Below are 115,343 nucleotides of genomic sequence, written 5' to 3' on the forward strand. Positions count from 1 at the left end.
GCTGCCAGGCTGTTTTAAAAAATTATATTATCGCGGGGTGGAGCAACGAGCGTTGCTTCAATGAATAATCTGCGAGTTGTACCCATCGAACTGCTGCTTGAATTAGCCTACAGAGATGGGGAGTCCATGAAACAATGAGCATGGACTATCTAAATATTTCTAATTATCGCGGGGTGGAGCAGTTCGGTAGCTCGTCGGGCTCATAACCCGAAGGTCGCAGGTTCAAATCCTGCCCCCGCAATCAAAAATGGTGGATAGCGATTAGCGCTGTCCGCTATTTTTTTTGCACGTTTTTCAAAAAGCAACAATATGTCTTATGAAGAATTAGCACATTGCACTCCGAAGAAGAAATAAAAAGGAGCTCCTTCCCTATAATAAAAAACAATTTAGGGAAATGATAAATTAAAGGGGTGATAATGTGTATTTTTTATTAAATGCACTAGGAGTAGTAGTTGTCATTGGTCTTATATACTTATGTTCTCCTAATAAAAGTAAGGTGAATTGGAAGTCAATCTTGAAATTGTTGGTTATAGATTTTCTAATTACTTGGTTCATGCTATCCACAAAAATTGGCTCCTGGGTAATTAGTAAAATCGCTTCATTTTTTACTTGGTTGATTGATTGTGCCAACGAAGGAATTTCGTTTGTCTTCCCTTCCGTTATGGCTAATGACCAGGTAGATTTCTTTTTTAGTGCATTAATGCCTATCATTTTTATCATTACGTTTTTTGATATTTTAACTTACTTTGGAATTTTAACTTGGATAATTGATAAAGTTGGCTGGCTGATTTCAAAGATATCTGGGTTGCCAAAGCTTGAAAGCTTCTTCTCCATCCAGATGATGTTTCTAGGGAACACAGAGGCGCTTGCTGTTATTCGCCAGCAGTTGACTGGATTGAGCGAAAACCGCCTGTTAACCTTCGGAATTATGAGTATGAGCTGCATTAGTGGGTCAATTATAGGTGCCTATCTAACAATGGTCCCAGCTACCTATGTTTTTGTGGCCATTCCCTTGAATTGTTTAAATTCATTGTTGCTTGCAAATATGCTAAACCCTGTTCACGTTAGCGAAGAGGAAGATATTGTTTATGTTCCGACAAAAGAAGAGCGCGGAGACTTCTTTTCAACCATCTCCAACAGTATGCTCATTGGAATCAGAATGGTGATTGTTATTGCAGCGATGGTAATTGGCTATGTTGCCCTAACAGCAGGTGTTAATGGAATTTTGGGCTTTTTTGTGAAGGGACTGACGATTCAAAAAATATTCTCTTATATTTTTAGTCCATTCTCATTCTTGCTGGGGCTGCCTAAGGATGATGCGATGTATGTGGCACAATTAATGGGGATTAAGCTTTCAACTAATGAATTTGTAGGAATGCTTGATTTAACGAGCAGGTTAAAAGACCTCGCACCTCATACCGTTGCTGTTGCAGTTACGTTTCTTACTTCTTTTGCTAACTTTAGTACAGTAGGTATGATATATGGAGCATTTAATTCAACGATAAGTGCGGAGAAATCAAAAGTTATTGGAAAAAATGTTTGGAAGCTTTTGGTTAGCGGGATGGCTGTATCATTATTAAGTGCTATGATTGTAGGACTGTTTGTTTGGTAAGGAAACTCTAATTGCTCTAGGGATTTATCATGAGCGTTGTTATAATAAATATATATTTTATGAGGGGAAACCAGGTATTTAAAAATGGACACAATGAACAAATGGAATCAAAAGTATAAGGAAAAATTAAATCGTCTGGAAGAGCCTCAACCCAATCAAAGATTAAAGAAATTTACTTCGTATCTTAATGGAGGGGCAGCGCTTGAACTTGCTTGTGGGTTAGGTGGAAACAGCCTGCTTCTGGCTGGATTAAATTATCAAGTGCAGGCTATGGACATTTCGGACGTAGCCATTAACTATATAAAGGATTTGGCCGCAGCGCAGGGTTTATCGATCAACCCCAGAGTGTGTGATCTCACAAAAGGTGAAAACCTCAAATGGGAAGGATTATTCGACCTGGTTGTTGTAACGTATTACCTGGATCGTTCCCTATTTTCCTCAATAAAAAAAGGTATAAAAAAGAATGGTTATTTTTTCATGGAGACTTACTACATGTCACCGGGAAATGAAAATCAAGGGGTATCTGTACAATATAAGTTGAAGCCTCAGGAGCTTTTAACTGAATTTAGAGAATGGAAGGTTCTTTTTTACGAAGAAAATGAGCAAGAGGGAAGGCAATCGATATTTTGTCAGAAAATATATCATTAAGAGGCGGTTGGGACTCTCCTGCCGCCTCTTAATATTCCTATATAGTTAGTAGGGAACCGCCTAAACCTCAACCTGGGCAATTTTGACTGTCCAGTTAAACGGATCTTCTTTCTTTCCAAGCTGTATTGCTGTCATTTCATCATACAGGCGTTGTGAAATTTCTCCGATTTGATTATCGTTGATGGTAATGATCCGGCCGTTCCAATTCAATTCCCCTACTGGAGAGATAACTGCGGCTGTTCCGGCACCAAAGACTTCTTCCAATTCACCGCGTTCATAAGCTTCAAATACTTCTTCAATGGATATTCTTGCTTCACGTACTGGAACACCCCAGTATGCAAGTAGTTGGATAACGGAATCCCGGGTCACACCTGGTAAGATGCTGCCATTTAGTTTAGGTGTTACGACTTCCCCGTTGATTTTGAAGAAAATATTCATGCTGCCGACTTCTTCAACATATTTATTTTCTTTGGCATCCAGCCAAAGAATCTGAGCATAGCCCTTTGACTCGGCAATTTCTTGCGCCTTTAAGCTTGCTGCATAATTTCCCGCAGTTTTTACGTGACCGACTCCACCGATAACTGCCCGGACATACTCTTCTTCCACATAGATTTTAACAGGGCTTAGTTGATCGCCATAATAGGCCCCGGACGGAGATAAAATAACCATCAATTTATACTGTTGGGCTGGGCGCACACCGAGATATGGCTCTGTTGAAAAAATAAATGGACGAACGTATAGTGACGTTCCTGCCTCATTTGGTACCCAGTCCTTTTCGGTTAATACTAATTGTTTAATGGCTTTCAGTAGGAATCCTTCATCGATTTGCGGAATACAGAGTCTGTCGCATGAATCGTTTAGCCGCTTCATGTTTTTTTCAGGACGAAACATCTGAATGGTACCATCTGCTGTTCTATATGCCTTCAAGCCTTCAAAAATGGCTTGTCCATAGTGAAAAACCATGGCAGAAGGATCAAGTGTGATAGGTTCATACGGGGTAATTCGGGCTGCATGCCATCCGTTTTCAACATCGTAATCCATTACCAACATATAATCAGTGAAATACTTTCCAAATCCTAAGGATGCAGGATCAGGCTTCTCCTTTAATACCTCTCTTTGGATAAAACCAATATCTTGACTCATGATTACACCTCTTAACAATTTAATATTTAAAATTGTGATACTATTCTCTATATTACTATATCACTTTAAACGGTAAAGATTCCATACATAGACTATACTTTAATACATTAACGTGCCGGGGGCCTGTCCCCCGGCGCGTTAATGTATTAAACAATTTTCAAGTATAAAGGAAAAAATTGTAAAATGGTTAAACTGGTGCTAATATTGAATTACACACAATAGTGTATGATGCATAGTATATGACATAGGGTATAAAAAGAAATAAAGTGAGGTGAGATGATGAGTACGCTGCTGAATTCTTTGAGGGTCGAATTACGTAGAGGGACGTTGACCTTGGCGGTGTTAAGCCAGCTTCGGTCGCCACAATATGGTTATTCCCTTGTTCTATCTTTAGAGAAAAGCGGAATTACCATTGATCAAAGCACACTGTATCCGCTGCTTCGCCGACTGGAGAAACAGGAGCTGGTAACGAGCAGCTGGGATACTTCAGAAAGCAGGCCGCGGAAATATTACGTATTATGCGAGATGGGCTTAGAGGTTTTTCAGCAGTTAAAAAAAGAATGGCAACAGCTTTCAGAAGAACTATATTTATTATTAAAAGGGGATGATCCTGATGAACCTAATTGACCTTTATATACAAGAAGTCACTCGCAGGCTTCCTATAAAAAGCAGGCAGGATATTGCACTTGAACTCCGCTCTACAATCGAGGATATGCTGCCGGAAGATTATACCGAGGAAGATGTTACGTTAGTTTTAAAGAAATTGGGTAATCCAGCTGTTCTGGCGAACGGATATATGGATCGGCCGATGTACTTAATTGGCCCCAAATATTACGAACTTTATATTCAATGGTTTAAATGGATTTTGCCCATTGCCGTTACCATTACTTTAGTGGGTTTCTTTGTTGGGACCATTATGGCAGCGCCGGAAAATCAAACGCTGATTATATTTGTGGCAAAGCAGGCTATTTCCGAAGGGATCGTCCAGGTGCTGTTTACCATGTTTCAAGTGTTTTTCTGGCTGACTCTGGTATTTGCGGTCATTGAAAGAGTGGATCATAAAGGCCATAAGCCGCAAGGGAGCTGTTTTAAGGAGTGGGCACCCGAGGACTTAAAAAAAATAACAGTCTTACCAAAAGAAAGGGCAGTCCCAACGATGGAAACAGTTGGCCGTATGATATGGACAGTGATTTGGGTAACGGTTTATTTTAACGCTGACAACATTTTAGGGATATATAAGCAGGGGACTGAAGGGATGATGTCAGTTACTCCATCTTTGAACCAAGATGTGCTTAACGCTAATTGGCTCCTAGTTATTTTGGCAGCTATATTAGAAATAGGACTGAGTATTTACAAATGGAAAGCTAAACAATGGACGATTAAACTGGCCTGGGTCAATGCGATCAGCCAAATCATTTCATTACTATTATTCACTATAATTATTACTTCTCCCAACTTATTCACTTCGGAATATAGCAGTTTCTTAACCAACAACCTTACCTTCATCCATCATCCAGAAACCTTTATTATTCGGATCATCATCGCTGTATTTTTAATATCTATAGCAGCTGATGCCTACCAAGGATTTAAAAAGGCCTATTTCCCGGTTCCCACAGACAATAGCCATAAAAAATCTGGGGTAGGTAAATGAAAAATATCAAGACCATGAGTTTCGCCTCTTGAACAGATTCTAGAAACATCCCCCATTACCAATTAAAAAATATCATTAAATGTGAAAAAGTACTTTTTCAAATGGTTTTAATCCATTAAAATGAAACAAATACTATGTTTACGAAGCCGCATGGGGGAAAGAAAATGAAAAAGAGATGGAGCCAAAAAACCACTTTGACGGTTTTACTAATATTTACTGCATGTTTAATCTGGGCTGCAGGATTATATACGTCCCAATCTCCTTTGCATAAAGCATATGGGCAGCAGCCGAATGGCTCTATAACCATTTATCTCGCAGGTGATTCAACGGTTTCCAATTACTCAAGCAAGTTAGCCCCAAGGGAAGGCTGGGGGCAGGAATTGGCTGGGATGTTTGACGGGAAAGTCGTCGTGAACAACCAGGCTAAACCAGGAAGAAGTTCGAAAAGTTTTATAGACGAAGGAAGACTGAACACGATTCTGGGCCAAATAAAAGAGGGGGACTATTTGTTCATCCAGTTTGGCCACAATGATGAAAAAATCAAACATCCCAACCTTTACACAGAACCTTTTACCACTTATAAAAGCTATTTAAAGCAATATATTGATGGTGCTCGGCAAAAGGGGGCAATTCCCATCCTTGTGACCCCAGTCGAAAGAAGGAGATTCTCACCAAGTGGAAAAGTATTGTCCTCCCATGGCCAATATCCTGCTGCCATGCGAGAACTGGCTAAAGAAGAGAATGTCCCTGTGATCGATTTAACGGCAAGAAGTAAGGAGTTATTTCAAGAATTTGGGCCGCGGGAAACCAAGAATTTATTTTTATGGCTTATTCCCGGGGACTCACCAAACTATCCTGATGGTGTAAAAGATGGAACCCATTTCCAGAAAGAAGGGGCACAGGAAATAGCGGAATTAGTGGTAGAGGAAATGAATAAATTGAATTTGCCATTAACGAACCATGTTCGAAAAGAGTTCCAATAATCATTTTTTATGCTTTAGGCCGCAGCTTGCGGCCTTTTAATTTTTTAGCGACTTTAATAAATGCTTGGTTCTGATATGAATATCTTTTCATGAAATAATATTGAAGTGAGTATAACATAGTAAAAATTCACATGTAAGCGCATTACTTAAATATTTTAATAGTTTTAATTGACTGAATAATATAATTATATTATTATTTTAATAACATATTTTTTAGTGTTGCGAAATAATTCAAATAATAGTAGAAATGAAGGTGTACATATGTCACAAATGCTAGCTTTAGTCATTGTGGTTTTTATTTTATTAGTTGGGGATTGGGTCGCTATCAGAACCAAAGCTTGGGTGCCGTCCATGTTTATCAGTGCTGTGCTGTTCCTAATTGGTTACTGGACCTTTTTTCCAAAAGAAATTGTCTCCATAGCGGGTATCCCATCAGTTGTTGCTACCATGCTGATGTACTTGCTTATTACCAATATGGGTACCCTGTTGTCCTTGCAGGAATTAAAGGCCCAATGGAAGACGATTTTGATCGCAATCACAGGTATTTTAGGGATAGTTGTATTTTTATTAAGTATCGGAACACTTATCTTTGGCTTTAAAACCATGGTTGTTGCCGTCCCTCCTTTAGTAGGCGGTGTGGTTTCTGCGTTAATCATGTCGGAAGGAGCTAAAACAGCTGGCCTCGCGTCACTATCGGTGTTCGCCATTGTCATTTATGTCATGCAGGGGTTTGCTGGCTATCCGCTTACTTCCATCATGTTGAAAAAAGAAGGAAAGCGGCTGCTTGAAAAGTACCGCAATGGGGAACTAATGCATGCAGATCAAGTGCAAGCATCCGCCGAAACAGCAGCAACAGTGGATTTCGAGCTAAAACTTTTTAAAAGTCTTCCAGAAAAGTACAACACTGAATTCTTTAAGTTTTTTAGACTGGCAGTAGTGGCGTTTTTAGCCTACTTAGTTTCAACTCTATTAGCACCTGTTGTTTCCGTCAGCCCATTTGTTCTTTGCTTACTGTTCGGGATCATCGGAAAAAGCATTGGCTTTTTGGAAAAGCAAGCCTTGCAAAAAGCAAATGGCTTCGGTTTTGCGATGATGGGTCTGATGCTGTTTATTTTTGATGGATTAAAGCAAGCAACACCTAGCATGATGATGGAAATCATCTGGCCATTGATTGGGACGATTGTGATTGGTGTTATTGGCATGTACGTTTTCTCGTTCATTGCAGGCAAAGTCCTAAAAGTAAGCAAGGAAATGGCCTTTGCAGTTTCTTTAACAGCCCTTTACGGATTTCCGGCTGACTTTATCATTACAAATGAAGTAATCAAGTCGTTAACCAACGATGAAAAAGAAAAAGAAGTGCTGACAAGCCATATGCTGCCTCCAATGCTGGTTGGCGGGTTTATCACCGTTACCATTGTTTCGGTTATCTTAGCAGGCATTTTCGTGAAATTCTTGTAAAAAGACAGGGGAGATTGAAATGAACGACCTTCAAACTCGAATAGAAGGACATATCAACAAATTAAGCAAATTTACAGCAACTCCGGGAAAAGGGACAACGCGGCTGACTTATAGTCAGGAAGATCAACAGGCCCGGGAATATATCAAAGAAAAAATGAAGGAATACGGGTTACAAGTCCGGGAAGATGGCTTAGGGAATATTTTTGGAAAAATGGAGGGGACGATACAGGATGCGCCAAGCGTGTTAATTGGCTCCCACTTTGATTCCGTCCCCAATGGAGGTTCCTATGATGGTCCGGCAGGTGTTGTGGCTGGTTTGGAGGTAGCCGCTTTATTTGCTCAAAACAAAATCAAGCCTAAGTATCCACTGGAAGTTATTGCTTTGATTGAAGAAGAAGGAGCCAGATTTGGCGGAGGATTAATGGGATCTCGCGGTATGACTGGACTGCTTAGTGAGGAAGATTTTAAAAATTTAAAGGATAATGACGGTATCTCAACCGTAGAAGCCATGACCAAGATCGGGCTGGATCCAGCGCTTCCTAAAAAGCGGGATCCCAAGACATTGAAAGCCTTCTTGGAGTTACATATTGAGCAGGGACCTATTTTAGAAGAGAAAAATATCCCAATCGGTGTTGTAGAAACCATTGTGGGTTTGACTCAGTATGAAATTACGGTAGAAGGGCAGGCCGGGCATGCGGGGACTACACCTATGGATCGCCGCGCGGACGCCTTAGTGACCGCAGCACAGATGATTGCCCAATTCCCGACGCTTGCCATCGAAGAGGGAGAAGGTACTGTAATGACAACAGGGAAACTAAATGTATTCCCCAACGGTGCCAATGTCATCCCGAAAAAAGTGGTCTTCACCGTTGATATTCGCTCCGGCAAAGAAGAACATATTCAGAATGTGATCGGCAAATTAAACGAATTAATAGATTCCTATACTCAAAATGGAATACAAGTAACCGCTGTTCAGCAGTTATACATGCAGCCAAAGGCAATGAATCCTGAAATTGTTGCCCTTTTAAAACAAACCAGCAATGCTTTAACTATCCCGTATAGCTCGATAAACAGCGGTGCCGGGCATGATGCCATGGTTTTATCGGACGTGACAGAAGTGGGCATGGTGTTCATCCCTAGTAAAGATGGGCTAAGCCATTGCCCGGAAGAATGGTCAGACTCGCTTCATATAGCAAACGCCGTTGAGATTCTATATGAAACAGCCAAGAAATTAACGGAGGCAGAGTAAAATGATTAGTGAAAAGATAAAGGCAGGAATTCAAACCTACAGTGAGGAATTAACAGCCATCCGCAGGAAGCTGCACAGTGAACCGGAACTGTCATGGGAAGAATTCGAGACCACCAATTTCGTTTGTGAATATTTGGACCAATTGGGAATTTTCTATCGCAGAGCGGAACCAACCGGAGTTATTGCCACCATTGAAGGCGGTAAGCCGGGCAAAACGGTGGCGTTAAGGGGAGATATGGATGCACTTTCAGTAGAGGAGTTAAATAAGGATTTGGAGTATGCTTCAAAGTTTGAAGGGAAAATGCATGCTTGCGGTCACGATTCCCATACAGCTATGCTGCTGATTGCTGCTAAAGTTTTAAATGAAAATAAAGCTGATTTACCTGGAAACGTCCGGTTATTATTTCAGCCAGCTGAGGAAGTGGCTGAAGGTGCTAAAGCGTTTGTTAAGCAAGGGGCAGTGGACGGCGTTGATAACGTTTTTGGTATTCACATTTGGTCGCAGATGCCGACTGGCAAAGTGTCTTGCACACCAGGACCATCGTTCGCTTCGGCTGATTTATTTAAAGTGACATTCAAGGGAAAAGGCGGTCATGGAGCGATGCCGCATGCTTGTATCGATGCTGCCCTTGTTGCTTCCTCGTTTGTCATGAACGTACAAACTGTGGTTTCTCGGACGATTGATGCACAGCAGCCTGCGGTTCTTACCATTGGAAAAATGGTGGTCGGCACCCGGTTTAATGTTATTGCGGAAAACGCAGTGATTGAGGGGACGGTCCGCTGTTTCGACCCGAAAGTCAGAGACCATATTGAAACCCAGCTTAAGCATTATGCCGAACAGGTCGCAGCCATTTATGGGGCCACAGCAATAGTGGAATATACCCGTGGTACTAAAGCTGTGATTAATGATGAGTATAGTGCAAATTTAGCCCAAAAGGTGATAACAGAAGCGTTTGGTGGAGACGCTGTCTTTAATGAAAAGCCGACAATGGGCGGTGAAGATTTCAGCGACTACTTTGAAAAAGCTCCTGGCAGCTTTGCGTTAGTTGGCAGCGGCAATCCGGAAAAAGATACCCAGTGGGCCCATCATCATGGGAGATTTAACATTGATGAAGATGCCCTCGTTATTGGTGCGGAGCTGTACGCACAGTATGCATGGTCTTACTTAAATGAATAGTGAAACAAATGGGGAGCACAATTGGATTAATTGTGTTCCTTTTGATTTATCCTTTTTTGAACTTCTCCAACTGCTGGAAGCAAACAAACACAGCCTCGAATAAAGCTCATAACTTGAGAAAACCACTGTATTAAACTCAGAGCTTCCACACAGTAGTTTTTTTTAGGCATTTTTCTTTTTTTAAATGAGATGTTTGGTAAAATGTTCATGGTTAGTGAAAAATAACTTATCTGGATTTAGAAGGGGGATTAGCGTGAAAAAAACGGAAGCTCCACTGGACAAGCGTTTTAAAATTGCCCATCGAGAAGCGTTAATAGGGGTTATTCTTGTTATTATAAATTTTATTTGGTGGTACGGGTTTGGCTATGGGCTAGGTTCGGAAAAAGTGGAGAACTATCATTACATATGGGGATTGCCCGCCTGGTTCTTTTACAGCTGCATTGTTGGTACCATTTTGATGGTTATTCTTGTCAGCTTGACCGTAAAGTTTTTGTTCAAGGATGTTCCCTTTGAGACAGAAGAGGGGGAAAATCAGTGAACTGGGGCGTTATCACACCGTTAATTATTTTTCTAGCAATTATTTTTGCAATTGGAATTTGGTCAAATAAATTAGTGTTAAAATCCCAATCCTTCCTGGAAGGGTACTTCTTGGGAGAACGCTCGATGGGGGGCTTCATCCTTGCAATGACCATGGTGGCCACATACGGAAGTGCCTCAAGCTTTATTGGGGGCCCGGGGGTTGCCTATACGAGGGGATTAGGCTGGGTGCTGCTGGCCATGACCCAACTGGCAACCGGCTATTTTACCCTTATGGTGCTGGGGAAAAAGTTTGCCATCGTATCGAGGCAATACAAGGCTGTCACCTTAATTGATTTCCTTAAAGAAAGGTACCAAAGCAAAGCAGTGGTCTTGCTGTCGGCAGCCAGTATTATTATTTTCTTATTTTCCTCCATGACGGCCCAATGGATTGGGGGTGCCCGCCTGGTGGAATCCCTCACTGGACTTCCATATTCGACCGCCTTGTATATTTTTGCGTTTTCCGTCCTTGTATTTGTTATCGTCGGTGGGTTCCGTGCTGTGGCGTTAACGGATACTGTGATGGGGGTGGTGATGTTCCTGGGCACCTTAATCCTGTTGATAGCTACCATCAAAGCAGGCGGAGGAGTCTCAAAAATAATCTCAGATTTGGCAGCCGAGAATCCAAATTTAATCAGCCCGTTTGGTGCGGATGGGAGCCTTTCGCCAACCTATGTATCCTCCTACTGGATCTTAGTAGGTGTCGGCGTTGTGGGTTTGCCGCAAATAGCTGTCCGGGCCATGTCTTATAAAAATTCAAAAGCCATGCACAGTGCGATTGTGATTGGAACCATTGTGGTTGGAGTCATCATGCTTGGGATGCACTTGATTGGAGTGTTTGCCAGACCGGTGCTTCCGGGTATTGAGGTGGGCGATACCGTCATGCCGTTGTTATCGATGAAGGTGCTGCCGCCGTTTTGGGCCGGTATTGTGCTGGCCGCACCGATGGCCGCTATCATGTCAACGGTTAACGCCCTGCTGATTTTAGTCAGCTCGGCACTCGTAAAAGATATTTACTTGAACTATTTCAAGCCGAGTGCAAGCGACAATCATATTAAAAAAGTCAGCTTTGGTGCAACCGCCGTTATTGGCGTAATTGTAATTATTTTTTCCTTAAGTCCACCTGATTTAATTGTGTGGCTGAACTTATTTGCCTTTGGCGGACTCGAGTCAGTGTTCATTTGGCCGGTCATCATGGGATTGTATTGGAGCGGGGGCAATAAATATGGAGCGATTACCTCGATGATTATCGGGATGGGTTCTTATATTTGGTTAGACCGTTTTTATCCCAATGCGTTTGGATTCCACACGGTTGTGCTGCCCATCATATTTTCATTCATCTTTTTCGTAGTAGTAAGCCTTGCTACAAGGTCAAGGACAGCAACTGAATCAATCCGTTTTGGAAAATAAGGGAGTTAAAAAAGGGAGTGAAGTTTCACTTCCTTTTTTAAACTGTAAAACGTATGGGAGGTCAATCCCTCGCTAATATGAATTCAGGCGCCATAACAATGGCGCCTTATTTGTTCTTTTTTAGCCATTGGGACCATTACAATTGAATGGAAATGAAAAACAACCTGCAGAGGGATACTATACAAGGTGCTGTGGCACCATTCGAAGGTTTAGGGGACTTTCTTCTTAACTAGAGAAAAACAAGGGATGATTATCCTTACCTCAATCTATTCCTCTTCATCCGAGTAAGCCTCAGTTGTCGTATCCCTGCAAGCCCAGCACTCACTTCTATTCCTCTCCATAATCGATAACTCCTCACCACAAGAAATGCACTTATCCATAGGTAAAAACTCCTTTCCCATAAAAAATAAACAAACTAGTTCTATATCTATATTCACAATAACCCAAAATATTTCCATAAAAAATCATTAACAACTTGTATTTATTACATTGGTAATAGCGATAGTCCCCCCGCTGAAGTAAAGCGGTGATGTGCTGGGGGCCAGTCCCCCGCTGAGGTAAAGCGGTAATGAGCTGGGGGCCAGTCCCCCGCTGAGGTAAAGCGGTGATGCGCCGGGGGTCAGTCCCCCGCTAAGGTAAAGCGGTGATGCGTTGGGGGCCAGTCCCCCGCTAAGGTAAAGCGGTGATGTACCGGGGGACTGGCCCCCACTGAGTTAATGCGGTGATACTCTAGTAGACTGACTCTGGGTTTAAATGTCACGTTTCTATCACAAAGTTTATGGGGTATTCGTTTATAATGAATGAAGGGATAGTTTAGAACGTATTTGTGAAGTGTTTAACAAATGAGGAGGGGTTGTTTTGCGTTATAGCCATTTGTTTGAAACAGGGAATATTGGCAGTTTAACGTTGAAGAATCGGGTTGTTATGCCAGCAATGGGAACAAATTTGGCTGGGGTTAATGGGGAGGTTACGGAACACCAAATTGCTTATTATGAGGAAAGAGCCAAAGGCGGTACAGGATTAATCATTGTGGAATTTACCTGCATTGATTATGCATTGGGCAAAGGGATGTCGAACCAAGTAAGGATAGATGAAGATCGGTTTACGCCAGGTTTTTCCCGTTTGGCGAATGCCGTCCATAAATACGGCGCCAAAATATTTGTCCAGCTTCATCACGCTGGAAGGCAATCCAACTCACTTCTGACAGGGGGAAAACAAATCGTTGCTCCAAGTCCAGTTGCTTGCAATGCCATTGGCGAAGAACCAAGAGAATTAACAAAGGAAGAAGTGAAAGAACTAATACAAAAGTTTATTCAAGCTGCCATCCGCTGCAAGGCCGCCGGTATCGACGGTGTAGAGCTTCATGCTGCCCATGGGTACCTAATTAACCAATTCTTGAGTCCCAACACCAATCTGCGGACGGATGAATATGGTGGAAACTTTGAAAATAGAATCAGATTTTTAGAGGAAATTTTGTTAGGCATCAAGGAAAAGTGCGGTTCTGATTTCCCTGTTACAGTACGACTTAACGTGGATGATTTCGATTATGGTGGCTTGGAAGTGGAAACAAGTATGGAAATCAGCCGCTATTTGGAAAAAATCGGGGCGGATGGAATCCACGCCAGCTGTGGTACCTACAATTCTGGGGATAAAATCATCGAATCGATGATGTTTGAACAAGGCTGGAGAGTCTACTTGGCTGAGGAAATTAAAAAGTGTGTCCGTATTCCTGTTATCACTGTGGGAGTCATCCGTGAGCCGGAATTTGCCGAAAGTATCTTAGCCGAGGGCAAAGCAGATTTTGTCGCACTAGGAAGGGGCCACATTGCCGACCCGGAATGGACCAATAAAGCCTATGAAGGAAGGGAACAGGAGATCAGGAAGTGTATCTGCTGCCTTCACTGTATCCAGACAGTCAACAAGAATTCTCACGTTCAGTGCTCCCTCAACATTCGGGCCGGTCGGGAGCTTGAGTTTAAAGAATTTAAAGTGGTTGAGGAAAAGCGCCATGTAGCCATAGTAGGCGGCGGGCCGGCCGGAATGGAAACTGCTAGAGTACTAGCCATAAAAGGCTACGAAGTAACAATCTTTGAAAAAGACAACAAGCTTGGCGGACAATTGGATCTTGTTCATACCCCGGTGGCTAAACAGAAAATGAACTGGATCATCGACTATCACCGAAATGAACTGGAACGATTAAACGTGGATGTCCGGCTTAATACAGAGGCCACGGTTGAAAAAATAAAGGCCCTGAACCCATATGCGGTATTCCTCGCAACCGGTGCCAAACCCATTATTCCAAACATAGAGGGAACCCAGCTAGCAACTGTCTGTGATTATGAAGATGTGTTATTAGAACGGAAACCATTCCAAAATAAGAAAATAGCCGTTATTGGAAGTGGAATGGTTTGTTACAGTGTGACGCGTCAGCTTGCAGAGAAAGGGAATGACGTAATCTTAATTAATATTCCGACAGCTACAGGGGAAAAAGTATCGGCTCCGACAAGAATGATGCTGCTAAATCGGCTGGAAAAGCTAAATGTTGAGATTATCGAAGGACAAAACGTGGTAAGAATACTACCGAATGCTGTGGTAATTGAAAAAGAATTAACGGGTAATCAAATCGAACTCGAAGTCGACCATGTTGTCTTTTCCATGGGAACAGAATCCTATAACCCATTAGAAGAAGAGTACCGGCAGCATTTTGAAAACGTATTTGTTATCGGTGATGCTATCGTTCCAGGCTCCATTACCCATGCCATTAAAGATGGATTTGAGAAAGCATTTGTTTTGGAATCTATAGTTTCAAAAAAAGAAGTAAAACAATTTACCGGTATGATCTGATAAAAGTAATCAAGAAAATTTCCAGTTTTTGATATTAGAATAAACAATAGGGCTGACCAAAAGTCAAAGTGTCTGACTTTTTGGACAGCCCTATTATTTGTATGAAATAAACTGTTCTACAGATAATATTTGGACAGGGGGGAAATGATTAATGGAAATCAAGAAGTTTAAACTGAATGGTGAACAAGACACATTAGTGGTTTACCTCGATCTCCAACTGGAGGAATTTTCAGAAGAGCTAGGGAGATCACCAAAGCAAAGATTGAATTTACAAAGTCAAATTCAACAGTTGATTGCCGACAGATTACCGTATAAAAGAATTAAAACAGTAAAGGTAATGGTGGGCAGCTTATTGGTCATGACCATATACTTAGGAACGTCCGCAGCGGTATCTGCTGCCCAAACAACGGTGGAGCAATTGGTTCCGACCAATCAGTATGATGTTTATACAGTTCAATCAGGCGATAGTTTATCAGTAATAGCGAAGCGGTTTAATGTCTCCGTTACTTCCATCAAGACGATGAATGGGCTGACCTCAGATACCATCTTTGTAGGCCAAGTCCTAAAACTTCCTTACTATACATATACAGTCGTGTCAGGAGATAGTCTGTCACTTATTGCAAAAAAATTCTCCGTATCCGTAGAAAATATCCGCGCCTATAACAGTCTCTCAACTGATACGATCTATATTGGGCAAAAAATAAAAATCCCCAAGGAACCTGCCCAGAATCCAGGAACTGAAACTACAACCGCTCCTACTGTATCCAACGAGAAGGTAACAAGTTACACAGTTGCAGCCGGTGACTCACTATCGGTTATAGCAAAGAAATTTGCTACAACGGTTGACACAATTAAATTATTAAACAATTTAACTACGGATGTCATTTTTCTCGGACAAATACTAAAGGTGCCGGAGCAGGGAACGGGACAGACAGAAACTCCGATTGTCAGTCAGCAACCTCCAGAATCTGCAACCAACTCTGTTAATCAGACACCTATTACTTATACAGTAGTTTCGGGAGATTCTTTATCCTTGATTGCAAAAAAATACAATACGACCGTTACGGATATTAAGCTATTAAATCAGCTTACAACAGATACAATTTATGTCGGCCAAAAATTAAGTATACCAACAACCCTTGCTGACACGGCAGCACCTGCTGCCCCAGCCATCAATCCTTTAGCGGCTATATCTGCCATCAATCAAAAAAGTTATCCAGTTTCCGGATTAACCGAGGCAAGTGCCAATGTTACCATTCGTTTAACGGATAGTGCGGGGGCACAGGTATTGGTTCAATTGAAGGCGGATTCTACTGGGAAATTCGAAACCAAACTGGATTCCTCTCCATTACTCGATGGAAATATTAAGGTTACTGCTTCAGCCATTGACTCAGCAGGAAACCGAAGTACCGATAGTCAGCAAATAATCAAAAAAGATATAACGTCAGCTGCTCCTTCCATTGTGGCGGACAAAAAAATCAACCAGCAAAATGCAGCAGCCTACCTTCTCTCAGGCAAGGCAGAGCCAGGTGCTTTGGTAACAATCTCCCTGTCAGATGGGGTGCACCCAGCCATTACAAAACAAACCATGGCTAATGAGCGGGGAGAATTCTCTGCTGTTTTTAATCTATTAACACTGAATGACGGCAGCGGTATTACGATTTCTGCCACAGCCATAGATCCTGCCGGTAACGAGAGTCCAACTACCCGTATGACCGCAGCCAAAGATACAACAATTCCCGAAACCGTTATAGCCGATTTACCGGTGATTTTTTCGGGGAATCAAACAAAGTTTAATGTAAAAGGCACAAGTGAACCTTCATCATCCATCGTGATTCAGGCTTCAGATGGAATCAAAGCGGTTGAAACAACGGTTCAAAGTAATCAGAGTGGAGTATATTCAGCCAATTTGGACGTTTCCTCCCTAAATGACGGGACTATTACATTTTCTGTCATCGCTTCTGACCTGTTTGGAAACAAGAGTACGGTTCAAAAACAGATATTAAAGGATACCGATGCACCCCAGCCAGTTATTGATAATACAAAGCAGGTAACCATTGAGAATGTTAAAAGTTACACTCTGTTTGGCTTGTCAGAGCCAGGGGCAAAAGTGGAAATCACGGTTTCAGATGGGGTAAGCCCAGTAGTAACGGCTATGGCTTCAGCGAGTGAGACGGGTGAATTTCATACAGAGGCGGATTTGAGATCATTAAATGATGGACCAATAACTATCACTTCCCGATCAATTGATCGCTATGGAAACGGCAGTACAGTTGCTCAAACCACGATCGTAAAGAAAACAAACCTGTCACCGCCAATCATTAATCCGCCAAAGGTTATTAATAGCCGCTTGGCAGCTCAATATCCAATAACCGGAACAGCTAATCCATATTCAACAGTAAATGTAACCATTTCAGATGGTATCCATCCAGCAATCCAGGCGGCAGCGATTACAAATGCCAAGGGGGAATTTTATGCAACTGCTGATGTAACCAGTCTGAATGACGCCCTTTTAATGATTACAGCAGTACAAATGAGTTCTTCTGGTATTCGAAGTCAAGCCGGAACAGTTGAAATTCTCAAGGATACAAGAGCTCCTCTTGCACCAATATTAAATAATAACAATGTGATTAACCAAGCAAACCAAAGCGCCTTTATATTATCTGGCAGGGGTGAGCCTTTTGCAAAGGTGATAATCAGAATATCCGATGGAAACGGTCATTTAATCGAGAGGACAGAACAGGTATCCGATACTGGAGAGTTTACCATTCCACTGGATCTTTCCAGTCTAGATGAGGGCGATATCCGCTTTGAATTAATGCAAACTGACCAGGCAGGAAACGTAAGTCCGTCCCTCATCAAAACCCTTATGAAGGATACGGTAGGACCTTCCAAAATAGAAATGAGACCTTTGCCAACTGTATATAGTGAAAACGTGACACATTATCTGTTCAGTGGTAAGTCAGAGCCGCAAATAGTATTGAATCTAACGTTTTCAGACGGGGAGAATAGCTTTACAAAATCGGTTAAGACGGATTCAAATGGGAGCTTTAGCCTCCCTGTTGATATGAATGGCTTCAAAGACGGAACCGTTACAGTCACTATCGTTGCTGAAGATTATGCAGGAAACGTCAATCAGCTTAAGCCTATCTCATTGTTAAAGGATACTGCTGCACCTCTTACTGCTATCGTGAACCACGCTCCATATGTAAACCGCCTAAACCAAAGCAGCTTTTTATTAACCGGACGCAGTGAAGAAAATGGTTCTCAGGTAAAAATCATGCTGAGTGATGGAACGACAGCGATAACCAAAGTAACCACTGTCGTAAATGGTGCTTTTCAATCCAGTATCGATGCTTCAGGTTTAAAAGATGGCCAAATTAAAGTAGAGATAGCGCAGACGGATTTGGCGGGGAATTCCGGAATCGTTTATGGGTCAACGATCCAGAAAGATACAGTCGTTGAAAATCCGGTTGTTTCCAAAAATGGATTTAGTATCGAAAACCAACAGTCTATCTTTATGCTCATGGGAACAGCTGAACCCTTTGCGGTCGTTAAGGCTACATTAACCAAGCCCGATGGCAGTATGATTGAATCAGCTTCCACAAAAGCGGACTCTAAAGGTTTCTATTCATTAAGGCTTAATTTGACCGGGAAGGACTTAACAGGAGTCAGTACTGCATCCGTGTTACAAACAGATACTGCCGGAAATACTAGTGAAACTGCCCAAATCCAACTCTATAGTCATACCGTGAGCACCGGAGAAACGCTCTATTCTGTTGCCAAACGCTATAATACAACGGTGGAGGCAATAAAGGCACTGAATCAATTAACAACCGATATAATTCAGCCCAATCAAATACTGCGGCTCCCAGTGACTGCCAGTGAAGTAATTAACCTTGGCTATATGTATTTTGGCAGTACAAATGAATACGTTAATATGGTAAACCAAACAGCTAATTCAGTGAATACGGTCTCGCCAAGTTACTTTGATATTAACCCGAACCTTAAAACTTACCTATAGCATCGATCCAACGTTTATCAATACGATGCATATGCGCGGCATCCGTGTTGTTCCTTTTTTGAGCAATCATTGGGATCGGACAATTGGCCGGGCAATGCTGGCCAATAAAGAACTTGCGGCTCAGCAGATTTCGGACGCAGTAAATAGATATAATTTAGATGGTGTAAATATTGATATTGAAAACGTAACAGAAGTAGACCAGGCAAATTACACAGAATTCGTCCGATTATTGCGGGAAAAGATTCCTTCCACCAAGGAAGTATCCGTTGCGGTTGCGGCTAACCCGAATGGCTGGACAACCGGATGGCATGGTTCTTATGATTACACCGCCTTGGCAAAGTACTCGGATTATTTGATGATTATGGCTTACGATGAAAGCTTTCCTGGCGGACAAGCAGGTGCTGTTGCAAGTCTCCCGTGGGTGGAAAAATCTATTCAATATGCAATCAAGCAGCAAGTGCCTACCGAAAAAATCGCGTTGGGAATTGCCCATTATGGCCGATATTGGATAGAAGGGGTATCTTACGGAGGCTACGGCATCTCCAATTGGCAAGTTGAGGAGTTAATTGATAAATATAATGGTCAAATCGTTTTCGATGAGGCAACGAAAACGCCCAAAGCGATTATTACCATAAAGGCAGGGGATCCGAAAACGGTCGTTGGCGGAACTGCCCTTGCCCCAGGCACCTATACGATATGGTATGAAAATGAGGAGAGCATCAGACAAAAGCTTTCTCTTGTGAGTAAATATAACATTCGGGGAGTCGGCAACTGGAGTATAGGCCAAGAAAGCAATGTGTGGAACAGTTATACGGAGCTGTTGCCAACTACGGTTCCAATTACCGCACCGGTTGTTACGCCAGTCAGTAACGAACCGGCAGCTGCTCCTTCCTATACCACTTATAGTGTGGTAGCAGGTGATAGTTTATGGGCGATTGCCAATCGGAATAACACAACGGTAAGCGCTATAAAAGAGCTAAATCAATTAACTTCAGATGCTCTTTCTATTGGTCAGCTGCTAAAAATACCTTCACCTGCTGTTACGGAGCAAGAGCCAAATGTGACGCCAGCTCCACCACCGGCAGAAACAGCTCCGACCGTCACAACTATCAATTATACAGTAGTATCCGGAGATTCATTATCGGGGATCGCCAAAAAGTTTAACACAACGATTGATAGGCTAAAACAAGTAAACAATTTGAACACTGATATGATATATGTCGGACAAGTATTAACCATAACCGTTGAAACGGGTGAAGAACAAGTAGAATCAACTGTTCCAGTAACCATAACAGAACCTGCTCCAGCAACTACTCCGATTCAACAGGCGGAACCTGTCACCTATACGGTTGTATCTGGTGATTCTTTATCCGTTATTGCCAAGCGTTATAATACAACCGTTTCAGCTATCAAAACAGCTAACGGATTAACAATAGATGCAATATATGTTGGTCAAAAATTAATGATTCCACTGACTAGTTCAGGCGAAACCCAAACGAATCGGACCTATACCGTCATGTCGGGTGATTCTCTATCCGTTATTGCCCAGCGATACAATACCACGGTTACCGCCATAAAAACAGCCAATGGGTTAACAACGGAAGCGATTTATGTGGGGCAGGTATTAACCATTCCTAACGGATAAATCATGCAAGCAGCAAAAAATAGCAGGTAGCCGGTTACACCTATAAACTCCAAAGGATTATCATAGTGCTGAATTCCCAGTTAAACAGAGACCTCCGCAATCGAACAGGTTGCGTGGTCAAACAAAAAAAGTTCCTTTTCCCTGTAAATAAGAGGAAAAAGGAACTTTTTTACTGCTTCTATTGTTTGGACATAATACCAATCAGTAAACTCTTTTGGCTCCAACATAATAGGGGGACCAATAGCCAGAATTCACCGGGTAAACAGCGATTCCCTTCGAATTGGTCGCTGAAATAAACTGGTTATTACCAATATAAAATCCTACATGTGATATTGTCCCTGTCGAATTAACGGCAAAAAAGACCAAATCACCAGGCTGTAACTGTGACTTTTCAACGGGTGTTCCCATTGTATAAAGACTTTGGGATGTAGTCCGCTGCATTTTAATACCATGTTTGTTAAACATATAGTATACAAAGCCTGAGCAATCAAATCCAGTAGGGGTGGTACCACCCCATACATAAGGAACCCCTAGATAATTAGTGGTATCCTGTAATAAAACCTTTTTAGTGACAGCGTGTTCAATAGCAATAGTAGTTGCATCATTAATAGTACCTGTGACAGCTAATTGATAATCGGACTGAAAGTTTCTAATCGCTTGACTGGTTGGGTCATCATAGCTTCCAGTTATTGTAGGAACTGCATAATAACCAAGCGTTTGCAGGTTCCTTTGAGCCTTTTCCAGGTTTACATCAGCCGCAGGTTGAGGGGGCGTTGTATTGGTTTCGCCATTTGGAATTGTTAGGACTTGGCCAACTCGAATGGTATCCGAGCTAAGTTGATTGACACTTTTCAAGGTATCTGAACTTGTACCAAACCGCTTGGCGATGACGGATAAACTATCCCCGGGAGCAACAGTATAAGAAACGGACTGAGCAGGCTGCTGAACGGACCCTGTTCCTGATGTTCCGTTTGACGGGATAGCTAATACTTGCCCCACCTGTAAAAAATCAGAAGTTAATTGATTGGCACTTTTTAAGGCTTCCGCACTGGTACCAAAGCGTTTGGCGATGACGGATAAACTGTCTCCGGGAGCAACAGTATAAGAAACGGACTGGGCAGGCTGCTGAACAGACCCTGTTTCTGATGTTCCGTTTGACGGGATAGCTAATACTTGCCCCGCCTGTAAAAAATCGGAAGTTAATTGATTGGCACTTTTTAAGGCTTCCGTACTGGTACCAAAGCGTTTGGCGATGACGGATAAACTGTCTCCGGGAGCAACAGTGTAAGAGACAGGCTGAGCAGGCTGCTGAACGGACTCTGTTTCTGATGTTCCATTTGACGGGATAGCTAATACTTGTCCCACCCGTAAAAAATCAGAAGTTAATTGATTAGTACTTTTTAAGGCTTCCACACTGATGCCGAACCGTTTAGCAATGACTGATAGACTGTCTCCTGCAACGACTGTATAGGAAGACGTTTGATTAGGTGCGGCAGGGGAAGGTGTTGCTGCTGCAGGGATAGATGTCCCCATTACGACAGGAATGATGAGTGTTTGTCCTAAATTAACTGCGTCATTTACTAACCCATTTGCTTCCTTAATGGCTTCTGCTGTTGTCCCATAATTTTTGGCAAGCACACTTAAATAATCTCCAGGCCCAACCGTATGAAAGGCTAGAGGGATTATAAGCCGCTGATTAATTTGTAATACATCGGTCGTTAAATGATTGGCGCGTTTAATATTATCAATGGATGTATTAAACTTTTTGGAAAGTCCATAAAGAGTGTCCCCAGAGGTCGCCTGATAGTAAATGGATTTTTTTGAAGCCCCGTCTGAAATAGCCGGGGGTTCTGAAGAGCCTGGTGCAGCTGCTTTGGCGTCTATCCCTCCCATGAGAGGAAAAGATGCAATTCGTCATCCCGCCTATTAATGCTTTTACCATGGTTATTTTAATTGCCGGATAACGTTCCTTTACGACCTGTCTGGCAATGGCCATTAGGTCACTTCTTGTTTCAGGCTTGCTGCCTAATTCTGCCCCAAACTCTGTTAATGAATTATGAAGATGAAAAATCAGCTCATATTCATCTTGATCAGGTGAAATCTTTCGAAGCTCGTACTTTTGAAAATTCATGATGGTTTAATCCCCTTATTCAACTTGTGGTTTATCGGTAGTATTCTTCATCACCAACATGCTCATAACCATTTTTATTAAATGAGACATTTGTCCTGATTCCAAAGTACTGATATATCAAAAGGACTCCATAAGAGTGAGAAATCATCTATATAAAGAAATTATCAACAAATGGACAGTCTTCACACCTTTCTGTACCTCCCGTTTTATGTATTATTAATATTTGGAAGTTAAATAGATTTGTCCGATTCTTCTATATCCGCTAAAATAGATATTATTATTTGAAATGTGACATTTATTAGGTTCGGAAGAACTGCAACATAAATATTAAGTCTACTATAGGAGAAAGGATTATTATGAAGAGAAGAATAGTGATAACCGGTATAGGAGCAGTCTCTCCCGTGGGGAATGATGCTTTTACCACTTGGAACAACATAAAAAACGGGGTGTCAGGAATTGGCCCGGCAACTCTATTTGATGTGAAAAAAGTAGATATCTCAATTGCAGCAGAAGTTAAAAACTTCTTGCCAGAAGAATTTATGGACAAAAAAGAATCAAGAAGAATGGGGCGTTACAGCCAATTTGCGGTAGCTGCAAGTAAAATGGCAGTCGAAGATGCAGGCATTAGCATTGGTGCCGACATTGATCCAGAACGGGTGGGCGTTTGGATTGGTTCAGGGATTGGCGGTCTGGGCGAGTTCGAGGAGCAACATAAGAAATTTATCGAAAAGGGTCAAAGAAGAGTCAATCCATTTACGATTCCGATGTTTATTCCAGATATGGCGGCAGGACGGGTTTCCATGGAATTAGGGGCAAAAGGTATCAATAACTGTTCGGTAACCGCCTGTGCTTCCGGGGCCAATTCGATTGGAGATGCCTTCCGCGCCATCCAAAAAGGGGATGTCGACATGGTGGTAGCCGGTGGAACAGAAGCCACCATTACGGATATGACCGTGGCGGGATTCTCCAACATGACTGCCTTGTCTAAAAACCCAGACCAGAAAACCGCCAGCCGTCCTTTTGATAAAAATCGTGATGGCTTTGTCATTGGGGAAGGCGCTGGAATTGTTATTTTAGAGGAGTTAGAACATGCATTAGCCCGTGGGGCAAAAATATATGGGGAATTGGTTGGCTACGGAGCAACCGGTGATGCCTACCATATCACGACCCCGGCACCTGATGGAGAAGGTGCTCAGCGTGCAATGAAACTTGCATTGAACGATGCTGGCATCTCTCCAGATCAAGTGGACTACATTAATGCTCATGGAACTTCTACCTATTATAACGACCTGTACGAAACGCTCGCCATCAAGGAAGTCTTCAAAGAGCATGCCTACAGGCTGTCTGTTAGTTCGACCAAATCGATGACCGGGCATATGCTTGGTGCGACGGGTGCTCTTGAAGCCATTTTTTCTGTATTGGCGATCCAAGAAGGAATCATCCCTCCAACCATCAACTACGAAACGCCTGACGAACAACTTGACTTAGACTATGTTCCAAACGTGGCAAAGAATAAGGATGTGCAAGTAGTACTATCCAACTCTTTAGGATTTGGCGGGCATAATGCCACTTTAATTTTTAAAAAGTATACCAAATAATTGGACAAAAAATGAAGCCGTCTTAATTCGACAGCTTCATTTTTTATTTTGTTAGCAAGCAGTGCTCATTATTGCTTGGCTAGATCAACAATTCGGCCTTCTACACTTGGGCTAACTGTTTTATTTTCAAAAGACCCAACATAATTGGAAAAGGTTTCCCAATCAACGAATCCAGGTTCACTGACTCGGCCTTCGTTGTAGACTTGAGCGAATACATCAAAGCCATCTCCGCCTTTTGCTGTGAAGATATTGTTAGCTGCCACGTAAGTTTTATTAGGATCTAAAGCAACATAGTTAGTCCCATCTTCTTTCACTTCAATGGTTTGTACCCTTTGACCAACAGGTTTGCTGCTGTCATAAGTAAATTTCAAGCCAGATACCTGCAGGAATCCGCCAAATGGACTTGGAGCATCCTTAACGCTAGTTTCTAAGGCTTGTTTAATTTCCGCACCAGTAAGTTTCATAATCGCCAACGCATTACCAAATGGCATAATTTCTAACACCTTCGCCAATGTAATGTCACCGGCTGGGACAGTGGTACGGATTCCGCCGCCGTTTTGGAAGGCAATCACAGTGTCAGGATTGATGGTTTTGGCTTTTGCCAGCATACCATCTGTGATTAAGTTTCCTAAATTGGTTTCTCCCGTACGGGCAGGAGGATTGCCGCCTATTAAATCAACCGTGGTTTTGCCAATAACAGTTTGTTGTTTTGCTACAATCGCTGGTTTATACTTGGTTTCAAGAATTTGCGCTGCTTGAGGATTGTCCGGAATCACATAAGTGCCGTCAGCATTTTTCTGATCAAGGTCAATCAGTTTTCCATCGGCCTCAGTGACTTTACCTTGTTTATTGAACTTTAAATCCACGGTTCCAAGGTATTTGCTATATTCATTGGCTTGCACAATGACAGTTGGCTCTTCACCAGTTCTATCGATGACCGGAGCTTCCAATTTCGTATGGGAGTGGCCGCCGACGATGACATCAATTCCTTCTACTTCTTTTGCTAAAGTCAGGTCATTGTCACCGCCGCCATCGTCAAAGCCGAGATGGGAGAGGGCAATAATTTTATTGGCACCTTGTTTTTCTAAATCAGCAACCGCCTGTTTTGCTTCTTCGATATAGGTTTCAAAAACAACATCCTCACCCGGGCTGGAAATATCCTTTGTTTCTGCCGTAGTAAGGCCGAAAATGCCAATTTTCTCACCATTCACCACTTTGATGATTCCATTGTAAATATTTCCGTCTTCCGGGTGCTTGGTTGTACTTTCGTGGAAACTCTTCTTTAGATTGGCATCTTTTGAGAAGTTTACGTTAGCACTGACCAACGGGAAATCTGCTGCTTTAACAAAATTGGCGAGAGTGGAAGTGCCTTCATCAAATTCATGGTTTCCAAATGTCATAGCATCATAGCCCACCAGGTTCATAAACTCCAAATCGGCAAGACCTTTGTATTCGTTAAAGTATAAAGTCCCGGAGAAAACATCGCCTGCATCCAATAACAGGGTATTCTTCTTTTCGGCACGTACCTGATTGATGGCGTTAATTCGTCTTGCCACATTGTCTAAATGGGCATGTGTATCATTGGTGTGCATGATGGTCAGCTCATAGGTACGGCCTTTACCGTTGTCTGATTTGGAATCTTTCGGAGCCGCATAGGCAGCAGGAGCGGCCGCAGATGTAACAATAGCTGCAGCAGCAAGAAGTGAAAAAAACTTACGATTCATCTTGATTGGATACTTCATCTCATTATTCCTCCCCCATTAAATCATCGAAATTGGCTTGCTTTATAACGAATTGGCCTGCAATCTTGCATTATTTTAGATTGCTTGTCTTCTTCATTCTACAAAATTTTACCGAGAATTACTGTAAAAATATTGTTAATCTACCATAATTAGTACAATTTTACCAGTTCCTTTAACCTAGTGAATAGGCGTTCTATATAGCGAAACAACATCAAAAAGAACAAAGAGGGCCTATTCCCGTCGAATTAACGAGTTAACGTGCTGGGGGCCTGTCCCCCAGCACGTTAACTCGTTCGTGCAGTGGGGGGACAGGCCCCTTTTATTGGCTCTTTTAGTTGGCGAGGTCTGTGATTCGGCCTTCGACGGTTGGGCTGACGGTTTTGTTTTTTTGGTCGCCGATGTATTCGATGAAGGTTTTCCAGTCGGCGTGTCCGGGTTCGCTGACGCGGCCTTCTTTGTAGGCTTTTGCGAGTATGGTGAAGCCGTCGCCGCCTTTGACTAAGTAGGTATTGGTGGCGACATGATAGATTTTGGCCCGGTCTATTGGAACATAGTGGCGGCCATCCTCTTTTACCTCAATGGATTGAACCCGTTGGCCGGCAGGCTTTCTGCTGTCATAGGTGAATTTCATTCCAGAAACCTGCAGGAATCCGCCAAACGGCTTGGGGGCATCCTTAACGCTAAACTCCAAGACCTGTTTAATCTCGGCGCCGGTCAGCTTGATAATGGCCAATGAGGTGCCAAACGGCATCAGCTCAAATACGTGAGCCAAATTAATATTTCCTGCAGGAATCGAAGTACGAATGCCGCCGCCGCTTTGGATGGCAATCAGGGTGTCAGGGTTGATCGTTTTCGCTTTGGCCAGTATCGCATCCGTCATCAGGTTTCCCAAATTCGTTTCCCGCACACGGGCATCTGGCCTCCCGCCAATTAAATCGACAGTGGTGGTACCAATAATGGTCCGCTGCTTTTCCAACACAGCTGGTTTATACTTCGTCTCCAGAATTTGTGCCGCTTTGGGATCATCAGGGATGACAAAACGATTATTGAACTTTTGGTCAATATCAATGAGCTTTCCATCATGGCCAATCACTTTTCCATTTTTGTCGAAGGTCACATCGACCGTTCCAAGATATTTTCCGTACTCATTGGCTTGGACAATAATGGTTGGCTCGGAGCCGGTTTGCTCCACTACCGGGGCATCCAGTTTCGTATGCGAATGGCCGCCGACAATCACATCGATGCCTTCCACTTCCTTAGCCAAGGTTAAATCATTATCGCCGCCGCCATCATCAAACCCTAGATGCGAGAGAGCAATAATCTTGTTGGCGCCCTTCCCCTTCAGGTCAGCGACCGCCCGCTTGGCCTTTTGAATATAATTTTGAAAAACAACATCCTTCCCTGGATTGGAGATGACCAACGTTTCTGCGGTGGTTAAACCGAAAATTCCGATTTTCTCTCCTTTGACCACCTTTATCATGCCGTTATAGACAGATCCATTTTTGGGATGTTCCGTGATTTCATCATGAAAACGGTCAGATAAATTGGTGTCCTTGGATAAGTCGACATTGGCATCAACGAAGGGAAACTCAGCACCTTTAATAAAATTTGCCAAAGGACCGGTCCCCTGGTCAAAATCATGGTTGCCCAACGTCATCGCATCATAGCCGGCCAAATTCATAAACTCCAGGTCAGCCAAACCATGAAATTCGTTGAAATACAAAGTACCGGAGAATACATCCCCAGCATCCAATAATAAGCTATATGGTTTTTGCGCTCGCACCTTTGTAATGGCCGAAATGCGTCTAGCGATATTGTCCAAGTGTGCGTGTGTATCATTGGTATGCATTATGGTTAGTCTGAAGGTGCTATCTTTTCCTTTGTTTGGAGCGACTTCTGCAGAAACGGCAGGAACAACTGATGCTATGGCAAGCGAAACCGATGCAAAAGCAGCACAAAACCCCCGAACCATACCTTTTGAAAACTCCATCTCTCAACCATCCCTTTAAAAATACTTTGGCTGCCACCAGGGTATTACCGAGTGCCTCCAAGTGTTAGCTTGTATCCCTTATTTTGCCAATATCAAACAGATTTATTTTAAAAAGATGAAAAACTATAACAGTTTCCTGCCTATGACGAATAGATATGGAAGTATAGAAGGAGGGAGTATCATGCCAATTGAATGGGATGAAGAAAACGGCATTTTTCATTTGTTAAATGACCGGACGAGTTATATGATTAGGATCGTCCATGGAAAATATCCCGCCCATCTGTACTGGGGCAAACGGGTACATGCGCTGCAGGCGGCGGCCATCTTGTTCCAAAAGAGTCGATCTTTTTCACCGATGACCGATCCTTCAAACCCAAGCTTTTCTCTCGATACATTACCACAGGAGTACCCCGCATTCGGAAACGGGGACTTCAGGACTCCCGCTTACCAACTTCGCAGCGAAGACGGTTCTACGATTACTGAATTCGTTTATGACTCACATGAAATATATAAAGGCAAGCGACCGCTTGAAGGACTTCCTGCTGCTTACACGGAAGATGATGCTGAGGCCGACAGTTTAGTGATCACAATGGTAGACTCAAAGCTTGGGATTGGATTGCATCTCCAATACAGCATTTACCGGGACCATGATGTAATCACCCGGTCGGTTTCCTTTGAAAACTTGGGCCGCCGGAAGGTGGAACTACATAAATGCATGAGTATGTCCGTTGATTTTCACCATTCGAATTGGGACCTGCTGCATCTGCATGGAACCTGGGCAAGGGAGCGGCATATCGAGCGGCAGCCGTTAATCACTGGAACCCAATCGATTTCTTCAGCCAGGGGTGCTTCAAGCCATCAGCATAATCCCTTTGTGGCACTGCTTGCGAAAAATGCGACGGAGGAATATGGTGATGCGTATGGAATCAGCCTCGTCTACAGTGGGAATTTTCAAGCTGCCATTGAAGTGGACCCCTATCAATCCACCAGGCTGTCCATCGGCATCAACCCATTTGATTTTATCTGGCTGCTAATGCCTGGTGAAACCTTCCAAACCCCTGAGGCGTTATTGGTCTACTCCCATGCTGGCTTAGGAGGGATGTCGCGCACTTTCCATAGATTGTTGCGGACACGGATTTGCCGCGGCCATTATCGCGACCAAACCCGTCCCATCCTTATAAACAACTGGGAAGCAACCAAATTCAATTTTACAGAAAAAAAGTTAAAGCAACTGGCGGATGCCTCTGCTGAAGTGGGAATTGAGCTATTTGTCCTCGATGACGGCTGGTTCGGGCAGCGTCATAATGATAAAAGCTCACTGGGGGATTGGTACGTAAATAAGAAAAAACTTCCATCCGGTTTAAACGGAATTGCGGAGTATGTTCAAAACAAAGGGATGCAATTTGGGCTATGGGTCGAGCCGGAAATGGTATCACCTGACAGCGAGTTATACCGGCAGCATCCCGATTGGTGTCTCCATGTGCCAGGTCGGAACCGCACCCTATCGCGCAGCCAGCTCGTCCTCGATTTATGCCGAGAGGATGTTCGCAACTGGCTGGTCGAGACATTCACCCGCCTTTTCGAGAGTGCCCCCATTTCCTATGTGAAATGGGACAGTAACCGCAATTTTACGGAGGTAGGAACCGCTGCTCTTCCTCCTGAGAGGCAGAAGGAAACCGCCCACCGCTATATGCTTGGGCTGTATCAGATTTTAGAAAAATTAACAAGTCGATTTCCTCGGATTCTTTTTGAAAGCTGTTCTGGAGGGGGAGGAAGGTTTGACCCAGGAATGCTGTATTACATGCCGCAGACTTGGACCAGTGACAACACCGATGCAGTCGAAAGGTTAAAAATCCAATACGGAACCAGTATCGTTTACCCTGCCATCACAATGGGAGCCCATGTTTCAGACGTCCCCAACCATCAAGTAGGCAGAATCACACCTCTAGAGATGCGATGTGATGTGGCGATGGCAGCCAACTTTGGTTTTGAGCTAAACATCGATAATTTGGGGGCCGAAGATAAAAAAACAGTACAGCAAAAAATCCAATTCTATCACCATATCAAAGAGTTAGTCTGCTTTGGAGAGCTTTACAGGCTGCTGAGTCCTTTTGACGGCAATGACACAGCTTGGATGTATGTGTCAGAGAACCAGGACCAGGCGGTTGTTTTTTACTATAAAACCCTGGCAACGCCAAACCCGCCATTATTCCGTCTATATTTCCGCGGCCTGGATCCAAACCGGGTGTATCAAATGAGTAACGGGTATTCCTACACCGGTGATGAACTTATGAAACTAGGGATAACGATGTCGTCCATCAAGTCGGACTTTTTCTCAAAAGTCTTCTATCTTGAAGCCGAACCCATTTAAATCTGAATGCAATTCTCTTTGAAATTGCAATAGTTGCACTTTTTGGAAGGATTCATGTCAAAATACTCCTTGTCCAGGGGCTTGTTTTTAACAGGATCCTCCTGATACTTCAACATATGATAGATACTTTCGTTCATCAATTGCTGAGCGGAGTCGATTTCAAATTCGGTTAACTGGTATTCCTGGTGCTTTCCTGATAACAAATATTCATTGCGAATAATGATATCATCTACAGGAATTTTGTGCTCTTTGGATAAATAGAGGGAATAAAAAGCGAGCTGTTTGCGATCATCGTCTGATTCTTTGCCTGTTTTCCAGTCAACCACAATCCATTTTCCCTGACTCACATCTTGATAAATAAAGTCGAGGACAACAAATACATCAACACCATTGACTTCAAAGGTTTGAAAGTCCTCAGAATACAATACACGCATTTCTAACTTGTTTAAGATATCTTGATAGGTTTTGCTCATAAAGAAGTTCTTCACGCAGACCTCCAGCTTTGTTTTGGCAGCTGAAATAGCATCCTTACTAAGTCCATCCCCATAATAGAATTCATATAGCATTTGGTGTCGCTTCGGCTTTTGAACCCACAGATGGCGAAACTTAGTAGAATCCAAGTAAGCATTATTTAGGCCGCGGGTTACCATCGCCATCATCTCATCTACAGTAAATAAACTATTACCGTTTAAAATATTTTTTAATTGCAAATCTATGGCCTTGTGAATTAAGTCCCCGAGCAGGATGGGGATATTTTTAATATTCTTCAATCGATAGGCTGCCTTGTTCTCTTCGGGAGAATCATACAACCAGCCATTATGAGATTCATAGTATTGATGAAAATACTTCCGCAAACACTCTAAAAATGTCTTATGTCTGGAGTTCGACCAAGAAAACGCTGGATAATCACGGTCCACATACATGACAAGTCCTCCTATAAAAGTAGTTCTTGATAAAATTATAACAGTTGATAGAGGTATGATGGCAGGAAATATATCCCTCGGGGGTCAACGACTGGTATGATAGAGGGGAGGGGGATGTTTATGCATAATATTGAAAAAATAGGCCAGCGGTTCTGGTACATAACACCTGTATCGGAAACTGATAGGCCAATCCTTGGCATGGTGAAGGGTGACCTCAAAACGTTAATGATAGATGCAGGAAACTCCAAGGTGCACGCTCAAATTTTTATTAATGAACTATCCAAGCAACAGGTCCCGAAACCCGATATGGTTGTCCTGACCCATTGGCATTGGGACCATACCTTTGGGCTATCGGCATTAAGCGACACCATATCCATCTCTTCTGGGCAAACCAAGAAGGAAATGGAAAAATTAGTCGGGCTTTCCTGGTCAGATGCTGCACTGGACGAAAGAGTGAAACAGGGCACGGAAATTGAGTTTTGTGCGAAGGCCATCAAGGCGGAGTATTCAAATCACCGGGACATTACTATAAGCCTGCCGCAATTGACCTTTAAAGATCAGCTGGAAATCGACCTGGGCGGGGTAATCTGCATCATTCAGCACGTTGGCGGGGACCATGCAGCCGATTCAGTTGTTGTTTATATTAAAGAGGAAAAAATCTTGTTTCTAGGTGATTGCCTATACTCTGACATTTTTTCTGCAAAGCGCAATTATACGATAAAAGAAACACTCCAGCTGTTAGAACAGTTGGACGCCTTTGACGCTGATACCTATGTACTCTCACATTGGAAACCTATCTCGAAGGAAGAATACCAGTATGAAGCTAGTACATTGAGAGCAATAGCCAACTTCACAGAGCTTTTTAAAGGGGACAAGCAAAAGGTAATACAGGAATATGGGAAGCAGGCTGGTAGAGAGCTAACGGAAGATGAACTGGGAACGATTGAAGAATTCATCAACGGTTATTAGTTATAGACTTACTCACCCGTAGCAAATTAACCCGAGCACCTCGATCTTTTTATATAACTCCGATAAGCCACTTTTACCATTACCGACTTCAGAAAGAAAAAAAGCGTTGGTTGGGTAGGTAATCGAACTTGATTACCTTCCTTCGAACGAAGAATAGCATCAGAAGAGTAGTTAATAAGGTTTATTAACAACCGTAGAAGGTAAAAAGTGCGAGAAGAGTAGGTAATCGAGCTTATTAACTACTGTAGAAGGAAAAAAGCATGGGGAGGGTAGTTAATAGAATAATGGTCAAACCGTAGGACCAAAAAAGAGGCGCCAGGGTATGCGAAATGTGATTCCCAAATGCGCCTCTAAGATACCATTCTCCGTAAAACCAGAAGGATGGTACACTGCTAAATTACTCAACCCACGGCTGGCGTACTGTCTTAACGATTTCGCCTGTACAAATCACTTTTTCCATCATAAGACCAAGATAATGATCCTGCGACGCATCTGGCAGACTATAAAAACTTGGTCCGCCTGCTGCATAGTCAGCCATTTTCATTAAACAGGAAGCAATGGCTATTTCGTCATCATATAGCCGGGCAGGAATGAACGGGTTCCGGTACACCCAGCGTTCTCCAGCCAAAATTCCCTCCAGATAGTGTCCCTCCAAATTTTCTTCCTCACCCCGGTTAACCCGCTTCAACTCCAGATAAAGAGGGGTTGAGAAATCCTCCAGGACCAATAAACGGTTATCGAAAAGTTCGCCGTGGTCCCCGCGTACGGACAGATGATTGGAGCGAATCCAAGAACGGTGCTGATCTTTGGTAAAATCATAGATTCCCAGTTTGCCGCCAAAATCCAGCCATGCCAAATCGCGCTCGGCATTGATGAGCTTTTCTTCCCTTGGAGGGCCGCTCCGGTCCGGACCTGCCATAATCGGTGACTCAAATCTCATGCCTCTAATAACGGCATCCTCAAAACCAATTCCTAGCATTTTCCGTATTAAGCTGACACCATGATAAAAATGGGAGATTGATACGGTTGTTTGAGTCACATTCCCTAACCGTCCCTTCTCGATAAGCGACAGCCTGGCTTGGTGCATGGGCTGCAAATGATACTGCTCCGCAACTTGAACCTTCGCTCCTTTGCACGTCAGCTTCTCATGGAGAATAACCAACTCCTCAACGGAGGGTGCAGGGGGAGTCTCCGCCAGAACAGGGATACCAAGTTCACCCAATTGAAGTAAATAGTCAACGGCCGCATGGCGGCTGACGGAAACCACCACAAAGTCGGGGGTTTCATGCTCCAATAGCAGTCCCAAATTGCGGTATGTGGTCACATCCCACTTTTGTTCAAGATCCCTTCCTTTATGTTCATCCCTAACCACCATTCCACAAACACGAAACTGCTCTGGAAGAGCCTGGGCAATTCTTAAGTAATACTGTGCCCGAAAGCCGGCACCGCCAATAATACTGAATGAAATCATTGTTAATTCCTCCTGAACATATCTATTTAACAGTATGTAACCATTCTTGGCCTAAATGAATTAATTCAGAAACAAATGAGGTGATATCACCTACAAGCACCCCGCCATGACCGCTACACATTGCATCAGCATCAAAACGATTTATGCCTTTTAATCCCTCGATAAAAATTTTCAAATGTTGACCAGTGACTCCGCCGTTATGTAAGAAGGAAAGCCATGCCTCTCTAAGATCATTTCCCTGTGAAACTAAGCCATCCTTTGAAAGTGAGTCACCAAAAAAGCATAGGAAATCACCTGTGAAGACCACTTTGGATGGACGATGGTAGAAAGCTACCGAACCAGGGGTATGGTCACCCACAAGAAGAATATCAAAGTCATCAATATTATTGCGATTGGAGGGGAGTATTTCGAATTGCTCCGGATAAGGATACTCCATCTTACCGCGTTCATTTGCATGAATATATTTCTTGGCATTTATAAAAATTTCGGCGCCTTGTACATGATCTTCATGACCATGGGTAGCTAATAGAAGAGTAACATCGTCAACTGATTTTCCTAGGCTTTCAAGTGCTTTAATTAAATAGATGGAATGCTCCTTTTTACCGCAATCTAACAGGGTAATATAATCTCCTTCTAGAATAATGTAGCAGTTGTTATAGGATTTCCATTCAGCATCCCATACTGCCAGCACATAAACATTTTTCTTAATAGGTTCAAAAATAATCCAAATTTCTTCCCCCAAACTAAAAGCTCTTGTAAAAGTTCGATAAATCATTTGGTATCCCTTCTTAAAGAAAAGGAAAAATGGGAGTAACGATTTAAAGTGGGGAGGGAACAACGTTTTCAAAAGTAACTATGTCAAATCTGTGAAAAAAACCTTGACTCATGGATTAAATTTTTGATAAAGTTACAAACAGACTGGTCGGTCTAGTGGAGGCAGATTGCTGAAGATGAAAAAAATCCACTGTCAAAAAAGAGGTTAATTAAGTAGAAAAGGGGATTGTTATGAATACACAAATACAAGTGAAAAAGCCTAAAGCAATGGCTTTTGTCCTGATGCTAGGTGCCTTTTTCGGATTATTCGGTGAGACCGCATTAAATATGGCCCTATCCAATGTGATGGAAGACTTTACAGTCAAGGCTGCCATCGCTCAGTGGTTGACAACCGGATATTTATTGGTACTGGCCATTCTGGTGCCGGTATCGGCCTTATTAATGAAATGGTTCACGACAAGACAATTAGTGGTGGGGGGACTGGTGATTTCACTGGCTGGAGCAGTTTTAGCAGCCATTTCCCCAAGTTTCTGGATATTATTACTCGGACGTCTGGTTCAAGCGATTGGAACGGGCATGTTACTGCCGGTCATGACAAGCGTCCTGCTGGTGATCTTTCCCGTCCACAAGCGCGGTGTAGTCATGGGAATCATGGGTCTGGTCATCACATTGGCACCGGCATTGGGACCGACTCTCTCAGGGGTCATTATCAGTACTTTGGGATGGCACTATATTTTCTGGATTAGCGCCATTTTTTATGTAGGATTGATTTTCTTTGCTGCGGCGATAATCAAGAATGTATCGGAAATAACCAAACCAAAAATGGATGTAGTGTCTATTTTACTTTCCACTATTGGTTTTGGCGGCTTGATTTTTGCTTTGGCCACGATGGCGGTAGAGGCTTTTTCATCCGCTAAAGTATGGGCACCGTTACTGATAGGGATTATAGCGCTTATTCTATTTGGGACACGGCAAATAAAAATGGCGCAGCCAATGATTAATTTACGAGTGTTTAAGTATCCAATGTTCACATTAGGTACAGCAATGATGTTTCTGGGGATTTTAATGATTCTTTCTTCTGCCATTCTATTGCCGCTTTATTTAAAGGGGGCCTTATTGTTCAGTGCCGCTGTTGCCGGTTTACTGCTGCTTCCTGGTAATGCTGTGAATGTCATTATGTCACCAATTGTTGGATCACTCTTTGATAAATGGGGAGCACGTATTTTCGTTATCATTGGTTCGCTGTTTGTCGTCATTGGGAATATCATTTTTATGGTCACACTTTCAGCCACAACCCCTGCTTGGCAAGTAGTAGCCGCATTTATGGTGTTATTCTTTGGTTTAACGATGGTGATGATGCCATCGCAAACCAATGCCCTGAACCAACTCCCGCGTGAATTATATGCGGATGGTTCCGCCGCTATGAACACCTTTAACCAAGTGGCAGGGGCAGCAGGGACGGCTATTGCCATAACCCTGTTTACTGCTGGTCAGAATGGTTTTGTCTTCGATTCTCCAGATGCTTCACAACAGGAGATTCTTGCTGCAGGAGTAAAATATGCATTTTACTTTATTACAGGAATTTCAGTCATTACATTCATCTGTTCTCTATTTGTAAGAAAACCAAGCGAAATAAAGGCAAATGCGCAAGGGGCAGTAAAAGCAACAGAACCTGTACAAAACTAGTATGGTAACTTAAGCAACTAAAAAAAACCGTCGATTAAAGACGGTTTCTTTTTTTGTTGCTATGAATTCTTCAACAACTTGTAAAACGAAGTAATAGCCTTACGAAATGATGATTTTTTTTGAAATATTATCGATAATATCCCCACGACTGATTACACCTATGACACGTCCAGCGCCGTTTACGACCGGGAGTTTTTTGTAGTGGTGCCGAGACAATAACCGGAGTGCCTCTTCAAAATCGTCATCAGGTGATACAGAGACGACATTCCGTTTGGTCATGATTTCCTTTACCGATGTATGAAGCTTTTCTTTAATGATATCCTCAATTTCTCCATCCTCTATGATATAAATCAGCCCGGTAAAACCGAGAGGCTTTGGAGCCAGGTAGCGTAACACGTCGCCATCAGAAACGATACCAGCCAAATGGCCATTGTCATCCACAACGGGCACCCCGCCGATTCGATTCGAGTTGAGCACCTGCAATAATTCCTTAACGGTAGTGTTCCGTTTTACCGTAAATAGTTTTGTAATCATGAAGTCCCTTACTTTCATGCCAATCCTTCTTTCTATAATGTAACCTGTACATTTTTAGAAGTGTTCTTATCTTAACAAAGTTCCATTTCCCACGTAATACGAAAAACATGTCTGTTTTATGGACTGATCAATTTTTCTAAAGCAAGGCCATTTTTTCGAATTAAACTATTAAAAAACCAGATTCCGTAGTGGGAATCTGGTTCATGTAAGATATGTTTAAGCCAATCTCATTTTGAAATCTTGATAGCCAAACTGGTGAACGACCTCACAGTCTCCATCTTTATGCTTCACGGCAATGGCTGGTAATGGCATACCGTTAAACGTGGTGTTCTTAACCATTGTGTAAATCGCCATATCACCAAAAACTAAACGGTCGCCTAATTGTAAAGGATTGTCGAACGAATAATCGCCAATCACATCGCCAGTCAGGCAGGTTTGTCCGCCGAGGCGATACGTATATGGTTTCTCTCCAACTTCACCTGATCCAAAAAGAGGAGGGCGGTAAGGCATTTCGAGTACATCCGGCATATGGCAGGATGCAGAAGTATCAAGAATGGCAATGTCCATTCCGTTTTGAACCGTGTCCAGCACCGTGGTAACCAAATATCCGGCGTTTAGGGCAACAGCTTCGCCCGGTTCAAGGTAAACTTCTAAACCATATTTCTCTTGCATTCTCTTAATGCAAGCTTCAAGGCGAGGAATATCATAATCCTCTCTGGTAATATGATGGCCGCCGCCAAAGTTAATCCATTCCATTTGATGCAAATACGGTCCAAACTTTTCTTCCACTGCATTTAGAGTCGTCTCTAAGTCGTCAGAATTTTGCTGACAAAGGGTGTGGAAATGCAAGCCAGACACACCGGCAAGCAGTTCAGGCTGGAAATGCTCAATGGTGACGCCAAATCGCGAACCTACCGTACAAGGGTCATAAATGGCATGACCTACTTGTGTAGAACATTCAGGATTGATGCGCAAGCCGACTTTTTTGCCGGCCTGCAAAACACGATCTTTAAATTTTGCCAACTGCGTGTTGGAATTGAATATGATATGGTCACAAATGGAGATGATTTCGTCCATTTCTTCTTCGCGATAGGCAGCAGAGAAACAATGATTTTCTTTGCCCATCTCTTCATAACCTAAACGCGCCTCATATAGGCCGCTTGCGGTTGTGCCGCTTAAATATTCCCCGATAAATGGGTACAGTGAATACATGGAAAATGCTTTCTGGGCTAATACAATTTTTGCTCCTGTCCGCTGCATGACACCGTTCAGGGTTTTAAGATTTTTTTCCAAAAGCTCTTCATCGACTACATAACATGGTGTTGGTAATTCTTCAAATTTCATCCTTAGTCCACTAGCTCTGGGTCAAAGCTTTCCTTCCATGGTAGTCCCCATTTGTTTAATGCTTCCATAAATGGGTCTGGATCAAACTCTTCAATATTGTAAACGCCTTTGTAATCCCATTTTCCAGTCATCAACATCATCGCGCCAATCATTGCAGGAACACCGGTTGTGTAAGAAACGGCTTGAGAACCGACTTCTCTGTAGCACTCTTCATGGTCACAAACGTTGTACACATAGTAAACTTTATCTTTTCCATCTTTTTTGCCGCGGAAGATACAACCGATGTTGGTTTTACCTTTTGTGCGAGGCCCAAGAGTGGCAGGGTCTGGCAGCACAGCTTTCAAGAATTGAAGCGGAATGATTTGCTTTCCTTCGAATTCGATTGGCTCGATGGAAGTCATGCCGACATTTTCAAGACATTTTAGATGTGTAAGATAGCTTTGACCGAATGTCATGAAGAAACGGATCCGCTTAAGTCCAGGAATGTTTTTTGTAAGAGATTCAAGCTCTTCATGGTATAGCAAATACATATCTTTCTCGCCGACTTCATCGAAGTTATAAACGCGCTTGATTTCCATTGGCTCCGTTTCAATCCATTCGCCGTTTTCCCAATAACGTCCGTTTGCAGATACTTCGCGGATATTGATTTCAGGGTTGAAGTTAGTAGCAAATGGATAGCCATGGTCACCGCCGTTACAGTCAAGGATATCGATGTATTCAATTTCATCGAAGTGATGTTTTAGGGCATAAGCAGAGAATACGCCTGTTACACCTGGGTCAAATCCGCTGCCAAGAAGGGCGGTAATACCAGCTTCACGGAATTTCTCCTGATATTCCCATTGCCATTTATATTCAAATTTAGCCGTATCTTCTGGCTCATAGTTGGCTGTATCTAGGTAGTTCGTTTTTGTGGCAAGGCATGCGTCCATGATGGTTAAATCTTGGTATGGCAATGCCAAGTTCATAACGATATCCGGTTTTACTTCATTGATTAAAGCAATTAGTTCCTCTACATTATTTGCATCCACTTGTGCAGTGGTAATTTTTGTTTTTCCGCCATCTAACTTGGCTTTTAAATCATCACATTTGGATTTTGTACGGCTGGCGATACAAATCTCTTCAAATACCTCACTATTTTGAACACATTTATGGATGGCTACTTGAGCCACGCCGCCACAACCAATAATAAGTGCTTTCCCCATTCTCCTATCTCCTAACCTAATAGATTTTGTAAAACGAGAGGAATAAGTGTGATACCCTCTAGAATCTTTTGTAAACAACAAAAAAGCAAGTGAAGACGATCGCATCATAGCGCATCACACTTGCTTTGGATATAGTCATCATATTAAAAAAGCCATAAAATACCCATGACAATGCCATTAGAATACGTTAAAGACGTCATGGCGGAAGCTCTTTAATATTCAAAATATATCATTTGGGATCAGAGTCTATATAGCAAATAATCACTTTTACCACTCTTATTGACCGTTTCACAAGTTGTGTGCAAATGCACTGGTTGTAAAGTAACCAACTTATAAAATTTGAGCTTTTAACTCAATCAATAAGGCAACTAAAGTTGCCAATCGGCATTTGACCCGGCTGTCCGTATGGCCTTGACTTCCCTAAGAAAGTGGTCAAAATTATCTGCTGGAAAGACTCACGATATATAGAATATTAGCTTTCCAATTAAATACTCACTTATATTATCAGCATATAATTAAAATATCAATAGAAAAAATAAATTTTTTACAAAGTTCGACTACAGGCCAAAGTGAAATACCAATTTTATGCGGATAAGAATGACTGAATGATGGCATTTTGAGGGGCTTCATAAATGGACATATTGACCTGGTGGTAAAAGGAACCAACTGTTAAAAATATGTCGTTAAGGAATCATATTAAAAACCATATGAAAGAGTGCTTGTTCTGATTGTTTGTTCTTAAAACGAAGCTCCTTGCATTACATATTCTTTCTAAACGAAAAGAATACTAAAAGGAAAACAAACGAGGGAAAAATGGAAACAAGTAAAAAGGATATGACCAATCAGAACTTATCCATTCTGATATGGAAACTGTCAGTGGGGTCTGCTTTAGCATGGGAAATATCGAAACTGCTAGGATCAGATCATCCTTATTTGGCGCCGCTTTCAGTCATCCTGACCATCCAATCAACGATGGATAAGACGGTAAGTCTGTCAATCAAACGGGTAATAGGAACGGTTATTGGCATTTTCGTTGCTGTTTTAGTTGCAAGCCATTTGACAGTAAATGGCTGGAACTTAGGACTATTGATTTTATTAGGGTGCTATATAGCAAAATTTTTAAACTTTGACAAAAAGGTTCTTCACCAAGTAGCGCTTACCATTTTATTTGTTTTTGTATTCGAACACCAAACGAAGCACTATGCCATAGACAGAATAAGGGACACGCTTATCGGGGTGCTTACCGCAGGTGTCATCCAGTTAATTTATTCGGGTCTGATTGCTAGGAAAAAAATAACGTAGTCCCCAAAAAACGCCTCGCGCCTACGAGGCGTTTTTGCGGTGATACCAGTTAAAGAAGCTGCCGGCTTCCTCTTTGGGTACCCCAAATAATTTGTTCACATACAGCGGCTTCGCTTTATTGGAAAAAAGAAGTGTGGCGACACCAAATTTTCTCTCAATCCAGGAGTGCTGGACGGTAATTTGCTGGATTCGTTCACGGTGGGTGACGAACGTTTCATTGGTGAAGCCGCCTTTACGGATTTGCACCGTATTACCATAGCGGATATAGCTGGTAAACCAGTAGTCCAGCACACGGTCGAATATAGAGAGGATAAAGACAATGGAAGCCATCCACAGCCACGTGCTTTTAAAAATGAGCAAGCCTATAATGACAAGGATAGTCAAATAATAGGGCTGCAGCAGCTTAAGCCACAATACCTTTACAGGGAAACATTCCATCTGTTCGACAATCCGGTACTCAGGCAGCATTGTTTGTAAAATCCGGTAAGCCTCTTGCTTTGCCATAAACGGATAAAGTGAACTGGTTTCTTGTTTTTTCTCATCTTCCAAGCTACCGGCGCTGATTAGTTTAATTGATACCAGCCCAAGCATCCGCTTCAAAATTGACTGTTTGACCACCACGGCTTGCACCCGGTGTTTGGAAATCGAAAAACTGATAAAATTACCTGCTCCCTTTTCAATATAAATTCGCTCCTGGTCATCACTAATCACATAGTTCCCGTATTTGATGTACGTTTGGATAAAACCAACCACAGTGGATAACGCAAGAGTAGGAATAAGGAGAACGATCAGCATCCACCAGTGAAGGAATAAGTAATCCAGGGCATTCTTCGCTGTTTTTTCAATTTCGAAAAAGTCAGCTAGGTTAAAATATATGGTACTGACAATCGGAAAAATCGCTAAAAAGCTTAATGATGTAAAGGAAGCCTTTACTAAATCCTTTTTTGTGGAGCGAAAATGTATGGTTCTGCCAGTTGTCTTACCAAGATTAGGGGCCTCAGACGCTTCATCTAAAACCGTTTTTCCCTCCAAATGAAGAAGTATCCGCCGTTTCTCTTCCTCGGTGATGACTGGAAAGTGAAAGGAAGAATTCTCGCCGCTTGTGCCAGTTTCAAGCGTCAAAGTAGTCAGGCCAAACCATCGGTGGACGAAGGTGGTATTTGACTTTTGGTTATGTTTCCGGTCAAATGGCATACTGCGCTGCTCTTTTACAAAAACGCCCTCACGGAACACGATGGTGTCCCCAACGATTTCATACTGATGGAGTAACCATTTTAAAAAGCTCCAAATGGTAGACATTCCCAATGCAAGGAAAAAGAGATAGCGTCCCCATACCACCCAGGCGGAGGTGGAAGACGCCTTCAAAACAAATAAAAACAGAATGACAGCAGATGAGCCTTTCACAAAGGAAATTAAATCCACCAAAATGATGGCAGGGTGATAGCGGTTAGCTCCGTGAGTCATGCGCCCGTCTCCCCCTCCGCCAAATCATTTTCTTTTATTTTGCATACATCGCAATTTTGTCCTTTAGGTGTTTGGCTTTTTCAGAAGGAATCGCTGGTATGTTATGGCTCGAAGTGGTGGTGCCGACCTCAAAGCTATATAAGTTATATCGTCGCATAATGGGGGCCCTGTTTTGATCGGACGTATTCCACTTTTTCCATTGGTATGAGGGTATGCTTCTCATATAATCTTCCATGTTTATACTGTATAAACTGCTGGTCTATATTGTATCGCCAGGTTTTTTGCAAATAGACAGGTTCAATCAAAATTGAATATAAGGCAGATAAAAGTAACAGGCCACCTATTATATAAAGTACGACTCCGATCCAATCATACCAGTCAAACTTCTTGCTGCAGAAAAGCAGAACGGCCATGAACACTAATGCAGACAGATGGCCGATGAAATTCGAAATACGCCAAACTTTTACAGCATGGGATGAAATTTTTTCTGTTGGTTCACCTATAGGCAGGTACATTTTTCTCACCTCAAAACCTTATACGTGAATCCTTTTCCAAAAGTTTCATTAACTATAAGTAAATCTCACCATTCGCTAAATTTTTTCATTTAATTCCATTAGATTATAGGCATGTAACTAGTCTCAGCATACACTTCGACATAATTAAACATTAAAATAACTAAATATTACAAAAAAAGACATGGAAATAGGAAATATTACCTTGTATAATAATGGATGATTAGTAAAAAAGTTTTAATATTTTACATTTTATGTACATAATCTAGACCGATGGAGAATATTGGAGAATTATTGCATAGTTGGAATCACGTTTCTCTATGATTACTTTTCTACTAATCTTGAATAAACGGCCTAATATTATTTTTTAAAAAGGCTCTGTTAAACAATAATGTTGATTTTTTTAACACTGTTGATTGGAGCGGAAGGCGCTCGACTCTTGCGGGAGTACGGGGTTGGGGAGACCCCGCAGGCGCTTTCAGCGCCGAGGAGGCCTCCCTGGCACGCCAGCGGAAAGCGAGCGACTGTAGCGGAAATCAACAGCCAATTCAACAGAGGCACTCATGAAAAAAATTTGCACCATGAGGTATGAAAATAAGCGAGCTTGTTTATAATGATTGGTCTTTTAAACTCGCTTATTTTCAGGGCAGCCTTTAAAAAAGGAGGAAAATACTATGAAAAAAGGCATTTCGATTTTATTTTTGACGGTGTTATTATTATGTATTGGCACACCGGCATTTGCAGCTGAAGATAAGGATGTTAAAGAGGCTCTAGCATTAATTGAAAAGACAAACACAGAGATAGATGAAAAAATTAAAAAAGCAGTGGAAAGAGCAGATTCCCTTCAGGAAGATTACCTTCGTGATGTTCGTAAGATTGAAGCAGGAGACCAAATCATTAAATTGGAAGATGAAAAGGGGAAAGTCCTGACTGATTTAAATGGTGCTAAAAACGATGCTGATAAGGCAAAACTAAGTCAAAAGCTGAATGAAATTAATGCAAAAATGATAGAGGAACAAGCTAAAATAGAGGCAAAAATGGCAGAAATTGAACAAGAAATTAGTGGAGTAACTGCACAATTGGGTCCGACAGACGATAAGGATACAAAAAAACTAGAAGACAAACTAAATAGACTCAATGCAAAGCTAAACGAAAAGGCTACTAAATCGCAAGAAAAAACACAAAAGTTTACGAACGATCTGGATAAAGTCATTACGGATGTTTACAATGATACATTTAAAATTTCAGCTGAAACCATCAAAAGAGCAGCTGCAAAAGGTGTTCAGGCGGAATGCAGCTGGAAGCTTGTTCGATTTGCTAATAAGTGGGTATGGATTGATCCGATAAGAGTAGTCGGTTGTTAATGTTGATTTATAACTGACAATTTAGAATTATATGTTGTACAATGAAAACGAGTTCTATTATGGGCTCGTTTTCATTGTACAAAGGTGGGATACTATGGAAGGATTTACGATCGGAAAAAAGGGCGTTTTTTTAGAAACAGTTAAATTTGAGAATAATTTAGAGCTGAGTCTATTATCTCGTGGGAATGGTGTTGAAATTATTCAGCAGACAATTGAAGAGGGAAAATTATTTTACGTGTATCCCAGTGAAAATGCGAGCTCTCTTGAATTTTATTATATTTTATCGGGTCAAGTCATTTGTGAACTGGATACAGAAAAGCTTACATTAGGTCCTGAGGATTATTTTTCTGTAAGAGGCCTCAATAATCCCATTTATTTTACCGCCCTATCGAAAGTGACCTTACTGTGTGTCTTTACCGAACCAACCTTTGTACATATTAGTAAGGATATTTCCGCACTTAAGGAGATCACCAAACAAGTTGAATTAAAGGATAGATATACTTATAAACATAGTGACCGAGTGGCTGAATACTCGGTGAAAATAGCGAAGAAGTTGAAACTGGGTAAAGAACAACTGGAGAATCTGGCGGTAGCAGCAGTACTGCACGATATTGGAAAAATCCATGTTCCCAGTGAAGTTTTAACTAAACCAGGCAAACTGACAGATGAAGAATTTGAACTTATTAAGAAGCACCCTGGAGACGGTGCTGAAATGGTGAGGGACTCTTTTTATAAGGAACTTGCACCTATTATCGAACAACATCACGAAAGGTTAAACGGAAGCGGCTATCCACATGGCCTTTCTGGAGAGGAAATCCTTTTGGAAGCTAGAATCATAGCGGTTAGTGACACATTTGATGCGATGACGGAAGACCGTGCCTACCGCAAAGCATTTAAAGAACAAATAGCGTTAAATGAGCTTAGAAGACTTGCTGGGTCCCATTACGATAAGGAGGTTGTCATGGCCTTTGAGCAGATTCTAAAGGAAGAGGGCCGAATAAGCTAATAAAAGTAGTTAATTTTTTTTGAAAGAACATAAATATATAAGTATATAAAAATAGAAATATGTTATAGATTGAAAGTTGATAGAAAATTTGTTAAACTAAGAAAAATGAAAAAGGCTATGTGTGACTGGCGAACGCGGATAAACCGTGAGGGAGCACATAGTGTCGATTGCCGTTCGCCTGGGCAGAGGTAAGGGAACCACCCCTTGCCTCTTTATGTTTAATGGGAGGGGATAGTCAATACAGCTTTTGTTAAAGTGTATTGGATGTAGACTTTCAAGGTTAATGTAAGATGAAGGATTTGGCTTATGTTTGTGAAATTTATAACTATCTTCAAATAAAAGAGGGATAAGAGATGAGTACAGTAGTGGCAGACAAATTAAAAACCATCAAACCATTAAACAATATCGCAGATAGCGGCCTGAAGGTATTCAACCAGGAACAATATGTCGTTGACAATAACTGTGAAGATCCAGATGCTATTGTTGTTCGCAGCTTCAATATGCATGCAATGGATTTCGGTGCCAATTTAAAGGCGATTGCACGGGCGGGCGCTGGTGTCAATAACATTCCAGTCGACAAATGCACGGATCAAGGAATTGTCGTATTTAATACCCCTGGTGCCAATGCGAATGCCGTAAAGGAATTGGTGTTGACCTCTCTGATGGCATCTTCCCGCAACCTTTACGACGGAGTGGCATGGACCAAAACCTTGGCCGCTGAGGGCGACAAAGTTCCAAAGTTGGTCGAAGCAGGAAAGAAGCAATTTGTCGGAAAAGAAATAAAAGGTAAAACACTTGGCATTATTGGTTTAGGTGCCATTGGAGCATTGGTTGCAAATGATGCACTTGATTTAGATATGGAAGTAATCGGTTTTGACCCATTCATTTCCGTGGATACGGCTTGGAAACTGTCTCGTAATGTCCGTCGTGCGATGACGATTGAGCAATTATTTGCTGAATCCGATTATATTACCGTCCACGTGCCATTTACGAAAGACACGGGTGGCATGTTCAATAAGGAAACGTTCAGCATTATGAAGGACGGCGTTTACATTTTGAACTTCTCACGCGGTGAGCTGGTTAATGAAGACGATATGGCTGAGGCACTCGAAAGCGGGAAAGTAGGTAAATTTATTACCGACTTCCCGAACGAAAAGGTTTTAAAAATGAAAAATACAATCTGCACCCCGCACCTTGGTGCATCTACCGAAGAGTCAGAGGAAAATTGTGCAATCATGGCAGCACGTCAGGTGAAGGATTTCCTTGAAACGGGGAACATCCAAAATTCAGTTAACTTCCCTAATGCGTCTTTGCCGTTTACGGGTAAGCGCCGGGTAACGGCTTTCCATCATAACGTTCCAAACATGGTCGGCCAAATCACGTCTGCCATTTCCAGCTATCACTTAAACATTGCTGATATGGTCAACAGAAGCCGTGGGGGCTACGCCTATACCATGATCGACATTGATGAAAAAGTAAATGGTGAAACGATTCCTGGATTACTGGCAAAAATTAACCAAATTGATGGCATTGTGAAAGTGCGCGTTATTTAAATTTAAATTTAAATTTTAAAAAGAAGGGGACTGCCCCTTCTTTTTTGTCTGCTACCTCGGCTTTTCTCTAAGACAATGGCAGGAATTTTGTTTGAAAAGGTAGAACGAAAAACAGATGCTTGGATTGCTCGACTAAACGTGAATGGAGATAACCCATGATTATTACCAGTAAAGAATTCGAAGTAAAAGGTGTCCATTATCACATTCGTTCGGCGCTGGAATCGGATGCCGAGCAGTTGTCCGCGCTAAGATTGCAAATTGATGAAGAGACAGAGAACCTCGATAGAGGACCGGGGGAGGCTTTTATCGATGTGCCTGGATTTAAACAAATCATTCAGGATTGTCGGTTTTTCAAGGTGCGAAGGAAGCAGCTTAAAGCGATTTGCCCATAAAGTAGAGTTTGGAATATGTATTTTAAAAGAATATTGGGGATTTGGAATCGGGAATCATTTATTAAAAGAAACTACCTCATGGGCGGACACCAACTGTATCACAAAAATAACGCTGCATGTATTGGAGACAAATGAATCTGGCATTCATCTATACAAAAAACATGGTTTTGAAATCGAAGGGGTATTAAGAAATGACAAACTTCTTTCCGACGGGAAATACTATCATACCATTGTTATGGGCAGATTTAAGGGGGACGTTCTCCGGTTACAGAATTAAACCGGGAGAACCGTCCTCACATTTCATATTAGAAATCAATATTGTCAGGGTCTGGTCCGATGCGATGGTTTTCGTTAAGGGAGTTAATTCTCTCCATATCATCCACGGTTAATGTGAAATCGAAAATACTGGAATTCTCAACAATTCGATGTTCCTTAGTAGACTTGGGGATGGTGACGACACCGTTTTGCAAGTCCCAGCGCAAAATAATTTGGGGGACCGTTTTGTTATATTGATCGGCGATTTCTTTTAATACAGGATGATCCAATAATTGGCCTTGCATCAAAGGAGACCAGGCTTCTAACTGGATACCATGTTCTTGACAGTACAACTGTACTCCTTTCTGGGTCAATTTTGGGTGATATTCGACTTGATTGACCATTGGTATTACTTCGGCGTCCTTCATCAAGTCTTCTAAATGGTGGACCTGAAAATTACTTACCCCAATTGCTTTTACTTTTCCATGCATATATAGAGTCTCCAGTGCCTGCCACGCTTCTTTATATTTGCCTTCCACTGGCCAGTGGATTAAGTATAAATCAAAATAATCAAGACCCAGTTTTTTTAAGGTCAAATCATAGGCAGCAAGGGTGGTCTCGTAGCCTAAGTCGGAATTCCAAACTTTAGAGGTAACAAACAGTTCCTCTCTTGAAATGCCCGCCTCTTTCATTCCTTCCCGGATGGCCTGTCCGACACTTTCTTCGTTCCCGTAAATGGCGGCTGTATCAATGCTCCTGTATCCATGTTTAATGGCAAATTTCACCGCATTGACCAGTTCAGGACCTTCCTCTACTTTAAACACCCCAATACCAAACCAGGGCATATTGACACCATTATGCAAAGTAACTGTATCTTGTAAGTATTTGTTCATGTTTAATAAACCTCCGATTGTTCTTGTACATAGGAAATAAAGCTATGGTTTTATTACTTCTCTTATTTAATACCGTCAGATCCTACAAAAATAAGGACTGAAAAAGTACCACATATCGGCCGATATTCTTATGCAGCTCTTTGGTTCTGTTTTGGCCCTCGAGCCTCGAGAAAGCGTCCAAAGCCAGTAAGGAGTACGGCTGCAAGCACCATGAGGGAGCCAATCCAGGTTGTGTGAAGGAGTCCAATGGAGTCGGTCACAATGCCACCCAAGAAGGAGCCTATGGCAATGCCGGCGTTAAATGCCGCAATATTGACCGCTGAAGCCACATCCTCCGCTGCTGGCACATATCGCTGAGCTAATATAACTACATAAACCTGCAAACCAGGCACATTCATAAAGGCCATCAACCCCATTAAAAAGATGGTGATTAAACCGGCTACTTTAAATGGAGCAGTAAACATCAGGATAAATAGGACAATTGCTTGTACGATAAACATATAGAATAACGCTTTAAGCGGGTTGCGATTCGCTAATTTTCCACCCGTTGTATTGCCAATGGCAATCGCAACCCCGTAAATAAGCAAGATTACGGCCACTGTTTCTGCTTTAAAGCCTGTGACATTTTGAAGTAATGGGGTTAAATACGTAAAGACGACAAATGTACCCCCATAGCCTAGAGCTGTAATAAGGAAAGTAAGCAGCAGCCGGCCATTTGTAATTAATTTGAACTGATCATTTAGGGTTACTGGGTTTCCTTTCCGCAAATTTGCAGGAACAAGAATACTATTGGCCAACAGGGCAAACACACCAACAGCTGCAATGATGATAAAGGCGACTCTCCAGCCCATTTGCTGTCCGATAAATGTTCCCAATGGGACACCTGTAACGGTGGCAACTGTGAGTCCCGTAAACATAATCGAGATGGCACTGGCCCTGCGATTTTCAGGTACTAAATCAGCTGCAATAGTTGAGCCGATTGACATAAAAACACCGTGTGAAAAAGCGGAGATTATCCGTGCGGCAAGCAGCACCCCGATACTGGAGGAAGCTGCAGCTAGACTGTTTCCTAAAATGAAAATCACCATAATCCAAAGCAATAATGCTTTTCGTGACATCCTCGACGTCAGGGATGTTAGAATGGGCGCACCTAATGTCACGCCTAAGGCGTATAAAGATACGGTCAAGCCTGCGGTAGTGACGGGTTTGTGTAAATCCTCAGCAATTAACGGCAGCAGCCCGACGCTGATAAACTCGGTTGTTCCTATAGCAAAAGCACTTATTGCCAATGCAAGCAATGCAAAGGTGCTTTGTTTGTTTTGAAAAGACATAACTTTTCCTCCTTGGTAAAATTGTGATATAGGATAAAGAGACTCCGTTAAAGTAAACTATACTCATAATGGGGTATAATCAAATCCAACTGGCAAATGCTATTATGTGATAAATAGTTGTTATTAGGAAGTACGCACTTTAAAGTAATATAGGTACCTAAAAGTGATATAGGTACTTTTTAGTGCCTATCAATATAGGAGGAAATCTGCATGAAGCAAAAGAAATACAACATATCCGTAGAAGCTACACTTGAAGTGATCGGGGGAAAGTGGAAATGCGTGATTTTATGCCATCTGACCCACGGAAAAAAGCGGACCAGTGAACTGAAACGCCTCATGCCGGATATCACCCAAAAAATGCTGACCCAGCAATTACGTGAATTAGAAGAAGACGGAATCATTAACCGGATTGTTTATAACCAAATCCCGCCCAAGGTGGAGTACGAATTGAGCGAGTATGGCTGGAGTTTAAAAAGTATATTAGATGCCCTTTGTTCCTGGGGGGAAAAGCATATCACGAAAGTTTATGGTGATAAGTTTGCTGTCTTAGAAGAAAATGTATTGAACGAACATTTAAAGTAAGGGAATATACGGCTATCAAGCATAAAAAAAGTGAAAGATGCACTCCTGCCCTTTCACTGCTTTCTTTTGGTTCGCATGCCCTTTAGCTTTGTTATTTGTTCCTGGTCGAGGAAATCTTCATAGGCTTTGCTGTTAACTTCATAAATCGCAATTTTTCCTTGTTCGTTGTAATGGATTCCCCAGCCATAATTTTTGACCAATGGTGAGGCTCTAAAACATGCTTTTGGCTTTGAAAAGAATTGCTCTCTCAGCTCATCGAGGTAATCTGATTCAATTTGGTTCTTGATTAAATGTGTCTTAAACTGAACTTCTTCCTGCGTATATTGGTAAGGAGCATTCTTGAGTAGATCATATTCAATCGAAGCAATCGTCGGTTTCCCATTCCTTGGCACAGGAACAACACCAGAAGAAAGGTTCGAATCGTCCGAAATAGTGATAAAGGTATCCTTATAACTCATAAAATCCCCCTGTACACAAACTCGCTAATGTTCACATTATCTTTATTCCTCAAAAGATTGGCCCACATACTTATAAAATAAAAAATAGAAAAGCGGGGCCTGTCCCCCGCCTCAGTAACGCATTAACGCGCCGGGGGACAGGCCCCCGGCGCGTTAATGCGTTAAACTTTTATGCATGTTGTCGTGTTGCTGCTCGTTTTGCCCAGCTGAGGGTGAGGAAGAAGCAGCCGAGCAAGATAATGGTCCCGAACATAAAGGGGAGACTCATATGCCAATCGAACAGGGTACCCGCTAATGCAGGACCGATCATGTTCCCCAAGCTCATGTACGAGTTGTTCATTCCAGCGGCATAGCCTTGTTCGCTTCCAGCTGTTTTGGAGATGAGTGTGTTAACCGCCGGGCGGATTAAGGTAGTCGCTGTGGAGAACAAGGTCGCAACGAGTAAAATGATGAAAAATCCGCTGACATATAACATGCCGAACATACTTAATGCTGCTAAGAGTAAACCAAAAAGAATGATTTTCATTTCACCGAACAGGTTGAACAGCTTATCCAATGCAAAGGATTGAACGATGACACCGACAAAGCCTCCAACTGTCAGAACAATCGCAATGTCATTTGGGGTGAAATGGAATTTATAAGTTAAGAACATCGACAAAGTTGATTGGAAGTTGGCAATCCCGAATGAGAAGACAAACACTACGATTAATAACACAAAGTAGCTTGTCTTAAAGGATCGAGCCATCTGTTTTAACAAATTGTCGCCCTTTACTTGTTCTTTTACCGAAGGCTTGATGGACGGCAGGATCACCAATGACAGGATTCCTGCCAATACGGCGCCTGAGCCTCCAAAATAAAACGGGAAGTGCAAGCTGACATTCGAAAGAAAGCCGCCGATTCCAGGACCAATCATAAACCCTAAAGAAATAGCGGCCCCAATCCAGCCCATTGCTTTTCCCCGTTCCTGAACGGTGGTAATGTCTGCCGCATAGGCCATGACTGGCGGCACGATAAAGGCAGAACCGACACCGGTAAAGAACCGGCAGACAAACAGCATCCACAAATCCGTCGACAGGCCAAACAAGATTTGAGATAAGCCGTTTACGAAGAGACCGAAGACGATTAAATTTTTCCTTCCATAACGGTCGGATAAATTCCCTGCTACCGGTGAGAAAAGAAACTGGGCAAAGGCGATAATGGCGATGATAAACCCTAACGCCTGACCGGCCGCGCCAAATGTTTTAAGATAACTCGGCATAACTGGTATGATCAGTCCAACCGCAGTAAAGGTCATAAACATGTCAAACATCAATAGAAACAATGCAAATTTATTAGATCTCATTAAAGACTCTCTTTCTTATTTATTTCGAATTCCTAATTATTAGGTTCTGGATATGAATTATACAGCTGATTGTACGGTGAAACAATAAAAAACTACGCAGTCTATTAGGAATGAGTAGCATTAAATAGCAATAGTCTGCATCCAATAGTCGCCGAGTGGATCACTGAAAGAGTTACTCTTAATGTAAGGAACCGTTTAAAATAAGAAGAAAATATTAGTAGAAAATTACCAGTTATTTTAGATCACGTAAAGAGAATTAACAGAAACAAATATTTTAATATAATATTATTTGCTGCATCCAGCAATGCCTCAATAATTAAAGATAGATATATATTTCATTGCTAAAAGAGTTCAATTTAATAGAGTGGACCTTGTAATCCTAACTTTTATCCGTTTTATAACCATTTAAGATGTACAACATCAATAGGACTGACAAAACTTTTCTATCAGAAAAGGTCAATAAACGCATTGTTTGTGAAAAATTATATTGTTTATTATTATTTTATTCCCAAAATAGTCCTAAAATATGATAAATTATTACTATATTCTACTTGTAAAGTCGAATATAGTAATAAAGTTATAGAAAAAACTTATAGAAAAATCTCTTATTTAAATCTAGAGGTGATGGGACATTGATCAATCAGATTTTGTCGGTTACGGAGGCTTGGCTCTGTATGGAGTTAGGCGAGGAAATCCTACATGAAAATTCTTACATTTGGGGAAAAGCAGAAACAACGCCTTTAGATGATGTAGAGTTAATTAAAAGATGGTTTAAATTTGCACAGCAAAACGCCGTTATTCCTAAGCATTTTGCACTAGAGGTTTTCACACTGCCGAATCCAGATAAATTTGAAGGGGACGAAATGCTGGTCCTCTATCAGGAAGGCCAAGTATGGTTTGGTTTTCCATTAAGTCGGTTTACTAGTTTCACGAAAAATTGGAGTCAAAAAGGCCTTGTAGACTTTTTACAGTTGCTCTTTCCTGAAAATCCCTATTTAGGCACTGAACAGGATGTGGGTTCTGAGTACAGGGAAATAGACGAAAACAATCTATTTAACGAAGACACGCTCGAAGAGAATCCTACTGATGATGAATTCAACGAAGATGGCTTTGATGATAATGAATTCAACGAAGATGGCTTTGATGATAATGAATTCAACGAAGATGGCTTCGATGATGATGATTTTAACGAAGACGCCTTCGATGATAATGATTTCAACGAAGACGACTTTGATGAAGTTGATTTAGATGATGAGGAATTATTATATACCTTGGATGAATTAGATCAAACTTCTCAGGAATTAGTTGAAGATGATTCTACTCGTGTATTGCAAGAACTTATTAAAGGGATTAATTCACAGCTGGACGATAATTTACACATAATTGAGGAATGTGTGGAGGAAGCCATCCAGCTTAGCGCCAAACAAATGGGTTCGAAAAAATTGGTACGGTTGGTTTTACAGGTAGAGGAAAAATTAAATGACCTAAAGACAAACCTCTCCGATTCTATAGAAACAGAAGAGGTATAACAATGGAACTCACGGAACTTGTTAAGAACTATAAAGTCTTTATTGATACTAGTACCTGGATGTTCCCGAACTCAGAGAATTTTTTGACATACCAACTGCCTCCCATATTGTTGGAAACAAAGGAGCACATTAAAGTGCCGGTACGGATTGTCGAAGAAGTTAATCGCTTGATGAAAAGTGAAGATAAAGAAAAACGGCACAAAGCGAAGAAGGCTGGCAATCACCTGAGAAGCTACTTTAGTTACAATATAGCGCGTGCCTATGGTACAAGTAACGATCCGTTTGCCGACCAAACCTTTTTATATGTGTTTCAACAATTTCGTGTTAAACATAACCTGGCACTAATCACCCAGGACAGAGGTTTGGCGCACGATATATTGAACCTAAATAATCAGCGAGCGGTACAAGGGAAAAGAATTTATGCATTTCGGATCAATAATGCTGGAAAACTTGAACAGTGGAATGAGGAACGTCTCTTTCATGCAAATGTCAGAACGGAAGGAAGTAAACCAGCTGCTGTTGTTTCTACAGCTGATCCAGTAAGAAGGAATTTACAACAGTCACTTAATCCTAATCCTGATAAAGTATTTAATCTCGGCACTAAAGTGGTGTCGGAGAAAGAAAACGTCATGCCGGTAGCCCAAGTTCCTGATGTCAATGAAACCGTCTATTCTAGCCGGTTTGGCTCACTTCAGCTCCAGGAAGAGTTAGGAAGCGGCGGTGAAGGGAAAATCTTCTTAGCCAGCAATGGGATGATTTGCAAAATTTATAAAAAAGAACGGATCACCCATGAAAGATTTTATAAGCTGAAAAGAATGCTTGAAGTACCAATCGAGAAAGCCGGAATTTGCTGGCCAAAGGACATTATTAAAAATGGCCGTAATGAATTTGTGGGATACATAATGGAAAAAGCAGATGGAAAGCCGATGCAAACGGCCATGTTCCAAAAACCTGTTTTACAAAAAAACTTCCCTCATTGGACAAGGAAGGATCTTGTTCAGCTTGTTATCAGTATTCTTGGAAAAATTATTTATCTTCACGAAAGAAACATCATTATTGGCGATATCAACCCGCTAAATATTTTAATAAAAAATGAGAAAGAAGTTTATTTTGTCGATACTGACAGTTATCAAATTGAGAATTATCCTTGTCCGGTTGGTACGATTAACTTTACACCCCCAAATCTTCAAGGAAAGAATTTTTCAACCTTCTTAAGGACATTTAATGATGAATACTTTGCTGTCAATACACTTATATTCATGACACTTTTGCCGGGAAAACCGCCATATTCTCAATTGGGTGGTGGTTCACCGGGAGAAAATATAAAGAAAATGGATTTTCCATATCCATGTGGGGAGAAAGGAAAGGGGACAGCCCCAGATGGTCCATGGAAATACATTTGGAGTCACTTGCCTTTCAAATTAAAAGAAGCACTTTATGATACATTTACGGGCGAAAAGCGGGCAACACCTGAAGAATTGCGGGATCTGCTCGTGGAATACCGCCAGCTTATTACCAGGGGGAGATTAAGTGATGATTTATTCCCAATCGGTCATAAGATCCCTGAAGGGAAAGAAGCTACGCTGATTTGTACTGATAAAAAGTGCCAGAACCCGCATGTAACGGTGCATATTGATTTTAAAAACAAGATTGAAAAGCGCGGCGTGAAGTTTATTTGCGATGATTGCAAAAACAGAAGGAAAGCTGAGAGGCAGGCTGCGGAATTGTGGAATCTTTCCAACCCGCAAGCACAGCAACAAGAAACCAGGAGTCCGGTTTCTGGTCATAGGAGTCAAGGTACAGGGGGGCCGCGTCCTAATGTTACAAATTCCCATACCCAACGACCCCAAAACACTGCCCAGCCCAATCGGCCGAAGCCAACCAGGACAACGGTAAATCAGTCCGGGCCTGTTAAACAACAGACCAAACCGTCTGGGTCAAACCAAACTCAGCATACATCATCCATTCTGGATAGCTTTATTAGAATATTGAAAAAATTGTAGTAGCTTAAGGAGGAAACAAAGTGGCTTTTTCACAAGAAGAATTTATGCTGTCAAAAATTGAGTTAGAGGAAAACCCATCGCCAAGGGTCCCTATTTGCTTGGTCTTAGATACAAGTTATTCCATGTATGGAGAACCAATAAAAGAATTAAACAATGGAGTTAAGTTGTTTATGGATTCAATCCGGCGGGATGATATTGCAAGTGCATCAGCTGAGATATCAATGGTGACTTTCGGTGGAACCGTAAAGCAAGTATTTGATTTTGGCAGTATTCACCGTCAAACAATTCCACATCTAGGTGTTGAAGGAGTCACTCCAATGGGAGAAGCTGTCAACCTTGCTTTGGATTTATTAGAGAGAAGAAAGATGATGTACTCACAATCGGGTGTAGACTACTATCAGCCTTGGATTGTGATCATGACCGACGGTGCACCAACAGATGATATCGCACGGGCTGCCAGCCGCACCTCAGATTTGGTCAATAAGAAAAAATTGACCATTTTCCCAATTGGAATTGGGCCAAGTGCTGACATGAACACGCTGAAACAGTTTTCCCCGAAAAGACAGCCATTAAGATTAAAGGGCCTGAAATTTGTAGAATTTTTTGAATGGTTAAGTAAGAGTATTTCGATGGTTTCCAAATCTACACCAGGCGAAGAAGTAAAACTTGATGTAGCTTCCATTCCGGACTGGGGATCACTGTAAAAAGGACGGTAGAGATGACCATTACACATTGGAAAATAGCGCATGCGCAAACAGCGGGTAGAAGCCATATCAAAAATAACACTCCATGCCAGGATTTCACCTTAACAATGCAGCAGGATGGGACAACCATTTTGCTGCTGGCTGATGGTGCTGGATTTTCTCCCACCTCTCATATTGGAGCAGAGGCGGTTGTAAGAAAAACAGCAAGTCTTCTCCATGAAACATTTGATTTTTACTACCTTAACTTGGATGAAACGGAAGTAAAGAAGCAATTGATAGAAACTTTGTGGAAGGAATTTGAGACGTTAGAAGGATACGATGGAGATGTAAAACAGTATGCTTCCACATTATTATTCGCGGCCATTAAAGGAGACCAGTTTCTTGCAGGACATCTTGGAGATGGAGTAATTGGTATTGAAGCGGAAGGAGAATTAAAAGTCCTCTCATTCCCAGAAAACGGACAATTTGCCAATACCACCTATTTTGTGACAACTGAGGAATCATGGGAACATTTGCGCTTATACAAAGGAACAACGGAAAATATAACCGGATTTGTACTCATGTCGGATGGTTCTGCAGAATCGTTATTCAATAAACGGGAAAAAAGATTAGCACCAGCCATCAAAAAGATGCTGGAATGGCTCAGGGAGCATCCAAACCAGAAAATCCAAGATGTACTATCTGCTAATCTTGATTCCGTCATTAAAGAACAAACCCATGACGATTGCAGCCTTTCAATTGCTAGTTTGGTAAAAAAGGAACCAGAAGAATTTGTAACCGCGGCGGGAGATTATCTTAATGATTTCAAGGGAATCCGGTCCGATTTACCTGTGAAAAGTCATGAGGAAGAAGTAATAAGCGAGGACCCAATTGAAGCAATCGAAACCGTCAGTCATGACATCTAAGGAAAGGTGATGTCGTGGATACTTTAAAAAAGATTCGATTTATCGATCCAAAAGTGATAGTAAAACTTGATTCAATCTTCCTGCTGCTTAGTCTTGCTTATTTAGTCAATTACTTTCGCTATCAATCTTCCTTCAATGGAGAAGGGTATTTAATTATTGCGGCGGTGTCGGTCCTAAATTACTTTTCAAAGAAAAGGAAGAACAGTGTTTTGGCGGCATTAGGATATGGCTTCACCGCTTATCTGGTTATTTTTCAGCATATAGAAACGGGGGGCGCATCGTCCCTCATATGGCTGCCATTTATCCTGTTTTTTGCTGCCTTGTTTTTTAACTTTTCCAGTACGTTTATAAGCGGCTTCCTGCTGGGATATTGGATGCTGCTTATTTATTTCACTTCTCAATCAGAAATTAATGGCAGTATTTTGGGCCTATTCGAAAATGCGTTTAGCGTTCAAGCCCTTTATAACGTGACGCTGGATTATAAATTTTTGCTTTTAACGGGTCTTATTGTATTTTTATTTTCAAAACTGATTCAATACAAACCGATATCAAAAACCATGAAATTTTCACAAACATGGCTGTTGTTATCAATTCCTTTTGTCATCTTTGCTGTCCAGAGTGATAGCTTTGAAGAATTGAGCATGCAATTCAGTGTATCGGCTATTTATATTCTTCTTGTTTGGTTTACCAATGCTTCCATAAAGAACAACAATAGTTTGTTTAGCTCATTTGCCTATTTCATTCTGACATTCGTCCTATGCTACTTCATAAAGCAAGTTTATCAAATAGAAAATTATTACTTTATGTTGATAGTACCGCTCGTTATTTTAATTCTAGTTAACTTTTTTAAAATTAACGCACGTTTTATGGTGGGATTTTTTCTAGCTTTCTGGCTAAAAAATGCCATTCAATTGTGTCAGTCCATTGCGAATGAGGAAATCATTACATTGCGGAACATATTTTCGTTAAGCGGTATTCAGGGTTCGGTTAAATATTTATGGATATATTTGGTGGCCGGGATTCTGTTTATGCTAAAGGGGAAAATTCTTGAATCGATTATTAAGTATTTAGAAAAGGTCAGTCACTTGCAAAAGGCAAAAAGGAAGACAAAGACAAGCGAATTTACTACTTGGGAAGATTTGTAATAGAACTTAGAGGTACAGTTATGGACTTATTAAAAATTACTAATCAATATAAAATCTTTATTGATACCTGTATTTGGATGTATCCGCCTTCGAAGGAGTTTCTGACTAAAATACTTCCTGAAGCATTGTTTGTCAGAAAAGCTACAGTTAAGGTACCACACAGAGTCATTGAAGAAATCAATAGGAAACTGGGAGATAAGGAGCGGGAAGTAAGGAGGCGGGCAAAATTTGCTTCCAAGATGATGAATCTTTATATAAAAGCAGGTCTTGCTCAAGTATTAGGAGATGATGATGACCCCTTCACTGACCAGACCATTTTATATGTATTTCAAAAATACAGTGACCGACACTATTTATGTTTATTTACCAGGGACCGAAAATTAGCCCAGGATGTTTATCATCAATCCAAACAAGGTGCCGTAAAATCAAAGAATTTCTTATTGTTTGGGATTGCTCCTGATGGAAGTGCTTATCAATGGGAATTTGATAAAGAAAATGTGCAAACACCTGTTATATTTCAATATCAAAACAAGCGAAAAGAAGAACCGAAAAGAAACGAGGAAATAGTTACTCAGCTTCCAAACTCCTTTCAGTTTCGATTGGCGACTAATGTATTACGTGAAAAGGATGAGATAACTACATTAAAAAATGGTTCCTTTTTTATAGGAGAAAAGCTTGGGGTGGGAAACCACGGACAGGTATATAGGCTTCAAAGTGGATTTGTTTGTAAAATCTTTAACCCCCGGAAGCTTACGGAGGATGTACTGCAGAAGCTGTTGGAAATGGTAAAAAGGCCAGTTACGGACAACGCTATCTGTTGGCCTGTCGATTTGGTTTTTAACAGCCAAAACGAATTTGCGGGATATTTAATGAAGGAAGCGAAAGGGACATCCCTTCAAAACGTTCTAAAGAACAAGCAGGTTTTCCTTAAGAGGTTTCCTGATTGGGACCGTAAAAGTCTCGTAGATCTGAGTTTAAACTTACTTCGGGCTGTAGAATATCTTCATGAAAGAGGTATTGTCCTAGGAAATGTAAATTTGGATAATGTGTTCATTGAAAATGAGAAAAAAATATCATTTATCAATACCGATGGATTTAAAGTTGGGGCTTTTCCTAGCGACCTGCCGCTCGTGAATTATACGCCTGCCGAGATGTTGAAAACGGGAAAAACAGAATTGTGGACAATAGAGCATGATACATACAGTGTTGCGGTTGCACTGTTCCAAATTTTATTGCCGGGAAAAATCCCTTTTTCCTTTCAAGGCTCAGGTATAAAGGGCGAACATATTTTGAATAGGAGATTCATCTTTCCTTTTCAGACGCCTTATATTCCAAAGTATGAACAAAGCGTTTGGCATACAATTTGGGCAGTGCTCCCGTATCACCTGCAGCAATTATTCCATGATACATTTATAAATTCGAAGTTCTTTCCCATTTCCGTATGGGAAAAAGCATTAAGATTTTATAAGGATAGCCTGAAAGCAGACGAGCTACCCGTTCAGGTTTTTCCTAATGGATTTGAACTTTTAGCTGAAAAACATGTTCACGCTAAATGTGATGTATGTAAATCCGTTTATGTCATTACAAAACCAGAAAAAGAAAGATTGGAAGAAATAGATTCTCATCTCATATGTGAAGCGTGTTATCACGCATATATAGAACCAAACGTCTTCCAGCGGCAGGAAAAATCTAAGGATTCATTTCGATGGAACGAACAAGTTTCTTTCTTAGATGCATTAGCAGCCTATAAAAATACGATTTAGCCGGGAGGAGAAGCGGGATGGATTTTAAATTCCAAAGTGAAGAATTATATGCAAACCCGGCGGCAAGGTTACCGATTTGCCTTGTTTTAGATACGAGCGGATCCATGTCGGGGGAGCCAATTGAAAGGTTACGGCTCGCCTTACAAAACTTTATTAACGATATATTACGGCATGATGTGGCCAGAGCTACAGCAGACTTAGCCGTTATTACGTTTGGAAAAAAGGTAACGACATTAATGGATTTCCAAAATGTAAAGCCAAAACTTTCTTTACCGATACAAGCCCATGGTCAAACCCCGTTAGGAGATGCGATGACGCTCGCTTGTAACCTAATAGACCAACGTATAGGAATCTATCAAAGTACGGGAGTTGAGTACTATAAGCCATGGCTTGTATTTTTTACGGATGGTGCACCGACAGATGATATTGAATTATCTGTTAAAAAAACAGTGAATGCCTATCAAAATAATAAATTGGTTATTTATCCTGTTGCTGTCGGGGATTATGCTGATTTAGAAGTATTGAAGCGCTACTCACCCGATCATCCACCGTTAGTCATGGATGAGATGAAATTTGAAGATTTCTTTTCATGGTTAAGTGAAAGCGTTCAAAGAGTATCTGAATCTCTTCCAGGTGAGCCGGTGGACTATGGGGTGCCAGATAAGTGGCACCATATGGATGCTAAATAATCAACACATATACTGCAGGTGAGATGTTTGGAAGAGAACTATTATGCCATTTTAGAAGTGGATGTATCTTCATCGTTTGAACATATTAAAAAAGCTTATTTTCGGCTAATCAGAAAATATCCTGTTGAGCGTTGCCCGGATGAATTTAATCGGATTCGGAACGCTTATGATACGTTAAAGGATGCAAAAATGAGGCAGGAATATGACTCAAAGCTCCTTTATGGACAGGAAATGGAATCTTTGAGAAGTGAGGGGCTGGATGCCTACCATAATCATGATGATTTTTACAAAGCCAGTGAGTGCTTTAAAAAGTTACTGGTTATTGAACCTGGTTTATCGGATATAAGAAATTTTTATGCTCTGTCCCTTTTCTATATTGGAGAGGAGGATAAGGCCATTCGGCAATTTCAACGGTTAATTCAGATAGAGCCGGATGATTTTACCTACCAACTCAACTATGCAAAGGTATTAGAGGACGTCGGACCAGAGGAGGAAGCCTTACAGCAGTTTAAAAGGATTTATTTGCTGTTCCCCTCTAATATAGAGGCACTTTTCGCGCTTGTAGATCACCATATAAAAAGAAAAGAGTTCCCAAAAGCTTTGAGCTTGCTTGACAAAGAAATTAATAATGAAAAGCAAGAGGGGATGCACGTCTACTATTATTTGAAAAAAAGAATCCAACTGTCCGCTGTTTTAAAAGAGAAAGGCTTGCTTACCAATACCATTCAGCTTATTCAAGAATTTTTAAAAGAGAAACCAAATGAGAAAGAGAGTGCCCTTTCAGACCTGCTAAATGTGGGTTTAGATTTATACAAACAAAAGAAGTACTCACTAGCCCTAAAGGTTTTTCAGTTTCTAGCATCAAGTAAATATGATTTTCCAGATATTGATAGCCTGGTTAATGAGACGGAAGAAAGAGCGATTGTTTACGATGAATATGACAGGCTTGAAATGGAGAAAAAGGTCGTTCCCTCTGTTAAGCAAGTCCTAACCGTGTATTTATTTGGCGATGAAGTTAGCGAAGAGGAGTTTGAACAGCACAGCCAAAGAGCATTTGAAAATTTCACTTATGATGTCGAGAACTACCCGGAAGATACCTTGAAATCAATTAACAGGATTATGATCAAATATCCTGCTTTATATGATTGCAGAAAAGAGCTATTTGAACACTATGCGAGTGAGTGTCAAGAAAATCTTGTATAAGGCATGACGATTTATAGATTTGCCTGTGAAAGGGTGGATGGTAATAATGAATAACAACGGAAGTGATGACTGGGAATTACGAGAAATGGAGAAATTACTTAACTTCTATCCTTATCGTGTAAAAATTTCTATTAATCCTTATGGCCACCAATTTCAAAATAAAATAGTCTTTATTAGAAAAGAACGTTCGGTTGTATATAAGTCCGTTCCTTTGGACGCAATCTTTCCATCGGCTGAAGCTGTCATGTTATACCTTCAATCATTTATCGATAAAAGTATCAAATGGAATTTATTGTTTTTTTATCACGAATGCATGGATGCTTTTCATAGATTTCAAAATACCCTGTTAGATTTAGAAACAGACGACAGCTTTCCTAAAGAAAAATGGAAAAAAGAACTGCGGAACATAGAAAAACAACTGATATTGAAAGTTAGTGACAATATTATAGGAGGTGTAGATAATTTGAATATTAATTTATCAGAAGAAATTCAACGAGAGATTGATCGCTTAGAACCGATGGCTGGTTTTTATTACAACCCTGAAACTAACCACTTAACAGAGATTCAAAGTTCATTAAGGGAGCTGCAATCACAAATTCAAGGGGATTTAAAGAACAATAGCCGTGTTACCTTTAAGCTCATCCAAGAACTGCAAACGCAACTGGAGGAGTTCAGTCAAAATACAAATCAGCCACAAGAGGACCTAGCGGCTGATGCAGTGTCTCAATCGGCCAAACAATTGGACAAGCTTAAGCTTGTCACACTTGAGATATTCGATATGCTGGATTTAGTCTATCAAGCTTCTAAACAGATAAACAATCCAACTTGGACAAAAGAAATCGAGAATGCCGTCCAAAAAGTTTTAACCATCCTTGCAAATAATGGACTTGCCGAAATTGCCGTTGAAGGCAAACTCACGAATGGGGAAGTTATGGAGGTTATTGGAACGGTTCCTAAACAGGATGTACCAGATGAATACCAATTATACCAAGTATATGCAGTTCACCAGCGGGGCTTTATGGATAAAAGTACAGGTAAAGTAATCCGCAGAGCAAAAGTTACAACGGTTTTATAACTATATCTTTATTGGGGGATTAAACAATGACCATCATTGGAATTGACTTAGGGACAACGAACTCTGCTGTAGCGTATTTAAAAAACGGAAAGCCAGAAATCATTACGAATAGTGAAGGTCAAAGAACCACTCCTTCGGTTTTCCAAATCAGCCTCGACAATGAAATCATAATTGGTAACTCAGCTAAAATGGCTAGTCCGGGCCTTCCGCATTTGACAATTATGGAGGTTAAACGATTAATGGGATCAGAGGAAACGGTAATGGCGGGGAATGAAGTGTACCGTCCAGAGGAAGTTTCTGCCCATATTCTAAGATATTTGAAAAAATGTGCCGAAGATTTTCTTGGACAGCCAGTTACGGAGGCGGTTATCACAGTTCCTGCTTACTTCTCTGACTCACAGAGAAAGGCCACCCAAAAAGCAGGTGAATTAGCAGGACTTAAGGCGGAAAGGATCATAAACGAGCCAACAGCTGCTGCGATTGCCTATGGTATGGAGAATATTGATAAAGATATGAACATACTTGTCTATGATCTCGGCGGAGGAACTTTTGACGTATCAGTGGTTGAAATTTTTGACGGAGTCGTAGAGGTAAAAGCAAGTGCAGGAGATAACCATCTTGGGGGAGTCGACTTTGATAACGCACTAGCAGATTGGATTATTGATAATTACAAAAAACAAGAAGGAATTGACCTTTATTCCATTGGGACTGCGCATGAAATTAACCAAAGAAGAGCAAGGATCAAACTAGAAGCGGAGAATATCAAAAAAAATCTTTCTGTCCAAAAAACAGCATCCATTAATTTACCATTCATCGCTATTCATAATAATGCTCCTATCAGCATCAACACTTCCATCACCAGGGAAGAATTTGAAGATTTAATTCGTGATATGATCCTTAAAACAATGAATGAAGTCGATAAGGCATTAACGGACGCGAAACTTTCCGTTTCTAACGTGGATGAAGTGCTTTTGGTCGGAGGTTCCACTAGGATACCAATGATCCAACAGCTAGTAGAACAAAAGTTTAATAAGAAGGCAAAAAAGGATTTAAACCCAGATGAAGCAGTTGCACTTGGTGCTGCTATACAGGGTGGTATTAAGAGCGGTGAAATTGATTCGTCACAAGGAATAATGGTTATCGATGTATGCCCTTATACATTAGGGACGGAAATTGTTAAATCGATTGGCGGCCAGAACGTACCTGGTTTCTTTGATCCAATCATTCCACGTAACAGTTCGATTCCGATTACAGAAAGAAAAGTTTATTATACAGCAAATGATTATCAAACCGGCGTGAATGTAAATGTCTTCCAAGGTGATAATCCTTATATTGACCAAAATATTTTTCTAGGCGATTTTATTCTTGATGGCATTCCTGCTGCTCCTAAGGGTGAAGAGGCGATAGAAGTTAAGTTTTCCTACGATATTAATGGAATCTTAGAAGTTGAAGCAACCATTGTGAGCACTGGCAAAAAGGCTTCGACTGTCATTAAGTCGCAGGCAGGTGTCATGTCGGATGAGGAATTAAATTTGGCCAAGGATCGGATTGAGAAGGAGTGGGATCAATCTGATCTATACAATGAAGTAAAAAGTGTTATTACCAGAGGGGAACGGATGCTTTCTGAAACCACTGGAATGGAGCAAGAGAAGTTATTCTCCCTTCTTCAAAATATTAAAATCGCACTAAGCAAAAATGATCGTGAACTTGTTAAAAAGTACGAAGAAGAACTAACTGACTTGTTAATTGAATTAGTATAGAGGTTCGAGATGAAACAATTAACCGATAAATATAATCAAGCCTTAGCCTTAATTAGAAATAATCAGATGGATCGGGCCCAATCATTACTAGAGACGATCCTCTCCATTGCTCCTTTGCATTCACAGACACTTTGGACAATTGGTTTACTGGAAGTAATGGTTGGAAAGCCACTATCAGGATTACGCAGATGGGAGCGGCTTAATCCTGATGAATTTCCCCAGCTGGCGGCCAAAAAAGAGCTGGTTCAATCTCTGTTAGGCAATTATGAGGAAATTCAATTGCTGTATAATAAGGCCCTATCGTTTGCTAAAGAGAGGAAATATATAGAAGCAAACGAAGTAGTATCAGCCATATGGAATCAGTACCCTGGAATTCCTTTGCCAGAAGAGATATATAAGCTATGCTTGTTGATAAAATCGCTCACCGAGGATCAACAACAAATAGTTGAATGGCTAGACACTGCCCCTGATTATATTAAAAACTCTCAATCAATTTTATCGATTATGCAAAAATGGAATGAGAAACAAGAAGAACAAGCAAAAGGGTTGGAAGAGGAAGAGAGCCCTAAAAAGAGAAAATCACTTATCATTCCAACCGTTGCAGCTGGCGCAGTTGGTGTAGCAGCTGCCAGCCTCTTTATTCTTTATAGTGGAGTTTTCAATAATCAAGCGGGCAATAAGCCAGCAGCTGCCGTTTCTCCCAAAACGGAAACTGCATCATCGAAACAAGAATTATCACAGCTTGAATCAAAGGTCTATTCTTTGGAATCTGAAAAAAAACATTTTCAATCCGAAATGGACAAATTAAATGAACAGCTGGAACAAACAAGCGGAAGAGATGAACTTTACCAAAAAGCAGGTATTAATCTGGAAGCAATTGAAACGACAAAAGCGAAAGAAGCCTTTCAAACCGGGTATCGTTACTTGAAAAACGATAATCTCAACAAGGCTGCAGATCAGTTGGAATTAAGTTTGTCCCTGGATGCAAATCAATACTTTAGTGACGACGCGGCCTACTTCTTAGCCTTAACCCAATATGACTTAAACAGCTTAAACTTGGAAGACCCAATCTACCAATCATTCCAAAACAATCAAGGAGAGCATTATCGTCAATCTCCGTATAAAGACGATTTTCTTTTACTAAAAGCACGGAATGAATGGAGAGCAGGCGACAAAGACGCGGCACTTAAAACCATTGAAACGATTAAAAATGAGTATCCGAAGGAATGGACGTTTGGTGCGGCCACAAGCTTAGAGCATACCATTTTACAAGGCTCTTAAATATGTTTTTTATTATTTTCATAAAGAGTGGGGAACAACGGGGGAATTGCATTGATTTCAGGAAATTATTATGAAATTTTAGAGGTTGACCAGACGGCATCCTCTACCGATATAAGAAGAGCATATACGAGAAAAATTAGACAATATTCAAATGAAACTCACCCTGAAGAATTCCAAATCATTTCTAAGGCCTACAAAACTTTGGGTAATGAGGAAAGCAGAAGGGAATATGATCATTCAATTCAAGATAATGGACGATATCAGGAACAGCTCAACGAATTAGAAGATTATGTAGAAAAAGAATATTACGATCTTGTTATCAACCGAGCTGAGTCGCTTTTAATGGAGTATCCTAATGACCCAGCTATTTTATACTTCCAGGCAATCGGCTATGAAAACCTTGAGCGATACCCTGAAGCAGAGAGGATCCTGAAACGGTTAGTTTTAGAATTCCCAGATAACGAAGCCTATACTTCATCACTTGCCTTTGTCTACATGGAAATAAAGGATTATGAAAAGGCCCTTAAATATCTTGAAAAATTAATTGCAATAAATTCTTTGGAGAATAATTACTATCTCCGGTTATCGAATTGCTACTTACAGTTACAGCAACATTCAAAAGCGGCTGATGTGTTGGAAAATAAACTTCGACTCCAAGAAACCATTTATGATTTTCCACTGCTTACGGAGTTGTATTATCTAACCGTTATCATGGAGCGGGATGATTATCATCAAAAGGTTGTGTCCCGTATTAAAGCCTTGCCAAAGAATGATGAGGAAAGAAATAAATTACTGAATTTAATGATTGATCACGCGGCTTCCATGGAAATTGATCATTATATGGTGAAGGAAATTATTACTATCATTGATCAAATTAATATCAATCATGACCCTGACTATTCCAACTGGGTTCGAGAATCAAGAGCGAAATTAGACCCATCTAGATTCTATTATGGGGACCCTGAACAAAGCAATTCGTCTTACCAACCGGATATGGCAGTTCAAACACAAACGGCTGCAACCGTTGCTCAAGCGGAACGCGGCTCCGTGTTAGTATCGATTATTTTAGGAATCATCTTATCGTTTATCGCCACCCCTATTGTCGGAATTATTGCTGGATTTGTATATTACTTTTTCGCTGGAGCCATTAAATCATTCGTAAAGGGATTAGGGTGTTTAGTATTTGCCATTATTCTTCTTGTGATTGTTATCAACTCTTGCGGTTTGTAAAGGAAAGCTGCTTAATTGCAGCTTTTTCCTTTTACTATTCACGGACACTTTTATAAAAGGGAGAGTAGCAAAGTGACACATCCGACCGTAGTGAATGAAAAATCCTATTTGATTGTCCCGTTCGCCTATAATTTGAAATATAAACAAGCAGTGTCAGCGATAGATTTCGAATTTTTTGAACGAGTACAAATAAGAACAGAAAGATTATTTGATCATATCGAAAAGCTTGTCGCAATTGGTGAGGACACGCCCGAGTCGATTGGCAGCCATTTTCGGATGAAGCAAAAAGCAAGGACAGTATATAATTTACCAAATAAAAATGACCTAATGCTGACCTGTAAAACAAAACAAAACGAATATCAATTTTCTGTGAATACAGTCGATCTGTATTTATTTGAAACTCAAGTGGGATTTTGGTGTATTCAACTTGGTTACCCAGATGGGATTACTATAGAGAAATTAATTGAAACTAACTATTATGCCAAGAAACTATCACAGTTTGAATATGAACTATCGTTTGAAAAGAAAATATCAAAGAATGAAATCATTAAACAACCTGTAGATCTTGGGGCAATAATTAATGAACTCTCAAACCCATTCCAGGTTACGACATTCTTTGAAGGGATAAAAAATAATCCAAGTCAGGCACTAGTTTATACTTCTGCAAAGATAGATGAAATTAGCGTTGAAGAGTCTTCTCTTGCTTCTTATCTTTTCCAGTTAAGGAGAAGCTTCAAGTCTACTTATAAGCCTAGCAAGTTAGAGGAGGATTTCATTGGCAATCAGGGACTTTTGCCACTGTTTCATAACAGTTATTGGGGAATCTCGTTAGAAGGTTTGGCCAATATCGTAACCAAAACAGAGGATCCTAAGACAGAGCAATTTTTTACATCAACCTACTTTCATCAAATTGAAACAACCTATTTATATTTATATATTTTAGGTTTGCATCAAAAATACGCTTTATTGAGGTTTACCTATTTAGCTTCCAAACTATCGTATGAAATAGATTCATTTAATAAGGATTATTCGCAGCAAAATTCGTTGATAAGTGAGTTAAGGAATCAAATTATCCGTTTTATGTTAAGAAGTTCTTATACACAGGTATCTAATAACACCCATTATGCACAATTATATGAGGTGGTGCGCCAAAATTTAAGGATTAATGACCTCTTTAAGGAACTTCATGATGAATTGAGTGCCATTTCTTCCATTACCCAAGTGGAAGAGCAAAAACAACAAAATGAATTGGAGAAAATCAGGAGAGAGCAATCGGAAAAATTCAATAATAGAATTACGGCGATTACCACGTTTTTCCTGCCAATCACAGTTATAACCGGATTCTTTGGAATGAACCTGGCCTTTATTTCAAAAAATGATGATAAGTGGTGGTTGTTTGCACTATCCACCATCTTGGTCTACCTATTTACCTATTGGAAGAAAAAAGATTAGTAATAAATCATTAAATATCCCTCCACCTAAAGTTCCCATTTAGGAGGAGGGATATTTTTTTAAAGGCTCTTTTCTAAAGGACTGTTGCTTTTTCTACTATCAGAAAAGTAAAAGCATATTGCCTATATATAAACGACCGAACCCTCAGAAAAAGTGCCAGCCCGATCGTTAATAGCCCTTATTGTAGACCAATAGTAGGAGTTGGATATAAGGAGGGTAAACAACGAAGTATACAGAAACAGCCTTTTAGAAGGGCATAATTCCTAAGGTTGTTAATACCCTTCCTTGAGAAAGCGGTTTATAGTTTGAAAATGGTCACATTTCATTCACATACATTGTGAAATTTTTCACAAAGCGCTTACATTCCTTTACATATTTTCTGAACGGATTAAACTAAGCTTATAAAAGGTTCTAACTTACAAAACCCGAAGGGATGAGAACAGAAACCCCATACTTATTGTGGCTTATTGTTTTATTACATCTTGTGAAACACTTCACAAACGTGGTGTTTTAGCAACATTGCCAACTTGGGAATAGTAAAAGACTTTGTTGGCAGCTCTGAGTTATTGATATCTACCATTTTATATATTGAAGGGAGAAATTCATCATGAATATTGGAAAAGTAAATCGGGTCGTATTAATAGGTACAGGAGCAGTGGGCTGCAGTTACGCTTACTCAATGATCAATCAAGGAGTCGCTGAAGAACTCGTCCTTATTGATGTGAATGAAGCCAAAGCAGAAGGAGAAGTGATGGACCTCAACCATGGAATGCCATTCTCTCCGTCACCAATCAAAGTATGGAATGGAACATATCAAGATTGTGCAACTGCCGACCTTATTGTTATTACTGCAGGATTGGCCCAAAAGCCAGGGGAAACCCGACTTCAATTAGTAGAAAAAAACACCAAAATTTTTAAAGAAATTGTCCACAACATTATGGAAAGTGGCTTTGACGGAATCTTCCTGGTAGCAACAAACCCAGTTGATATTTTAACCTATGTTACTTGGAAGGAATCTGGTCTTCCAAAAGAACGGGTCATCGGTTCAGGTACAGTACTAGATTCCGCCCGGTTACGCTTCAATCTTGGCCAGTATTTCGATGTCGATACAAGAAATGTCCATGCTTATATTATTGGAGAACACGGCGACACCGAGCTTCCGGTTTGGAGCAGCACTTCTATTGGGGTCGAAAAACTTGAAACTGTCCTTACCAAGAAAAATGACATAAAAAAAGAATGTTTAGACAAAATTTTCGTGAATGTTCGCGATGCGGCCTATCACATCATTGAAAGAAAAGGTGCCACCTATTATGGAATCGGTATGTCGCTGGTCCGGATTACCAAAGCCATTCTAAATAATGAAAACTGCATCTTAACAGTTTCATCCTATTTGGAAGGGCAGTATGGGCATCATGATATCTTTATCGGGGTACCTGCTGTCATTAACCGTAGCGGGATTCGCGAGGTCATTGAAATTGAGCTCAATGAAAAGGAAAAAGCGCAATTTGACCACTCTGTTTCTGTCCTAAAACAAACAATGGAACCAGTCTTGGTTTAAAAAATAACAGCTAGTAAGAAGGGTGAACAATGGAGACACGTATAGATACAAAAAAGGGTTATTTCATGATGGCAGTATTATGGATGGCTTACGTAACCTTTGCGATGAACTGGGTGGCTGGATCTTCCTTAACACCGCAAATCACAGAAACCTTTTTTGATGGACCGGTCAATCCACTTATTTCTCAATTAGTCAACTATTCGATCACAACTGCCCGCGTTTTTGCCAACATTTTAGCGGCGGTTGTGCTAATGAAATTGGGTCCAAAAAAAGCGGCAGGTACGGCGATTGGCCTGTTAATGATGGGGCTTGTGGCTATCTATCTGCCCAACTATTGGGCCTATACAGCTGCAAGAATGGTCATGGCCGTAGGCGGCTCCATGGTTATTGTCTATATGAATCCTGTTGTCGCCCATTATATTACCAATTCAAAGACCAAGCTGCGCATGAACGCAGCCAACACGGTTGCCTATAATGCCGGAGCCTTCATCGTGGCTGTCCTATTTACAATTTTTGCGAAGCAAATGGTGGTAAATTGGCGTCTGACCTTAACATTCTTTGCTTCTTTAACCATTTTGTTTTTTGCCGGATGGCTGTGGAAAGCTGAAAACTTTGAAACAAAAGAGAATGATAATGGAAAAGGGGAGGCATACGGTTACAAGGATGCCCTTAAAGATGGATTTATCTGGCGTTACGGCATGGCCTTTGCATCATTTTTAACCTTGTATGTATTATCGCTTGTAAGCTTTAAAGCCATATTTGACCAATATACGTTATTAAATGGCTCAGTTACCAACTTATTAATTTCCGGTTTTGGTATTTTGGGGACATTTGCAGGAATTACGATTGGAAATAGAGGGGTGCCGCGTAAGCCTGTTCTTATAGGAAGCGGAGTTGTAATGGTTGGCGCGTTTGCATTAGCCCTTGTCTTTGCCAATAGTGTTCCGCTCCTATCTTATACGTTGATTGCGATTTCTGGGTTTGCCATGTATATTCAATACCCCATCTTTTTGAATCTTCCCCATGAATTGAAGGGGATGACACCGCAAAAATTAACCATCATGTTCGGGCTTTTTTGGGCGCTGGCCTACGCAGGTCAAACCATTGCTACAATTATATGGAGCTATATTTTAGGCACTGCTGGCTACACACCGGCCATGATTTTCTTTATTGCTGTTTCAAGCCTATATATTTTCTTAGCAGCTACGTTCCCAGAAACGAGGCAAAAAGACGCAACTATGATGAAAAAAGCGGCCTAGTACAAACTTTAGAAATAATAAAAAACAGGAAATCATCACGATTTCCTGTTTTTTATGGCTATTAGTAGATGACTACCGGTTCATAGGTACTAAGGTTTGCATACACGGTTTTCATGACGCTTGGCGGGGTATTGACGCAGCCATGCGATCCATCGTTAAGATAGGCATTGCTTGCCCAGTTGCTCCTAAAGCTGGCATCATGGAAACCTTGGCCATCATTCGTGAATGGAGCCCAATATTGTACTTCCACTCGATAACTTGGTTTTCCTCCGAGTTCCCTGCCTGTCAGAATGGATGGCGACTTCTTATAGAGAATGTACCACACACCTGGTGATGTATCATGACCGGTGCTGTGCTTACCAGTCACAACATTGGTTGTGACCATCAATTGTCCGTTTTTGTAAATCCAAATTTTTTGTTCGGAAATGGAAACCTCTGCATACGTATCGCCGATACCGTTGTTGGTTAACGTGTCGTAACCGTAGCCTTCGCCTTTCCAGCCGTGCCCAATAACATTTGAAGCCGCAATCGATTTTTCTCCGTTTTCAAAAGCTTTTTGTAGCTGTTCCGTCTCTTTATCCACGTCTAGTGCCCAGCCATACCCTTGTCCTTTAACCGAAATAACAGAACCAGAATGAGTTTTGAAACTGAAATTTTTATTTAGTGTGGCTTGTGTGTTATTAATTTCAGCAACTTTGGTTTTTATGTCATCTGCATTAATGGACACTTTTAAATCTTTTGACACCGTAGCAGTTTTAATGACTTCACTGCCTTTTAACGGATAAACTTTATCTTGTACTTTATACTCAACTGATTGATCAAGAAGTTCCTGCAGCTTTTTCTGTTCATTTTTGACAATTTCGCTGTCTTCTCTAACAGGTTGTATGTATACGGGTTCTAAATGAATTTCACTGATATATTCCTGCTTTTCGTAATCCTTTAACAAGCTTTCCACATCGTACTGTTCCCCGTCAATGCTGGGAGCAACTACAATCTTGCCTTCTTCCAAATGGGCCATGGCATCTTGGGGTGCTGTTAAAGTCTCGTTCAAGGATACCAGCTTTTCTTCGACTTGTTTTTTCAAGGTTTGGGAGCGATATTCGTCCATTTTGCTTGGCATGATGGAATAACTTTTTTCCTTTGAGGAAGGAAAAAATGTCCACTGAGTTTTTAATAATTTTTTAACACCTGGCAAATCTTTCTCAGTAAATGCCATTTTCATGTCATCGCCATCGATAATTTGCTGTTTTCCGACATAGACGGTGTTTTTTAAGACAGTCGTTTTTAATTTTTTCAGTGCCTCCTCTGCTGTAAGACCGCCGACTTTGGTGCCGTTTATCTGGGTATTGGAATTGAAATGAGTTGCCTGGTAATAGCTGATGCCCCCGAGTATAAATGCAATAATAATGATGATAATGGCAGTAATAAGCAACCATTTCCCAGGCCGCTTGGATGGATTGACTCGGTTCCTACTTAATCCCTCTACCGATTGAGCTGTTACAGTTTCCATTTTGTTACCATACCCCCGATGACCTCGTAATCCTGCGAATCCACGCCTTTAGCATAGACCTTTTGTTTTGAATAGAACTAATTATCATTTTACCTTTTTATTAAAGTTCGCACTACTATTCTACTAAATTTTAAAGGGTGAAACTTAAGTTTCTATTAATTTTAAAAAAAATAGGCGAATAGATACAATATTAGACGAAAATTGTCCTGTATTGGTTTCAAAATTGGTAATTCCTTCTTAAGTTTTTTCTTTGTCAATCGGAAATTTCAAAGGAAGCAAAGGCAGTAACAGGGGTAGTTCGATATAATTACATTAACGTTTGTAGATTGCAGTACGTTAAAAAAAAGCTGACATTAGAAAGTCAGCTTTTTTATGTTGGGAACTTGCCGTTTCCACCATCAATCATCAGCGAAGCCTTATAATAAATGCTGGAATAACCCCGTTATATAGGAAAGCCCTTTTATACTGAAGGATTTAAACCAACTGACTTTACCTGGTTTTAAGTTGGGGTCCTCTATATACGATTCATCCTTTGCCACCTTTAAGCTCTTTTTAACATATTGGCTCATTTCCTTTTCGAGATTTTCGGTAAATTCCACGCTATCAATGACGACCATGGACTCAGTATTTAAAAACGCAGATCTGGCATCCATATTAAATGCTCCAATCGCACTTAATCGATCATCAAAGATAAATGTTTTGGCGTGTATGGAGTCTGAACCCTGATATTCCAATATATTTACACCCTTTTTTACCATCCCGTTAATATGTTTAATATGTCCTGAGTAAGCCATAACATTGGCAGTCGACGCTAATGAGTTCGTTAAAATCGTTATCTTTTCGGGAGGTACGTGTAACGGAACCATATAAGGGAGCATCGGTTTCGTTGGAATCACATACGGACTTTGAATGACTAAGGACTTTTTCGAATTCTTCATGAGATTTGTTAAATCATACCAAGCCCAAGGTTCTTTATTAAATCTTTGTATAGGATTAAAGATAAAGGTAATTTTGTTGGTAGGAAGGGACATTTTTACCCAATCATAATAATGATTAAATAATTTTTTATCCGTATTTCTTAAATTCTCTAGTTTCTGTTTTAATTGTTGATTGGCTTCTTTTGCTTTTTTTTGCTGGCGTGAGGATAGCTTTTCTGAAGCAGCCTTTGTAATGGGATGATTCCAGACTTCAGTAAAGTAGCCTTCCATTTGTTTTAGAACACTGCCTTCCTTCGTTTTGGGGTCCGTATTAATAATCAGAACATCGCGGTCATTCGTTGGGAATTTTTCACCTTTTTCAACAAAATAACGGTTTCCAATATTTCTTCCGCCGATAATGGCATACTTATGATCGATAATAAGTAATTTATCATGTAGTCGATTATTCCATGTCCAAGGAAGAATAGGATTTAATGGTTCATAAAATTTCATTTCGATATTGGGATGATTAATTAACGCATACTGATCATCTTTTAGACTAAAACGAAGACCATGGAAAATTCCATCCAAAAGGATCCTTACCTTTACGCCACGATCCGCTGCATCTAAAATCATTCCTAATAGTAAATCAGTAATATATCCTTTATGAATTGCATAATAGGCGATATCAATAGACTCCTGTGCATTTTCGATTAAGTTAACACGGGCAAGCCCAGAAAATGTTTTTTCTTCAAGTAGAATCACGCGATCCTGGGATAACTCATTTCCATAGAATCTTTCCACTTTATGTTGTTCCTTAAAGGTGCTGCTTACCTGCGGATGGTTATCTTTGAAAATAACAATACCGAATATGGTAATATACAGTAAATATAAAATGAGAATCAATATAACCGTTCTCTTCACCTTTTTTATCGAATATACCTCCTTTTTAACACCTGTAAGACCATAATAATTGCTAATAGTTTGTTCAACCTTTTTTTAAATATGAAAGGAATAAAAAGAGGTAGGGTTAGTTTACAGCAAAGAAGCAAATGGAATGGGTGCAACTCAATGGGGATTAATTAATCAGAAGTAGGGCTAAGAAGTAAAGTTTTTTATTACAATAAAGAGGGGAGTTTTTTCAATAAAGTATCTTCTAATAAAAAAAGAGAGCGGCGAACCACTCACTTCATCACTTTAGCGATTGAAAGAAACGCTATTTTTCAATATGTTATGGTTATGTTCCCTTATCTTTCTACCAATTCAAGTTTCTCGCCATTTGGACCTTGGAAAAAGGCGATTTTAACGGTATTATTTAAAATACTTCGAGGTTCCTCATCTACTAATTTGACGCCAGCTTCTTTAAGGCGTTCGAGTTCTGCTTCCATGTTTTTAACAGTAAAGGCCAAGTGGTTTACGATTCCTTCGCTTTCAACCGGGCCGCCGAGGAGCAGTTCAACCTCTACACTTGGCTGCTCTGGAAAAAATAAGAAGGCAAGCTCAACCGTGTCATTTAACCATTCTCTACTTCTTAATTGTAAACCGAGGATGTTTTGATAGAAGGCTAAAGACTCGTCCATGTCCTTAACCATAATTCCCACATGTTCCATTTTCACTATGCATTCCTCCTGACGGAAATAGTATGTATCGTACGTCTATATAATAGTCTATATTTGACTGTTCCCATAGTGAAAGATTCTACGGCAAGAACCAAGAGGTAAGTAGGAAAGAAGCTAACCGTAACGAACACTATTCGCTAAGGTATTTTTTATAGATAGAAAAGGAAAAGCAATAATGCTGATAAGGGAAGGGGGAAAAAAAATGAACGGATTTACTTATAGGAAAGACTACAAGGATGACGAGAACCTTAGAAAAAGCTTCAATGAGCTAGCTGCGATGGTTTTTGGCATCAATTTTGAAGATTGGTATCAGAAAGGATTTTGGAGTAACCGGTATATTCCATTTTCTTATATTGATGGAGGCAAGGTTGTTGCAAATGTTTCCGTCAATGTGCTTGACTTCGTGATAAATGGTGAGAAAAAAAGGGCATTGCAGATTGGCACCGTGATGACCCATCATGATTACAGAAACAGAGGACTCTCTGGTAGTTTGATGAACAAAGTTTTAGAGGAATACCAGAACTACTACGATTTCATGTACTTATTTGCGAATCCATCTGTTCTAGATTTTTATCCTAAGTTTGGGTTTAAACGAGTCGATGAGTATCAATATTCAATGGAATTCCTACCCGGTCATACAGATAGTTCAGGTATTCGTAAGCTCAATGGAAAAAAAACAGAGGATCTTGACTTTATATATCAATTTGCAAAAGAAAGAATGCCGGTTTCCAAAATTTTTGGAACAGAAAATGCTCAAGGCATCCTTATGTTCTATTGTTTATACGTTTTTTACCATGATATTTATTACTTAGAACAAGAGGATGTCATTGTCATTTATAAGAAGGAAGAAGAACAAATCGACATTTTTGATATAATTTCAAAAAAAGAGATACATATTGAGGAAGTTCTTACAAAGATTTCTGACGTAGATACCAAGAAAGTCGTTTTTCATTATACGCCAGATTATATAGGGATAGAGACAAAAAGAGATATTTATAATGGGGATGAAGTGTTATTCGTAAGAACTGGTGGAGACGATCTCTTTCCATTGCAAATTAAACACCCTATTACCTCTCAAGCATAAAAGCAAGTTTAAACAGCCAGGGGTTAATAAACCTACGGCAATAAGTCAAAGAGAGGACTTTTATTGCCGTAGACGCAACTGGCCCAGGATGTGGCGAACAACGAGATTCCTTTATCCAAGCCTATGCTCTTATTAGGCTAAGTTCTGAAGTGGTAGCTTTCGGAAATTTGCTTTCAAATTCATTCACTTTTATCGGTTTGCTAAAATAATAGCCTTGGCCAATGCGGCAATTTAACATTAAAAGATGCTGAAGCTGTTTCTCAGTCTCAATCCCTTCTGCTACAACTTTTAAACCTAGGATATTTCCAATTTCAAGAATGGCCATGACTAATAGATTTTCTTTAGGATGCTCTAACAGATCACGTACGAATGACTGATTGATTTTTATGGTGTCAATTGGCAAGTCCTTTAGAACATTAAGAGAGGAATAGCCGGTTCCAAAATCATCAATGGAAATGCTGACCCCAATTTCTTTTAACGACTTTAGGATGGGAATAGTTAACTCGGTATCAGCGATTTCACTCTCCGTAATTTCAATTTCAAAGAGATTTGGATCAATATGAAAGATAACCAGACCGGAACGAATGGTTTGGACTAAATCCTTATCACGAAATTGCCTGGATGAAACATTAACGGAAACTCTCATACAAGGATAGCCTTGATCTTGCCAGGTTCGCATTTGCCGCAATACCTCATGGATTACCCATTTCCCAATGTCAATGATTAGTCCCGTTTCCTCTGCTATAGGAATAAATTCCGTAGGTGAAATCAGGCCTAACTCAGGATGCTCCCAGCGAATAAGGGCTTCCATGCCCACTATTTCAAAACTATCCAGCTGAAATTTTGGCTGATAGAACATGTGCAGTTCTTTATTTATTAAAGCTTTTCTTAATTCAGACTCCAGTCTCGATTTCCTTTCGATCTTCCATTCCAGTTCTTCATTAAAAAATTTATAGGTGTTTTTCCCATCCAATTTTGCGTAATACATGGCTGTGTCTGCAAACTTTATTAAGTCGGTTATATCATGCGTGTGATGGGGGTAAAAGCTGATGCCGATACTGGTCGTAATCCAAATTTCGATCCCATTAATAGAATAGGGTTCTTGGATCCTTTTGATAATGGCTGCTGCTAGTTCTTTTATATAGGTTATATTCGTGCATTGAATAATAATAATAAATTCATCGCCGCCGTGATGGTAAACGTTAATCATCTTATCCTCAAAGGAGAGCAGCCTTTTAGCAACATTCTTCAATAATTAATCACCAATATCATGGCCATAATTATCATTTATCATTTAAAACGGTCTAAATCAAGAAATAAGAGAGAGGTTTGCTTTTCATCTTGCTTAATACTAGTAAGATCATGAATTAATTTCCTTCGGTTTGGCAAATTGGTCAGATCATTATGTTCGGCAGCATATTTCATGAACTCTTCATAATTTTTTTGCTCCGTAATATCCCTAAAAATGCAGATGGTATTTTGTGATTCTTTTATCATGGATAAAGATATTTCCTGAGGAAATGTGGTGCCATCTTTTTTGATGCCGACCGCCTCACCTTTCCAATAACCTTGCCATGATTCAGGTATGGATGCGCCGTCAAAGTCATGAATGGATTCATTTACATAACAATCCCGCAATTGTAAAGTAAAGAACTCCTTTTTAGGATAGCCGTACAATTTGGCCAGCGCCTCATTAGCAAATACAAATTGGCCTGTTTCATTGATAATTCCGATTGCATCCCCAATCGTATCCATAGCAAAGGAGTAATCTTTTAGTACCGTTTTGGTTGATCCTAGTTCTTTTTTTGACATTCGATATTTATCAATCTGAGTCCCAATAAGCCAGCCAATCCCTCCATTGATAAAAAGAGAAAGTACCGCTTCGAATGAAAAATTTCCTGTGGGAATAAAACTAAACAGTAAATTGAAGAAAAAGATAATCGCTGATAAACACAGCCTCCAGAAATATCGCATAGCTCTTCACCTTTCCTTTACTAAGGTGCATGTATTTAAATATAGGGTTTGGGTATTTATATATTTGTTAACTTTATAGGTCTATAGTTTTATGTTAATGCAAGATGATGGTAATGTTTGTGACGGAATTTTGAACATTTATATAAAAATCACAATACATTGATTGAATGGTTAGGATGACTGTACCGAGCGGATGGTAAGAATTCATTCATGATTGTTCATGAATGATGCAGACTATATATAAAATGGAAAAGGAGCATTGAAAATGCCAACTAATTTATATGCAAAAGAAAATACACAAGAATTAACCAAATTAAAAGACCTTGCACCTGAACCATTAAAGGCCTTTAATGATTTTAATGCAGCTGTTTTTCAAGATGGAGCTTTATCCAAAAAGGAAAAAGAAATCATTGCTGTTGCGATTACCCATGTAACACAATGTCCTTATTGTATTGATGCCCATACAAAGGCTGCGAAAAAAGCAGGAGCGACATTAGAAGAATTAGCTGAAGCTGTATTCGTCACGGCTGCAGTCGAAGCGGGCGGCACGGTTACCCATAGCACGCATGTGCACAATGCAAAAGATAATGAAGCATCAGATGTACTTTATGCTCGTTCTAATTTAAAAAACTTAGGCCAATTAGCCAAGTTTGCTCCAGATGGTTTCAAAGGCTATCAAGCATTTAGTGCGGCAGCCACAAAAGCAGGAAAACTAAGTGCTAAAATGAAAGAAATCATTGCGGTAGCAGTTGCTAACACGACTCAATGTCCCTATTGTATTGTTGTTCATTCCAAGAATGCCGACAAACAAGGTGCAACAAGTGAAGAACTTGCGGAAGCCATCATGGTAGCTTCTGCCGTACGTGCAGGAGGAGCTTATGCTCACATGGTTAATATGATTCAAAGCTATCAAGATTGAGGTTGCATTTTTTGCGTCTTTCAAAAATAGAAAATCAACGAATAGCTAGAGAGATCAACATAAAAGGCTGCCAAGCGACGTCATTCAGTGATAGTATGGTCGTCGAAATCACTCAAGCATGTCCGTTAACATCGATCATTACGGTATCTTTTCAAGATTGATTTTCCTGGTCTCGGAATTTTTGAAGGAATTTAAACAATATTGAAGTACCTGATGCTTTGTGAAAAAAGACTATCATTCCGGGGAGAAGTGACTGGCACTGTTCGCCTACTTTCCAGGCATAAAGTGGGAGATTTATAACCAAGACGGAAAAAATAGTAAATGATTCGAATAAGACTTCTAAAAAGTATCATCATTTTGAGCAACTACAAATTAGGTCAATTCACGCATTATTATTATTGAATAGTTTATAACAGTAAAGAAAAGCTAATCATTGAACATTGAATTGAAATGAGGGAAAAATCTAATGCCTGCAAATAACGCACCAATTACAGTTAATGCCTATATTAATGGTCAAAATGTTGAGTCGAGTAAACATGTTCCACGTGAAAATCCAGGAAATCCAGACGAAATTGTAGGATATTTTCCAGACAATACGCTTGAGGAAGCAAAAGCAGCCATTGATGCAGCTGAGGAAGCATTTAAAACATGGTCAAAAACATCTGTTGACGAAAGAATCAGCAAGATGAAATCTGCTTCTGAAAAAATTAAAGCAAGGATTGATGAACTCAGTGTTCTTTTAGCTCGTGAGCACGGAAAGCCTTTGTATGATGCAAAAGGTGAAATTACCATTTCAACGATGTGGATGGATTACCAAAGTGGAATCGTCAAAGAACAAATAAAAGATAACGTCTTTGAGGATGAAAACGGCAGGGTTATTGTCGCACATGATCCCGTTGGAGTCGTGGGTGCGATTACGCCTTGGAACTATCCAATTATTTTGTCATTAGTGAAGGTCGTTCCAGCGTTGCTCTGCGGGAACACGATGGTCGTCAAGCCTTCTCCGTTTGCACCATTTGCCATTCATAAAATTATTGAAATCATTGCCGCAGAATTTCCAAAAGGTGTACTAAACATCGTGCATGGAGGAGGTGAGGTTGGCGCGGAACTTACCTCCAACCCTAAAATAATGAAGGTCGCCTTTACTGGAGGTACCAAAACCGGGTCAACGATTATGAAAGCTGCGGCAGACACCATCAAAAAAATCACCCTGGAATTAGGGGGAAATGATCCAGGAATTGTTCTGGAAGACTTCGATCTCAATGATGAAAAAGCATTACGCCGCATGGTCATAGCCAACTTTCTCACCGGCGGTCAAATTTGCATGATTGCCAAGCGTGTCTACGTACATCGCTCTATTTATGATGAATTTGTAAAAAAATATATCGAAGCGGCAAATAAATGGATCCGCGTTGGCGATCAACTCAATCCTGAGGCTACCGTTGGTCCTGTCAATAATGCAAAACAAGTCCAATTCGTTCAAAGTCTTTTGGAAGATGCGAAAAATAATGGATGTGAAATTATTAAGTTAGGGACCATCGTTGATGAAGATATTTTTAATAAGGGGTACTTTTTGCAGCCAACCCTTGTCTTGGGCGCCGATTACAACAGCCGTATTGTAGTGGAGGAGCAATTTGGTCCGGCTGTGCCTATCCTGCCTTACGATTCTGAGGAACAGGCCATTGCAGAAGCAAATAAAAGCGAGTATGGGCTTACCTCTTCTGTATGGGGGGAAGAGGAACACGCCATTCGGGTTGCACGCCAAATTCAAGCAGGTGTTACCATGATTAACACTGCAGCGTTACAAGGATTTGATATCCGTTTTCCGTTTGGCGGCGTGAAGCAATCAGGTATTGGCAGGGAGTTCGGGCCGGGGTCATTCATGGCTTATACAGAAGAGCATGTGATGACTGTTCCCAAGAGTGGCGACCTGCCATATATTCCGAAATAGAGAACTAAATTCTAAAAAACAAAAATAGAGCATAGGTACACTTTGGTACTTATGCTTCATTTGTGTTTAATCCATTCAGATTTTATAAAAAATGGATCTATTAAAAGAACAACATCATTTATGTTACGGTGGAACCTATCAAGAATAAATGTATGGGCCTCTGGACTCATTAGCTTGTTGGACGACGATTCAGTCGTTTATGAGCAGAATTTTTCTTTTCCGTTATCGCGATATGCTTCATTGCTTTTCCTAGCCCATAAAGCGGCATATTCCCATAAATCGCCTCATACTCACCGCTTGTCACTTGATAGGTTTCGTGGTAGATGCCCACAGCATCATTGTTGCCCACTTTGGTATTGAAGTTCTTCCATGCCGTCAGGTGTTTCTCATTCCTTGCATAGGAAAGCAGGTCATCGATGGACCGCCAATATTGAATCATAATAGTCGTCCTAAGACCGAAAAAGCTTTCCATGGACAAAAAGCCCAGTTCCTCTTGGTTTTGATAAAGCTCTTGAATCATCCCAGGCATAGAAGTGGCGACAGGAAGCCATTTATGCGGGGCAAGGAATCTATTGATTCTCATTCCAATAATAAAAACGACAACATTCTCATCATTCTCGGTGGTGTAACGCCCCGTAAAGATTTGTTTGGACATGATTATTCCTCCCCATTTAAGAGTTGTTCAAGCGTAAAGGTGCACCAGTCGATGGCAGCCACTGTTACCCGCTTTCCATAATCCAATGTGAACAGCCAATAGCGGGCATCCTCGTGGTTTTGTTGGTAATGGGTAATGACCTGTTCAATACTAAGATAGGTTTGGAAGCGATCCTGCAATTTTCGTTTGTAATCCTCCAGAAGGAGCACCTTGCTTTCCTTGGATTGATAGCGTCCAAAAAACAGTTTGAGCAAAATTTCATTTCGTTCCGTGGGGATTTGCTCGATTGGCTGCTCCAGCCAGGCCTTTAACGTCTCGATTCCTTTGGGTGTGAGGAAGTACTCATGACGGTCCGGCTTTCCTATATTGGAAGAGGTTTGGACTTCGGCTAATCCTTCCTCAACAATGAATTTTAACGTTGGGTAGATCTGGCCATAACTAATTTTCCAGAAATGATTGAGACTTTGGTCGATTTGCTGCTTAATGGAATAACCGGACTTGCAGTCAGTCGTTAGAATTCCAAGGATCGCGTATGTGGTGTGATTGTATTTCTTCAAAAATTATCCCCCCTATCTAAATGATATGTATCTTTTAGATATATAATATCATACTAATGGTAAATTTTGTATAATATCAAAGCCGCTAAGGGATTTTAGCTGAGAACAATTTCATTAGCCAAACAGAATCTTTGATCAGTGCACAATCAATCTAGGTCCATTATGGCTAAGCGTCTAGCGGAGCAGGGGATTGTAGATCAAAAGGTTAAAAGCTGCATGATGGAGGCTGCGAGGAAATACAATTGCTCGGTGACTGAATTAAAGTCACTTGTGGAGTATCCGGAAGATATTGATTGGTAAAGGGAAGATATCTGATATGCTAGGCAATATAAAGGAACATTAGAACAATCAAAATCTCAATAATCATCCTTATTTAATTAGTTTTCTGTGAAACCTACCATCAGTAAATGAGATTTTTGGATAGATCAAAAGGAAACCCTATTGAAAATAAAAGTGAAGCAAGGGTGGGACCTTGCTTCACTAAGTCTTCTTAAAAAACCGGAGTTAAAGGTGTATGATTCTCCAATACATTTAACACATTTTTGGCTGAAAGTTTGGCCATCTCTTCTCTTGCTTCTACTGTTGCGTTGCCTATGTGAGGTGTAAGGACCAGGTTTTTTAACTGTTTTAATTCTTCGGTAATGTGAGGTTCGAATTCAAATACATCAAGTGCTGCCCCAGCAATTTCCTCTGATAGAAGCGCTTGAACAAGGTCCATCTCCTTGACGACAGGTCCCCTTGATAAATTAAGGAAAAAAGCACTTTTCTTCATTCGTGCAAATGCCTCTTTTGTAAAAAGGTGATGTGTTTCTTCATTATATACAGTATGTACCGTTACAATATCACACGTCTGCAGAAGTTCATTGAGTTCCAAATAGGTTGCATCAAACTGATCTTCCAGTTCAACTGGTTTCTTCGCACGCCCGGTATAATAAATATCCATTCCGAAAGCCTTCGCACGTTTGGCTACTGCCTGCCCGATTTTTCCGAAACCTACAATGCCAAGCTTTTTATTAGCCAACTCTCTTCCTAAAAAGAAAAGCGGTGCCCAGCCATCAAACCCGGTTGTGCGGCAGAGTGTGTCTCCCTCAGGAATCCGTCTGAGAAGGGCGAGCATTAAACCAAGAGCCAGTTCTGCCGTGGCTTCTGTAGAAACACCTGGTGTATTCGTTACCAAAATCCCTTTTTCCTTGGCTGCTTCAATATGAATGTTATCAAAGCCTGCCCCGAAGTTAGCAATGATTTGTAAATGAGGAGCAGCCTCCATGATACTTTTTGTTACCTTAGTGGAGAGGGGGCAAAGGAGGGCGTCGGCATCCTTGACTCCCTCGATTAATTCATCTTCTGTAATAAGTTTTTTTCCTGTGTACACTGTCAATTTGTGCTCTGAGAGTAGTTCGTAACCGATGTCCGGAATTTCACCGGAAATGAATATTTTGGCCATTCATGCTGGCTCCTTTCTATTAATCGTTGAGTACTGTTTGCTTGACATCAAAGATTTTTCCCCAGCCATTTATGGAAGAAGGATCTTCACCCATCATCCGCATGCACTGCCACAATAAAACGGTGATGGTATCGTAAAGGATGAACCCGTATTTTTCTTCATAATAATCTGCTTTAGTGACGGCTGGAAAGTTGGTACAAACAATGCTGATACCGTCGGCCTGATCAACGGCAACGTCTTTTATCATTTCTTCAATTCTTTCATCTGTTACTTGGCTGAAGGAACGATTCACCGTCTGCCCCAGCCCCTTTTGCTGAATCGTTCGGATGCCGCCATGTTTCAAATATTGTTCAGCAATCAACTCATTGATGGGGGAGATATACGGTGTAACGAGATGAAGGGTTTTGACGTCATTGGCTTGAAAGGCTTCCATTTGGGCAAGCATCGATGTGGTCGCCGGGATGCCGGTACGTTCCGTAATTTTCCGGCAAAGCTCTTGGTCCACTTCGAATCCGAGCCATCCGCCAGATGTTCCATTCCAAGCAATGACATCCACTTCAGCATGAGCCAGCAATTCGGCTGCTTTCAGCATTGGCTCAAAGTCAAACTGACTAAGGGCATCTTGTTCCAATGAGATTTTTGTTACTTCAAAACGCCCATAATGACAGGTAATATTCTTTAAATTCGCCGTCATGGCTGAGCAGATTGGTTCAAGTACTGTATTAGATGAAGGGGTCAGCATTCCAATTTTCTTTGGTTCAGGTCTCATTCTAGGTTCCTCCTAAGCGTTACAAAGTAGTGTTAGTTTCAAGAAAGTGGGTTATATCGTTTTCGATATGCATCATCATCGCGGCCGCAGCTCTTTTACTTTCACGATTCTTCATATATTGATAGATGTGTTTATGTTCCTCGTAGAGCTCTTTTCCGCGGTTCTTCCCTGTAAAGTTAAGAACACGGAAATAATAGCTTAATGAATTAATATCTCTTAATTGCTTTTTCAATAGCTGGTTATTGTTATATAGGATGATGCTTTCATGAAATTCAGTGTTCAGTTCAATCAGTCTCTCGCGATTGTGTTCTTCATCAACGAGAAATCGTTCCGTTTTTTCGATGATTTCTCCAATCTCTTCAAGCTGATCGTTTGTTGCTGTTTCGGTGGTCAGCTTGGCGGCTAAGGACTCTAAAGCCATCCGGCATTGGTAAATTTGGACGATATCATCTAGAGTAGGTTCAAACACAAAGATGCGGGATTTTTCATCCGATACGAGCAAACCTTCTTTAATGAGGGCTTTGACTGCCTCGCGGACAGGGCTGCGGCTTGTATTAAACAGACCTGCCAACCTCGATTCATAAACCCGTTCTCCGGGTTTAATTTTCATATAAAGAATCATTTCCCGAAGCTTATAATAAATTTGATCGTAATAGGGCATTGATTTTTCGATTGCGTATGGATCCATTTTCTCCCTCCAATTCACGTGTGATTTTAGCTATAACGGCCCCAGCATTGATTGGCCAGCTTTTGTATATGGGAGCAAAGTTCCGCTTCATCAATACCAAGAACCTTCCCGTCTTTCACACGCCATTCGCCGTCAATCCAAACATGCTCAACGTCCGTTGCCTGTGCAGAATGGACAAGTGTTCCATAAGGAGAAATAATCGGTGTTAGATGGTACTTTTCCTTCTTTACCGCAATAAGATCGGCCTTCTTTCCGATTTCGATAGAGCCGATTTCTTCTGCCATCCCAAGTGCTTTGGCTCCATTTAGTGTCGCCATTTCAACTAAATGGCGGGGCGCAGGTTCTGTCCGCCTGCCGCTCGACAGCCGATGAACAGCCATCCCAAACCGCATCGATTCAAACATGCTAGCAGACATGGAGTCGGTACAGATTGCAACGTTTACTCCTTTTTCCTCAAGGGAGGAAATGGGGGCGACATCGCCTTTTTTCAAATTTCCTTCCGGCACATGGGCAACACTTGTATTGGTGTTCGCCAGGAGTTCTTGGTCTGCTTCCGTTAAGTGGATACAGTGTGCCGCAACTGTCTTCGGTCCAAGAATGCCAAGCTCATTATACAATTGGACCGGTGTCAATCCATCTCTACGCTGAATTTCTTCCACTTCCATGTTGCTTTGAGCGAGGTGGGTAGTAATCCCGACATCATACTTCTTTGCAAGTGAAATGATATCTTCTAAAAAAGGGGTGGTGCACGTGTCTGGTGCATGAGGACCGAAATGGCAAGTTATTCTGCCATTCGCTTTGCCATGCCAGTTCTCGATTAGTTCCACGTTCTTTGATAGTGTCTTGTATTGTGCTTCTTCATCTAGAAGATAGAGATGTTCAGGGATACGGAAAAAATCGACGTTATGGATCCGTTCGCTTATGACCCCGCGCAGACCAAGATCGGCAAGCGCCTGAATACTTTTTTCGGATTGAATGTAATTGGAGCCAATACAGGTATTACCGGCTCTCAGTGCCTCAACATAGCCAAGGATGTTAAACATATCGCACTCTTCTTCCGTTAAGAGAACCCCTTGAGGGATATTGCGGGAGTATAGGGGCGGAACCCCTGTGTCTGCTCCTACACCTCTGGTGGAGACAAGTGCCCCATGATAGTGAGGATTTACAAATCCGGGCATAACCATCATCGAAGAACAGTCAATGATTTGTGCCATTGGATATTGCTCGATCATGGCCGAATAGTCTCCGATATCCTGGATGAGGTTATTGTTGACGACAACAGCCGATTGATAAAGAATGTCAGCATTCTTATTTAGTGTAAGGAGATCTCCTTTTATTAAAAACAACATGTTAACACCTCAATGGTTGAAAGTAAGAGCTGCCCACTGATTGTGGCAGGGGGGGCCATCAGAATAAATCAGCCTTCTATTTTTTATATCAATAATCAATGCTGTCTCTGTCGAGTGAACGGATAAATCCTTACTTCTCGAACCTTTGTTTTCAAAATCATGAATGCATAGGGACCCGATTTGTTGCTGATCGTTCGGGAGATGGGTGCTTAGAAGCTTTTTCATCTCTTCTAGCCATGTGGCCCCGCTCATTTCCTTTATCCCCATTTCAGCTTGAGTATATCGCAGTCTACGATCCTCCCATTCTATTAACCTCATTTCCTCATCCTGTAAAAGAAGGGATTCATTTGCGCGTATCATATAATCTGACTGGATTAGCTGCCCTTTTGTGCTTAGATGCGGCTCGTGTTCGAATACGGCCATTCCACCCTCTGCATCCATAAGGAAATGAGTTCCTCCGACTCCGCTGGGTTGTTCTGTAAAAAATGTCTCTAATGTGTGCAAGCCTTCCTGAACCGTACGACACCGGGATAAGGCCAATTCATTCGCCAATCCGCGTGTATCCTGGTTCTCAGACTTTGGCAGTTTCGTTCCGGCATAGGAGGAAAGCACAGCTAGCCCACTCTCGTTGATGCCGGAATTGACCCCTTTTTGCCAGCCCATTTTGAAATATAGAAAGCCATAGCGGTTTACACCTGTTGGCTTATAAGCAAAAGTAAGGAGTGTTTTGGGTGTATCGACCGTCTTTGCTGCTACAAGTAAATCCCGTTTCATCATCATCGTGCACACTACATTTGCCCCCTATATCACTTGGTGGATGGGTGTTTTGCGTTCACTGGTATTTTTGTTTTTTACAATTAAATCGAGAATTTCCCGCTTGTATTGGTTAAAGATTGGGGAAGTTGTGTCCCGCGGACGGCTCATATCCAGATCAATGATTTTGTTTACTCTGCCAGGGCGATTGCTAAGAACAATAATTTTTGTTCCAAGGATTAGGGCCTCTTCAACAGAATGGGTAACAAAGATGATCGTCCGTTTATGCTCCTGCCAGATGCGGGCCAACTCCTCCTGCATGTCTGTTTTCGTAAATGGATCAAGGGCTGCAAATGGTTCATCCATTAAGATTAGGGAAGGATTCTGAAGCAATGCTCTCGCAATTCCAACACGTTGGTTCATCCCGCCCGACAATTCATGGGGATAGTGATTTTCAAATCCTGTCAGTCCTACCATGTCAATATATTTTTGGGCTTCTTCCTTTTGCTTTTTCCTGCTCATTCCTTGAAGTTTTAAATAAAAGGAGATATTCTTTGAAACGGTTAACCATGGCATTAAGGTAGGTGCTTGAAAGACCATTCCGCGATCAGCGCCCATTCCTTCAATTTTCTTGCGGTTTACCAAAATTTCTCCAGCCGTTGGCTTTTCAAATCCAGCAATCATATTGAGCAAGGTAGATTTGCCGCAGCCGCTGCCCCCAAGGAGGCAGACAAACTCATTCTCTTTAATTGAAAAATTTATATTTTCTAAGGCCTTTACGGAAGTGCCGCGTTTTTCATCTTTAAATACCTTCTCCACATTTTTTACTTCTAAGAATTCCATTTACCCATCCCCCTTAAGATTGTGTGCTTTCAATGGATACGCCCCGCTGCCAAGGAAGCACGGCCGCGATAATTTTCTTTAAGATAAAATCAGTAGAAAATCCAAGCAACCCGATACTGACCATACTGGCAATGACAAGGTCATAGCGGAGAAAATAATAGGCATCCCAGAGAACATACCCAAGTCCACTTTTCACCGCAATCATTTCTGCTGTTACTGTTAGCATCCAGGCTGAACCTACCCCAATTCTCATTCCGGAAAAGATACTTGGAAGGGCGGCAGGAAGGATCACATATCGTAATAGATGCCACTGATTGGCTCCCATCATCCCGCCGGCCCGCACTAAGTTCTTGTCAATGGTTCGGACGCCATGAATGGTATTAACCAAAATGGGAAAGAACGAGGCTAAAAATACAAGAAAGATAGCTGGACGATTTGCGATTCCAAACCAAATGATGGCGAGAGGGATCCATGCAACAGGAGGGATGGGACGCAGGATTTGGATAGTCGGTTCCAATAACTTTTCTGCAAATTTTGACCAGCCAATGATAATCCCAATGGTGACCGCAGTAACAACGGCTAAACTATAGCCTGCTATGACACGCCATGCACTGCTGGCTGCATCGTTCAGCCATTGGCCGCTATGGACTTCAGCTGCTCCAGTCGAGCCAGTAATCCAATCACCCAATGATACAAGTATTTTCGTTGGGGCAGGCAGCAGGGCACTGGATACAAAGCCTAATCTCGAAAATAATTCCCAAATGACAATGATACTGAGAGGGACAACAAGTTTAGTAGAAAATGATGCGATGGTCTGTTTCAATTTCATATATGTTCCTCCTATCTTTTGTGAAGTTTCAGAACTGCGAATTTGTGTATTCAGATCGTGAGGGCGGGGGATACCGCACTCACGATTGAAAGAAGCTGTTTTAGTAGGATGCCATAAGCCAATAGGTTCCATTATTCTTTGCCTAGTTCTTCTGCTAACTTGCCGGTGGCCTTTTCAAGGAACTCATAGTCCATATTTTTTTTCGCTTTATCAGCCACATCATTTTGAATATAGTTCAAGTCTTTCATCATTTTTGCGATAGCAAGGGTTTCTTTTTCATGCATATTGTAATCGGGATAGGAATTTTTCAGAGCCTCCGTTGCAATATCATCTGATAAGGAGGTATTTTTACTGATGACATCCAACCACTTGGTTTTATCTTGTTTTAAATCATCCACTAAATTCACCACGCCTGTTACCACTTCTTGCAGTTCTGCCTTATGCTCTTTGAGGACATCAGAACGAGTTACAATTAAGTTCGTTAGATTGCCTGCAGCTTGGTCATATGGATAGGCAAAATGTTTACCAGACTTATTCAAGCGGATTTGGGAGGCAAATGGTTCAACCGTTGAAATCACATCTACTTGGCCGTTTTCTAATGCGCTGGCATGGTCAGCAGGATTGGCGATATTGACAAATTCAATGTCATTAACCGGATCAATGCCATGTTTCTTGAACTCTCCACGCATGTGGATATCCTGAGCATTTCCTCGGGATGCGGCCACTTTTAATTTATTTCCCGATTTTTTACGCTCGGCAACAAGCTTCTTAAATCCATCCCAGTCATCTGCTTTAAGAGAGATGTCATTTCCGACCAGGATTTCAGAACCGCCATTAATCTGACCGGAAATGGCCACTAAGTCTAATCCCTTATCAAGCGCTGTTATGTAGTGAAGATACGTCACTTGTGCCACGTCTAAACTGCCAGAGACCAGTGCAGTCAGGACGTCGTTCCCTGATGGGAAATTTTTTGCATCGATTTTAACATCTTTCACATAGTCAGGTACTAGTGACATAGCTAAGCAATGAGCACAGGTTGCATATCCAAGTTTGATTTCGGCTGTCTTCTGTCCATTGTCTTCTGTCGACACTTTGGAAGAATCGGAAGCGGAGCTTTCTTGTGATGTGCCGCAAGCACTCAGGATTAAAAGAAAGACACTGCTTAAAATCAACAACGACCATTTTAACTTTTTCATAAAACCACCCTTTCGGAAAACAAGTATGTTTTGCTTTTCCTGAATTTTGATACCATCATCCTACTTGGAGAGGTCGATGACAAGGAGCTTGTAAGATTATGTGACGGTGTATTTTTTGTCTTTTATAAAAATTCAGTCAATAAGCCAGCTGGTGCAACGCTTCTGCCAGCACTTCAATTCCTTTTTCCAACGCCTGCTCATCCGTATATTCGAGGGGAGAATGACTGATCCCTGACTGACTTGGTACAAATATCATCGCGGTTGGAATAATTGGTGCAATTACCTGGGAATCATGAGCCGCCCCACTATGCATGGGCTTAAAAGGGATTTTTTTGCGTTCGCAGCTTTCTTGTAAGAGCGTAATGATTTTTTCACTCATTGGCACAGGCTTTGAGGTAAACCAGGCCTCGATTTTTACATCGACGTTTTGTTTTTTCGCAATCGCACCTATTTCTGCTTTTATCAAATGCGTTATGTTTTCCAAATCGGATTCGTTGGTGTGGCGAACATCTAGTGTAAAGATGGCTTTTCCAGGGACCACATTTGAAATATTGGGCTCCAGCTGAAAATTTCCCACAGTGGCAACAAGCGGATCGCCCGCTTCATCGGCCAATGTCAAGATTCGGCTGATCATGAAGCTGGCAGCTTTCATGGCGTCACGGCGGTAGCCCATTGGGGTAGTGCCTGCATGATTGGGTTCGCCCAGGACCGTTACTAGGAATCTTTGCTGCCCGACAATGCTGGAAACCACTCCAATGTCTTTATTTTCTTTTTCAAGAACACTTCCTTGCTCGATATGCAGCTCAATAAAGGCCGTTACATTTTGTTTTGGTGAGAGCTCGGCTGAGTATCCTAATTCTCGCATGGCATCCATCATGCTGATCCCGTCAGTATCAACAATCCCATCGATATCTTCTGGTTTAGCCAGTCCAAACATGCTTCTGCTTCCCCACATCGCATAGGGAAATCGGCTTCCCTCTTCTTCTGCAAATGCAGCAAGCTGCAGCGTTTTCTTTGGCGGACCGTACTTTTTAAGAAGATCGATGATGGCCAGCGCGCCGCCGATGATTCCATATTGACCGTCATAAATCCCGCCATTGACGACGCTGTCCAAATGGGAGCCTGTCAAAACCACTTCATCCGGCTGGCTTGCTCCCTTTATGCTGGCTAGCAGATTCCCAACTGCATCGATGTCGACAGAAAACCCTTCTTGTATAAGCCAATTTTTGAGCCCATGCTGCGCTTGCAACCATGGGTCAGAGTAGACGAGTCTCGTGATTCCGCTTTGGCTGTCCTTCCCATACTCTGCCAGCCATTTTAATCTCTCAAGCACTTGATTTTCCATAAAATCATCCTTTCGGTAGTGGGTTTATTTTTTTCAAAATTTAATTTTTATCATCCAACTTAAAGATGGGTGTGGCAAGTTCTTTGTCAGATTGCCTTACACATAACTTTAAAACTAGTAAACTTCTGCTATGATAAATTACAAATTGATTTTTGAAAGGGGGATTTTCCAAAATGACGGCAACGGCCATCATCACCAATGGAAAAGTTGTCACTCCAAAAGGGGTAGTGGAAGGAGAAATCGAAATTACCGCAGGCAAAATCTCAAACATTGCAGCCACTATACCGAGAAAAGATCATCTGGAGGTCATTGATGCAAAAGGGCAGTATATCCTTCCAGGAATGATTGATACTCATGTACATATTAATGAGCCTGGAAGAACGGACTGGGAGGGATTTGAAACCGGTTCGAAAGCGCTGGCAGCAGGTGGTGTGACCGCTTATATTGACATGCCCCTTAATGCTTTGCCTGCTACCACGACCAAGGAGGCTCTAGAGAAAAAAATAACCTTGGCCTCTGGAAAAAATTATATTGATTACGCCTTTTATGGAGGGCTTACACCGGATAATCTTGATAATTTAGAAGAACTTGCCGATGGAGGTGCAATCGCATATAAGTGTTTTCTTTCCACCTATCAGACAGATATACCGGGAGATTTCAAAAGCATCGATGATTATATGCTTCTGGAAGGGATGAAGCGAATTGCTGCATTGGGGAAAATCCTGCTGATTCATTGCGAAAATGACCAAGTTACGGACGGTCTGGAAAGACAAAAGGTGAGAGAGGGAAAAACGAGTGCCTACGATTTTGTGGATTCTCGTCCCATCCTTGCTGAAGTAGAAGCTGTATCGCGTGTGATACTGTTCGCCAAAGCAACGGGCTGTCCCGTTCATATTGTTCATGTTAGTTCGGCAGAAGCGGTTACTTTAATTGAGAAAGCGAAGCTTGAAGGTGTGAATATTACACTGGAGTCGTGCCCGCACTACTTTGCACTTAATGCAGATGATTTGGCACGTATTGGCCCAGTTGCTAAATGTCAGCCGCCGCTGCGTTATCCAAAGGAGCAGGAAGCACTTTGGGAATGTTTGCTTCAGGGAAAAATTGACTGGGTCAGTTCTGATCATTCACCGTGTACCAGTGATCTGAAGCAAGGGAGTATCTTTGAAGCACATGGGGGGATTTCCGGTGCTCAGAATAGTGTTGATGTCATGTTTGATTTGGCAGTAAATAAACGTGGAATGAGTGTTGTTGATTTTGCCAATCTAATTGCATGCCAGCCTGCTAAACGATTTTCCTTATTAGAAAAAGGGGAAATTTCGGAAGGATATGACGCGGATCTGATTCTTATTGACCCAAGCCTATCTTATACAGTTTGCGCTGAAGGTCTGTACTATAAAAATCCCCATAGCCCATATATCGGAATGGAAATCGGCGCACGGGTAACGAAAACATTTTTACGAGGAGAACTGGTTTTCAGTATAGAGGAGGGGATAGTAGGGGAACCGAAGGGGAAATCTATCTTGAATTCAGTACCAGTTGTAGGTGCTTGAAATAAAATTTGCAAATGGAAAAAGAAAAAACACAAGTGTTAATGAATTATACAGATAAATTTAATTTTGCATATAAAGATGCTACGGTAAGGTATCAACAGGAACAGTTATTTTTCAATAGTTATTAATCTAGCAGCATTTAGCCGATACAATCAGTACCTTATCCAAGCTGAACCTCCATATGTTTGACCAGGCCGGGATGGGTTTCCCCGACCCGACCGGCACTATCGAACTGGGCTTTCACAAGGAATATGGCTTATTCGTTACTTTAATACCTAAGAATGGTTTGGCACCCGTGTGACCAGGTCTCCCTAACAATTAATGCAGTTAACGTGGGATGATTCTCTTGCTTACAAATATGTTTTTCTGAAAGATAGATGCTGGTTTTCACACCCCATTCCTTTCAGAATTTCCCGTAGGATTTCACGAGCTGTTTCCATAATTACAACCTCCTCCCCGATACGAAAAGAAGAGCATAATCAACCACCCCAACAATATTCAGTTTCAATTTCATTCTATCTCTTCTATTCATTTAAAATCCTATCAATCTTCGACAAATCCGACGCGCGACAGGCACCGCACTTAAGAATTGAAATCTCCATTATTGCCAAATCTATTATGTAATTAGGATTCTGTTTACTAGATGATTTTGACAGTGAAATGGATGACAACCCGGGAATTAATAAAATGGTGCTGAAGAAAGAGAATTTAATTAAGTAAAACATCAAAAGGCAGCACAACGTTGCCCTTTTTTATTTTTTATTTACTGCTAAAAAACTTACCTTCCCTCCGAAAAAAGACCTCGTAAAATCTAGGCCTAAATTATCCTGCTGTATTACTTGTTCTTACTACTTTTCTACCATTTCCCCCTTTTCTCAACACTTGCCCATTTCAAAAATTATGCATTTACATAGGATGCACTAACTGATGAAAAGAGGGGGGCATTAAAGAGTTACCGGAGGAGGAGCTGATTGGTATCGCAAAAAAATATGGTGATATTAAATGAAAGGAGATTAAAATGTCTCAAATAGAAAATGAGCTTGAAAATGATCAACTCAAGCTACATCAAAGGAAAAAGAAACCGAAAGCGCCTGTAGTTGTGGAAAATTGGTTGGTTCGTACGACTGTCGTTGTTTTATATGCTCTATTGTTAACTGCGATTGTGTTTGTAAATATCAGAGCTGAAAAAACATGGGAATATGTGATTGGCGCTTTTTCTACTATAAGTTTTGGCTACCTTTTACTAAAGGTTGTTGTTTCTTATTTTTATAATCCTGCAAAACAGGAACCTAAGAAAGATTATAAGGTTTCTGTTATCATCCCCAACTACAATGAAAGTATAGAATCCGTAAACGAAGGTTTAGCATGTTTGCTGCAACAAGATTATCCACTTCATGAAATTATCTTTATTGATGATGGAAGTACGGATGATTCCGCTTATGTTGAAGTATGTAAAATGGCACAAGTCATTCATTCAAAAAATGACCCCTCTTTACCTAAAATCATCACTCATCAATTTGAAAAAAACAAAGGGAAAAAGGCGGCACAAGCCTGGGGATTTACACATGCCACAGGTGATATTTTCTTACTATTTGATTCTGATGGATATATATTCCCGGATGCTGTAAGAGAGTTATTAAAACCATTTAATGACGATCAAGTAATGTCAGTCGTAGGTCATATTAACGCAAGAAATGTAAAAGAAAACCTCTTAACTCGATTACAAGACATCGTGTATGATAAAGCATTTAGAGTAGGGCGCGGCGCACAATCCGTTACCAATGCTGTCTTGGTTTGTTCTGGGGCCATAAGTATGCATAGGGCAAATATGGTTGTGGACCATTTGGATGAATTTTTAAGTCCTACTGTATCTGGGGTTCCTTGTGAAGTCGGGGACGACAGGATGTTAACCGATATCTCCTTGAAATATGGCGGGAAGACAAAATATCAATCCACAGCTGTGTGTCTGACGGACGTACCGAACAAATTAAAACAACTCTTTAAACAACAAGTCCGTTGGGGGAAATCAACTTATTTATTCAGTATTGCCTCATTGAAACATGCTTGGAAAAAGCCGTTTATGTTAGTGTGGCTTCTTGGTGAAGGATATACATGGTTGTTTTATTCAGTATCTCTAGTGGCATCTTTCCTTCAATGGTCAGAAACATATGCCATGACTTTTGTTATCTATTCTTTAGGATATTTGTTCCTAGTTGCCTTTATTAGCGGTGTTTATTACATTTTTAAAAATCCATTGGTTTACCTGTTTTCTCCGATATTTGCACTTATGTATATGGTCATATTAGTTCCGATTCGAGTTTGGGCGTTAGTAACCATTAATAAAACATCATGGGGTACTAGATAAGGGGGGGTTTTTTATGGCCGAAACAGACCTGAATCACTACAGTAAGTTACATGCTAAATTACAGACAAAAAGTGCGGTTATTGGTGTAATTGGAATGGGCTATGTAGGTCTGCCGAATATGGTATCTAAAGCGAGATTAGGTTATTCGGTTATTGGGTTTGATGTGGATGAAACAAAAGTTAATCGCATAAATGCGGGTCAAAATTACATCAGCGATGTACAGGATGATATTTTGAAACAATTAGTAAATCAAAAGAAATTAAGAGCCACAAATAACTTTTCTGAACTTCGATTAGCTGATGTCATTGTTATTTGTGTTCCTACGCCGATTGATGAACACAAGCAGCCAGATTTGTCTTATATTCAAAACGCAACAAACACAATTGTACTGAATGCCACAGAGGGTTCATTAATAATCCTTGAAAGTACAACATATCCTTCTACAACTGAAGAAATCATTGTTAAATCACTTGAAGACAGAGGGTTTGAAATTGGAGAAGATTTATTTGTAGCTTATTCTCCAGAAAGAATTGACCCATCTAACGAAGTATATACGATTGATAATACGCCAAGGATTGTTGGCGGTCATACAGAAAGATGTACGGAACTTGCTCAACTGTTTATTGGTAGAAATGTATTCCCAGTAAGTTCAACGAAAGCAGCTGAAATGACGAAGGTGTATGAAAATACGTTCCGGTTTGTGAATATTGCCTTGTCGAATGAGCTTGCCGTTATTTGTGACAAAATGGGGTTAGATGCATGGGAAGTGATTGAAGCTGCCAATACAAAACCATATGGTTTCATGGCGTTTTATCCAAGTGTAGGAATTGGGGGACATTGCATACCCGTTGATCCGTACTATCTTTCTTGGTATTCAAAAAAGTATAATTACAATACCCAGATGATTGAAATTGCGGGTGAAATTAATGATAGAATGAATTCCTATTCTATTAAAAAAGTCATGCAAATTCTCAACTTGCATGGAAAAACAGTGAAGGGCAGCAAAATTGCCATCTTAGGGGCTACGTACAAGAAAGATATTGACGATGTGCGAGAATCTCCAGTATTCCGTTTCTATGAGTCATTAGAAGAGTTAGGTGCTGATCTTGTGGTTTATGACCCTCATGTTGAAAGTTTCACTTTGAATGGGGAGATAATCCGAGTTGAAAATGTGAATTACGATAAACTTGGGGAATTTGATGTGGTGGTATTACTAACAAATCACACCGATTTTGATTATGATAGAATTGCATCAAACTCAATTATTATCTTTGATACGAAAAACGGTTTTAAAGAAGTTGAGAGTTTCAAAGGGGATTATTATAAATTGTAATATGTACCATATCATTGTCTTTAATAAAAAATAGACCTGAAATTTTTTAGGTCTATTTTTTATTTACAAATGATTTACTTGGGCGTCAACATATGTGGCGTCCTTTTTCTACATTCATTAAAGGTGGGAACTTATTGATTACAATACTCAGTCTAAACAATAATAGAAATTTTCTAGCAATTATAATGTTGCAGTCCTTATCAGAGAGAATTACAATTGATGTATCAAATGGTAATGAATGGTGATCAAATGAGTAATTTTATCGATAATCTAAAAGTCTCCTTGCATAAGGGCTTTATTGATCAAGAGTACAATAAAACCGGAATCTATAAGCCGAAGTTATTAGTGAATAATGCAAAAGCAGGCGAAAATGTATTAAATACCTTACTTGATGAATTAGATAGCTGCGACTCATTTATTTTTTCAGTTGCATTTATTACTGAAAGCGGCCTGGCCACCCTGAAATCCCATTTTCTTGATCTTAAGCGTAAAGGTGTTAAGGGACGTATATTAACTTCAACTTTTCTAAATTTTAATCAACCAAAAGTCTTTAAAGAATTAATGAAAATTGAAAATGTGGAAGTTAGGACGACTGATTTAGAAGGGTTCCATTCAAAAGGATATATTTTTAATCAGAGAAATCATTATTCTTTAATTGTTGGAAGCTCCAATTTAACAGCCCATGCATTAAAAGTTAATTACGAATGGAATGTTAAATTAACTTCGCATGAAAACGGGGAAATTGTTAATCATTTTAAAAATCAATTTGAAGAAGTTTGGAACAGTGCGCTTCCTTTAAATGAAGAATGGATTGAAACGTACGAGAAGAGGTATACACCACTTGTTCACAGGAAAGCTTTAGACCAGGTGATAGAATTACCTTCTCAATACAGTACCAATTCTATCGAAGAGGCCCTGAAAATAAAGCCAAATAAAATGCAAGAGGCAGCATTACAAGGAATCCAGGCGATTCGTGATGCGGGAGCAAATAAGGGGTTAATCATCTCAGCAACTGGTACAGGTAAAACATATTTGTCTGCATTTGATGTGAGACGGTTTAGCCCAAAACGGATGCTATTTATTGTTCATAGAGAGCAAATACTGCAAAAGGCGAAAGATGATTTTAAGAAGATACTTGGCGGAATAGATACGGATTTCGGAATACTGTCGGGTACTAGTAAACAGACAAATGCGAAATATCTATTTGCTACAATTCAATCCATTTCGAAAGATGAAACTTTGGCTCAGTTTGATTCAAACGAATTTGACTATATTTTAATTGATGAAGTACATAAAGCTGGCGCTCAATCCTATCAAAAGGTCATTGATTATTTTAACCCCGGCTTTTTAATGGGTATGACTGCTACGCCAGAAAGGACAGATGATTTCAATATTTTTGAGCTTTTTGATTATAACATCGCTTATGAAATTCGTTTGCAAGAAGCTTTGGAAGAAGATATGCTATGTCCTTTTCATTATTTTGGAGTTACAGACCTAGAATATAATGGTGAACTGATTGATGAGACAGCTGTATTAGCAAAGCTTGTTACCGAGGAACGTGTTAATCATATTCTTGAAAAAGTCCATTACTATGGCTTTTCAGGAGAAAAAGTAAAAGGGTTAATGTTCTGTAGCAGGAAAGAGGAGGCAATGAAATTAGCTGATGCTTTTAATAAGAAAGGGCTACGAACAGTTGCCTTAGTAGGGGATCACAATCAGGAAGAACGGGAACGTCGGGTAAAGCAGCTCGAAGAAGGTTTGTTAGATTATATCATTACTGTGGATATTTTTAATGAAGGAATCGATATTCCTAGTGTAAATCAGGTAGTCATGCTAAGACAAACCCAATCAAGTATCATTTTTATTCAACAACTGGGTCGGGGACTTCGTAAACATTCAACAAAGGACTTTGTAACAATCATTGACTTTATCGGGAATTATAAAAATAACTATTTAATTCCCATTGCACTTTCAGGTGATAAATCACAGAACAAGGATAATATCCGTCGTTATATTAAGGATACGAGCTATATTAAAGGTGTTTCTACGATAAATTTTGAAGAAATTGCTAAAAAGCAGATCTTTAAAGCAATTAACAACAGTAATTTAACTGCGTTAAAAGTTTTAAAAGAGGCTTTTGTTGAGTTGAAAAATCGGATTGGCAGGACTCCTTATTTATATGATTTTGTAACGAACCATTCCATTGACCCGGAGGTAATAGTCGATAAATACACGAACTATTATCAATTTTTATTGAAGCTAAGGGAAGAAGTATCATTATTGACGAAGTATCAAAACAGTGTTCTGACTATGCTTTCTACCGAGATCTTAAATGGCAAAAGGAAGCATGAGATTATTTTATTAGATCTTCTTTTTAAAAAAGAAACAGTAAAATATGATGATTTTATAGAGAATTTAATTCATTTTAATTGTCCTATTGACGAAGAGACCATTTCTTCAGTTTTACGCGTTTTTAGTTTGGAATTTTTTACACAAAGTTATAAAGAAAAGTATGGCAATGAGCCAATTATTATTTTAAAAGACGACGGTACCTTTTCATTTAATAATTTGTTTCGAGAGAGTTTATGGGATAATCCGTATTTTAACTTTCTAGTTACCGATGTCATAAAAAGCGCGAAGGAAAAATCTAAGCTATACGAATCTAAAGAACCGCTTACCCTTTATCAGAAATATTCAAGAAAAGATGCATGTAAGCTCTTGAATTGGACTAACGATGAAAGTTCTACCGTATATGGTTATAAAACAAAACACGGCACCTGTCCCATTTTTGTGACCTATCACAAAGATGATGATGTCGAATCTAGTATAGATTATGCGGAAGAATTCCTAAGCCCTGAGGTTCTTAAGTGGTCAACAAGAAGTAACAGAACGCTAGAATCCCAAGAAGTGAAAACAATTATCGAATCGGAAGAAAGAGGGATTGACCTTCATATTTTTGTAAAGAAAGATGATGATGAAGGAACTGATTTTTATTATTTAGGAAAAGCAACCCCTGATAAAAATAATATCGAGCAGGCAATGATGGAAGATGGTAAGGGGAAAAAGCTTCCAGTTGTTCATATGAACTTGGTAATGGAAAATCCAATCGAAAATAAACTTTACAACTACATCATTAATGGTACAAATGACTAAAGTATAGTCTTCTCATTTTGAGAAGACTATATTTCTTGGATTAGTTGTTCTACCGCAGGAATGTCAGCAGGAGCCCATTTTAAAGAATCTAAATTATCTCTTTTTAGCCAAACGAGTTTGGAGTGTTCACTCTTTGTAGGAGTGCCTTCGACAACTCTACATTTAATCGAAATAAGGTTTATGGTGAAGGTTTCATACTCATGAGTATTATCATTAAATACTTCTTTAAAAGTCTCAATCTTACAATTCAACTCTTCAGAAATTTCCCTTTCTAGTGCTGAAAAAATATCTTCTCCGGCTTCGACTTTCCCACCCGGAAACTCCCATCGATTGGGTATGGACATTTCTGGGGACCTAAGTGCACAAAGGATTTCCTGTTGCTCATTCTCAATAATAGCAGCTACTACTTTTACAAGTTTTTTCAAAAGTTATCCTCCTAGATGATTTTTTCTAGTCCTATAATATCATTTTTTGTCAGGGTGGTTCACCTATGAGGGAGAAATTGTCTTTGAAATAACTCAGAAAGGTGAACCATTTAAATGGCAAGGCATGATGTATCTCGTAAGAGTGTTGCAGACTTGGTAGTTAAGTTGGCAGTAACACCTGTAATGGAAATTCGAAGGGGGCTTAGAGTTGAACAAACTTTATAGTTGTTAAAGTTAAAAAGCCTTTTGATATTCTCGTTCTATCAAGGAGGCGGGAACGTGAATAAGACAGGCAACAAAGATTTAAAGCTCGAAGATATTAGCATCCGAAACCAAGTAAGACCGGGCGATGCCGGTTATCTCACTTACATGCATGGATGGATCTATAACAAGGAATACAATTATACGACTGTTTTTGAGGGATACGTTGCACAATCTTTTTATGACTTCCTTATGAACTACGATCCCAACAGGGATAGGCAATGGGTTGCAGAGCACAATAATGAGATTGTCGGATTCATCGCCATATTGGGACATGGCGAAAGGGCGCAGCTGAGATGGTTTCTGCTGCATCCCGACTATCGCGGTATCCGGCTTGGAAAACATCTGTTGAATGAGGCTATTGCTTACTGCAGACAAAAGGGATTCAAGACCGTGTATCTCGATACGACGGACGACTTGGACCGAGCCATTGGCATGTACACCAGAGCAGGTTTTGTCAAAGTGGCAGAAAAAGAAAACCATACCTGGTCAGACCATCTCATGGAGTTGGAGTTTGAGTTGAACCTAGAAGATCTCAAGTAATGAAAAAAAGTAAATTTTGAACATGTGTAATTGGTTAATCTAGAAAGTGCCGCCTATTTATGACGGCACTATTTCATATTTAGATAATAGATGTGACAAAATCCAATAGCCCAAAACCAATGGAATAGATGATATTTTCCCTTTGTGCATCCAGAGGTGTGGAGTGATTTTGAAAGAAATTCTTGGCAAAGGAACAAGAACTGTTTTGAGAAGAGAGTATGGAGTCTATTTAATAGAGGTCAGTGTCTACCGAACAGATCTAGTGCTTATTTTTCAACCAACTAACGACCCCATAAAGAATAAGCAGGAACACCCCTATCTCGATAGCATGGTCGGCAAAGTTAAGAATTCCGCCAGAGCGAATGATAAAATCTGTCACCTGCCCAAACAAAAGTCTATCGATCCCATTTCCAATTGCTCCTCCAACTAGGAACCCAAAACTACAATCGATGAGAGCACCCTTCATTTCTCCGGTTCTGCGAAAATATAAAACACCTATCACGAACAACACAGCTACAACTCCGAAGAGCCGTGCATTGCCTTGAAATAACCCTCCTGCCATTCCGCTATTTTCAATATGTGTGAGTTGTATTCCCCACAATGTAAATGTTTCATTGATGTCAATGTAGGTGCGAATTAGATATTTAGAAAGCTGGTCCATCACAATAACGAGGACGGCAATGACATAAAATAGCATATAATAGTCCTTCTCTCTTGCAGAATTACGTGCATCCTAATGATCATTATAATTGGAAGCTTTTTTCTATTCTATTATGAATCTTGCCTTTTGCGCGTAAAACTTCCGATTGTCACCGCCACAGTAAAATCAAATCAGGATTGTTCGTGGACTACAGGAGGCAATGACTACGTATTTAAGTGTGTGTGATGAGTCAATTTAAGTAGGTCCATATGGTGATGGATATTGGGTACTTGCGGGGGGGCTTCGTGAGGAATATATTCATTGTCCTACAGTGATGATGGTTTATACCTTAGAAAAATCTAAGAGAGAATACAATGAGAAATTCTTTCGAAGTGTGGCCGGATGCTCTTGATCATTCCGAGAGCATACGAGCCATTGACTATTGAAGAAATATCTTACATGCATTCCGAAAGAAAGGTGAGCTTTCGATTACTCTTCTGCATGACATCCATGGTTTTCTTATTTTCCAAAGAAGCCCAAGAGGATATTTGTAGTCCCTTCTGTTGAAAAATAGACTGGTTCCTCCACCAGATTCAATTAAGAAAGGGAATAGATCTTGGAAATGTTCAATAATAACTTTTTTAAGTTCCTTACTTTTAATTGATATTCGAACATCAAAATTCGGTTTCCCGTCCAAACCGATTTTTCCTTTCATGCATATGTATGTATATGGTAGGAAAATTCCGGGAGGTGGATATAATGAATCGTAGAAGGAGCCCATTTTCCCTTTGTGTATTCCCCGGCTACAAATGGTGTGGTCCTGGATGCAGCGGTCCTGGGCGGCCCATTAATGATGTAGACGCTTGCTGCTATCAGCATGATCGCTGCCTTAGCCAGGGATACTCACCGTGTGAGTGTGATAAGAAATTTATGAATTGCCTCCGGTCCAAAATAAATCCCAACACTCAAAAAGGAAGACAGGCCCTATTAATGTATCAGTTTATGAAGCTTAAAACCCCATTTACTTGCCCTCCCTCAAAATTAAGGTGATAAGTAGAATGGATTTGCCATAAATATGGTATGAAGACCATCTGATCCTGAGCGTCAAGTAATAGAGGTATTTTCGAGTTTAATGACGAATATTGCAGGAATTAGATGAATCTTGTAGAAATTAATAAGGGTATGGAACAATTCCGAAACACAGAAAAAAATAGAATGTGAGTATCGGGGTTGAAGTACCAATTTTTGGGGGGATTTAGGTTGGAATGGTATTTGAAAGTAGTCAAAAATTACACGGGATTTTCAGGAAGAGCCCGCCGTAAAGAGTACTGGATGTTTACTCTGTTTAATCTTCTTTTTGCAGTCGTCATCGGGATTATTGAGGGGGTATTTGATCTTCCGCAATTTCTTTCCGCACTTTATACTTTAGCAGTGCTATTACCTTCTATTGGGGTAGGCATCCGCAGATTACATGATTCAGGAAAAAGCGGCTGGTGGTTACTGATTAGTTTGATACCGTTTGTGGGAAGTATTGTTTTATTGGTATTCTTTTGTCTGGACAGTGAACCAAATGATAATAAATATGGTCCTAATCCAAAACATACTGTTAAGTTCTAGATTAGGTATCTTTTTGTTAGAGAGGTGTTCCGATTATGGGAGCACCTTTTTTCATTTGAATGTCTCCAAAAGCCACTATCGACGGTCCTTTTTAATCGCCTGACCATTTTTATTAACAAATCAGGTTGATTTCTAATCATTCTCTAATTTTGGATAATATGAAATAACAAATAATAAGTTGACTTTTCAAAAATATTATTATATAAATATACTATAATTTAATAAGGCCTCGCTTTTTACAGCGGGGTAGAGGCGCGGTGTTTAACAGTCCTTAGTGGAGCCTGAGAAGCAATGAGGCTAGGGAGAAGGAAATATCGCCGAAGCTTGTAATATACTCAAATACTACTTGCTGGGTCTGCAGTGAATAACTGCAGGACTGTCTCAATAAACTTCCCGGTTTATTGAGGAGTGCTATCTCGATTGAGAAAAAGAGGGGAATTTAAGGACGGCTTATGATTATTTATAGCGACCTGAGTTCATCTCAGGTCGTTTTTATTTTTTCAAAAGCTAGATTACTTAAATCCTACATAGATAGCCAAAAAAAAACAGGGGGAGAGGAAAAAAATGAAAAGAACTTTATCCATTTTTATTGTTATGCTTGTTTCGGTTGTTATGTTAGCGGCTTGTGGATCCAATGATTCTTCTGAATCCAAGACAGCCTCAGCAAAAGATGATAACACGTTTAAAGTAGGGATGGAAGCAGGTTATGCTCCATTTAACTGGACACAAAACAATGATTCAAATGGCGGTGTTAAAATTCAAGGTGCTTCCGAATATGCCGGCGGTTATGATGTGGAAATCGCCAAGAAAATCGCTGATGGTTTGGGCAAAAAATTAGTGATTGTGAAAACCGAATGGGATGGACTCGTACCAGCGTTAACTTCAGGGAAAGTTGATGCGATCATCGCTGGTATGTCACCAACAGCCGAACGTAAAAAGACCATTGATTTTTCAGACAACTACTATAAATCAGATTTAGTCATGGTGGTTAAAAAAGGCGGCAAATATGAGAATGCCACTGCTATTCAAGATTTCAAAGGTGCCAAGGTTACCGCTCAATTAAATACATTCCACTATTCCGTGATTGATCAGATTAAAGGTGTCAACAAGCAGCCGGCCATGGACAACTTCCCAGCAATGAGGGTTGCCTTAGAGTCTGGTGTCATTGACGGATATGTTTCAGAGCGTCCGGAAGCAGTAAGTGCTTCTAGTGCTAACGAAAACTTTGCCATGGTCGAGTTTAAAGATGGCTTTAAGACTTCAGACGATGATACAGCCATAGCAGTTGGTGTGCAAAAAGACAGTGAGCTAACCAAGAAAATAAACGAAGTTTTATCGGGTATTTCTGAAGATGAGCGCACCAGCATCATGGACGAAGCCATTAAAAATCAGCCTGCAGCAAAATAACATGCCGAGTTAGACCGGCTGCATCAAATGCAGTCGGTTTTTATCATCTGTGGATTGACACAACCTCCCGAGCATGACTTGGACAATATTAGCTCGATGGGGACCGAACTGTTTTGTCTGAAAGTGTTAGGGGCGGAATAGTGATTACCGACCGAACAAGAGGAATTTGGTTTGGATGAGTTGGTAATCGAGCTCACTATCTCAGAATAGATAAATGGGAACGTGGGTAACGATAAGTGGCAAATTTAACACCTATATAAAAAATACTCCTATGGATTTCGAAATAACACAACTCTATATATAAAACAGTAACGTAACTAATTAAAAATGAGGAGGAGAACTTATGACGTTGGATTGGTTAATGATAATCATAAAAGAAAACTGGCCGATGTTCCTTCGCGGGGCAGGAATGACACTGTTAATCTCGTTAATCGGTACAGTGATTGGCTCCATCATTGGTATGCTGATAGGCGTGATCCGTACCATCCCGGTTCCGGAAGAAGGGGTCAAAAGGGGCCTGTTAAAACTGGTTAATGCTATTTTATCTATTTATATTGAATTTTTCCGTGGAACACCAATGATTGTCCAGGCCATGGTCATTTATTATGGTTCAGCACTGGCATTTGGCTTTGATATGGACCGTGTCGTTGCAGCAATTTTTATCGTATCCATCAATACAGGTGCTTATATGTCAGAAATTGTCCGAGGCGGGATTGTATCAATTGATAAGGGGCAATTCGAAGCTGCCCATGCAATTGGGATGAATCACTTCCAAACCATGATTAATGTCGTGCTGCCACAAGCGATTCGTAATATCTTACCGGCAACAGGTAATGAATTTGTCATTAATATTAAAGATACTTCTGTATTGAATGTTATCTCTGTTTCAGAGTTATTTTTCCAAACCAAATCGATTGCCGGAAATAACTTCCGCTATTTTGAATCGTTCTTTGTTGCCAGTGTCCTCTATTTAATCATGACCTTTACGGTTACAAGGATTCTACGTTATGTTGAGCGGAAATTGGATGGCCCAGATAACTACGATATGATTATGATGGGCAATCAAATGCAGGTGGAAACACCAGTTATCAAGGAAAAAAATAGGTAGAGGGAGGCCTGACATATGGATGCAGTAATTGATATTCAACATCTAAGTAAAGCTTTCGGTTCACATCAAGTGTTAAAGGATATTGATTTTTCCGTTAAGAAAGGCGAAGTGGTCTGTATTATTGGTTCTTCTGGATCGGGTAAATCCACGCTCCTTCGTTGTATTAATTTGTTAGAAAAACCAACGGGCGGACAAATTATTTATCATAATGAAAATATTCTCGATAAAAAACATGATATTACAGCTTATCGGACCAAGCTAGGCATGGTGTTCCAGCAATTCAACCTGTTTAATAACCACAATGTTTTAAACAATTGTGTAGTCGGCCAAATCAAGGTGTTAAAACGGTCCAGGGAAGACGCTGAAAAAGTGGCCATGAAGTACCTGAAAGTGGTTGGCATGGATAAGTATATTAATGCCAAACCTAAACAATTATCGGGCGGGCAAAAGCAGCGGGTTGCCATTGCCAGAGCGTTAGCAATGGAACCGGATGTGTTATTGTTTGACGAGCCGACATCCGCTCTTGACCCTGAGATGGTAGGGGAAGTCCTCAAAGTTATGAAAGAACTGGCAGAATCGGGTCTGACCATGCTGGTCGTTACTCACGAAATGGGCTTCGCTAAGGAAGTATCAGACCGCGTCGTTTTCATGGACAAAGGCGTCATCGCCGAGGAAGGAACCCCAGACCAAATCTTCAACCATCCAAAAGAAGAACGAACCAAAGAATTTCTACAAAGAACACGAAATTCCATATGATGAAACACGGGGACGGTTTCTTTCTGCTTCGAAGCAGAAGAACCGTCCCTGTGCTGCATATGGGCTTATTGGACACTCACCTATCACCTTAGAATAAAATACTATAGCTGTAGTCCTAGATAGTAAAAGAGGAGGTAGGCTAGTGTTTTATCATGTGAAGGAATTGCAATACCAAGCCAAGCCGGAAAGACCGGATCCGTTAATGGCGAAATATCTTCAGGAATTATTGGGCGGCCAAGCCGGGGAAATTACGGTCATGATGCAGTATTTATTTCAGGGATTTAATGTCCGTGGAAATGGAAAATACAAGGATTTATTAATGGATACTGGAACGGAAGAACTCGCCCATATTGAGATGTTGGCAACCATGATTGCCCGCTTATTGGATGGTGCTCCAGTTGGTGATCAAATGGCTGCAGCTGAAAATCCGATTATCGGAGCGATCCTCGGAGGCATGAATCCGCAACATGCCATTGTTTCGGGGCTGGGTGCTATGCCATCAGATAGTGTCGGCAATCGTTGGAGGGCAGAATATATAGCGGCCAGCGGCAACTTATTAGCAGATATGCGGTCAAATCTGCACGCTGAATCGCACAGCCGGCTGCAAGCTGTCAGAGTTTATGAGATGTCTACTGACCGCGGTGTGAAGGATATGCTGTCATGGTTAATTGCCAGGGATACCATGCACCAGAACCAATGGATTGCTGCCATCCAGGAGCTTGAGGCGCAAGAGAATATTGTCGTGCCGAGCACATTCCCACGAGATTTGGAAAAACGGGAGGTTTCTCATGTGCTGTTTAACTTCTCTGCAGGCAACGAGAGTGCGACGGGACGTTGGGCTAACGGACCAAGTATGGATGGAGAAGGAACGTTCCAATATGTAGAAAACCCTGTTCCCCTTGCTCCAAAGCCAAAATTAAAACCAGCACCGCCTTATATTCATGACACGCCGCCTTCTGTGATTAAAGGTCAGGCAGGTGGGATTCCTCCAAGTATGTATTAAACTGAATAAATAATGTTTTGTGGCAAGTAAAAAAACATTGAAAATGGATGTCTATTATGCTAGCATTATAGCGACAAAATACTACCTTTAAAGCGGTCCAGAGAGGCCGAAAAGGCGCTGATTGTATATATTTAATTCTATCAGTATATCCAAGCCCTTTTGCACTCTCTGTGTCAAAAGGGCTTTTATTTTTAAAAAAACTTACTTGTGCCTCTTTTAAAGCAAGTCCAGTGAGGCTTGAAAAGAGAATGGAAGAATTTTTTCCATTCCTCGAAAACATTAAGGCAAAAGATATTGGAGGATGGAACAAATGGATTATCGTAAAAAAACAGTTGTGGCTTCAGTAGCAGGTTTAACGCTAGAAGGAATGGACATCATGTTTATTTCTTTTGCTATGTCGATGATTATTTCTGAGTTTCATATTGATTTGGCGACAGGCGGACTTATTTCTTCCATCACCAATCTTGGAATGCTAGCCGGGGGCGTCTTATTCGGAATTTTGGCCGATAAGTTTGGCCGGGTACGGGTCTTTACCTATACTGTACTGTTGTTTGCGCTGGGAACTGCCCTAACGGGAATAGCCAACAATATTGACCAAGTGTATGTATTTAGATTCATTGCCGGACTTGGAGCTGGTGGAGAGTATGGCATTGGCATGACTTTAGTTGCCGAAGCTTGGCCAAAGAATAAACAAGGAAGAGCGTCATCATACGTTAGCGTCGGTGCCCAATATGGTGTGATTCTTGCAGCGCTTTTAAGTGCGATGATTTTACCGGCATTTGGCTGGAGAGCCTTGTTCTTTGTCGGAATCGTTCCCGTGATTTTCGCCTTCATTGTACGTAAGAACCTAAAGGAATCCCCTGAATGGGTAAGGTTGGGAAAGAATAAACAAGATGGTAGCAAAAAAGACAAAATGAAGCTGGCCCAGTTGTTTGAAACCCCGCAAACCGCCATGACCACAGTGGGACTGGCCATCATGGCCACTGTTCAGATTGCGGGGTACAACGGGTTAATGATTTGGCTGCCTTCCATGCTGCAGCAATCACAGGGGTTATCGGTCTCCAGTTCAGCAATTTGGACCATTAGTACGGCTGTTGGGATGATGATTGGGATGTTAACCTTTGGGCAATTCATGGACAGGCTTGGAGCCAAGCGTGCCTATGGAATCTTCCTGTTAGCCTCTGCATGTGCTGTCTTCCTGTACTCTTATGCAACAGGAAGTGCCGGAGTTTTAATTGGCGGTGCGGTTGTCGGTTTTTTTTCAAACGGAATGTTTGCGGGCTATGGCGCACTGATTAGCAGTTTTTATCCGGTTCAAATTAGAAGTACCGCCACGAACACCATCTTTAATTTCGGTAGAGCGCTTGGCGGTTTATCGCCAATCCTAGTGGGATATATCCTGCAGCATTATAACATGACCACGGCGATGATTTACTTAGCCGTTCTATACTGCTTATCCTTTGTGGTCATGCTTAGCCTTAAAAAAGGACAGCAAAACCGTACAATCAAAATCATGAATGCAGTTGAATCGAACTAAATGATAAAGGTTGATAGAAAACCGCCCACTAAGATGATTTTAGGGGACGGTTTTTTTATTTGTGGGCTATCACATAAAGCATATTTTGCTTCTAGAACATTTTACAGAACCTTTATATTGAATTTAAAACCAGGTAACATGATGTCAGATGAGACCCACAATCTACTGAACGAACAAGGTTACCTTACTGTGACAAAAATGAAAGTGAAACGTGATGCTGAAGGAAAAAAATGATGTACTAGGATTATGAGCGACAGGAACAGTAATCAACAGCCAAATTTACTGATGCCGAGTGTAAAAAAATCCAAATCAGGATCTTATGTAAAAAAACCGCCGGGAGGCCCAGCGGTCAACAGTTGAAACTTATTTATTTGTACTAAGTGAAGATAAGTCAATATAACCAATGTTCCCAGGGTTTTGTGACCCGACCATTAAGTAGGAATGGCCATTTAACTCATCGACGGCTTGAATTCCGGTCACTTCTCCGCCATCCGGTGCAGAAATAATACGGGAAAGTTTCTTGGTCTCGACATTATAGGCCCAGCCATAGTTATTCGTATGCATGTCACTGTCTTCTGCGATGAATAACGTCCTATATTTTTCAGAAAAAGCAAGATTGTCAGGGTTAGCGATCTTTTCAAGGTTGGCTTTGTTACCTTCTGCATCAGCCGCAGCCAGGTCTTCACCTGTTACCAAAGCGGCCATCTTGGTGACAACATAATCACTTTCGATTGTTTGTCCATCACGATCTTTTTGTCCATCTGCTAGACTCATTTCATACACGGCCCCGGCGCTCAGCTTCGGCAAGTGGATATCATCTGCAGGATCCATCGGATTTGCGGTCATGCCTTTTTCAACATAGGACATGGCCATATATATTTTATTGTCGGCTTTGTTGAATGTGAGAGTTTCCATCTTATTAAACTCAGAAGTGGCCCCAAGAATCGCTCCATAGCGGCGGGATTCGAGGAACGCAGCCGCTTTTTCCATACCAGGTTTCACTTTCAGCCATTCAGTTGTCTTGCCGCCATTGGAATTGGTCTTTATTTCTTTAAATCCATTTGCTTGGCCATAAGCAGCATCTGTAGTTGTTTCAAAAATATCGCTGAAAGTTACATTCTGAGCCATTTCTTTTACTTCTTTATCGGTGGCATGACCTAACTTAATCCACTCAATAGTAGCTGAACCGCCGTTTTGGTCACTTGTTTGGTTCCATTTTGCTGCATATAAGGTACCAGCTGATAGATCTTTTTCTTTGTCTGCCACATACATGAACGACATGGTATAGCCGCCGTCATCACCAAAATAAACGGTCCGGTTATCAGGTGCTACCGTTACGTTTTCAAAAGATAAACGTCCCATGCTGTAGTGCTTAACAGCTGATGCTTCACCATTAGGGTGAACCTTCACTTCGGTTGTATGCCCATAAAGGTAGGGATTGCCGACAACAGCATCATTTTGATAATAATTACGGGCAAACTGAGTAACAGCGGACTTTTCAGGATTTGCTTCATGGGCACGGGCATCCGGCTCATATTCCTCACTGCCTAAATGGGTATTCCAAGGAGATAAGACTCCGGCACAAGGTGTCCAAACACCGCCATCAGCTGAAAAATCAATAGGATTGAGATCAGTAATTTTCAGTTCACCTGTTTTTTTGTCTTGTTCCACTGTATTGAGGTACAGCGCTTTTGGCATATTCCCAATTTCATTATTAGGCATGCTTTCAAAGTGGTTAATCAAAAATAGTTTACCACTTTTTCCATTTACGCTAAGAAGCGTGTTGGCGTCAGGTGCTGTCGAAACGATTGGGCTTCCGTTTTTGTCTCTTATGATGTTGCCATTCACATCATAAGCGGCACCGACAACTTTTCCGTTAATAACTTCACCAGGCTGTGCTAAATCATGATATTGAAGAGGTACCGTTTTCTGAGTTCCGTCGTTAAGTGTGACAAGTGCTGATGCCTCACTATACATAGAAGATTTTTCGGCATCCGTACTAGGAGCATCCATACCTATAAATTCTACCGATTTTACGGAAACAGGTTTGTAAGGGTCAGCATATACATTTACGGCTGATGGAAATAGAATGGCTGCGCTTAGCAGTGGAACCATGAATTTGCTTGTTTTCATTATGTACTTCCTCCTAAAAGTTTAATAGATTTAACACCTCCTTAAGCATAAAATTCGATTGTTAATAGAGTATTCAAAAAGTGTTAAGAAAGTTTAAATATTTCTAGGAAAAAAGTATGGTTATTTGCAAATAAAAAACCCGTTAAAAATTAGGAGCTTTAACGGGTTTTTTTATATTGAATTATTTATTCGTATCCGCTGTTACTGTCGAGGAAGGCGGTCTTTCCCCAGTTTGCAAATCTGCAATCGTTAAACCAAAGTTCATTTCCAAGTGGGGATAGTCCTTAAATTTTGCCCAGTCGCCACCCCAATCAAATCCTAACTTTTTTGCTATTTGGACAACTTCTGTCCAATCCGATTTTGCATTTTGGTTTCTGTCATAATCCATGTCCCACACGACTTCTCCAGAAGGGGTCTCTAGAGCAAAGTCGATGGCAAGCCCGTAATTATGATAAGACTCGCCACCTTTAGCATGGGTTACAATACTTCCTTCTGTGGTTCGGCCTTGTTTATATAGCTTGTCCTGATCGTCCGCACTTCGGAATCCATCCGTTATAACAACTACGATTCCTTTTTTGGCCGCTTGCTGAATTAACTGTTCGCTTCGCTCTTTCACAATTGGATTAAGCCCTGTAGGCATCGTCACTGATTCCTTTGCCTGTGTCTCTGGAAGGGGTTCTTGGTCCTTCCAATGTATAATGAGTACTAAGATTATGAGTGTAATCGATAGAATGGAAAATGTCTTAATGGATCTTCTTACCTTCTTTTTTAGTTTCATATTTTTCAAATCCTTTATTTTAAAAAAATTCTCACCCTCTAAGACGAAAAACATAGGAGAATAGTTTCCTATTTTGGGAGTGCAATTGTTGGAAAAACACAATCCAACGAACCGTTCTCATTGTATCATTAGGCAAAAAGTTTTTCAGTTTAATACTCATCATTCATATTAGTTTAATAACATAAAAAAGTTGATAATAAATAGAACTTCGTTCAAAATGGTGTTTAAGTATTGTGACATAGTAAGGAGCGTATAAAATGAAAAAAATTTTTTTCTTTTTTATTTGTTTGTTGGTATTGGTTCCGTCCATTGCGAGTGCACACACAGGATTAGAGTCATCCAATCCTGCATCAGGACAAGTCATAACGGAGGACCTGAAGGAGATCTCCCTTACCTTTGAAGGGGAAATAGAATCATTAAGTACCTTGACCCTTTCAAAAGATGGGCAGCAGATTCCGTTGGAAAGTGTTCCAAATGGTAAACAATTAACGGCTGCCCTATCGGCACCGCTTGAAAATGGAGCATATGTTATTACATGGAATATTGCGGGTGAAGATGGTCATCCAGTAACAGGTGAAATTCCATTTACGGTACAAAAGCCAGAGAAGGCTGAGACACAAACGAATGAACCATCTGACTCCCAAAAACAGGAGCCTGAAAAAACAGAGACGAATAAACAAGATACCAAGCAAGAGCAAACAAATGCTGACACCAAGGAATCATCATCTTCTCTATCTTCCATTATTAGTATTATGGTGGTAGTGATTGTGATAATAGGGCTATTTATGTTATTTAAAAGGAAACGGTAAGAAATGAACTATTTCATCCCAATTGCCGAGTTGGCGAATTACTTGCTATTTTCAATCTTGGCAGGCCATATAGCCTTACAATTTGTGCCTGAAACACATAAGCCAAAAATAGAAGTTGCAAAACCAATTTTATTACTTTCAACACTGGGAATCATTCTGTTTAAGTTTGTTCCCATTGTTCCAACGATTGCCTATTTTAATCATGTGGTTGGTTTCACTTCTGCTTTTCAATCCGTCATCTTAAATTTTGAAGTAGGACGGGCATGGATTTTTATCGCGTTTATGTCCGTTTTTTTGTGGATGGCTATCGTGTTAAATAGCTCCAAGTATGCAAAGTCCTTGCTTCTCTTATTAATGATTTTAGGGGTTGGTTATGCCAGTCATGCAGCATCCATTTCCTTCTGGTCAGGATTTTTGTTTCATAGCTTTCATTTTTTATTGGTGACTTTGTGGGTGGGCATACTGATTCATGCGGCTTGGTTTTCAAAAGATTTATCAGGGTGGCCACAGTTTTTAAAATGGTTCACTCCACTGGCATTTTTATTGGTGGTCCTGAGTATCTTTACCGGAATCAACTTAATGTTATTTGTAATGGAACCAAAGGATTATGTAAAAGCATGGGTTCTTCCATACGGCCAAATGCTCCTCTTAAAACATATTAGCATCATCCCTGTTCTTCTTTTTGCCTTTATGAATGGGGTGCTTAGCAGAAAATCCTTTAATCATCCTGAATTTAATCCAAAACCATGGATTAGAGGAGAAACCATCATTCTAGCTATTGTGTTTTATTTTACAGGAGTGTTAGGTACATTATCTCCGCCGCATGACGTTGAATTTACGGTGAATTTTGAGGGTGCATCAAATTGGGTACAATGGCTGCTGGGCAAAAATATCAATACAACCGTGGGAATACACTTAACTCCTGCGCTTCAATCGGGCATGATGATCCTGATAGCCATTGTTTTTATGATGATGATTTTGGTTAGCTTTAAAAAAGTAAAACCAAGATTAAGCGTATTATTCGGAGTTTGTTTTATCGTTGTATTATATTTGGGTTTCATGTTTTCACTGACAATTTAAAGCAATAAGAGTGGTTTCCTAAACCAGTCCTTTTTGAAGAGACGATTCACGGGTTGAATCGTCTTTTGTCTTGATTTTTTTGCAGCTCAGGGTATTGGTAATTCTTGTGATATTCGAAATCTTGATAAAATGATAAACTGAGAAAGGCTGCATTCCTATAAAATACACCTAGTTATTATTTAATGACTTTAGAAAGGCTGATCGTATGTTTTTCGACTTGGATCCATCATTATTGATTATCTTGCTCGTTTTTGGTTTCTTAGCAGCATTTATTGATTCCGTTGTAGGCGGCGGCGGCTTGATTGCACTGCCAGCATTATTATTTACGGGTTTGCCCCCGGCAGCAGCAGTGGCAACGAATAAATTGGCCGGGACAGTTGGTTCTTTAACAAGTACAGTCATGTTTTATCGGTCTGGGAAGATCGACTTTAAATCTATCTATAAATTATTTCCACTGACCTTTATTGGTTCGATGATTGGTGCCTGGACAGTCCACTTGATGAATCCGGAATTACTAAAGCCGCTTATGCTTGTGATGCTGGCAGTGGTTGCTATTTATACGATTTTCAAGAAGGACTTGGGCACTATTGCAACTAAACGCGAATTATCATTCCGTCGTTATCTTATTTTTGTGGTCTTAATTTTTGCTATAGGTTTTTACGACGGATTTATTGGTCCTGGGACTGGTTCGTTTCTCATCTTTGCATTTTTAATGATTGGTTCAGACTTTTTAAAAGCAGCTGGAAATGCGAAGTTCTTAAACTTTGGAAGTAATATTGCAGCAATGTTGATGTTCATCGTTCTGGGTCAGGTCAATTATGCCTATGGGATCCCTATGGGTATCGCCCAATTAGCTGGTGCCATTTGCGGCTCACGATTTGCTATTAAACGCGGAAGCAGCTACGTTCGCGCCTTATTTATCCTTGTCACCTTTTTATTGCTGGCCAAAAATGCCTATGATTATTTACAGCATTAAAAATTCTCTTGATAATTTTCTATCAATCTAAAGCACTACTTCTTTTTGCCTATGTTATAATGCAGATATGGAAAAGTCTGTATTTGTTGTGATTGTGTTTTCTAAATATCAAGGCGGTGCTTTTTATGTCAAAAAACTTGACAATCTTTAGAAAAAAGGGAAATAAACAATCGTTTATCGAGGCCTATGATGAGACACTAAAGCTTTGGCCGGTGCCATACGAAGAGCTTATGATTCCAACCTGTTTTGGGGATACACATATAGTGGCAGCCGGACCTATGGATGCAGAACCACTGATTCTT

94 protein-coding genes, 1 tRNA gene, 1 pseudogene and 2 riboswitches (1 of these 98 running past the window's edge) are annotated in these 115,343 nt (G+C 40.7%); of the genes and pseudogenes, 59 read left to right on the top strand and 37 right to left on the bottom strand.

Annotated features, from left to right (window positions below; all coding sequences use genetic code 11):
- Positions 1 to 167: 167 nt before the first annotated feature.
- The 3 genes from BN2425_RS12585 to BN2425_RS12595 all read left to right on the top strand — a co-directional run bounded on the left by BN2425_RS12585 (position 168) and on the right by BN2425_RS12595 (position 2,260).
- Positions 168 to 241: transfer RNA gene (locus BN2425_RS12585), tRNA-Met, on the top strand.
- Positions 242 to 418: 177 nt separating this feature from the next.
- The gene (locus tag BN2425_RS12590; RefSeq protein WP_042459895.1) at positions 419 to 1,612 is read left to right on the top strand and encodes a nucleoside transporter C-terminal domain-containing protein; all 1,194 of its coding nucleotides are present in this window, start codon (positions 419 to 421) and stop codon (positions 1,610 to 1,612) included.
- 93 nt (positions 1,613 to 1,705) lie between these two features.
- Positions 1,706 to 2,260, top strand: a complete 555-nt coding sequence (locus BN2425_RS12595) for a class I SAM-dependent methyltransferase (RefSeq protein ID WP_195891935.1) — start codon at positions 1,706 to 1,708, stop codon at positions 2,258 to 2,260.
- A gap of 60 nt (positions 2,261 to 2,320) precedes the next feature.
- On the opposite strand, the gene BN2425_RS12600 is transcribed toward BN2425_RS12595, so the two are convergent.
- Positions 2,321 to 3,403 (bottom strand): branched-chain amino acid aminotransferase, encoded by a 1,083-nt coding sequence (locus tag BN2425_RS12600; protein WP_042459902.1) that lies wholly within the window; start codon positions 3,401 to 3,403, stop codon positions 2,321 to 2,323.
- Positions 3,404 to 3,682: 279 nt separating this feature from the next.
- Here BN2425_RS12600 and BN2425_RS12605 point away from each other — a divergent pair, with 279 nt between their 5' ends.
- The 11 genes from BN2425_RS12605 (at position 3,683) to BN2425_RS23090 (ending at position 20,420) form a co-directional block, all read left to right on the top strand.
- A complete protein-coding gene (locus tag BN2425_RS12605) occupies positions 3,683 to 4,030 on the top strand; it encodes a PadR family transcriptional regulator (RefSeq protein WP_042459905.1) in 348 nt (115 codons plus the stop codon).
- A complete protein-coding gene (locus tag BN2425_RS12610; RefSeq protein WP_042459908.1) occupies positions 4,017 to 5,054 on the top strand; it encodes a hypothetical protein in 1,038 nt (345 codons plus the stop codon). The genes BN2425_RS12605 and BN2425_RS12610 overlap by 14 nt, the downstream gene beginning before the upstream one ends.
- A gap of 164 nt (positions 5,055 to 5,218) precedes the next feature.
- Entirely contained in the window at positions 5,219 to 6,037 is an 819-nt protein-coding gene (locus tag BN2425_RS12615; RefSeq protein WP_081798064.1) for a rhamnogalacturonan acetylesterase, read from the top strand.
- Positions 6,038 to 6,298: 261 nt separating this feature from the next.
- The gene (locus BN2425_RS12620) at positions 6,299 to 7,495 is read left to right on the top strand and encodes a membrane protein (protein WP_042459911.1); all 1,197 of its coding nucleotides are present in this window, start codon (positions 6,299 to 6,301) and stop codon (positions 7,493 to 7,495) included.
- Positions 7,496 to 7,514: 19 nt separating this feature from the next.
- The gene (locus tag BN2425_RS12625; RefSeq protein WP_042459914.1) at positions 7,515 to 8,744 is read left to right on the top strand and encodes a Zn-dependent hydrolase; all 1,230 of its coding nucleotides are present in this window, start codon (positions 7,515 to 7,517) and stop codon (positions 8,742 to 8,744) included.
- Between the two features lies 1 nt (position 8,745).
- Positions 8,746 to 9,921, top strand: coding sequence for an amidohydrolase (locus BN2425_RS12630; protein ID WP_042459918.1), 1,176 nt, complete (start codon positions 8,746 to 8,748; stop codon positions 9,919 to 9,921).
- Between the two features lie 253 nt (positions 9,922 to 10,174).
- Positions 10,175 to 10,459 carry a YhdT family protein gene (locus BN2425_RS12635; protein WP_042459921.1) on the top strand — a complete coding sequence of 95 codons (285 nt, stop codon included), beginning with the start codon at positions 10,175 to 10,177 and terminating at the stop codon, positions 10,457 to 10,459.
- Positions 10,456 to 11,907, top strand: a complete 1,452-nt coding sequence (gene panF / locus BN2425_RS12640) for a sodium/pantothenate symporter (RefSeq protein WP_042459924.1) — start codon at positions 10,456 to 10,458, stop codon at positions 11,905 to 11,907. The genes BN2425_RS12635 and panF overlap by 4 nt, the downstream gene beginning before the upstream one ends.
- Before the next feature lie 858 nt (positions 11,908 to 12,765).
- On the top strand, positions 12,766 to 14,751 hold the full coding sequence (locus BN2425_RS12645) for an NAD(P)/FAD-dependent oxidoreductase (RefSeq protein WP_042459928.1): 1,986 nt from the start codon (positions 12,766 to 12,768) through the stop codon (positions 14,749 to 14,751).
- Between the two features lie 151 nt (positions 14,752 to 14,902).
- The gene (locus BN2425_RS23085; protein ID WP_074433061.1) at positions 14,903 to 18,775 is read left to right on the top strand and encodes a LysM peptidoglycan-binding domain-containing protein; all 3,873 of its coding nucleotides are present in this window, start codon (positions 14,903 to 14,905) and stop codon (positions 18,773 to 18,775) included.
- Positions 18,776 to 18,833: 58 nt separating this feature from the next.
- Positions 18,834 to 20,420: a LysM peptidoglycan-binding domain-containing protein gene (locus BN2425_RS23090; protein WP_235714625.1), complete on the top strand. Its 1,587-nt coding sequence runs from the start codon at positions 18,834 to 18,836 to the stop codon at positions 20,418 to 20,420.
- A gap of 201 nt (positions 20,421 to 20,621) precedes the next feature.
- Here the strand turns inward: BN2425_RS23090 and BN2425_RS12660 are convergent, their stop codons facing one another.
- Entirely contained in the window at positions 20,622 to 22,058 is a 1,437-nt protein-coding gene (locus tag BN2425_RS12660) for a peptidoglycan endopeptidase (RefSeq protein WP_074433066.1), read from the bottom strand.
- Between the two features lie 118 nt (positions 22,059 to 22,176).
- Positions 22,177 to 22,551, bottom strand: a complete 375-nt coding sequence (locus tag BN2425_RS23095; RefSeq protein WP_235714626.1) for a hypothetical protein — start codon at positions 22,549 to 22,551, stop codon at positions 22,177 to 22,179.
- Positions 22,552 to 22,904: 353 nt separating this feature from the next.
- Between BN2425_RS23095 and fabF the strand changes: the two genes are divergently transcribed.
- Positions 22,905 to 24,149 (top strand): beta-ketoacyl-ACP synthase II, encoded by a 1,245-nt coding sequence (gene fabF, locus BN2425_RS12670; protein ID WP_042459930.1) that lies wholly within the window; start codon positions 22,905 to 22,907, stop codon positions 24,147 to 24,149.
- A gap of 68 nt (positions 24,150 to 24,217) precedes the next feature.
- On the opposite strand, the gene BN2425_RS12675 is transcribed toward fabF, so the two are convergent.
- Both BN2425_RS12675 and BN2425_RS12680 read right to left on the bottom strand, forming a co-directional pair.
- Complete coding sequence (locus BN2425_RS12675) at positions 24,218 to 25,891, bottom strand: bifunctional metallophosphatase/5'-nucleotidase (protein ID WP_081798067.1); 1,674 nt, start codon at positions 25,889 to 25,891, stop codon at positions 24,218 to 24,220.
- A gap of 331 nt (positions 25,892 to 26,222) precedes the next feature.
- Positions 26,223 to 27,881 carry a bifunctional metallophosphatase/5'-nucleotidase gene (locus BN2425_RS12680; protein WP_081798068.1) on the bottom strand — a complete coding sequence of 553 codons (1,659 nt, stop codon included), beginning with the start codon at positions 27,879 to 27,881 and terminating at the stop codon, positions 26,223 to 26,225.
- A 181-nt stretch (positions 27,882 to 28,062) separates the two neighbouring features.
- Here BN2425_RS12680 and BN2425_RS12685 point away from each other — a divergent pair, with 181 nt between their 5' ends.
- Complete coding sequence (locus BN2425_RS12685) at positions 28,063 to 30,252, top strand: alpha-galactosidase (protein ID WP_042459933.1); 2,190 nt, start codon at positions 28,063 to 28,065, stop codon at positions 30,250 to 30,252.
- On the opposite strand, the gene BN2425_RS12690 is transcribed toward BN2425_RS12685, so the two are convergent.
- Positions 30,249 to 31,175 carry a PD-(D/E)XK nuclease family protein gene (locus BN2425_RS12690; RefSeq protein ID WP_042459935.1) on the bottom strand — a complete coding sequence of 309 codons (927 nt, stop codon included), beginning with the start codon at positions 31,173 to 31,175 and terminating at the stop codon, positions 30,249 to 30,251. The two genes, BN2425_RS12685 and BN2425_RS12690, sit on opposite strands and share 4 nt — an antisense overlap.
- 120 nt (positions 31,176 to 31,295) lie before the next feature.
- Between BN2425_RS12690 and BN2425_RS12695 the strand changes: the two genes are divergently transcribed.
- Positions 31,296 to 32,144: an MBL fold metallo-hydrolase gene (locus BN2425_RS12695; RefSeq protein ID WP_042459938.1), complete on the top strand. Its 849-nt coding sequence runs from the start codon at positions 31,296 to 31,298 to the stop codon at positions 32,142 to 32,144.
- A 397-nt stretch (positions 32,145 to 32,541) separates the two neighbouring features.
- Here BN2425_RS12695 and BN2425_RS12700 read toward each other — a convergent pair whose 3' ends face one another.
- Together BN2425_RS12700 and BN2425_RS12705 are read right to left on the bottom strand one after the other, a co-directional pair.
- Positions 32,542 to 33,615, bottom strand: coding sequence for a Gfo/Idh/MocA family protein (locus tag BN2425_RS12700; RefSeq protein WP_042459941.1), 1,074 nt, complete (start codon positions 33,613 to 33,615; stop codon positions 32,542 to 32,544).
- Between the two features lie 22 nt (positions 33,616 to 33,637).
- The gene (locus BN2425_RS12705; protein WP_042459944.1) at positions 33,638 to 34,390 is read right to left on the bottom strand and encodes an MBL fold metallo-hydrolase; all 753 of its coding nucleotides are present in this window, start codon (positions 34,388 to 34,390) and stop codon (positions 33,638 to 33,640) included.
- Between the two features lie 230 nt (positions 34,391 to 34,620).
- Between BN2425_RS12705 and BN2425_RS12710 the strand changes: the two genes are divergently transcribed.
- Positions 34,621 to 36,075 (top strand): DHA2 family efflux MFS transporter permease subunit, encoded by a 1,455-nt coding sequence (locus BN2425_RS12710; protein WP_042459947.1) that lies wholly within the window; start codon positions 34,621 to 34,623, stop codon positions 36,073 to 36,075.
- Between the two features lie 99 nt (positions 36,076 to 36,174).
- On the opposite strand, the gene BN2425_RS12715 is transcribed toward BN2425_RS12710, so the two are convergent.
- From BN2425_RS12715 to BN2425_RS12725, 3 genes are all read right to left on the bottom strand, one after another.
- Positions 36,175 to 36,627 carry a CBS domain-containing protein gene (locus BN2425_RS12715; RefSeq protein WP_042459951.1) on the bottom strand — a complete coding sequence of 151 codons (453 nt, stop codon included), beginning with the start codon at positions 36,625 to 36,627 and terminating at the stop codon, positions 36,175 to 36,177.
- Positions 36,628 to 36,825: 198 nt separating this feature from the next.
- Complete coding sequence (gene nspC / locus BN2425_RS12720) at positions 36,826 to 37,953, bottom strand: carboxynorspermidine decarboxylase (protein WP_042459955.1); 1,128 nt, start codon at positions 37,951 to 37,953, stop codon at positions 36,826 to 36,828.
- A 2-nt stretch (positions 37,954 to 37,955) separates the two neighbouring features.
- Entirely contained in the window at positions 37,956 to 39,155 is a 1,200-nt protein-coding gene (locus BN2425_RS12725) for a saccharopine dehydrogenase family protein (protein WP_042459958.1), read from the bottom strand.
- A gap of 813 nt (positions 39,156 to 39,968) precedes the next feature.
- Between BN2425_RS12725 and BN2425_RS12730 the strand changes: the two genes are divergently transcribed.
- A complete protein-coding gene (locus BN2425_RS12730; RefSeq protein WP_052352855.1) occupies positions 39,969 to 40,457 on the top strand; it encodes an FUSC family protein in 489 nt (162 codons plus the stop codon).
- Between the two features lie 21 nt (positions 40,458 to 40,478).
- Here BN2425_RS12730 and BN2425_RS12735 read toward each other — a convergent pair whose 3' ends face one another.
- On the bottom strand, positions 40,479 to 41,921 hold the full coding sequence (locus BN2425_RS12735; RefSeq protein WP_042459961.1) for a PH domain-containing protein: 1,443 nt from the start codon (positions 41,919 to 41,921) through the stop codon (positions 40,479 to 40,481).
- A 143-nt stretch (positions 41,922 to 42,064) separates the two neighbouring features.
- Complete coding sequence (locus BN2425_RS12740) at positions 42,065 to 42,436, bottom strand: PH domain-containing protein (protein WP_235714627.1); 372 nt, start codon at positions 42,434 to 42,436, stop codon at positions 42,065 to 42,067.
- A 671-nt stretch (positions 42,437 to 43,107) separates the two neighbouring features.
- Here BN2425_RS12740 and BN2425_RS12745 point away from each other — a divergent pair.
- The 4 genes and pseudogenes from BN2425_RS12745 to BN2425_RS12760 all read left to right on the top strand — a co-directional run bounded on the left by BN2425_RS12745 (position 43,108) and on the right by BN2425_RS12760 (position 47,025).
- A complete protein-coding gene (locus tag BN2425_RS12745; protein WP_042459964.1) occupies positions 43,108 to 43,797 on the top strand; it encodes a hypothetical protein in 690 nt (229 codons plus the stop codon).
- A 94-nt stretch (positions 43,798 to 43,891) separates the two neighbouring features.
- Entirely contained in the window at positions 43,892 to 44,803 is a 912-nt protein-coding gene (locus tag BN2425_RS12750) for an HD-GYP domain-containing protein (RefSeq protein ID WP_042459967.1), read from the top strand.
- Positions 44,804 to 44,914: 111 nt separating this feature from the next.
- A riboswitch (ZMP/ZTP riboswitch) is annotated at positions 44,915 to 44,994 on the top strand.
- A 162-nt stretch (positions 44,995 to 45,156) separates the two neighbouring features.
- On the top strand, positions 45,157 to 46,356 hold the full coding sequence (locus tag BN2425_RS12755) for a phosphoglycerate dehydrogenase (RefSeq protein ID WP_042459970.1): 1,200 nt from the start codon (positions 45,157 to 45,159) through the stop codon (positions 46,354 to 46,356).
- Positions 46,357 to 46,511: 155 nt separating this feature from the next.
- Positions 46,512 to 47,025: pseudogene (locus tag BN2425_RS12760) on the top strand (N-acetyltransferase family protein).
- Between the two features lie 28 nt (positions 47,026 to 47,053).
- Here the strand turns inward: BN2425_RS12760 and BN2425_RS12765 are convergent.
- Together BN2425_RS12765 and BN2425_RS12770 are read right to left on the bottom strand one after the other, a co-directional pair.
- The gene (locus BN2425_RS12765) at positions 47,054 to 47,896 is read right to left on the bottom strand and encodes an aldo/keto reductase (protein ID WP_042459973.1); all 843 of its coding nucleotides are present in this window, start codon (positions 47,894 to 47,896) and stop codon (positions 47,054 to 47,056) included.
- Positions 47,897 to 48,024: 128 nt separating this feature from the next.
- Positions 48,025 to 49,227: an MFS transporter gene (locus BN2425_RS12770; protein WP_042459976.1), complete on the bottom strand. Its 1,203-nt coding sequence runs from the start codon at positions 49,225 to 49,227 to the stop codon at positions 48,025 to 48,027.
- Between the two features lie 210 nt (positions 49,228 to 49,437).
- Here BN2425_RS12770 and BN2425_RS12775 point away from each other — a divergent pair, with 210 nt between their 5' ends.
- Positions 49,438 to 49,809 carry a winged helix-turn-helix transcriptional regulator gene (locus BN2425_RS12775; protein ID WP_042459978.1) on the top strand — a complete coding sequence of 124 codons (372 nt, stop codon included), beginning with the start codon at positions 49,438 to 49,440 and terminating at the stop codon, positions 49,807 to 49,809.
- A gap of 53 nt (positions 49,810 to 49,862) precedes the next feature.
- Here BN2425_RS12775 and BN2425_RS12780 read toward each other — a convergent pair whose 3' ends face one another.
- Together BN2425_RS12780 and BN2425_RS12785 are read right to left on the bottom strand one after the other, a co-directional pair.
- Entirely contained in the window at positions 49,863 to 50,267 is a 405-nt protein-coding gene (locus tag BN2425_RS12780; RefSeq protein WP_042459981.1) for a DUF6157 family protein, read from the bottom strand.
- Positions 50,268 to 50,436: 169 nt separating this feature from the next.
- Entirely contained in the window at positions 50,437 to 51,609 is a 1,173-nt protein-coding gene (locus BN2425_RS12785) for an MFS transporter (protein WP_042459984.1), read from the bottom strand.
- 632 nt (positions 51,610 to 52,241) lie between these two features.
- On the opposite strand from BN2425_RS12785, the gene BN2425_RS12790 reads away from it, so the two are divergent.
- The 15 genes from BN2425_RS12790 to BN2425_RS12860 all read left to right on the top strand — a co-directional run bounded on the left by BN2425_RS12790 (position 52,242) and on the right by BN2425_RS12860 (position 71,165).
- Complete coding sequence (locus BN2425_RS12790) at positions 52,242 to 53,138, top strand: hypothetical protein (RefSeq protein ID WP_154663502.1); 897 nt, start codon at positions 52,242 to 52,244, stop codon at positions 53,136 to 53,138.
- Positions 53,139 to 53,140: 2 nt separating this feature from the next.
- Complete coding sequence (locus BN2425_RS12795; protein WP_052352857.1) at positions 53,141 to 55,141, top strand: hypothetical protein; 2,001 nt, start codon at positions 53,141 to 53,143, stop codon at positions 55,139 to 55,141.
- Between the two features lie 20 nt (positions 55,142 to 55,161).
- A complete protein-coding gene (locus BN2425_RS12800; protein ID WP_216628808.1) occupies positions 55,162 to 55,845 on the top strand; it encodes a vWA domain-containing protein in 684 nt (227 codons plus the stop codon).
- Positions 55,846 to 55,859: 14 nt separating this feature from the next.
- Complete coding sequence (locus BN2425_RS12805; protein ID WP_052352858.1) at positions 55,860 to 56,750, top strand: PP2C family serine/threonine-protein phosphatase; 891 nt, start codon at positions 55,860 to 55,862, stop codon at positions 56,748 to 56,750.
- A 14-nt stretch (positions 56,751 to 56,764) separates the two neighbouring features.
- A complete protein-coding gene (locus BN2425_RS12810; RefSeq protein ID WP_042459986.1) occupies positions 56,765 to 57,895 on the top strand; it encodes a hypothetical protein in 1,131 nt (376 codons plus the stop codon).
- Positions 57,896 to 57,915: 20 nt separating this feature from the next.
- The gene (locus BN2425_RS12815) at positions 57,916 to 59,658 is read left to right on the top strand and encodes a hypothetical protein (protein WP_042459989.1); all 1,743 of its coding nucleotides are present in this window, start codon (positions 57,916 to 57,918) and stop codon (positions 59,656 to 59,658) included.
- Positions 59,659 to 59,675: 17 nt separating this feature from the next.
- Positions 59,676 to 60,347 (top strand): vWA domain-containing protein, encoded by a 672-nt coding sequence (locus BN2425_RS12820; protein ID WP_042459992.1) that lies wholly within the window; start codon positions 59,676 to 59,678, stop codon positions 60,345 to 60,347.
- A gap of 27 nt (positions 60,348 to 60,374) precedes the next feature.
- Positions 60,375 to 61,550, top strand: coding sequence for a J domain-containing protein (locus tag BN2425_RS12825; RefSeq protein ID WP_042459994.1), 1,176 nt, complete (start codon positions 60,375 to 60,377; stop codon positions 61,548 to 61,550).
- Between the two features lie 46 nt (positions 61,551 to 61,596).
- Complete coding sequence (locus BN2425_RS12830) at positions 61,597 to 62,625, top strand: nucleotide exchange factor GrpE (protein WP_042459997.1); 1,029 nt, start codon at positions 61,597 to 61,599, stop codon at positions 62,623 to 62,625.
- 26 nt (positions 62,626 to 62,651) lie between these two features.
- Positions 62,652 to 64,385 carry an Hsp70 family protein gene (locus tag BN2425_RS12835; RefSeq protein WP_042459999.1) on the top strand — a complete coding sequence of 578 codons (1,734 nt, stop codon included), beginning with the start codon at positions 62,652 to 62,654 and terminating at the stop codon, positions 64,383 to 64,385.
- Between the two features lie 9 nt (positions 64,386 to 64,394).
- Complete coding sequence (locus BN2425_RS12840) at positions 64,395 to 65,666, top strand: tetratricopeptide repeat protein (protein WP_042460003.1); 1,272 nt, start codon at positions 64,395 to 64,397, stop codon at positions 65,664 to 65,666.
- Between the two features lie 51 nt (positions 65,667 to 65,717).
- Complete coding sequence (locus BN2425_RS12845) at positions 65,718 to 66,896, top strand: DnaJ domain-containing protein (protein ID WP_042460006.1); 1,179 nt, start codon at positions 65,718 to 65,720, stop codon at positions 66,894 to 66,896.
- A gap of 72 nt (positions 66,897 to 66,968) precedes the next feature.
- A complete protein-coding gene (locus BN2425_RS12850; protein WP_042460010.1) occupies positions 66,969 to 68,348 on the top strand; it encodes a CorA family divalent cation transporter in 1,380 nt (459 codons plus the stop codon).
- Positions 68,349 to 68,955: 607 nt separating this feature from the next.
- A complete protein-coding gene (locus tag BN2425_RS12855) occupies positions 68,956 to 69,906 on the top strand; it encodes an L-lactate dehydrogenase (protein WP_042460012.1) in 951 nt (316 codons plus the stop codon).
- A 29-nt stretch (positions 69,907 to 69,935) separates the two neighbouring features.
- Positions 69,936 to 71,165 carry an MFS transporter gene (locus BN2425_RS12860; protein WP_042460016.1) on the top strand — a complete coding sequence of 410 codons (1,230 nt, stop codon included), beginning with the start codon at positions 69,936 to 69,938 and terminating at the stop codon, positions 71,163 to 71,165.
- A 61-nt stretch (positions 71,166 to 71,226) separates the two neighbouring features.
- Here the strand turns inward: BN2425_RS12860 and BN2425_RS12865 are convergent, their stop codons facing one another.
- From BN2425_RS12865 to BN2425_RS12875, 3 genes are all read right to left on the bottom strand, one after another.
- The gene (locus tag BN2425_RS12865) at positions 71,227 to 72,675 is read right to left on the bottom strand and encodes a L,D-transpeptidase family protein (RefSeq protein ID WP_042460019.1); all 1,449 of its coding nucleotides are present in this window, start codon (positions 72,673 to 72,675) and stop codon (positions 71,227 to 71,229) included.
- A 416-nt stretch (positions 72,676 to 73,091) separates the two neighbouring features.
- Positions 73,092 to 74,498 carry a phospholipase D-like domain-containing protein gene (locus BN2425_RS12870; RefSeq protein WP_154663503.1) on the bottom strand — a complete coding sequence of 469 codons (1,407 nt, stop codon included), beginning with the start codon at positions 74,496 to 74,498 and terminating at the stop codon, positions 73,092 to 73,094.
- Positions 74,499 to 74,839: 341 nt separating this feature from the next.
- Positions 74,840 to 75,202 (bottom strand): VOC family protein, encoded by a 363-nt coding sequence (locus BN2425_RS12875; RefSeq protein ID WP_042460469.1) that lies wholly within the window; start codon positions 75,200 to 75,202, stop codon positions 74,840 to 74,842.
- Between the two features lie 211 nt (positions 75,203 to 75,413).
- On the opposite strand from BN2425_RS12875, the gene BN2425_RS12880 reads away from it, so the two are divergent.
- The gene (locus tag BN2425_RS12880; protein WP_042460024.1) at positions 75,414 to 76,295 is read left to right on the top strand and encodes a GNAT family N-acetyltransferase; all 882 of its coding nucleotides are present in this window, start codon (positions 75,414 to 75,416) and stop codon (positions 76,293 to 76,295) included.
- 121 nt (positions 76,296 to 76,416) lie between these two features.
- Here the strand turns inward: BN2425_RS12880 and BN2425_RS23100 are convergent, their stop codons facing one another.
- Both BN2425_RS23100 and BN2425_RS23105 read right to left on the bottom strand, forming a co-directional pair.
- On the bottom strand, positions 76,417 to 77,547 hold the full coding sequence (locus tag BN2425_RS23100; protein WP_235714629.1) for a putative bifunctional diguanylate cyclase/phosphodiesterase: 1,131 nt from the start codon (positions 77,545 to 77,547) through the stop codon (positions 76,417 to 76,419).
- A 38-nt stretch (positions 77,548 to 77,585) separates the two neighbouring features.
- Positions 77,586 to 78,269, bottom strand: coding sequence for a PAS domain-containing protein (locus BN2425_RS23105; protein WP_235714630.1), 684 nt, complete (start codon positions 78,267 to 78,269; stop codon positions 77,586 to 77,588).
- 265 nt (positions 78,270 to 78,534) lie between these two features.
- Between BN2425_RS23105 and BN2425_RS12890 the strand changes: the two genes are divergently transcribed.
- Positions 78,535 to 79,188 (top strand): carboxymuconolactone decarboxylase family protein, encoded by a 654-nt coding sequence (locus BN2425_RS12890; protein WP_042460026.1) that lies wholly within the window; start codon positions 78,535 to 78,537, stop codon positions 79,186 to 79,188.
- 466 nt (positions 79,189 to 79,654) lie between these two features.
- The gene (locus tag BN2425_RS12895) at positions 79,655 to 81,139 is read left to right on the top strand and encodes an aldehyde dehydrogenase family protein (RefSeq protein WP_042460029.1); all 1,485 of its coding nucleotides are present in this window, start codon (positions 79,655 to 79,657) and stop codon (positions 81,137 to 81,139) included.
- Between the two features lie 169 nt (positions 81,140 to 81,308).
- On the opposite strand, the gene BN2425_RS12900 is transcribed toward BN2425_RS12895, so the two are convergent.
- Positions 81,309 to 81,794: a DUF4188 domain-containing protein gene (locus BN2425_RS12900; protein WP_042460031.1), complete on the bottom strand. Its 486-nt coding sequence runs from the start codon at positions 81,792 to 81,794 to the stop codon at positions 81,309 to 81,311.
- 2 nt (positions 81,795 to 81,796) lie between these two features.
- Entirely contained in the window at positions 81,797 to 82,351 is a 555-nt protein-coding gene (locus tag BN2425_RS12905; protein WP_042460033.1) for a PadR family transcriptional regulator, read from the bottom strand.
- A 138-nt stretch (positions 82,352 to 82,489) separates the two neighbouring features.
- Between BN2425_RS12905 and BN2425_RS22540 the strand changes: the two genes are divergently transcribed.
- The gene (locus tag BN2425_RS22540; protein ID WP_195891936.1) at positions 82,490 to 82,651 is read left to right on the top strand and encodes a DUF6904 family protein; all 162 of its coding nucleotides are present in this window, start codon (positions 82,490 to 82,492) and stop codon (positions 82,649 to 82,651) included.
- Positions 82,652 to 82,841: 190 nt separating this feature from the next.
- On the opposite strand, the gene BN2425_RS12910 is transcribed toward BN2425_RS22540, so the two are convergent.
- The 9 genes from BN2425_RS12910 to BN2425_RS12950 form a co-directional block, all read right to left on the bottom strand.
- Positions 82,842 to 83,795 carry an NAD(P)-dependent oxidoreductase gene (locus tag BN2425_RS12910; protein WP_042460036.1) on the bottom strand — a complete coding sequence of 318 codons (954 nt, stop codon included), beginning with the start codon at positions 83,793 to 83,795 and terminating at the stop codon, positions 82,842 to 82,844.
- A 19-nt stretch (positions 83,796 to 83,814) separates the two neighbouring features.
- The gene (locus BN2425_RS12915; protein ID WP_042460039.1) at positions 83,815 to 84,564 is read right to left on the bottom strand and encodes a maleate cis-trans isomerase family protein; all 750 of its coding nucleotides are present in this window, start codon (positions 84,562 to 84,564) and stop codon (positions 83,815 to 83,817) included.
- A gap of 19 nt (positions 84,565 to 84,583) precedes the next feature.
- Entirely contained in the window at positions 84,584 to 85,252 is a 669-nt protein-coding gene (locus tag BN2425_RS12920; protein ID WP_042460042.1) for a GntR family transcriptional regulator, read from the bottom strand.
- Between the two features lie 26 nt (positions 85,253 to 85,278).
- Positions 85,279 to 86,601 carry an amidohydrolase family protein gene (locus tag BN2425_RS12925; RefSeq protein WP_052352859.1) on the bottom strand — a complete coding sequence of 441 codons (1,323 nt, stop codon included), beginning with the start codon at positions 86,599 to 86,601 and terminating at the stop codon, positions 85,279 to 85,281.
- Positions 86,602 to 86,610: 9 nt separating this feature from the next.
- Positions 86,611 to 87,381 carry a carcinine hydrolase/isopenicillin-N N-acyltransferase family protein gene (locus tag BN2425_RS12930; protein ID WP_235714636.1) on the bottom strand — a complete coding sequence of 257 codons (771 nt, stop codon included), beginning with the start codon at positions 87,379 to 87,381 and terminating at the stop codon, positions 86,611 to 86,613.
- Between the two features lie 21 nt (positions 87,382 to 87,402).
- A complete protein-coding gene (locus tag BN2425_RS12935) occupies positions 87,403 to 88,197 on the bottom strand; it encodes an ABC transporter ATP-binding protein (RefSeq protein ID WP_042460047.1) in 795 nt (264 codons plus the stop codon).
- A gap of 13 nt (positions 88,198 to 88,210) precedes the next feature.
- Positions 88,211 to 89,026: an ABC transporter permease gene (locus BN2425_RS12940; RefSeq protein WP_042460050.1), complete on the bottom strand. Its 816-nt coding sequence runs from the start codon at positions 89,024 to 89,026 to the stop codon at positions 88,211 to 88,213.
- Positions 89,027 to 89,157: 131 nt separating this feature from the next.
- The gene (locus BN2425_RS12945; RefSeq protein WP_052352860.1) at positions 89,158 to 90,222 is read right to left on the bottom strand and encodes an ABC transporter substrate-binding protein; all 1,065 of its coding nucleotides are present in this window, start codon (positions 90,220 to 90,222) and stop codon (positions 89,158 to 89,160) included.
- A gap of 136 nt (positions 90,223 to 90,358) precedes the next feature.
- Positions 90,359 to 91,567: a Zn-dependent hydrolase gene (locus BN2425_RS12950; RefSeq protein WP_042460053.1), complete on the bottom strand. Its 1,209-nt coding sequence runs from the start codon at positions 91,565 to 91,567 to the stop codon at positions 90,359 to 90,361.
- A gap of 173 nt (positions 91,568 to 91,740) precedes the next feature.
- On the opposite strand from BN2425_RS12950, the gene allB reads away from it, so the two are divergent.
- The 4 genes from allB (at position 91,741) to BN2425_RS12970 (ending at position 99,968) form a co-directional block, all read left to right on the top strand.
- Positions 91,741 to 93,117, top strand: a complete 1,377-nt coding sequence (allB, locus tag BN2425_RS12955) for an allantoinase AllB (RefSeq protein WP_042460057.1) — start codon at positions 91,741 to 91,743, stop codon at positions 93,115 to 93,117.
- Positions 93,118 to 94,135: 1,018 nt separating this feature from the next.
- Positions 94,136 to 95,482, top strand: a complete 1,347-nt coding sequence (locus BN2425_RS12960) for a glycosyltransferase family 2 protein (protein ID WP_052352861.1) — start codon at positions 94,136 to 94,138, stop codon at positions 95,480 to 95,482.
- Between the two features lie 13 nt (positions 95,483 to 95,495).
- Entirely contained in the window at positions 95,496 to 96,815 is a 1,320-nt protein-coding gene (locus BN2425_RS12965) for a nucleotide sugar dehydrogenase (RefSeq protein WP_235714631.1), read from the top strand.
- Between the two features lie 249 nt (positions 96,816 to 97,064).
- Positions 97,065 to 99,968, top strand: a complete 2,904-nt coding sequence (locus BN2425_RS12970; protein WP_042460484.1) for a DUF3427 domain-containing protein — start codon at positions 97,065 to 97,067, stop codon at positions 99,966 to 99,968.
- Between the two features lie 26 nt (positions 99,969 to 99,994).
- On the opposite strand, the gene BN2425_RS12975 is transcribed toward BN2425_RS12970, so the two are convergent.
- Positions 99,995 to 100,393: a (deoxy)nucleoside triphosphate pyrophosphohydrolase gene (locus tag BN2425_RS12975; protein WP_042460060.1), complete on the bottom strand. Its 399-nt coding sequence runs from the start codon at positions 100,391 to 100,393 to the stop codon at positions 99,995 to 99,997.
- A gap of 279 nt (positions 100,394 to 100,672) precedes the next feature.
- On the opposite strand from BN2425_RS12975, the gene BN2425_RS12980 reads away from it, so the two are divergent.
- Positions 100,673 to 101,197, top strand: a complete 525-nt coding sequence (locus BN2425_RS12980) for a GNAT family N-acetyltransferase (RefSeq protein WP_052352862.1) — start codon at positions 100,673 to 100,675, stop codon at positions 101,195 to 101,197.
- A 259-nt stretch (positions 101,198 to 101,456) separates the two neighbouring features.
- On the opposite strand, the gene lspA is transcribed toward BN2425_RS12980, so the two are convergent.
- Positions 101,457 to 101,894, bottom strand: a complete 438-nt coding sequence (gene lspA / locus BN2425_RS12985; protein ID WP_042460064.1) for a signal peptidase II — start codon at positions 101,892 to 101,894, stop codon at positions 101,457 to 101,459.
- 702 nt (positions 101,895 to 102,596) lie between these two features.
- On the opposite strand from lspA, the gene BN2425_RS23545 reads away from it, so the two are divergent.
- From BN2425_RS23545 to BN2425_RS13025, 7 genes are all read left to right on the top strand, one after another.
- A complete protein-coding gene (locus BN2425_RS23545; protein ID WP_074433063.1) occupies positions 102,597 to 102,887 on the top strand; it encodes a phospholipase in 291 nt (96 codons plus the stop codon).
- Between the two features lie 210 nt (positions 102,888 to 103,097).
- Positions 103,098 to 103,454 carry a DUF805 domain-containing protein gene (locus BN2425_RS13000; RefSeq protein ID WP_042460069.1) on the top strand — a complete coding sequence of 119 codons (357 nt, stop codon included), beginning with the start codon at positions 103,098 to 103,100 and terminating at the stop codon, positions 103,452 to 103,454.
- A 239-nt stretch (positions 103,455 to 103,693) separates the two neighbouring features.
- Positions 103,694 to 103,876, top strand: a riboswitch (Lysine riboswitch).
- A 142-nt stretch (positions 103,877 to 104,018) separates the two neighbouring features.
- Positions 104,019 to 104,861: a transporter substrate-binding domain-containing protein gene (locus BN2425_RS13005; RefSeq protein ID WP_042460072.1), complete on the top strand. Its 843-nt coding sequence runs from the start codon at positions 104,019 to 104,021 to the stop codon at positions 104,859 to 104,861.
- Positions 104,862 to 105,204: 343 nt separating this feature from the next.
- Positions 105,205 to 105,969: an amino acid ABC transporter permease gene (locus BN2425_RS13010; RefSeq protein WP_042460075.1), complete on the top strand. Its 765-nt coding sequence runs from the start codon at positions 105,205 to 105,207 to the stop codon at positions 105,967 to 105,969.
- A gap of 15 nt (positions 105,970 to 105,984) precedes the next feature.
- The gene (locus tag BN2425_RS13015) at positions 105,985 to 106,725 is read left to right on the top strand and encodes an amino acid ABC transporter ATP-binding protein (protein ID WP_042460078.1); all 741 of its coding nucleotides are present in this window, start codon (positions 105,985 to 105,987) and stop codon (positions 106,723 to 106,725) included.
- Positions 106,726 to 106,867: 142 nt separating this feature from the next.
- Complete coding sequence (locus tag BN2425_RS13020; protein WP_042460081.1) at positions 106,868 to 107,728, top strand: manganese catalase family protein; 861 nt, start codon at positions 106,868 to 106,870, stop codon at positions 107,726 to 107,728.
- Positions 107,729 to 108,038: 310 nt separating this feature from the next.
- Positions 108,039 to 109,265 carry an MFS transporter gene (locus tag BN2425_RS13025; RefSeq protein ID WP_042460084.1) on the top strand — a complete coding sequence of 409 codons (1,227 nt, stop codon included), beginning with the start codon at positions 108,039 to 108,041 and terminating at the stop codon, positions 109,263 to 109,265.
- Positions 109,266 to 109,628: 363 nt separating this feature from the next.
- Here BN2425_RS13025 and BN2425_RS13035 read toward each other — a convergent pair whose 3' ends face one another.
- Both BN2425_RS13035 and BN2425_RS13040 read right to left on the bottom strand, forming a co-directional pair.
- The gene (locus BN2425_RS13035) at positions 109,629 to 111,398 is read right to left on the bottom strand and encodes a PhoX family protein (RefSeq protein ID WP_042460090.1); all 1,770 of its coding nucleotides are present in this window, start codon (positions 111,396 to 111,398) and stop codon (positions 109,629 to 109,631) included.
- A 181-nt stretch (positions 111,399 to 111,579) separates the two neighbouring features.
- Positions 111,580 to 112,176, bottom strand: a complete 597-nt coding sequence (locus tag BN2425_RS13040; protein WP_042460490.1) for a M15 family metallopeptidase — start codon at positions 112,174 to 112,176, stop codon at positions 111,580 to 111,582.
- Positions 112,177 to 112,433: 257 nt separating this feature from the next.
- On the opposite strand from BN2425_RS13040, the gene BN2425_RS13045 reads away from it, so the two are divergent.
- The 4 genes from BN2425_RS13045 to BN2425_RS13060 form a co-directional block, all read left to right on the top strand.
- Positions 112,434 to 112,985: a copper resistance CopC family protein gene (locus BN2425_RS13045; RefSeq protein ID WP_042460093.1), complete on the top strand. Its 552-nt coding sequence runs from the start codon at positions 112,434 to 112,436 to the stop codon at positions 112,983 to 112,985.
- A gap of 3 nt (positions 112,986 to 112,988) precedes the next feature.
- Complete coding sequence (locus BN2425_RS13050; protein ID WP_042460097.1) at positions 112,989 to 114,065, top strand: copper resistance D family protein; 1,077 nt, start codon at positions 112,989 to 112,991, stop codon at positions 114,063 to 114,065.
- 205 nt (positions 114,066 to 114,270) lie between these two features.
- Positions 114,271 to 115,041, top strand: a complete 771-nt coding sequence (locus BN2425_RS13055) for a TSUP family transporter (protein ID WP_042460100.1) — start codon at positions 114,271 to 114,273, stop codon at positions 115,039 to 115,041.
- Between the two features lie 125 nt (positions 115,042 to 115,166).
- Positions 115,167 to 115,343, top strand: the beginning of a protein-coding gene (locus tag BN2425_RS13060) for an alpha/beta fold hydrolase (RefSeq protein WP_042460103.1). It continues 705 nt past the right edge of the window; 177 of the gene's 882 nt are visible here — the first part of the coding sequence; it begins with the start codon at positions 115,167 to 115,169; its stop codon lies off the right edge, out of view.

Source organism: Neobacillus dielmonensis (assembly GCF_000612665.1).
GTDB classification, from domain to species: Bacteria; Bacillota; Bacilli; order Bacillales; family Cytobacillaceae; genus Neobacillus; species Neobacillus dielmonensis.

Bases quoted from the DNA above. Each gene is read 5' to 3' on its own strand.
- BN2425_RS12595 (WP_195891935.1), top strand. From the start codon at position 1,706: ATGAACAAATGGAATCAAAAGTATAAGGAAAAATTAAATCGTCTGGAA.
- BN2425_RS12600 (WP_042459902.1), bottom strand. From the start codon at position 3,403: ATGAGTCAAGATATTGGTTTTATCCAAAGAGAGGTATTAAAGGAGAAG.
- BN2425_RS12605 (WP_042459905.1), top strand. From the start codon at position 3,683: ATGAGTACGCTGCTGAATTCTTTGAGGGTCGAATTACGTAGAGGGACG.
- BN2425_RS12610 (WP_042459908.1), top strand. From the start codon at position 4,017: ATGAACCTAATTGACCTTTATATACAAGAAGTCACTCGCAGGCTTCCT.
- BN2425_RS12615 (WP_081798064.1), top strand. From the start codon at position 5,219: ATGAAAAAGAGATGGAGCCAAAAAACCACTTTGACGGTTTTACTAATA.
- BN2425_RS12620 (WP_042459911.1), top strand. From the start codon at position 6,299: ATGTCACAAATGCTAGCTTTAGTCATTGTGGTTTTTATTTTATTAGTT.
- BN2425_RS12625 (WP_042459914.1), top strand. From the start codon at position 7,515: ATGAACGACCTTCAAACTCGAATAGAAGGACATATCAACAAATTAAGC.
- BN2425_RS12630 (WP_042459918.1), top strand. From the start codon at position 8,746: ATGATTAGTGAAAAGATAAAGGCAGGAATTCAAACCTACAGTGAGGAA.
- BN2425_RS23085 (WP_074433061.1), top strand. From the start codon at position 14,903: ATGGAAATCAAGAAGTTTAAACTGAATGGTGAACAAGACACATTAGTG.
- BN2425_RS23095 (WP_235714626.1), bottom strand. From the start codon at position 22,551: ATGAATTTTCAAAAGTACGAGCTTCGAAAGATTTCACCTGATCAAGAT.
- BN2425_RS12675 (WP_081798067.1), bottom strand. From the start codon at position 25,891: ATGAAGTATCCAATCAAGATGAATCGTAAGTTTTTTTCACTTCTTGCT.
- BN2425_RS12680 (WP_081798068.1), bottom strand. From the start codon at position 27,881: ATGGAGTTTTCAAAAGGTATGGTTCGGGGGTTTTGTGCTGCTTTTGCA.
- BN2425_RS12685 (WP_042459933.1), top strand. From the start codon at position 28,063: ATGCCAATTGAATGGGATGAAGAAAACGGCATTTTTCATTTGTTAAAT.
- BN2425_RS12690 (WP_042459935.1), bottom strand. From the start codon at position 31,175: ATGTATGTGGACCGTGATTATCCAGCGTTTTCTTGGTCGAACTCCAGA.
- BN2425_RS12695 (WP_042459938.1), top strand. From the start codon at position 31,296: ATGCATAATATTGAAAAAATAGGCCAGCGGTTCTGGTACATAACACCT.
- BN2425_RS12700 (WP_042459941.1), bottom strand. From the start codon at position 33,615: ATGATTTCATTCAGTATTATTGGCGGTGCCGGCTTTCGGGCACAGTAT.
- BN2425_RS12705 (WP_042459944.1), bottom strand. From the start codon at position 34,390: ATGATTTATCGAACTTTTACAAGAGCTTTTAGTTTGGGGGAAGAAATT.
- BN2425_RS12710 (WP_042459947.1), top strand. From the start codon at position 34,621: ATGAATACACAAATACAAGTGAAAAAGCCTAAAGCAATGGCTTTTGTC.
- BN2425_RS12715 (WP_042459951.1), bottom strand. From the start codon at position 36,627: ATGAAAGTAAGGGACTTCATGATTACAAAACTATTTACGGTAAAACGG.
- nspC (WP_042459955.1), bottom strand. From the start codon at position 37,953: ATGAAATTTGAAGAATTACCAACACCATGTTATGTAGTCGATGAAGAG.
- BN2425_RS12725 (WP_042459958.1), bottom strand. From the start codon at position 39,155: ATGGGGAAAGCACTTATTATTGGTTGTGGCGGCGTGGCTCAAGTAGCC.
- BN2425_RS12730 (WP_052352855.1), top strand. From the start codon at position 39,969: ATGGAAACAAGTAAAAAGGATATGACCAATCAGAACTTATCCATTCTG.
- BN2425_RS12735 (WP_042459961.1), bottom strand. From the start codon at position 41,921: ATGACTCACGGAGCTAACCGCTATCACCCTGCCATCATTTTGGTGGAT.
- BN2425_RS12740 (WP_235714627.1), bottom strand. From the start codon at position 42,436: ATGTACCTGCCTATAGGTGAACCAACAGAAAAAATTTCATCCCATGCT.
- BN2425_RS12745 (WP_042459964.1), top strand. From the start codon at position 43,108: ATGAAAAAAGGCATTTCGATTTTATTTTTGACGGTGTTATTATTATGT.
- BN2425_RS12750 (WP_042459967.1), top strand. From the start codon at position 43,892: ATGGAAGGATTTACGATCGGAAAAAAGGGCGTTTTTTTAGAAACAGTT.
- BN2425_RS12755 (WP_042459970.1), top strand. From the start codon at position 45,157: ATGAGTACAGTAGTGGCAGACAAATTAAAAACCATCAAACCATTAAAC.
- BN2425_RS12765 (WP_042459973.1), bottom strand. From the start codon at position 47,896: ATGAACAAATACTTACAAGATACAGTTACTTTGCATAATGGTGTCAAT.
- BN2425_RS12770 (WP_042459976.1), bottom strand. From the start codon at position 49,227: ATGTCTTTTCAAAACAAACAAAGCACCTTTGCATTGCTTGCATTGGCA.
- BN2425_RS12775 (WP_042459978.1), top strand. From the start codon at position 49,438: ATGAAGCAAAAGAAATACAACATATCCGTAGAAGCTACACTTGAAGTG.
- BN2425_RS12780 (WP_042459981.1), bottom strand. From the start codon at position 50,267: ATGAGTTATAAGGATACCTTTATCACTATTTCGGACGATTCGAACCTT.
- BN2425_RS12785 (WP_042459984.1), bottom strand. From the start codon at position 51,609: ATGAGATCTAATAAATTTGCATTGTTTCTATTGATGTTTGACATGTTT.
- BN2425_RS12795 (WP_052352857.1), top strand. From the start codon at position 53,141: ATGGAACTCACGGAACTTGTTAAGAACTATAAAGTCTTTATTGATACT.
- BN2425_RS12805 (WP_052352858.1), top strand. From the start codon at position 55,860: ATGACCATTACACATTGGAAAATAGCGCATGCGCAAACAGCGGGTAGA.
- BN2425_RS12815 (WP_042459989.1), top strand. From the start codon at position 57,916: ATGGACTTATTAAAAATTACTAATCAATATAAAATCTTTATTGATACC.
- BN2425_RS12820 (WP_042459992.1), top strand. From the start codon at position 59,676: ATGGATTTTAAATTCCAAAGTGAAGAATTATATGCAAACCCGGCGGCA.
- BN2425_RS12830 (WP_042459997.1), top strand. From the start codon at position 61,597: ATGAATAACAACGGAAGTGATGACTGGGAATTACGAGAAATGGAGAAA.
- BN2425_RS12835 (WP_042459999.1), top strand. From the start codon at position 62,652: ATGACCATCATTGGAATTGACTTAGGGACAACGAACTCTGCTGTAGCG.
- BN2425_RS12840 (WP_042460003.1), top strand. From the start codon at position 64,395: ATGAAACAATTAACCGATAAATATAATCAAGCCTTAGCCTTAATTAGA.
- BN2425_RS12855 (WP_042460012.1), top strand. From the start codon at position 68,956: ATGAATATTGGAAAAGTAAATCGGGTCGTATTAATAGGTACAGGAGCA.
- BN2425_RS12860 (WP_042460016.1), top strand. From the start codon at position 69,936: ATGGAGACACGTATAGATACAAAAAAGGGTTATTTCATGATGGCAGTA.
- BN2425_RS12865 (WP_042460019.1), bottom strand. From the start codon at position 72,675: ATGGAAACTGTAACAGCTCAATCGGTAGAGGGATTAAGTAGGAACCGA.
- BN2425_RS12875 (WP_042460469.1), bottom strand. From the start codon at position 75,202: ATGGAACATGTGGGAATTATGGTTAAGGACATGGACGAGTCTTTAGCC.
- BN2425_RS12880 (WP_042460024.1), top strand. From the start codon at position 75,414: ATGAACGGATTTACTTATAGGAAAGACTACAAGGATGACGAGAACCTT.
- BN2425_RS23105 (WP_235714630.1), bottom strand. From the start codon at position 78,269: ATGCGATATTTCTGGAGGCTGTGTTTATCAGCGATTATCTTTTTCTTC.
- BN2425_RS12890 (WP_042460026.1), top strand. From the start codon at position 78,535: ATGCCAACTAATTTATATGCAAAAGAAAATACACAAGAATTAACCAAA.
- BN2425_RS12895 (WP_042460029.1), top strand. From the start codon at position 79,655: ATGCCTGCAAATAACGCACCAATTACAGTTAATGCCTATATTAATGGT.
- BN2425_RS12900 (WP_042460031.1), bottom strand. From the start codon at position 81,794: ATGTCCAAACAAATCTTTACGGGGCGTTACACCACCGAGAATGATGAG.
- BN2425_RS12910 (WP_042460036.1), bottom strand. From the start codon at position 83,795: ATGGCCAAAATATTCATTTCCGGTGAAATTCCGGACATCGGTTACGAA.
- BN2425_RS12915 (WP_042460039.1), bottom strand. From the start codon at position 84,564: ATGAGACCTGAACCAAAGAAAATTGGAATGCTGACCCCTTCATCTAAT.
- BN2425_RS12920 (WP_042460042.1), bottom strand. From the start codon at position 85,252: ATGGATCCATACGCAATCGAAAAATCAATGCCCTATTACGATCAAATT.
- BN2425_RS12925 (WP_052352859.1), bottom strand. From the start codon at position 86,601: ATGTTGTTTTTAATAAAAGGAGATCTCCTTACACTAAATAAGAATGCT.
- BN2425_RS12930 (WP_235714636.1), bottom strand. From the start codon at position 87,381: ATGATGATGAAACGGGATTTACTTGTAGCAGCAAAGACGGTCGATACA.
- BN2425_RS12935 (WP_042460047.1), bottom strand. From the start codon at position 88,197: ATGGAATTCTTAGAAGTAAAAAATGTGGAGAAGGTATTTAAAGATGAA.
- BN2425_RS12940 (WP_042460050.1), bottom strand. From the start codon at position 89,026: ATGAAATTGAAACAGACCATCGCATCATTTTCTACTAAACTTGTTGTC.
- BN2425_RS12945 (WP_052352860.1), bottom strand. From the start codon at position 90,222: ATGAAAAAGTTAAAATGGTCGTTGTTGATTTTAAGCAGTGTCTTTCTT.
- BN2425_RS12950 (WP_042460053.1), bottom strand. From the start codon at position 91,567: ATGGAAAATCAAGTGCTTGAGAGATTAAAATGGCTGGCAGAGTATGGG.
- allB (WP_042460057.1), top strand. From the start codon at position 91,741: ATGACGGCAACGGCCATCATCACCAATGGAAAAGTTGTCACTCCAAAA.
- BN2425_RS12960 (WP_052352861.1), top strand. From the start codon at position 94,136: ATGTCTCAAATAGAAAATGAGCTTGAAAATGATCAACTCAAGCTACAT.
- BN2425_RS12965 (WP_235714631.1), top strand. From the start codon at position 95,496: ATGGCCGAAACAGACCTGAATCACTACAGTAAGTTACATGCTAAATTA.
- BN2425_RS12970 (WP_042460484.1), top strand. From the start codon at position 97,065: ATGAGTAATTTTATCGATAATCTAAAAGTCTCCTTGCATAAGGGCTTT.
- lspA (WP_042460064.1), bottom strand. From the start codon at position 101,894: ATGCTATTTTATGTCATTGCCGTCCTCGTTATTGTGATGGACCAGCTT.
- BN2425_RS23545 (WP_074433063.1), top strand. From the start codon at position 102,597: ATGAATCGTAGAAGGAGCCCATTTTCCCTTTGTGTATTCCCCGGCTAC.
- BN2425_RS13005 (WP_042460072.1), top strand. From the start codon at position 104,019: ATGAAAAGAACTTTATCCATTTTTATTGTTATGCTTGTTTCGGTTGTT.
- BN2425_RS13010 (WP_042460075.1), top strand. From the start codon at position 105,205: ATGACGTTGGATTGGTTAATGATAATCATAAAAGAAAACTGGCCGATG.
- BN2425_RS13015 (WP_042460078.1), top strand. From the start codon at position 105,985: ATGGATGCAGTAATTGATATTCAACATCTAAGTAAAGCTTTCGGTTCA.
- BN2425_RS13025 (WP_042460084.1), top strand. From the start codon at position 108,039: ATGGATTATCGTAAAAAAACAGTTGTGGCTTCAGTAGCAGGTTTAACG.
- BN2425_RS13035 (WP_042460090.1), bottom strand. From the start codon at position 111,398: ATGAAAACAAGCAAATTCATGGTTCCACTGCTAAGCGCAGCCATTCTA.
- BN2425_RS13040 (WP_042460490.1), bottom strand. From the start codon at position 112,176: ATGAAACTAAAAAAGAAGGTAAGAAGATCCATTAAGACATTTTCCATT.
- BN2425_RS13045 (WP_042460093.1), top strand. From the start codon at position 112,434: ATGAAAAAAATTTTTTTCTTTTTTATTTGTTTGTTGGTATTGGTTCCG.
- BN2425_RS13050 (WP_042460097.1), top strand. From the start codon at position 112,989: ATGAACTATTTCATCCCAATTGCCGAGTTGGCGAATTACTTGCTATTT.
- BN2425_RS13055 (WP_042460100.1), top strand. From the start codon at position 114,271: ATGTTTTTCGACTTGGATCCATCATTATTGATTATCTTGCTCGTTTTT.